This is a genomic window from Sulfitobacter sp. SH24 (genome assembly GCF_965641895.1).
GTDB classification, from domain to species: Bacteria; Pseudomonadota; Alphaproteobacteria; order Rhodobacterales; family Rhodobacteraceae; genus Sulfitobacter; species Sulfitobacter dubius.
Map to the genome: position 1 here is coordinate 1,430,090 of NZ_OZ282575.1, position 113,053 is coordinate 1,543,142.

106 protein-coding genes (2 of these 106 cut by a window edge) are annotated in these 113,053 nt (G+C 60.3%); 57 read left to right on the forward strand and 49 right to left on the reverse strand.

Features of this window, described 5'->3' with window-relative positions:
• The 18 genes from mltG to cysE all read left to right on the forward strand — a co-directional run.
• Positions 1-984, forward strand: the 3' portion of a protein-coding gene (gene mltG, locus ACSQ16_RS09645) for an endolytic transglycosylase MltG (RefSeq protein ID WP_243260785.1). It extends 201 nt beyond the left edge of the window; only the last 984 of its 1,185 coding nucleotides appear in the window; the start codon falls outside the window, past its left edge; the stop codon is at positions 982-984.
• A gap of 475 nt (positions 985-1,459) precedes the next feature.
• Positions 1,460-2,830: a DNA-packaging protein gene (locus ACSQ16_RS09650; protein WP_394805086.1), complete on the forward strand. Its 1,371-nt coding sequence runs from the start codon at positions 1,460-1,462 to the stop codon at positions 2,828-2,830.
• 132 nt (positions 2,831-2,962) lie between these two features.
• The gene (locus ACSQ16_RS09655; protein ID WP_243260784.1) at positions 2,963-4,138 is read left to right on the forward strand and encodes a phage portal protein; all 1,176 of its coding nucleotides are present in this window, start codon (positions 2,963-2,965) and stop codon (positions 4,136-4,138) included.
• Positions 4,128-4,355: a GTA head formation protein, RCAP_rcc01685 family gene (locus ACSQ16_RS09660; RefSeq protein ID WP_243260783.1), complete on the forward strand. Its 228-nt coding sequence runs from the start codon at positions 4,128-4,130 to the stop codon at positions 4,353-4,355. The genes ACSQ16_RS09655 and ACSQ16_RS09660 overlap by 11 nt, the downstream gene beginning before the upstream one ends.
• A 23-nt stretch (positions 4,356-4,378) precedes the next feature.
• Positions 4,379-4,999 carry an HK97 family phage prohead protease gene (locus tag ACSQ16_RS09665; protein WP_243260782.1) on the forward strand — a complete coding sequence of 207 codons (621 nt, stop codon included), beginning with the start codon at positions 4,379-4,381 and terminating at the stop codon, positions 4,997-4,999.
• Positions 5,000-5,024: 25 nt separating this feature from the next.
• Positions 5,025-6,209, forward strand: coding sequence for a phage major capsid protein (locus tag ACSQ16_RS09670; protein WP_243260781.1), 1,185 nt, complete (start codon positions 5,025-5,027; stop codon positions 6,207-6,209).
• A 166-nt stretch (positions 6,210-6,375) separates the two neighbouring features.
• Positions 6,376-6,975: a head-tail connector protein gene (locus ACSQ16_RS09675; RefSeq protein ID WP_243260780.1), complete on the forward strand. Its 600-nt coding sequence runs from the start codon at positions 6,376-6,378 to the stop codon at positions 6,973-6,975.
• Positions 6,972-7,310 (forward strand): phage head closure protein, encoded by a 339-nt coding sequence (locus ACSQ16_RS09680; protein WP_243260779.1) that lies wholly within the window; start codon positions 6,972-6,974, stop codon positions 7,308-7,310. Before ACSQ16_RS09675 ends, ACSQ16_RS09680 begins: the two co-directional genes overlap by 4 nt.
• Entirely contained in the window at positions 7,307-7,717 is a 411-nt protein-coding gene (locus ACSQ16_RS09685) for a DUF3168 domain-containing protein (RefSeq protein WP_243260778.1), read from the forward strand. The genes ACSQ16_RS09680 and ACSQ16_RS09685 overlap by 4 nt, the downstream gene beginning before the upstream one ends.
• Positions 7,718-7,754: 37 nt before the next feature.
• Positions 7,755-8,177 (forward strand): phage major tail protein, TP901-1 family, encoded by a 423-nt coding sequence (locus tag ACSQ16_RS09690; protein WP_243260777.1) that lies wholly within the window; start codon positions 7,755-7,757, stop codon positions 8,175-8,177.
• A gap of 2 nt (positions 8,178-8,179) precedes the next feature.
• Positions 8,180-8,494: a gene transfer agent family protein gene (locus ACSQ16_RS09695; RefSeq protein WP_243260776.1), complete on the forward strand. Its 315-nt coding sequence runs from the start codon at positions 8,180-8,182 to the stop codon at positions 8,492-8,494.
• Positions 8,491-8,703 (forward strand): rcc01693 family protein, encoded by a 213-nt coding sequence (locus ACSQ16_RS09700; protein WP_243260775.1) that lies wholly within the window; start codon positions 8,491-8,493, stop codon positions 8,701-8,703. Before ACSQ16_RS09695 ends, ACSQ16_RS09700 begins: the two co-directional genes overlap by 4 nt.
• A complete protein-coding gene (locus tag ACSQ16_RS09705; RefSeq protein WP_243260774.1) occupies positions 8,696-9,355 on the forward strand; it encodes a phage tail tape measure protein in 660 nt (219 codons plus the stop codon). The genes ACSQ16_RS09700 and ACSQ16_RS09705 overlap by 8 nt, the downstream gene beginning before the upstream one ends.
• A gap of 27 nt (positions 9,356-9,382) precedes the next feature.
• Positions 9,383-10,015: a DUF2460 domain-containing protein gene (locus ACSQ16_RS09710; protein WP_243260773.1), complete on the forward strand. Its 633-nt coding sequence runs from the start codon at positions 9,383-9,385 to the stop codon at positions 10,013-10,015.
• The gene (locus ACSQ16_RS09715; protein ID WP_243260772.1) at positions 10,012-10,902 is read left to right on the forward strand and encodes a DUF2163 domain-containing protein; all 891 of its coding nucleotides are present in this window, start codon (positions 10,012-10,014) and stop codon (positions 10,900-10,902) included. Before ACSQ16_RS09710 ends, ACSQ16_RS09715 begins: the two co-directional genes overlap by 4 nt.
• Positions 10,899-11,345: an NlpC/P60 family protein gene (locus ACSQ16_RS09720; RefSeq protein ID WP_243260771.1), complete on the forward strand. Its 447-nt coding sequence runs from the start codon at positions 10,899-10,901 to the stop codon at positions 11,343-11,345. Before ACSQ16_RS09715 ends, ACSQ16_RS09720 begins: the two co-directional genes overlap by 4 nt.
• Positions 11,345-15,274, forward strand: a complete 3,930-nt coding sequence (locus ACSQ16_RS09725) for a baseplate multidomain protein megatron (protein ID WP_435988739.1) — start codon at positions 11,345-11,347, stop codon at positions 15,272-15,274. Before ACSQ16_RS09720 ends, ACSQ16_RS09725 begins: the two co-directional genes overlap by 1 nt.
• Positions 15,275-15,372: 98 nt before the next feature.
• Complete coding sequence (cysE, locus tag ACSQ16_RS09730; protein WP_093925972.1) at positions 15,373-16,185, forward strand: serine O-acetyltransferase; 813 nt, start codon at positions 15,373-15,375, stop codon at positions 16,183-16,185.
• 74 nt (positions 16,186-16,259) lie between these two features.
• Here the strand turns inward: cysE and ACSQ16_RS09735 are convergent, their stop codons facing one another.
• The 6 genes from ACSQ16_RS09735 to ACSQ16_RS09760 all read right to left on the reverse strand — a co-directional run bounded on the left by ACSQ16_RS09735 (position 16,260) and on the right by ACSQ16_RS09760 (position 22,217).
• Entirely contained in the window at positions 16,260-17,618 is a 1,359-nt protein-coding gene (locus ACSQ16_RS09735) for a pyruvate dehydrogenase complex dihydrolipoamide acetyltransferase (protein WP_243260769.1), read from the reverse strand.
• Between the two features lie 10 nt (positions 17,619-17,628).
• Positions 17,629-19,035: a pyruvate dehydrogenase complex E1 component subunit beta gene (locus tag ACSQ16_RS09740; RefSeq protein WP_243260768.1), complete on the reverse strand. Its 1,407-nt coding sequence runs from the start codon at positions 19,033-19,035 to the stop codon at positions 17,629-17,631.
• Between the two features lies 1 nt (position 19,036).
• Positions 19,037-19,423, reverse strand: a complete 387-nt coding sequence (locus ACSQ16_RS09745; RefSeq protein ID WP_093925975.1) for a VOC family protein — start codon at positions 19,421-19,423, stop codon at positions 19,037-19,039.
• Positions 19,423-20,436 (reverse strand): pyruvate dehydrogenase (acetyl-transferring) E1 component subunit alpha, encoded by a 1,014-nt coding sequence (gene pdhA, locus ACSQ16_RS09750; protein ID WP_243260767.1) that lies wholly within the window; start codon positions 20,434-20,436, stop codon positions 19,423-19,425. The genes ACSQ16_RS09745 and pdhA overlap by 1 nt, the downstream gene beginning before the upstream one ends.
• 182 nt (positions 20,437-20,618) lie before the next feature.
• Positions 20,619-20,918 carry an FtsB family cell division protein gene (locus ACSQ16_RS09755; RefSeq protein ID WP_093925977.1) on the reverse strand — a complete coding sequence of 100 codons (300 nt, stop codon included), beginning with the start codon at positions 20,916-20,918 and terminating at the stop codon, positions 20,619-20,621.
• 120 nt (positions 20,919-21,038) lie between these two features.
• Positions 21,039-22,217 carry a phosphoglycerate kinase gene (locus tag ACSQ16_RS09760; protein ID WP_243260766.1) on the reverse strand — a complete coding sequence of 393 codons (1,179 nt, stop codon included), beginning with the start codon at positions 22,215-22,217 and terminating at the stop codon, positions 21,039-21,041.
• 127 nt (positions 22,218-22,344) lie between these two features.
• On the opposite strand from ACSQ16_RS09760, the gene ACSQ16_RS09765 reads away from it, so the two are divergent.
• Entirely contained in the window at positions 22,345-22,851 is a 507-nt protein-coding gene (locus tag ACSQ16_RS09765) for a peptidylprolyl isomerase (RefSeq protein ID WP_093925979.1), read from the forward strand.
• Positions 22,844-23,398, forward strand: coding sequence for a peptidylprolyl isomerase (locus ACSQ16_RS09770; RefSeq protein ID WP_243260765.1), 555 nt, complete (start codon positions 22,844-22,846; stop codon positions 23,396-23,398). Before ACSQ16_RS09765 ends, ACSQ16_RS09770 begins: the two co-directional genes overlap by 8 nt.
• 194 nt (positions 23,399-23,592) lie before the next feature.
• Here ACSQ16_RS09770 and ACSQ16_RS09775 read toward each other — a convergent pair whose 3' ends face one another.
• From ACSQ16_RS09775 to ACSQ16_RS09790, 4 genes are all read right to left on the reverse strand, one after another.
• On the reverse strand, positions 23,593-24,093 hold the full coding sequence (locus tag ACSQ16_RS09775) for a bactofilin family protein (RefSeq protein WP_093925981.1): 501 nt from the start codon (positions 24,091-24,093) through the stop codon (positions 23,593-23,595).
• Positions 24,083-25,411 (reverse strand): M23 family metallopeptidase, encoded by a 1,329-nt coding sequence (locus ACSQ16_RS09780; RefSeq protein WP_093925982.1) that lies wholly within the window; start codon positions 25,409-25,411, stop codon positions 24,083-24,085. Before ACSQ16_RS09780 ends, ACSQ16_RS09775 begins: the two co-directional genes overlap by 11 nt.
• Positions 25,412-25,604: 193 nt before the next feature.
• Positions 25,605-26,423, reverse strand: coding sequence for a ferritin-like domain-containing protein (locus ACSQ16_RS09785; protein WP_243260764.1), 819 nt, complete (start codon positions 26,421-26,423; stop codon positions 25,605-25,607).
• A complete protein-coding gene (locus ACSQ16_RS09790; RefSeq protein WP_243260763.1) occupies positions 26,420-26,893 on the reverse strand; it encodes a peroxiredoxin in 474 nt (157 codons plus the stop codon). Before ACSQ16_RS09790 ends, ACSQ16_RS09785 begins: the two co-directional genes overlap by 4 nt.
• A 95-nt stretch (positions 26,894-26,988) precedes the next feature.
• Here ACSQ16_RS09790 and ACSQ16_RS09795 point away from each other — a divergent pair, with 95 nt between their 5' ends.
• From ACSQ16_RS09795 to uvrA, 7 genes are all read left to right on the forward strand, one after another.
• On the forward strand, positions 26,989-30,330 hold the full coding sequence (locus tag ACSQ16_RS09795) for a YhdP family protein (RefSeq protein ID WP_243260762.1): 3,342 nt from the start codon (positions 26,989-26,991) through the stop codon (positions 30,328-30,330).
• Between the two features lie 43 nt (positions 30,331-30,373).
• On the forward strand, positions 30,374-31,438 hold the full coding sequence (gene queA, locus ACSQ16_RS09800) for a tRNA preQ1(34) S-adenosylmethionine ribosyltransferase-isomerase QueA (RefSeq protein WP_243260761.1): 1,065 nt from the start codon (positions 30,374-30,376) through the stop codon (positions 31,436-31,438).
• Between the two features lie 72 nt (positions 31,439-31,510).
• Complete coding sequence (locus ACSQ16_RS09805) at positions 31,511-32,845, forward strand: MFS transporter (protein WP_093925987.1); 1,335 nt, start codon at positions 31,511-31,513, stop codon at positions 32,843-32,845.
• Between the two features lie 65 nt (positions 32,846-32,910).
• On the forward strand, positions 32,911-33,510 hold the full coding sequence (locus ACSQ16_RS09810) for a DUF924 family protein (protein ID WP_243260760.1): 600 nt from the start codon (positions 32,911-32,913) through the stop codon (positions 33,508-33,510).
• Positions 33,511-33,609: 99 nt separating this feature from the next.
• Positions 33,610-35,004: a dihydrolipoyl dehydrogenase gene (lpdA, locus tag ACSQ16_RS09815; RefSeq protein WP_093925989.1), complete on the forward strand. Its 1,395-nt coding sequence runs from the start codon at positions 33,610-33,612 to the stop codon at positions 35,002-35,004.
• Between the two features lie 505 nt (positions 35,005-35,509).
• Positions 35,510-36,685, forward strand: coding sequence for an MFS transporter (locus ACSQ16_RS09820; protein WP_243260759.1), 1,176 nt, complete (start codon positions 35,510-35,512; stop codon positions 36,683-36,685).
• A gap of 66 nt (positions 36,686-36,751) precedes the next feature.
• Positions 36,752-39,637, forward strand: coding sequence for an excinuclease ABC subunit UvrA (gene uvrA, locus ACSQ16_RS09825; RefSeq protein ID WP_243260758.1), 2,886 nt, complete (start codon positions 36,752-36,754; stop codon positions 39,635-39,637).
• A gap of 35 nt (positions 39,638-39,672) precedes the next feature.
• Here uvrA and ACSQ16_RS09830 read toward each other — a convergent pair whose 3' ends face one another.
• The 6 genes from ACSQ16_RS09830 to ACSQ16_RS09855 form a co-directional block, all read right to left on the reverse strand.
• On the reverse strand, positions 39,673-40,746 hold the full coding sequence (locus ACSQ16_RS09830; RefSeq protein WP_435988740.1) for a transketolase: 1,074 nt from the start codon (positions 40,744-40,746) through the stop codon (positions 39,673-39,675).
• 80 nt (positions 40,747-40,826) lie between these two features.
• Positions 40,827-41,711, reverse strand: coding sequence for a 3-hydroxyisobutyrate dehydrogenase (mmsB, locus tag ACSQ16_RS09835; protein WP_243260756.1), 885 nt, complete (start codon positions 41,709-41,711; stop codon positions 40,827-40,829).
• On the reverse strand, positions 41,708-42,748 hold the full coding sequence (locus ACSQ16_RS09840) for an enoyl-CoA hydratase/isomerase family protein (protein WP_243260755.1): 1,041 nt from the start codon (positions 42,746-42,748) through the stop codon (positions 41,708-41,710). The genes mmsB and ACSQ16_RS09840 overlap by 4 nt, the downstream gene beginning before the upstream one ends.
• 10 nt (positions 42,749-42,758) lie before the next feature.
• Entirely contained in the window at positions 42,759-43,901 is a 1,143-nt protein-coding gene (locus tag ACSQ16_RS09845; protein WP_243260754.1) for an acyl-CoA dehydrogenase family protein, read from the reverse strand.
• A gap of 83 nt (positions 43,902-43,984) precedes the next feature.
• Complete coding sequence (locus ACSQ16_RS09850; protein ID WP_243260753.1) at positions 43,985-45,094, reverse strand: carboxylate-amine ligase; 1,110 nt, start codon at positions 45,092-45,094, stop codon at positions 43,985-43,987.
• 51 nt (positions 45,095-45,145) lie between these two features.
• Positions 45,146-46,645, reverse strand: a complete 1,500-nt coding sequence (locus ACSQ16_RS09855) for a CoA-acylating methylmalonate-semialdehyde dehydrogenase (protein WP_243260752.1) — start codon at positions 46,643-46,645, stop codon at positions 45,146-45,148.
• 111 nt (positions 46,646-46,756) lie between these two features.
• Here ACSQ16_RS09855 and ACSQ16_RS09860 point away from each other — a divergent pair, with 111 nt between their 5' ends.
• The 3 genes from ACSQ16_RS09860 to coaD all read left to right on the forward strand — a co-directional run bounded on the left by ACSQ16_RS09860 (position 46,757) and on the right by coaD (position 48,784).
• Positions 46,757-47,677 carry a LysR family transcriptional regulator gene (locus tag ACSQ16_RS09860; protein ID WP_243260751.1) on the forward strand — a complete coding sequence of 307 codons (921 nt, stop codon included), beginning with the start codon at positions 46,757-46,759 and terminating at the stop codon, positions 47,675-47,677.
• 61 nt (positions 47,678-47,738) lie between these two features.
• Complete coding sequence (locus ACSQ16_RS09865; protein ID WP_243260750.1) at positions 47,739-48,173, forward strand: CBS domain-containing protein; 435 nt, start codon at positions 47,739-47,741, stop codon at positions 48,171-48,173.
• Positions 48,174-48,286: 113 nt separating this feature from the next.
• Entirely contained in the window at positions 48,287-48,784 is a 498-nt protein-coding gene (gene coaD / locus ACSQ16_RS09870; protein WP_093925999.1) for a pantetheine-phosphate adenylyltransferase, read from the forward strand.
• 106 nt (positions 48,785-48,890) lie between these two features.
• On the opposite strand, the gene gap (ACSQ16_RS09875) is transcribed toward coaD, so the two are convergent.
• From gap (ACSQ16_RS09875) to gap (ACSQ16_RS09885), 3 genes are all read right to left on the reverse strand, one after another.
• On the reverse strand, positions 48,891-49,895 hold the full coding sequence (gap, locus tag ACSQ16_RS09875) for a type I glyceraldehyde-3-phosphate dehydrogenase (protein ID WP_243260749.1): 1,005 nt from the start codon (positions 49,893-49,895) through the stop codon (positions 48,891-48,893).
• A 111-nt stretch (positions 49,896-50,006) separates the two neighbouring features.
• Positions 50,007-50,150 carry a hypothetical protein gene (locus ACSQ16_RS09880; protein ID WP_167360176.1) on the reverse strand — a complete coding sequence of 48 codons (144 nt, stop codon included), beginning with the start codon at positions 50,148-50,150 and terminating at the stop codon, positions 50,007-50,009.
• A gap of 58 nt (positions 50,151-50,208) precedes the next feature.
• A complete protein-coding gene (gene gap, locus ACSQ16_RS09885; RefSeq protein ID WP_243260748.1) occupies positions 50,209-51,210 on the reverse strand; it encodes a type I glyceraldehyde-3-phosphate dehydrogenase in 1,002 nt (333 codons plus the stop codon).
• 217 nt (positions 51,211-51,427) lie between these two features.
• Here gap (ACSQ16_RS09885) and ACSQ16_RS09890 point away from each other — a divergent pair, with 217 nt between their 5' ends.
• Positions 51,428-52,402 carry a DUF808 domain-containing protein gene (locus ACSQ16_RS09890; RefSeq protein WP_243260747.1) on the forward strand — a complete coding sequence of 325 codons (975 nt, stop codon included), beginning with the start codon at positions 51,428-51,430 and terminating at the stop codon, positions 52,400-52,402.
• 83 nt (positions 52,403-52,485) lie between these two features.
• On the opposite strand, the gene tkt is transcribed toward ACSQ16_RS09890, so the two are convergent.
• The gene (gene tkt / locus ACSQ16_RS09895) at positions 52,486-54,501 is read right to left on the reverse strand and encodes a transketolase (RefSeq protein ID WP_243260746.1); all 2,016 of its coding nucleotides are present in this window, start codon (positions 54,499-54,501) and stop codon (positions 52,486-52,488) included.
• 316 nt (positions 54,502-54,817) lie between these two features.
• Here tkt and ACSQ16_RS09900 point away from each other — a divergent pair, with 316 nt between their 5' ends.
• From ACSQ16_RS09900 to rpiB, 4 genes are all read left to right on the forward strand, one after another.
• A complete protein-coding gene (locus ACSQ16_RS09900; RefSeq protein WP_243260745.1) occupies positions 54,818-55,393 on the forward strand; it encodes a hypothetical protein in 576 nt (191 codons plus the stop codon).
• Positions 55,393-55,785: a cell division protein ZapA gene (locus tag ACSQ16_RS09905; RefSeq protein ID WP_093926004.1), complete on the forward strand. Its 393-nt coding sequence runs from the start codon at positions 55,393-55,395 to the stop codon at positions 55,783-55,785. The genes ACSQ16_RS09900 and ACSQ16_RS09905 overlap by 1 nt, the downstream gene beginning before the upstream one ends.
• The gene (locus ACSQ16_RS09910) at positions 55,782-56,117 is read left to right on the forward strand and encodes an MliC family protein (RefSeq protein WP_243260744.1); all 336 of its coding nucleotides are present in this window, start codon (positions 55,782-55,784) and stop codon (positions 56,115-56,117) included. Before ACSQ16_RS09905 ends, ACSQ16_RS09910 begins: the two co-directional genes overlap by 4 nt.
• Before the next feature lie 104 nt (positions 56,118-56,221).
• Positions 56,222-56,671: a ribose 5-phosphate isomerase B gene (gene rpiB, locus ACSQ16_RS09915; protein ID WP_243260743.1), complete on the forward strand. Its 450-nt coding sequence runs from the start codon at positions 56,222-56,224 to the stop codon at positions 56,669-56,671.
• A gap of 97 nt (positions 56,672-56,768) precedes the next feature.
• Here the strand turns inward: rpiB and grxD are convergent, their stop codons facing one another.
• From grxD to ACSQ16_RS09930, 3 genes are read right to left on the reverse strand one after another with little or no spacing between them, the layout of a single operon-like run.
• A complete protein-coding gene (grxD, locus tag ACSQ16_RS09920; RefSeq protein ID WP_093926007.1) occupies positions 56,769-57,131 on the reverse strand; it encodes a Grx4 family monothiol glutaredoxin in 363 nt (120 codons plus the stop codon).
• 1 nt (position 57,132) lies between these two features.
• Positions 57,133-57,477: a hypothetical protein gene (locus ACSQ16_RS09925; protein WP_243260742.1), complete on the reverse strand. Its 345-nt coding sequence runs from the start codon at positions 57,475-57,477 to the stop codon at positions 57,133-57,135.
• A gap of 2 nt (positions 57,478-57,479) precedes the next feature.
• A complete protein-coding gene (locus tag ACSQ16_RS09930) occupies positions 57,480-57,716 on the reverse strand; it encodes a BolA family protein (RefSeq protein WP_067629149.1) in 237 nt (78 codons plus the stop codon).
• A 145-nt stretch (positions 57,717-57,861) separates the two neighbouring features.
• Between ACSQ16_RS09930 and ACSQ16_RS09935 the strand changes: the two genes are divergently transcribed.
• From ACSQ16_RS09935 to ACSQ16_RS09960, 6 genes are all read left to right on the forward strand, one after another.
• Complete coding sequence (locus ACSQ16_RS09935) at positions 57,862-58,821, forward strand: XdhC family protein (protein WP_243260741.1); 960 nt, start codon at positions 57,862-57,864, stop codon at positions 58,819-58,821.
• Positions 58,818-59,819: a molybdopterin-binding protein gene (locus tag ACSQ16_RS09940; protein ID WP_243260740.1), complete on the forward strand. Its 1,002-nt coding sequence runs from the start codon at positions 58,818-58,820 to the stop codon at positions 59,817-59,819. Before ACSQ16_RS09935 ends, ACSQ16_RS09940 begins: the two co-directional genes overlap by 4 nt.
• Positions 59,820-59,905: 86 nt before the next feature.
• Complete coding sequence (locus ACSQ16_RS09945; RefSeq protein ID WP_243260739.1) at positions 59,906-60,391, forward strand: (2Fe-2S)-binding protein; 486 nt, start codon at positions 59,906-59,908, stop codon at positions 60,389-60,391.
• Between the two features lie 115 nt (positions 60,392-60,506).
• Positions 60,507-62,882 (forward strand): xanthine dehydrogenase family protein molybdopterin-binding subunit, encoded by a 2,376-nt coding sequence (locus tag ACSQ16_RS09950; RefSeq protein ID WP_243260738.1) that lies wholly within the window; start codon positions 60,507-60,509, stop codon positions 62,880-62,882.
• Positions 62,883-62,956: 74 nt separating this feature from the next.
• Positions 62,957-63,745, forward strand: a complete 789-nt coding sequence (locus ACSQ16_RS09955) for an FAD binding domain-containing protein (protein ID WP_243263186.1) — start codon at positions 62,957-62,959, stop codon at positions 63,743-63,745.
• A 162-nt stretch (positions 63,746-63,907) separates the two neighbouring features.
• Positions 63,908-65,878: an OmpA family protein gene (locus tag ACSQ16_RS09960; protein WP_243260737.1), complete on the forward strand. Its 1,971-nt coding sequence runs from the start codon at positions 63,908-63,910 to the stop codon at positions 65,876-65,878.
• 117 nt (positions 65,879-65,995) lie between these two features.
• Here ACSQ16_RS09960 and infC read toward each other — a convergent pair whose 3' ends face one another.
• The gene (infC, locus tag ACSQ16_RS09965) at positions 65,996-66,598 is read right to left on the reverse strand and encodes a translation initiation factor IF-3 (protein ID WP_435988794.1); all 603 of its coding nucleotides are present in this window, start codon (positions 66,596-66,598) and stop codon (positions 65,996-65,998) included.
• A gap of 145 nt (positions 66,599-66,743) precedes the next feature.
• Here infC and ACSQ16_RS09970 point away from each other — a divergent pair, with 145 nt between their 5' ends.
• The gene (locus ACSQ16_RS09970) at positions 66,744-67,013 is read left to right on the forward strand and encodes a hypothetical protein (protein WP_093926016.1); all 270 of its coding nucleotides are present in this window, start codon (positions 66,744-66,746) and stop codon (positions 67,011-67,013) included.
• 82 nt (positions 67,014-67,095) lie between these two features.
• Here the strand turns inward: ACSQ16_RS09970 and purF are convergent, their stop codons facing one another.
• From purF to alr, 5 genes are all read right to left on the reverse strand, one after another.
• Positions 67,096-68,580 carry an amidophosphoribosyltransferase gene (gene purF / locus ACSQ16_RS09975; RefSeq protein ID WP_243263184.1) on the reverse strand — a complete coding sequence of 495 codons (1,485 nt, stop codon included), beginning with the start codon at positions 68,578-68,580 and terminating at the stop codon, positions 67,096-67,098.
• A gap of 264 nt (positions 68,581-68,844) precedes the next feature.
• Positions 68,845-69,399: a CvpA family protein gene (locus tag ACSQ16_RS09980; RefSeq protein WP_093926018.1), complete on the reverse strand. Its 555-nt coding sequence runs from the start codon at positions 69,397-69,399 to the stop codon at positions 68,845-68,847.
• 29 nt (positions 69,400-69,428) lie between these two features.
• Positions 69,429-70,796, reverse strand: a complete 1,368-nt coding sequence (gene radA, locus ACSQ16_RS09985) for a DNA repair protein RadA (RefSeq protein WP_243260736.1) — start codon at positions 70,794-70,796, stop codon at positions 69,429-69,431.
• A gap of 102 nt (positions 70,797-70,898) precedes the next feature.
• Positions 70,899-71,699, reverse strand: coding sequence for a DNA repair protein (locus ACSQ16_RS09990; RefSeq protein ID WP_243260735.1), 801 nt, complete (start codon positions 71,697-71,699; stop codon positions 70,899-70,901).
• Between the two features lie 280 nt (positions 71,700-71,979).
• The gene (gene alr / locus ACSQ16_RS09995) at positions 71,980-73,023 is read right to left on the reverse strand and encodes an alanine racemase (protein WP_243260734.1); all 1,044 of its coding nucleotides are present in this window, start codon (positions 73,021-73,023) and stop codon (positions 71,980-71,982) included.
• Positions 73,024-73,170: 147 nt separating this feature from the next.
• Here alr and ACSQ16_RS10000 point away from each other — a divergent pair, with 147 nt between their 5' ends.
• On the forward strand, positions 73,171-73,878 hold the full coding sequence (locus tag ACSQ16_RS10000) for a sterol desaturase family protein (RefSeq protein ID WP_243260733.1): 708 nt from the start codon (positions 73,171-73,173) through the stop codon (positions 73,876-73,878).
• A gap of 100 nt (positions 73,879-73,978) precedes the next feature.
• Positions 73,979-75,286, forward strand: a complete 1,308-nt coding sequence (locus ACSQ16_RS10005) for an alpha/beta hydrolase family protein (protein ID WP_243263182.1) — start codon at positions 73,979-73,981, stop codon at positions 75,284-75,286.
• Positions 75,287-75,329: 43 nt separating this feature from the next.
• Here the strand turns inward: ACSQ16_RS10005 and ACSQ16_RS10010 are convergent, their stop codons facing one another.
• The 10 genes from ACSQ16_RS10010 to ACSQ16_RS10055 all read right to left on the reverse strand — a co-directional run bounded on the left by ACSQ16_RS10010 (position 75,330) and on the right by ACSQ16_RS10055 (position 86,271).
• Positions 75,330-75,785 carry a DsrE family protein gene (locus ACSQ16_RS10010; protein ID WP_243260732.1) on the reverse strand — a complete coding sequence of 152 codons (456 nt, stop codon included), beginning with the start codon at positions 75,783-75,785 and terminating at the stop codon, positions 75,330-75,332.
• Between the two features lie 174 nt (positions 75,786-75,959).
• On the reverse strand, positions 75,960-77,462 hold the full coding sequence (locus tag ACSQ16_RS10015) for a replicative DNA helicase (RefSeq protein ID WP_243263179.1): 1,503 nt from the start codon (positions 77,460-77,462) through the stop codon (positions 75,960-75,962).
• Between the two features lie 151 nt (positions 77,463-77,613).
• Positions 77,614-78,291: an orotate phosphoribosyltransferase gene (locus ACSQ16_RS10020; RefSeq protein ID WP_243260731.1), complete on the reverse strand. Its 678-nt coding sequence runs from the start codon at positions 78,289-78,291 to the stop codon at positions 77,614-77,616.
• A gap of 55 nt (positions 78,292-78,346) precedes the next feature.
• A complete protein-coding gene (gene pyrC / locus ACSQ16_RS10025) occupies positions 78,347-79,378 on the reverse strand; it encodes a dihydroorotase (protein ID WP_243260730.1) in 1,032 nt (343 codons plus the stop codon).
• 46 nt (positions 79,379-79,424) lie between these two features.
• On the reverse strand, positions 79,425-80,384 hold the full coding sequence (locus ACSQ16_RS10030) for a phosphoadenosine phosphosulfate reductase (protein WP_243260729.1): 960 nt from the start codon (positions 80,382-80,384) through the stop codon (positions 79,425-79,427).
• A 146-nt stretch (positions 80,385-80,530) separates the two neighbouring features.
• Entirely contained in the window at positions 80,531-81,580 is a 1,050-nt protein-coding gene (locus ACSQ16_RS10035; RefSeq protein ID WP_243263177.1) for a glycosyltransferase family 2 protein, read from the reverse strand.
• A gap of 1 nt (position 81,581) precedes the next feature.
• The gene (locus ACSQ16_RS10040; protein ID WP_243260728.1) at positions 81,582-82,271 is read right to left on the reverse strand and encodes an FkbM family methyltransferase; all 690 of its coding nucleotides are present in this window, start codon (positions 82,269-82,271) and stop codon (positions 81,582-81,584) included.
• Positions 82,272-82,274: 3 nt separating this feature from the next.
• Complete coding sequence (locus tag ACSQ16_RS10045) at positions 82,275-84,629, reverse strand: glycosyltransferase family 2 protein (protein WP_243263175.1); 2,355 nt, start codon at positions 84,627-84,629, stop codon at positions 82,275-82,277.
• Entirely contained in the window at positions 84,629-85,255 is a 627-nt protein-coding gene (locus ACSQ16_RS10050) for a sulfotransferase (RefSeq protein WP_435988741.1), read from the reverse strand. The genes ACSQ16_RS10045 and ACSQ16_RS10050 overlap by 1 nt, the downstream gene beginning before the upstream one ends.
• On the reverse strand, positions 85,252-86,271 hold the full coding sequence (locus ACSQ16_RS10055; RefSeq protein WP_243260726.1) for a glycosyltransferase family 2 protein: 1,020 nt from the start codon (positions 86,269-86,271) through the stop codon (positions 85,252-85,254). Before ACSQ16_RS10055 ends, ACSQ16_RS10050 begins: the two co-directional genes overlap by 4 nt.
• 185 nt (positions 86,272-86,456) lie before the next feature.
• Between ACSQ16_RS10055 and ACSQ16_RS10060 the strand changes: the two genes are divergently transcribed.
• Together ACSQ16_RS10060 and ACSQ16_RS10065 are read left to right on the forward strand one after the other, a co-directional pair.
• Positions 86,457-87,365 carry an AAA family ATPase gene (locus ACSQ16_RS10060; RefSeq protein ID WP_243260725.1) on the forward strand — a complete coding sequence of 303 codons (909 nt, stop codon included), beginning with the start codon at positions 86,457-86,459 and terminating at the stop codon, positions 87,363-87,365.
• 5 nt (positions 87,366-87,370) lie between these two features.
• Entirely contained in the window at positions 87,371-88,630 is a 1,260-nt protein-coding gene (locus tag ACSQ16_RS10065) for a vWA domain-containing protein (RefSeq protein ID WP_243260724.1), read from the forward strand.
• 209 nt (positions 88,631-88,839) lie between these two features.
• On the opposite strand, the gene purL is transcribed toward ACSQ16_RS10065, so the two are convergent.
• Positions 88,840-90,999: a phosphoribosylformylglycinamidine synthase subunit PurL gene (gene purL / locus ACSQ16_RS10070; RefSeq protein ID WP_243260723.1), complete on the reverse strand. Its 2,160-nt coding sequence runs from the start codon at positions 90,997-90,999 to the stop codon at positions 88,840-88,842.
• A gap of 284 nt (positions 91,000-91,283) precedes the next feature.
• Complete coding sequence (locus ACSQ16_RS10075; RefSeq protein ID WP_093926035.1) at positions 91,284-92,195, reverse strand: LysR family transcriptional regulator; 912 nt, start codon at positions 92,193-92,195, stop codon at positions 91,284-91,286.
• Positions 92,196-92,365: 170 nt separating this feature from the next.
• On the opposite strand from ACSQ16_RS10075, the gene ACSQ16_RS10080 reads away from it, so the two are divergent.
• The 10 genes from ACSQ16_RS10080 (at position 92,366) to ACSQ16_RS10125 (ending at position 103,627) form a co-directional block, all read left to right on the forward strand.
• The gene (locus tag ACSQ16_RS10080) at positions 92,366-95,782 is read left to right on the forward strand and encodes an indolepyruvate ferredoxin oxidoreductase family protein (protein ID WP_243260722.1); all 3,417 of its coding nucleotides are present in this window, start codon (positions 92,366-92,368) and stop codon (positions 95,780-95,782) included.
• 57 nt (positions 95,783-95,839) lie between these two features.
• The gene (locus ACSQ16_RS10085) at positions 95,840-96,712 is read left to right on the forward strand and encodes a lysophospholipid acyltransferase family protein (RefSeq protein WP_243260721.1); all 873 of its coding nucleotides are present in this window, start codon (positions 95,840-95,842) and stop codon (positions 96,710-96,712) included.
• 9 nt (positions 96,713-96,721) lie between these two features.
• Positions 96,722-97,531, forward strand: coding sequence for a glutamate racemase (murI, locus tag ACSQ16_RS10090; RefSeq protein ID WP_243260720.1), 810 nt, complete (start codon positions 96,722-96,724; stop codon positions 97,529-97,531).
• A gap of 38 nt (positions 97,532-97,569) precedes the next feature.
• Positions 97,570-98,598 carry an N-acetyl-gamma-glutamyl-phosphate reductase gene (gene argC / locus ACSQ16_RS10095; RefSeq protein WP_243260719.1) on the forward strand — a complete coding sequence of 343 codons (1,029 nt, stop codon included), beginning with the start codon at positions 97,570-97,572 and terminating at the stop codon, positions 98,596-98,598.
• Entirely contained in the window at positions 98,595-99,038 is a 444-nt protein-coding gene (gene ccmE, locus ACSQ16_RS10100; protein WP_243260718.1) for a cytochrome c maturation protein CcmE, read from the forward strand. Before argC ends, ccmE begins: the two co-directional genes overlap by 4 nt.
• 82 nt (positions 99,039-99,120) lie before the next feature.
• Positions 99,121-99,732 (forward strand): holin-associated N-acetylmuramidase, encoded by a 612-nt coding sequence (locus ACSQ16_RS10105; protein ID WP_243260717.1) that lies wholly within the window; start codon positions 99,121-99,123, stop codon positions 99,730-99,732.
• A complete protein-coding gene (locus tag ACSQ16_RS10110) occupies positions 99,723-100,298 on the forward strand; it encodes a holin family protein (RefSeq protein ID WP_243260716.1) in 576 nt (191 codons plus the stop codon). Before ACSQ16_RS10105 ends, ACSQ16_RS10110 begins: the two co-directional genes overlap by 10 nt.
• A 74-nt stretch (positions 100,299-100,372) precedes the next feature.
• A complete protein-coding gene (locus tag ACSQ16_RS10115) occupies positions 100,373-102,337 on the forward strand; it encodes a heme lyase CcmF/NrfE family subunit (RefSeq protein ID WP_243260715.1) in 1,965 nt (654 codons plus the stop codon).
• A complete protein-coding gene (locus ACSQ16_RS10120; RefSeq protein WP_243260714.1) occupies positions 102,334-102,786 on the forward strand; it encodes a cytochrome c-type biogenesis protein in 453 nt (150 codons plus the stop codon). The genes ACSQ16_RS10115 and ACSQ16_RS10120 overlap by 4 nt, the downstream gene beginning before the upstream one ends.
• Positions 102,787-102,853: 67 nt before the next feature.
• On the forward strand, positions 102,854-103,627 hold the full coding sequence (locus ACSQ16_RS10125; RefSeq protein ID WP_243260713.1) for an enoyl-CoA hydratase-related protein: 774 nt from the start codon (positions 102,854-102,856) through the stop codon (positions 103,625-103,627).
• Positions 103,628-103,630: 3 nt separating this feature from the next.
• Here ACSQ16_RS10125 and ACSQ16_RS10130 read toward each other — a convergent pair whose 3' ends face one another.
• The 3 genes from ACSQ16_RS10130 to gltX all read right to left on the reverse strand — a co-directional run bounded on the left by ACSQ16_RS10130 (position 103,631) and on the right by gltX (position 107,222).
• Positions 103,631-103,930, reverse strand: coding sequence for a hypothetical protein (locus ACSQ16_RS10130; RefSeq protein ID WP_093926046.1), 300 nt, complete (start codon positions 103,928-103,930; stop codon positions 103,631-103,633).
• A gap of 479 nt (positions 103,931-104,409) precedes the next feature.
• Entirely contained in the window at positions 104,410-105,705 is a 1,296-nt protein-coding gene (locus ACSQ16_RS10135; RefSeq protein ID WP_243260712.1) for a citrate synthase, read from the reverse strand.
• Positions 105,706-105,821: 116 nt separating this feature from the next.
• Positions 105,822-107,222, reverse strand: coding sequence for a glutamate--tRNA ligase (gltX, locus tag ACSQ16_RS10140; RefSeq protein ID WP_243260711.1), 1,401 nt, complete (start codon positions 107,220-107,222; stop codon positions 105,822-105,824).
• Between the two features lie 114 nt (positions 107,223-107,336).
• Between gltX and ACSQ16_RS10145 the strand changes: the two genes are divergently transcribed.
• A complete protein-coding gene (locus ACSQ16_RS10145; RefSeq protein ID WP_243260710.1) occupies positions 107,337-109,376 on the forward strand; it encodes a ComEC/Rec2 family competence protein in 2,040 nt (679 codons plus the stop codon).
• Here ACSQ16_RS10145 and lexA read toward each other — a convergent pair.
• The 5 genes from lexA to ACSQ16_RS10170 all read right to left on the reverse strand — a co-directional run.
• Positions 109,370-110,065, reverse strand: coding sequence for a transcriptional repressor LexA (gene lexA / locus ACSQ16_RS10150; RefSeq protein ID WP_243260709.1), 696 nt, complete (start codon positions 110,063-110,065; stop codon positions 109,370-109,372). The two genes, ACSQ16_RS10145 and lexA, sit on opposite strands and share 7 nt — an antisense overlap.
• A 72-nt stretch (positions 110,066-110,137) precedes the next feature.
• Entirely contained in the window at positions 110,138-111,310 is a 1,173-nt protein-coding gene (locus ACSQ16_RS10155; protein WP_243260708.1) for a molybdopterin molybdotransferase MoeA, read from the reverse strand.
• The gene (gene moaC / locus ACSQ16_RS10160) at positions 111,307-111,780 is read right to left on the reverse strand and encodes a cyclic pyranopterin monophosphate synthase MoaC (protein ID WP_093926051.1); all 474 of its coding nucleotides are present in this window, start codon (positions 111,778-111,780) and stop codon (positions 111,307-111,309) included. Before moaC ends, ACSQ16_RS10155 begins: the two co-directional genes overlap by 4 nt.
• Positions 111,780-112,592 (reverse strand): indole-3-glycerol phosphate synthase TrpC, encoded by an 813-nt coding sequence (gene trpC, locus ACSQ16_RS10165; protein WP_243260707.1) that lies wholly within the window; start codon positions 112,590-112,592, stop codon positions 111,780-111,782. The genes moaC and trpC overlap by 1 nt, the downstream gene beginning before the upstream one ends.
• Positions 112,593-112,599: 7 nt before the next feature.
• Positions 112,600-113,053, reverse strand: partial view of a uracil-DNA glycosylase gene (locus tag ACSQ16_RS10170; RefSeq protein ID WP_243260706.1) — the 3' portion only. The gene runs 206 nt beyond the window's last position; only the last 454 of its 660 coding nucleotides appear in the window; its start codon lies beyond the right edge, outside the window; its stop codon occupies positions 112,600-112,602.

A 113,053-nucleotide genomic window follows, 5' to 3' on the forward strand; every position in this document is an offset into this window, starting at 1 on the left:
GCGCTCTTTCGCATGGGCGCGGATTACGAGGAGAAGTCGGGCAGCCTGAAAGCGGGCAGCTTTCTTGTGCAACCCGGCACGTCGATGCAGGGGATTGTTGATATCGTGACCCAAGGCGGGGCCAGCACCTGCGGCACCGAAGTTGTGTACCGCGTGGGCGTGAACCGCGTAAGTGTGCAGGTTCGTGAGTTGGACCCAGTCACAAGCCGGTTCGTTGAGCGCGCGGAGTTCACGCCGGGTGAGGAAGAGACCCCTGAGGCATACTCCGAAATCTCCAGCAAGAACGACACGCGGTTTCGTGTCGCGCTGGCCGAAGGTGTGACAAGCTGGCAGGTGGTTGAGGCGCTCAAGCAGGTGGATCAGTTGTCCGGGGACGTTGAAGAGTTGCCCGCCGAGGGCAGCCTTGCGCCTGACAGCTATGAGGTCCGCCCGGGCGATGATCGGGCTGAGGTGGTCGCGCGGATGGCGGCGGCGCAAGAGGTGCTTTTGGCCGAAGCCTTTGAAGCGCGCGACGCTGATCTGCCGATTGAGACGCCGGAGGAACTGCTGATCCTTGCGTCGATCATCGAAAAGGAAACCGGTGTGGCGGCGGAGCGTGAGCAGGTGGCGAGCGTTTTCGTGAACCGTCTGAACCAGGGCATGCGCCTGCAGACAGACCCGACGGTGATCTATGGTGTGACCGAGGGCAAGGGCGTGCTGGGCCGCGGGCTGCGCCGCTCGGAGCTGCGGGCAGAGACGCCTTGGAACACCTATGTGATCGACGGTCTGCCGCCGACCCCGATTGCAAATCCGGGCCGGGCAAGCCTGATGGCTGCGGCGCAACCAGCCGAGACGGATTTCGTCTTCTTCGTTGCCGATGGCACCGGGGGGCACGCTTTTGCTGAGACCTTGGATGAGCATAACCGCAACGTGGCGCGCTGGCGTCAGATCGAGGCGGAGCGCGGCGCGGAAGCGGCTGGGAATGCCTCAACGGGTGGAAACTGAGACATTTAAAAACCCCGCTGGAGACAGCGGGGTTTTTATCAGCGCGGGTGCTTTGCCGCACGGCGCTGTAAGGTGTTGTTAACACAGTTTTTCTTGACTTTGCGCACGGTCTAACGTAGGACTTGTGGCACGCTAGAAGACATGGGCGAACGGCCCCGGGGTGACCCGGTGGTCGTTTTTTTGTGCCTGCTCGGTTGGGGAAAACCAACGAGAGGTAAAGCGATGACGATAATTACCCCGGAGCAAGAGACGCAAGACAGCGCGGAAATTCTGCGCGGTCTCCAAGAAGCAATCGGCGCGCTGCGTCGGGAAATCGAAGGTCTGACAGAACAGACCCGGTCCGGGGGGGAACTCAAGGAAACTGCGGTGTCTGGCAACACGTCCAAAGTGGCGGGCTTGCTGGCACATTGCCTGAAAGCGGAGAACACGCTGAATGACTGTCGAAACCGACAAGCTGGAATCGCGCGCGGGGGCTATGCCCTCGACATGGACAAAGCGCGGGCTGACATCGGGTGCAAGCTGGATCGCCTGCGCCGATGTTCAGACCCAGGCGCAGTTTCTGAATGACCTAGGTGAGGGAGAGCTTCTGGCTCTCCCTTTTTTGTTCGAGTTCTGGGCGCTGGATCATCAATTGCCGCCTGAGGGTGATTGGAGGACGTGGGTGATCATGGGCGGGCGCGGTGCGGGCAAGACCCGCGCCGGGGCGGAATGGGTGCGCAGCAAGGTTGAGGGGAGCCGTCCATTGGATGCTGGGGAGTGCAGCCGTGTGGCGCTGGTGGGGGAGACCATTGAGCAGGTGCGCGAGGTGATGATTTTTGGCGATAGCGGGATACTGGCCTGTAGCCCGCCGGATCGGAGGCCCGATTGGGAGGCGACGCGCAAGCGGTTGGTTTGGCCCAACGGCGCGATTGCGACGGTGCATACGGCGCATGATCCCGAAGGGCTGCGGGGGCCGCAGTTTGATGCGGCTTGGGTGGATGAATTGGCGAAATGGAAGCGCGGACAGGAGGCTTGGGATCAGTTGCAATTTGCGCTGCGCTTGGGCGAGCGGCCTCAGGTCTGTGTGACGACGACGCCGCGCAATGTGGATGTGCTGAAGGCGCTCTTGGCCGCGCCGTCGACGGTGACGACCCATGCGCCGACGGAGGCGAATGCGGCGAACTTGGCAGGGTCGTTCCTTGAGGAGGTGCGGGCGCGGTATCGCGGCACGCGGTTGGGGCGGCAGGAGTTGGATGGGGTTTTGCTGGCGGATGCGGAGGGAGCGTTGTGGACATCGGCTTTGCTAGAGGCCGGACGGGTACAAGCGGCGCCGGAGTTGGATCGGATCGTGGTGGGCTTGGACCCGGCGACGACCAGCGGGGCGGGCTCGGATGAATGTGGGATCGTTGTAGTGGGCGCGCAGACCAAAGGGCCGCCGCAGGATTGGCGGGCGGTGGTGCTGGCCGATTGCACGGTGCAGGGCGCCACGCCGAACGGCTGGGCGCAGGCGGCGATTGCGGCGATGACCCGCTATGGGGCGGATCGACTGGTGGCCGAAGTGAACCAAGGCGGGCAATTGGTCAGCGAGGTGCTGCGGCAGGTCGATCCGCTGGTGTCGCTCAAGACCGTGCATGCGGCGCGGGGCAAGGTCGCAAGGGCAGAGCCTGTGGCGGCGCTTTATGAGCAGGGACGGGTGAGCCATCTGCCGGAGTTGGACGCGCTGGAGGACCAGATGTGTCTGATGACGGCGCGGGGGTACGAGGGCAAGGGCAGCCCGGACCGGGTCGATGCGCTGGTCTGGGCGCTCCATGAGCTGATGATCGAGCCTGCGTCGGTTTGGCGGAGTCCGGGGGTGCGAAGCCTCTGACAAGGCTGTTGCGTGCAGCAGCGCACGGTGGGTTTCGCGGGTTTTAAGATTTTATTGAGAAAGTCTGACAACGCCGGGCAGCATGGGGTGCAAGCCGCCGCTGCCGGGGCCGAGCAGAATGAGGAGCGACAGATGGTATTCGATTTTCTACGGCGCGGCGCGGCTGAGACGGTTGAGCAGAAAGCTTCGGCGACCGGGCCTGTCGTCGCCTATCAGACCTCGGGTCGCGTTGCTTGGAGCCCGCGGGACAGCGTGAGCCTGACGCGTTCGGGGTTTTGTGGCAATCCGGTTGGGTTTCGCTCGGTCAAGCTGATTGCCGAGGCGGCGGCGGCCTTGCCGCTGGTCGTTCAGGACGCGGCGCGGCGCTATGACGATCATCCGCTGATGTCGCTGATGCGCCGCCCGAATGCGGGGCAGGGCCGGGCCGAGTTGTTTGAGGCACTTTACGGGCAGATGCTGCTGAGCGGCGATGGCTATGTCGAGGCGGTGGGCGGCGAAGGCGGTCTGCCGATTGAGTTGCATGTGCTGCGCTCGGACCGGATGAGCGTGGTGCCGGGGGCGGATGGATGGCCGGTGGCCTATGAATATGCGGTGGGCGGGCGCAAGCATCGCTTTGACGCCAGCGGGGCGGTGACGCCGGTTTGTCATATCCGCAACTTTCACCCGCAGGACGACCACTACGGGTTCAGCCCCATGCAGGCGGCGGCGATGGCGATGGATGTGCATAACGCGGCGAGCCGCTGGTCGAAGGCGCTTTTGGACAATGCGGCGCGGCCCTCGGGGGCGATTGTGTATCGCGGGGCCGAGGGGCAGGGCAAGCTGAGCGAGGATCAATATGACCGGCTTGTGAGCGAGATGGAGAGCCACCATCAGGGCGCACGGAACGCTGGCCGGCCAATGCTGCTGGAAGGTGGGCTGGATTGGAAGCCGATGGGCTTCTCGCCTTCGGACATGGAGTTTCAGAAGACTAAGGAGAGTGCGGCGCGGGAAATTGCGTTGGCCTTTGGGGTGCCGCCGATGCTGATCGGGGTTCAGGGGGATGCGACTTACGCGAATTATCAGGAGGCGCATCGGGCGTTTTACCGCCTAACGGTGCTGCCGCTGGCGACACGGGTGACGGCGGCGCTGGCGGATTGGCTGAGCGGCTATTTGGGAGAGGCGGTGACGTTGAAGCCGGACCTTGATCAGGTGCCAGCGCTGTCGGCGGAGCGGGATGCGCAATGGGCGCGGGTGGCGGCGGCGGAATTCCTGACCGACGCGGAAAAGCGCAGCTTGTTGGGGCTGCCGGTGGTGGCGGATGATGCATGAGCCTCGGGAGATTGAGCGGTTTGAATGTGCGCCAGGGCTGCGGTTGCAGGCGCATGAGACCATCAGCGCGGTGCACCGCGAGAACATGCAGATGCGGTTTGACCGGATCGAGCAGATGATGGAGCGGCTGGAGCGGCGGTTGTGGCTGACGGTTTACGGCGTCGTGGCGGTGATCTTGGCGCAGGCGGTCCAATCCTTTCTGGTGGTGGCGCCGTAGCGGGCTGAACAAGAGGAAATACAATGGGTTATCAGGTGATTTACCCCGGTGTTTGGCCGGGGAACGGGGGAGCTTTGTCTGCAGGGGCGGCGGGGCTGGAGCATAAATTCGCTAAGTTTGGCCACGTGGCGCCCGTCGATGGCGGGGTCGAGATCAGTGGCTATGCGAGCCTGTTCGGCGCGGCGGATCAGGGTGGCGATGTGGTTGAGGCGGGGGCCTATGCGGCCTGCCTCGCGCGCGCCAAATCCGCTGGCCGCAGCATCAAGATGCTTTGGCAGCATGACCCGGCCCAGCCCATCGGCGTTTGGGACGAGGTGCGCGAGGACAAGCGCGGGCTTTGGGTCAAGGGGCGCATTCTGTCGAGCGTGGCGCGGGGCCGGGAGGCGGCGGCGCTGATCGAAGCGGGTGCGATCGACGGGCTGAGCATTGGTTACCGCACCGTGAAGGCGGGCAAGAACACTAAGGGCCAGCGGCTGCTCTCGGAATTGGAGCTTTGGGAAGTGTCGCTGGTGACGTTCCCGATGCTGCCCACCGCACGGGTCGCGGCCAAGGGCGAGTTCAGGGCCGTCGGTGAGGTTCTGCGCGAGATGGCGGCGGCTTTTGAAGAGGCGCGGGTCGAGATGAAGCGCGGGGCCGATCAGTGATCTGCACAACAACAGAGGAAATATGATGAGCAAGAGCGATGCAAACGTCAGCACGAAGTCAGGCGCAGACCTGTCCCCGGCGGAGGAAGTGCGGCAGGCCGTGAGCGGTTTTGTCAGTGACTTCAACGGCTTTCGGGCTGAGATCAATACGAAACTTCAACAATCAGAAGAGCGACTAGCCATGATGGATCGCAAGATGACCCTGCCTGCCCGTAGCCCCCTTGGGGGCGCGATTGACCACGATGCGCCGCACAAGAAGGCTTTTGATGCCTATCTGCGCAACGGCGACGATGATGCGCTGCGCGGGCTGGAGCTGGACGGCAAGTCGATGTCGACGGCGGTGAATTCGGACGGCGGCTATCTGGTCGATCCGCAGACCTCGGAGCGGGTGCAGTCGGTGCTGAATTCCGGGGCGTCGATCCGGGCGATTGCGGCGGTCGTGCAGGTTGAGGCGACGTCTTATGACGTGCTGGTGGATCATACGGATGTGGGCGCCGGTTGGGCCACCGAGACCGGCGCGCAGGCCGAGACGGATACGCCGCAGATCGACCGGATCACCGTGCCATTGCATGAGTTGAGCGCGCTGCCGAAGGCGAGCCAGCGTCTGTTGGATGACAGCGCCTTTGACATTGAAGGTTGGCTGGCAGGGCGCATTGCCGATAAGTTCGCGCGGGCTGAGGCGGCGGCCTTTGTCAGCGGCGACGGGATCGACAAGCCGACTGGTTTTTTGAGCCATCCGATTGTCGACGACGCGGCATGGGCCTGGGGCAATCTGGGCTATGTGGCCAGTGGCACCAATGCAAACCCCGAGGCGGATGCGATTGTCGAGTTGGTTTATGCGCTCGGCGCGGCCTATCGCAAGAATGCGGTCTTCGTGATGAACTCCAAGACCACGGCGAAGGTGCGTAAGTTGAAGGACACCGATGGGCGGTTCTTGTGGTCGGACGGGCTGGCGGCGGGTGAGCCTGCGCGGTTGATGGGCTATCCGGTGCTGGTGGCCGAGGACATGCCTGATCCGGCGGCCGATTCCGTGTCGATCGCTTTCGGTGATTTCGCGGCGGGCTATACGGTCGCCGAGCGTCCGGACCTGCGTATCCTACGCGATCCGTTCAGCGCCAAACCGCATGTGCTGTTCTATGCGACCAAACGTGTCGGCGGCGATGTGAGCGATTTTGCGGCGATCAAGCTGATGAAATTCGGCCTGGCGTAAGCCGGTGCTGAAGCCGGGGCCGGGGCAACTTGGCCCCGGTCCGGACGTGCGCCAGCGTGGTTGTGTTGTCTAGCTGCTCCCCTCCAACCGAGCAATGCAACCGGTGTGCGTCCGGGACTGAGCGAGTGGCCCCAAGGGGCGAGGGGCCAATTTTTGGAGACGTTCGATGATGTTGATCGAAGAAACAAATGTTCCTGACGCTGTGTTGCCTGTGGAAGCCTTCAGAATGCATTTGCGCGCGGGCAGCGGTTTTGGGCAGGACGGTCTTCAAGACCCGGTGTTGCGCAGCTTCCTACGTGCCGCGATGGCAGCGGTCGAGGCGCGCACTGGAAAGGTGCTGATCACGCGGCGGTTCGCGTTTTCGTTGACATTCTGGCGTGATGCAGCGGCACAGGTCTTGCCCGTGGCACCCGTGCAGGAGATCGCGCAGCTCGCCCTGGTGGCGCGGGATGGGACAGAAGCGCTTGTTGACCCCGGTCGTTATTGGCTGGAACGCGATGCTCAGGCACCTCGCCTGCGCAGCAGCACGGCGTCCCTTCCGCGCATCCCGAGCGCCGGGGCAGCGCTGATCAACTTTGACGCCGGAATGGGGCCTGATTGGGAAAGCCTGCCTGATGATTTGGCTCAAGCGGTGATGCTTCTTGCGGCGCATTACTATGAATACCGTGATGACACGGCGCTTGGTGAAGGCTGTATGCCCTTCGGCGTGAGCAGCCTGATTGAACGGTATCGTCGGGTGCGGGTTGGTTTTGGGGGCGCGGCATGAGCCGGCCGCATCTGAACCGCATGTTGGTGCTAGAGACACCGCAACGGGCAAACGACGGCGCGGGGGGCTATACTGAGGTCTGGCAGCCGCTAGGAACCCTATGGGCCGAGGTGCGCGCGCGTACGGGGCGTGAGGCCGTGAAAGGCGGGCTGGCGATCAGCCGGACTGGGTTCAAAATCACGGTTCGCGCGGCCCCCATTGGATCGGTCGAGCGGCCCACGGCAGAGCAGCGGTTTCGCGATGGCACACGGATTTTCGTGATCCGCGCGGTGGCCGATCACGATGTGGGCGGGCGGTATCTGACCTGCTTTGCTGATGAGGAGGTTGTGGTATGACCTATGCGCTTTCAGGGGCTTTGCAGGCGGCGATCTATGGTCGTTTGCAAGATGATCCGGGGCTCACGGCCCTTATCGGTGACGCGGTTTTTGACGCGATGCCGGGGGGAGACTTGCCTGAGACCTATGTGCTGCTTGGCAAGGAGACGGCAAAAGACGCCTCTGATGCGGACGGCGCGGGTGCGGAGCATCGGTTTGTTGTGTCGGTGGTCACAAGCGCGCCGGGATTCGTAACTGCCAAGAATGTTGCTTCGGTGATTTGCGACCTGCTGCATGGGGCAGTGCCCGTGCTTAGCCGCGGCCATATCGTTAATATGACTTTTCAAAAAGCCACAGCGCGGCGGATCGATGGAGCGGCTGGCAGGGAGATCGACCTTCAGTTCCGCGCGCGGCTTGCGGACGCATAAGGCTTCACAGTTTCAAGATAGTTGCGAGGAGAGAGAGATGGCAGTTCAAGCGGGCAAAGACCTTTTGGTCAAAGTGGACATGACCAGCGACGGTCAGTTTGAAACGATCGCCGGGCTACGGGCCAAGCGGGTGAGTTTTAACGCGGAAACGGTCGATGTGACGTCGCTCGATTCCAGCGGAGGTTGGCGGGAGTTGCTGGTGGGGGCGGGCGTGCGCTCGGCGGCAATCAGTGGCTCTGGGGTGTTTCGCGATGCGGGCACGGACGAACGTGCGCGACAGCTGTTCTTTGACGGTCTGACACCGGATTATCAGATCATAATCCCCGACTTTGGGGTAGTGCAGGGGCCTTTCCAAGTTTCGGCGTTGGAATATGCCGGATCGCTAAATGGTGAGGCGACGTTTGAACTGAGCCTCCAATCGGCGGGTGAGTTGACCTTTACCCCCGATGTGGCGGGCTGAGCGTGAGCAATCCATGGCGCGGTGAGGTGGGTTTGGTGATCGACGGGCAAGGCTATGAGGCGCGGCTGACCCTTGGCGCATTGGCTGAGCTGGAGGTCGCGTTGGGGGCTGACAGTTTGGTGGCATTGGTTGAGCGGTTCGAGAGTAACCGCTTTTCAAGCCGGGATGTTCTGGCGTTGCTGCTTGCCGGGCTAAGGGGCGGCGGGACGGTGATGGATGCCGCAACCCTTGAACATGCGCGGATTGAGGGTGGGCCGATGGCGGCGGCGCGGGCGGCAGCGGAATTGTTGGCGCGGGCATTTTCGGTGCAAGCGTGAGCGATGGGCGTGGTTTTGATTGGCCGGCGTTGCTGCGGGTTGGACTGTCTCAACTGGGCCTGCGCCCGGCGGAATTCTGGGCGCTGACACCAGCGGAGCTGCAGTTGATGTTAGGGCCTCCGGCTGAGGCGCCGCCGCTTTTGAGCCAAGGATTGGCCGCACTGATGGCCGCGTACCCGGATAAGAAGAAAGGGGCCGAGGATGGCTGATTTCGAAGATTTAGAAAACCTTGAGGGCCGCGCTGACAGGCTAAACGAGACATTGGCGCAAACCAGCGGTCTCGTGTCGGGTTTCGACGGGGAATTGCGGCGGATGCAAAGCGCGCTCTCGGCCACGGGGAAAGACATTGCGGCCCTTGAGCAGGGGCTAAGCCGTGGTCTGCGGCGCGCGTTCGACGGGGTGGTTTTTGACGGTGCAAAGCTGTCAGAGGTGCTGACCGATCTGGCCAACTTAATGATCCGCTCGACCTATAACGCCGCAATGCGGCCAGTTACGGACCATTTCGGCGGGCTGATCAGCGAAGGCGTGGGCGGGATCGTAGAGGGGATACTTCCTTTCGCCAACGGTGCGCCGTTTTCCCAAGGGAAGGTCATGCCATTCGCGCAAGGCGGGGTGGTGACGTCGGCCACGGCCTTTCCCATGCGGGGGGGCACAGGCGTCATGGGTGAAGCTGGGCCAGAAGCGATCATGCCGCTGGCCCGTGGAGCAGATGGCAAGCTGGGTGTGCGTGGTGCCGGCGGGGGGTCTACCACTATCGTGATGAACATCACCACGCCGGATGTACAGGGCTTTCAACGCAGCCAAAGCCAGATCGCCGCGCAGGTGAGCCGAGCGCTCAGCGCGGGCAACCGCAACCGCTGATCCGTTGAAGAACGAGAGGAGCAGACCATGCAATTTCACGATGTCAGATTTCCACCCTCGCTGAGCTTCGGCTCGGTCGGCGGGCCACAGCGACAAACGGAGGTGGTGACGCTGGCCAATGGCTATGAGGAGCGCAACACGCCTTGGGCACACTCGCGTCGTGTCTATGATGCAGGGCTGGGGATGCGATCCATTGATAACATTCAAACACTGATTGCATTCTTTGAAGCGCGTATGGGGCAGATGTATGGGTTCCGCTGGAAGGATTGGGCCGACTTCAAGTCGGGCAAGGCGGCGCTTCCGGTGGCCTTTGATGATCAGAGTATTGGTCGCGGCGACGGGGCCTCGGCCAGCTTCCAGATCGTTAAGATTTACCGTTCGGGCGCGCAGAGCTACCGCCGTCCGATCATCAAACCAGTCGTCGGTACAGTGCGTGTGGGGGTGGAGCAGGATGAGTTGCAAGAAGGTGTGGAATATGAGGTCGACGCTAGCACGGGGATCATCACCTTCGCCCACCCGCCTGATCCCGAGATGGAAATTTTTGCGGGATTTGAGTTCGATGTGCCGGTGCGTTTTGATACGGACCGCATTCTGACGTCGGTAGAAAGTTTTCACGCTGGGCAGGTGCCGAACGTTCCAGTGATTGAGGTGCGGGTGTGAGGGCGGGGATAGAAGCCGGATTTGCTGGGCATATCGCCAGCGGTGTCACGACGCTTTGTCATTGCTGGCAAGTAACGCGCCGCGATGGGGTGGTGTTTGCATCTACTGACCATGACGTGGCGCTGCATTTTGATGGTGTTACGTACCGGGCGAATGCAGGGCTGAGTGCGCAGGCACTGGCGCAGACCAGTGGCTTGTCTGTTGATAATACCGAAGCGCTTGGCGCGCTGTGTGACGATGCGATCCGTGAGGATGAGATTGAACAGGGGCGCTTTGATCGGGCGGAGGTACAAGCGTGGCTGGTAAACTGGGCGGAGCCATCACAACGGGTGTTACAGTTTCGCGGGTCCATTGGCGAATTACGCCGCGCAGGCGGCAGTTTTCGGGCTGAGTTGCGCGGGCTTACCGAACCGCTGAATCGGCCCTTAGGACGTGTCTATCAAAAGCCTTGTTCGGCGGTTCTGGGCGATGGCAAATGCCGCTTTGACCTTTCCACATCGGGCTATATCGCTGAGCGGGTGATTGAGGCCGCGCAAGAGGCGCAGTACTTTCGCTGGGGTGCATTTTTGGGGTTTGAAGAGGGTTGGTTTGCCCGCGGAAGGCTGGATGTACTCGACGGTCCGGCGGCAGGGCTTTGGGGTATGATCAAGCTGGATTACTTCAAAGGGGCGGAGCGTGTCGTTGAGCTATGGGAGCCGATCCGCGGGCCACTGCCAGAAGGCACGGCGGTACGGCTCACAGCGGGCTGCGACAAGCGGATGGAAACCTGCCGGCTAAAGTTCAACAATCTGATAAATTTCCAAGGTTTTCCCGATCTTCCGAACGAAGATTGGATGATGGCGGTGCCCCGTTCCGACGGAGCCAACGGCGGCGGTTCTCGCAGATGAGTGCGGCTGGCGAAAGGCTGGTCTGGGCTGCGCGGCAGTGGATTGGCACGCCCTATGTGCATCAGGCCGCGACCAAGGGGGCGGGCTGCGACTGCCTTGGGCTGCTGCGGGGGGTATGGTCGGAGTTGCTAGGCTGCGAGCCTGAGGCAGTGCCACCCTATTCGATGGATTGGTCCGAGCCGCAGGGCGAAGAGCAACTTTGGGCGGCGGCACTACGGCATATGACGGCAAAGGCCGATGATGGGGCCGCGCGAGGTGATGTGTTGCTCTTTCGGATGCGTCAAGGTGCGGTGGCAAAACATCTTGGGGTGCAGGCAAGCATCGGTGACCGCCCAAGTTTCATTCATGCCTACGCAGGGCATGGGGTGGTTGAAAGCCCGCTCAGCGCACCTTGGCAGCGGCGCATCGTGGCGCGTTTCATATTTCCTGAGGAGGTCTCCTGATGGCGACGATTGTTCTTTCGGCAGCGGGTGCAGCAGTTGGCGGCTCTATTGGAGGCACGCTGGCGGGGCTGTCTTCGGTCGCGGTGGGCCGTGGGGTTGGCGCAACCTTGGGACGTTTGGTAGACCAGCGGTTGCTGGGTCAAGGTGGGCAGGCCGTTGCGACAGGCAAGGTCGATCGTTTCCGGCTGACCAGCTCAGGCGAAGGTGCTGCGATCGCTCAGCTTTACGGGCGGCTGCGGTTGGCGGGTCATGTTATTTGGGCCTCGCAGTTCCAAGAGACCGTCAATGTTAGCGGCGGTGGTAAAGGTGGTCCATCGACGCCGAAAACGACTGACTATAGCTACACTGTCAGTCTTGCCATTGGGCTTTGTGAGGGGGAAATCACCAGCGTAGGTCGCATTTGGGCCGATGGGGTGGAAATTGCCCCTGATGATCTGAACATGCGCGTCTATTTGGGCCAGCCAGACCAGCAGCCTGACCCGACCATGGCCGCAATTGACGGGGCGGATCAGGTGCCTGCCTATCGCGGCACGGCCTATGTGGTGATGGAGAATTTGCCACTGGCGCAATTCGGTAACCGCGTGCCGCAGTTTTCTTTCGAGGTGATGCGACCTGAGCAGCCCGCCGCGCCGGGATGGGAGCATGTGCCTGCCTTTGGGGTTCAAGGTGTCGCTTTAATCCCCGGCACGGGAGAATATGCGCTCGCGACAACGCCGGTGCATTATTCAGATGGTCCCGGCAGTCGCTGGAGCGCAAATGTGAACACGCCCGCCGCAAAGACAGATTTTTCCGTGGCGTTGGAAAATATGACGGAAGAGTTGCCAAATCTAGAGGCGGCCTCACTCGTTGTGTCTTGGTTCGGCAGTGACCTGCGGTGTGGGGAATGTCGTCTGCGGCCCAAGGTAGAAGACCCGGCCATTGATGGGGAGAACATGCCTTGGCAGGTGTCTGGCGTGACGCGTGCAACTGCGGAGGTGATCGCCCAGCAAAATGAGCGTCCGATCTATGGCGGAACGCCTGCGGATGCGGCGGTCATCGAGGCCATTCAAGCGCTCAAATCGGCAGGCAAGGCTGTGATGTTCTACCCGTTCATCTTGATGGATCAAACCGTAGGCAACGGCTTGCCGGACCCCTACAGTGATGCGCAAGACCAGCCGCGCCTGCCATGGCGGGGGCGGATCACCCTCTCGGCGGCGCCGGGGCGCCCCGGCGGCCCGGATGGCACGGTAACGGCAGATGCAGAGGTGAGCGCCTTCTTCGGCAGTGTCACGGCGGCGGATTTTGCGGTTACGCAGGGCACGGTAAGCTACAATGGCCCTGAGGAATGGACCCTTTCGCGGTTTATTCTGCATTATGCGGCGCTTTGCGCGGCGGCAGGCGGGGTTGAGGCCTTTTGCATATCTTCGGAAATGCGCGGGCTGACGCAGATACGTGGGACGGCGAATAGTTTTCCCGCTGTGGTGGCATTGCGGATGCTCGCGCGAGAGGTGCGTGCATTGTTGGGGCCAGAGGTCAAGATCAGCTATGCCGCTGACTGGTCTGAGTATTTCGGCTATCAGCCACAGGATGGCAGCGGCGATCTCTACTTCCATCTTGATCCGCTTTGGGCCGACGAGGACATCGATTTCATTGGTATCGACAATTATATGCCACTGGCAGATTGGCGGGATGAGGCGGGGCATCTGGATGGAGCGCAATGGCCCGCCATCTATGATGTCGATTATCTGAAATCCAACATCGAAGGTGGCGAGGGCTATGACTGGTACTACCATTCGCCCGAGGCCCGCGCCGCACAGATCCGCACGCCGATTACAGATGGGGCACATGATGAACCTTGGGTTTACCGCTATAAAGACCTGCGAAATTGGTGGAGGAAACATCACCATCAGCGCATAGGCGGAGAGCGCCAGGCCGCGCCAACGGATTGGCAGCCGATGTCCAAGCCGATTTGGTTCACAGAATATGGTTGTGCCGCGGTCGACAAAGGGGCGAACCAACCCAATAAATTCCTTGATTTGAAGAGTTCGGAAAGCGCATTGCCGCATTATTCTACGGGCGCGCGGGACGATTTGATGCAGATGCAATATCTGCGTGCAATGTCGGAATACTGGCGCGATCCGGCGCATAATCCGACCTCAACGGAATATAGCGGGCCGATGCTTGATATGTCCCGGGCGTTTGTCTGGGCGTGGGATACGCGGCCCTTTCCATTCTTCCCCAATAACGTCGATCTTTGGAGTGATGGTGAGAATTACAGCCGAGGCCATTGGCTGAACGGACGTGCCTCGGCTCGGTCGCTCGCTTCGGTTGTGAGTGAGATTTGCCGCAGGGCGGGGGTGGAGCATTTCGATACGTCACAGCTGTTCGGCTACGTGCGCGGCTATGCGGTGACCGAGGTCAGCGAAGCGCGCGCGGCGTTGCAACCGCTTATGCTACGCTATGGGTTCGACGCGATTGAACGCAATGGCGTGCTGCACTTCCGCCTGCGAGATGGGGCGAATGCAGTGCCAATTGACCGTGATCGGTTAGCCGTAAGCCCTGACCTTGACGGTTTGACCGAACAGTTGCGCGAGGCGGAGGCCGAGGTTTCGGGGCGTGTGCGATTGCGTTTTGTTCAGGCAGATGCGGATTTCGACGCGATCTCGGAAGAGGCGGTTCTGGCGGACGAGGCGACCCACGCGGTAAGCGGCACCGAGCTAAACATGGCGCTGACACGCGGCGAGGGGCGGCAGGTGGCCGAGCGTTGGCTGACCGAAGCGCGCATCGCACGCGAAACGTTACGGCTATCTCTGCCGCCGTCGCAGATGGCTGTGGGTGTCGGGGATGTGATCGAACTGCCGGGCGACGGCGCAGAGGGGCCGGGGCGCTACCGGATTGACCGCGTTGAACAGGTCGGCGCCATGCTGATAGAGGCCACCCGGATCGAACCCGAAGTCTATGATCCCGCACCGCTTGAGGAAGAGCTGGCAAGCCTGCGGCCTTTTGTACCTCCGCTGCCCGTTTGGCCTAAATTTATGGATTTGCCACTAATGCGGGGTGATGAAGTGCCACATGCGCCGCATCTCGCTGTTACCGCAGCGACTTGGCCGGGATCCGTCGCGGTCTATCGCTCGACGGTGGATGCAAATTACGCGCTTAACGCCATTGTGCCCAGCCGATCAATCATAGGTGTTACACGATCGCCGCTTTATACGGCGCGGCCCGGGCTGCCGGATGCGGGGCCGGTGCTGGAGGTCGAACTGACCAGTGGCACGCTTGAATCGGTTAGTAAGGAGGCGCTGTTGAACGGCGCGAATCTTGCCGTCATCGGTGATGGCAGTACCGGCAATTGGGAGTTGTTTCAGTTTCAGGAGGCACAGCTTGTCGCTCCGCTGACCTATTGGCTCAAGGGCCGTCTGCGCGGGCAGGCGGGCAGCGATGGGTTGATGCCGGAGGTTTGGCCTGCGGGGTCGACTTTTGTCCTGATGAACGGGACGCCGCAACAAGTTGAACTCAGCCCACATTTGCGGCGGGTGGCGCAGCACTACCGGATTGGCCCGGCACGGCGACCTGTGGATGATCCGTCCTATGTGCACCAAGTTCAAGCCTTTGACGGGAACGGCCTGCGCCCCTTCAGCCCTTGTCATCTGCGCGCAATAGTCGCGCCGAATGACGACATCGCGATCAGTTGGGTGCGTCGGACACGCATTGACGGCGATCCGTGGGAGGGGCCGGAGGTGCCGCTTGGTGAGGAGAACGAGCAATACCTTCTGCGGGTCTTTGATGGCACGGAGCAACTGCGAGAGGTGCTGCTTAACGTGCCCACTTGGACCTACAGCCGTGCCGTGCAAGCAAGCGATGGTATCAGCGGTACATTCGAGGTCACGGTCGCGCAGGTTTCTGCAACCTATGGCGCGGGGCTGGCAACGCGCCTTGCGGTGCCGAGGTAAGCCCCCGCGTTATCACGTTTTTGAGCATGTGCGGATTTACAAATGGTCCTGCGCTATTGCATGAGCTACCCTAGCGGCAGAGTGAAGGAGCCCGTGACATGGCACAGACACGCAGAAATATCTCGAAAGTGGACCCGGTGTGGGACCAAATTCAGCAAGAAGCCGAAGATGCGGTGCGTGATGAGCCGTTGATCGGCGGCTTTGTTCACGCCTGTATCCTGCACCATAAATCAATCGAGAACGCGCTTTCTTATCGCATCGCTGCGAAGCTGTCGTCGAACGAGATGTCGATGATGGTCGTGCGCGAAATGGTAGAAGAAGCCTATGCCGAAGACCCCGACCTCGTCGCCGCAGCACGCGCTGATTTGGTGGCGATCTATGACCGCGATCCCGCCTGCCATCGGCTGTTGCAGCCGATCCTATATTTCAAAGGGTATCAGGCGGTGCAGGCCTACCGTGTGGGCCATTACCTCTATGCCAAAGGCAAACGCGATTTGGCCTATTTCATCCAAATGCGGGTGAGCGAGATTTTCGGCGTTGATATCCACCCGGCGGCCAAGATGGGCAAGGGCATTATGATCGACCACGCGCATTCCATCGTCATCGGTGAGACGGCGGTGGTGGGCGACAACGTCTCGATGCTGCATTCGGTGACCCTTGGCGGCACCGGCAAGGAAGAAGAGGACCGCCACCCCAAAATCGGGAACGGCGTGTTGATTGGCGCAGGCGCGAAGGTGTTGGGCAACATCACCATCGGCCATTGCAGCCGGATCGCGGCGGGCTCGGTGGTGCTGGAGCCTGTGCCTGCCTGCAAAACTGTCGCCGGGATTCCGGCGCGGATCGTGGGAGAGGCGGGCTGCGATCAGCCGTCGATGTCGATGAACCATCTTTTTGGGCCGGACAGCGAATAGACGCGAAAGACAGTATTGAATACGAAAAAGCCGGGGCATGCCCCGGCTTTTGTGTGTTTGAGAGGATGTCGACCTTAGGCCAGCATCACCATTGGATTTTCTAGGTTTTCGACAATCGCATTCAGCAATTGCGCACCGAGCGCCCCGTCAATCACGCGGTGATCGACGGAGAGGGTGACCGACATGACTGTGGCCGCAGTTACCTCGCCATCCTTCCCGATGATCGGCTTTTTCACGCCAGCACCGACAGCAAGGATCGCGCCATGCGGCGGGTTAATCACCGCATCAAAGTTGTCGATTCCGAACATACCGAGGTTGGAAATGGCAAAGCTGCCGCCCTGATACTCATGCGGCGCCAGCTTGCGGTCGCGGGCGCGGGTGGCAAGGTCTTTCATCTGCGCCGAGAGGGTCGAGAGCGACTTGGTGTCGGCGTCCTGCAACACGGGGGTGAAGAGACCGCCCTCGATGGCAACAGCCACGGCCACATCCGACGGTTTCAGCTTGAGGATCCGATCACCGGCCCAGACAGCGTTGGCATCCGGCACCGATTGCAGAGCCAGCGCGCAGGCTTTGATGATGAAGTCGTTGACCGAGAGCTTCACATTCCGCGATTCCAATTGCTTGTTCAGATCGCTGCGGAAGGACAACAGCGCGTCGATCCGAATGTCGCGGCGCAGGTAGAAATGCGGCACGGTTTGCTTTGCCTCGGTAAGGCGCGCGGCGATGGTCTTGCGCATGCCGTTGAGGGTGACTTCCTCGTACTCGCGGCCTTCGTACATCTTGGCGACCGCATCGGCAGAGGGGCCGGTGGCCGCGGCTTGGGCGACCGGGGCGGTATCTTTGGCAGGTGCCGCGCTGTCGGATTTTGCCGCAGTCGGCTGTGCGTTTTCGACATCCGCTTTGACGATCCGACCGCGCGGGCCGCTGCCGTCGATTTGCGACAGGTCCAACCCCTTGTCGGCGGCGATCCGGCGGGCGAGGGGGGAGGCAAAGATCCGCTCACCCTTCTCGCTCTTCGGGGCGGCGGGGGCTTTGCTGTCTCTTTTGCCCGTCGCCTCATTCGCATCCGTCGCACCACGGCCATAGCCAGCCTCAGGCGTCTCGGCTTCGGCTGCTTTGGGCGCTGCTTCGGCCTGAGGCTTTTCTTCTTTGGCCGGGGCGGAGGATGTGTCGATATCGTCGGCGCTTTCACCTTCTTCGAGCAGTACGGCGATTGGCGTGTTCACCTTCACGCCCTCGCTGCCTTCCTCGATCAAGATCTTGCCGATGGTGCCTTCGTCAACGGCTTCGAACTCCATCGTGGCCTTGTCGGTCTCGATCTCGGCCAGAATGTCACCAGAGGAGACTTCGTCGCCCTCCTTGACCAGCCATTTGGCGAGCGTGCCTTCCTCCATCGTGGGGGACAGGGCGGGCATGAGAATTTCTGTGGGCATGATCCGCTCCTTACCGGTAAGTGACTGATTTCACCGCTTCGATCACCTCGTCGGTGGTGACCAGCGCATGTTTTTCAAGGTTGGCGGCATAGGGCATGGGAACGTCCTTGCCGGTGCAGGTGATGACCGGGGCGTCGAGGTAATCAAACGCCTCTTGCATGATCACGCCGCTGATGTAGCCACCGACGGAGCCCTGCGGCCAGCCTTCTTCGACGGTGACGCAGCGGTTGGTCTTCATCACCGATTTCAGGATCGTGTCGGTGTCCATCGGGCGCAGGGTGCGGAGGTCGATGACCTCGGCCTCGATCCCGTCCTCGGCTAGTTTCTCGGCGGCTTCCAGCGCGTAGGTCATGCCGATGCCAAAGCTGACGATGGTCACGTCCGACCCTTCGCGCCAGATGCGAGCCTTGCCGAAGGGCACGGTGTAATCCTCAATATCCGGCACATCGAAGCTGCGGCCATAGAGGATTTCGTTTTCAAGGAAGATCACCGGGTTCGGGTCACGGATGGCGGTTTTCATCAAGCCTTTGTAATCGCTCGCTGAATAGGGCATCGCGACCTTGAGGCCGGGGATTTGCATGAACCAGGCGGCGTAGTCTTGAGAGTGCTGAGCACCGACGCGAGCCGCCGCGCCGTTGGGGCCACGGAAGACCATGGGCGCGCCCATCTGGCCGCCCGACATATAAAGTGTCTTGGCCGCGGAGTTGATGATCTGGTCCATCGCCTGCATGGCAAAGTTGAAGGTCATGAACTCGACAATCGGGCGTAGACCGCCAAAGGCCGCGCCAACACCGATCCCGGCAAAGCCATGTTCGGTAATTGGCGTGTCGATCACCCGTTTGGGGCCGAATTCGTCCAGCATCCCTTGGGTGATCTTATAGGCGCCTTGGTACTCGGCCACTTCCTCGCCCATGAGGAACACATCCTCGTCGCGGCGCATCTCTTCGGCCATGGCATCGCGCAGCGCTTCGCGCACGGTCTGCTGCTTCATCGCCGTGCCTTCGGGCCAGTCGGGGCTGGTGTCGGGCTCGGGCTGTTTCTTGCCCTCGGCGGGGTTGGCGCGCCCGCCTTCATTATCGCCGTCGCCCGAGGATTTGGCCTCTGCGGGTTTGGCGTCCTCGCCCTTGTCCTCGGCGGGGGCCGATGTCGCGCTGTCGATATCGTCGGCGCTTTCGCCTTCTTCCAGCAGAACGGCGATAGCGGTGTTCACCTTCACGCCTTCGGTGCCTTCCTCGATCAGGATCTTGCCGATGGTGCCTTCGTCCACGGCTTCGAATTCCATCGTGGCTTTGTCGGTTTCGATCTCGGCCAGAATGTCACCAGAAGAGACTTCATCGCCTTCCTTGACCAGCCATTTGGCCAGCGTGCCTTCTTCCATGGTAGGGCTGAGGGCGGGCATAAGAATTTCGGTTGCCATATCAGTTTTTCTCCGCAGGAGTAATCATTCCGACGACGTTGCCTTGGCCGTCCTCGACATAGGCGCAGCGGCCGATGCCCGGAAAATCTGTGGGGGGAAGGGCCTCGGCCCCGCCGTTATCAAGCGCCCAGCGATAGCGGGCGTCACAGTCTTCGACCTCAAAAGTCATGGTGCCGCCACGGATCGGGCCGCCAGCAGTTGGGGTCGCGTCACCGCGTGTCATCATGCCACCGGTCAGGCCTTTGCCCGTACCGATGTCCCGGCCTTCGATCAGGTGATAGGAAGCGTCTTCGCCCCCCTCCATGGGAGAAAATTCCCAACCGAACAATCCGGCATAGAAAGTTTTGGCGGCCGCGACGTCGCTTGCGTGGATCTCGAAATGCGGCATCAGGCTTCGGCCTCCTGCGGAACTTCGGTTGCGTAGATATCGGTCCAAAGCTCTTCGAGCGCAGGCTCGGGGCTTTCCTTGGCGAAATCGGCGCTCTCGTTCACGATCTTCTTGATCTCTTTGTCGATGGCCTTGAGGTCGTCTTCGCTGGCGTGATTGCCTTCGAGCAGTAGGGTGCGGACCGATTCAATCGGGTCACGCTCGTCGCGCATTTTCTGGACTTCTTCCCGGGTGCGGTATTTCGCGGGGTCGGACATGGAGTGGCCGCGGTAGCGGTAAGTCTTGATCTCGAGGATATACGGCCCGTTCTCGCGGGCGTGAGCGACAGCCTTCTGACCGGCTTCTTTCACTGCCAGCACGTCCATACCGTCAACCGCCTCACCGGGAATGCCAAAGGCTTTGCCGCGCTCCCAAATCTCGGCCGAGGAAGTCGAGCGTTGCTGCGATGTGCCCATGGCGTATTGGTTGTTCTCGATCACAAAGATCACCGGCAGTTTCCATAGCGCGGCCATGTTAAAGGTCTCATAGACCTGACCTTGGTTCGCCGCACCATCGCCGAAATAGGTGAAAGTGACGCGCCCGTTGCCTTTATACTGGTCGGCAAAAGCCAAACCGGCACCCAGAGGCACCTGAGCCGCAACAATACCGTGGCCGCCGTAGAAATGTTTCTCTTTCGAGAACATATGCATCGAGCCGCCCTTGCCCTTGGAGTAGCCACCCTCGCGGCCCGTCAATTCGGCCATGACGCCGTTGGGGTCCATGCCGCAGGCCAGCATATGCCCGTGATCGCGGTAGGAAGTGACGCGCTTGTCGCCTTCCTCGGCAGCGGCCTCAAGACCGACAACAACAGCTTCTTGTCCGATATAGAGGTGGCAGAACCCCCCGATCAGCCCCATGCCGTAAAGTTGCCCGGCTTTCTCTTCGAACCGCCGGATCAGCAGCATGTCGCGGTAATAGTTGGTTAACTCCTCCGCAGAGACATTGGGTTTCTTGCTCGATTTCTTCACGGCCATGGACGTCTCCTCCGTCGGCTCTGGTCAGATGCCAAAAGTAGTTTAGCGTTAAACTATCCCCTAACGCATTCCTGAATGGATTGCGAGAGACTTTGTAAACTGGCGCACAGGCCAGTTCTGGCAAGCCAAAGTGGGCCAGAAGAGAGAATGAATTGCAACCCCATCGTGGGGGTAGAGAGCGTTTAGCGGATGACGATCTCGTCGGTGCGGACCATACCCAGAACCTTGCGGGCACGCTCGTCCAACAGATCAAGGTCAAGGTAATCGTCAGACAGGCGCTTGGTGAGGTTTTCCATCCGAGCCACCTCAGCCCGGACTTCTTCCAGCCGCGCGCCCAGCTTTTGGTTCTCGGCCACGATCTCGGTCCGGCGGAACAGGCCAAAATCACCCTGCACGGCGGCAAAGGTGAAATACAGGCTCAACGCGAAGGCAATCGCGAAGAACAGTAAGGTGCCGAATGCGGGGCGGGTGGTGCGCGTCATGTCTCTGCCTCTGTCGCCTCTTAACGGGCGTGAAACCTTTATGACACAGGCGATTCGCTCAGGGGAACCCCTCGCGCGCCTATGCCATAGGAATTTAACCAGTTTTTTGGCAGGCGTGACTTATCCGCCCAATGCCGCGACGCCGGGCAGGGTTTTGCCTTCCATCCATTCCAGAAACGCGCCCCCCGCAGTGGAGATATAGGTAAAGTCATCCGCCACACCCGCTTGGTTAAGTGCCGCAACCGTGTCACCGCCACCCGCAACCGAGGTCAACGTGCCATCGCGGGTTTGCTGGGCCGCCGCGCGGGCGGCAGCAACAGTGGCAGTGTCGAACGGCGGGATCTCAAAGGCCCCCATTGGCCCGTTCCAGATCAGCGTGCGCAGCCCGGCAAAAGCGGCCTCGACAAGGGCGACAGTATCGGGGCCCGCATCCAGCACCATTTGATCGGCGGCCAATTTCGCATCGGGGCCCAATTGGGCCACCTCATACGCGGCACCTTTGGCAAAGTCGTGCGCGACCAAACCGTCAACGGGCAAGATCACCCGGCAACCCGCCTTGTCCGCCTGCGCCATGATGTCTTTGGCGGTGCTGTAATAGTCAGGCTCTTCCAAGGATTTGCCCAAATCTGCGCCAAGTGCGGCGAGGAAGGTGTTCGCCATGCCGCCGCCAATCACCAGCACATCCAATCGGTTCACGAGGTTTTCCAACAACGCGATCTTGGTCGAGACCTTGGCCCCGCCAACAACGGCACCCACCGGGCGCTCTGGCTTGGCCAAAGCCGCCTCTAGCGCCGAAAGTTCTGCTTGCATCAAACGGCCCGCGCAGGCGGGCAGCAGCCGCGCCAGTGCTTCCGTCGATGCATGGGCGCGGTGCGCAGCCGAGAAGGCGTCGTTGCAATAGACATCACCCAGATCAGCAAGGCGTTGGGCGAACTCTGCATCATTCGCTTCTTCACCTGGGCAAAACCGGATGTTTTCCATGAGTTGCAGATCATCCTGCGCCCCAGATGCGGCCTCAAGCGACGGGACAAAGGCCACGTCACGACCCAAAGCGTTTTTCAGTGCGGGAAGGACCTGTTTCAGGCTCATCTCCTCGACAACCTTGCCCTTAGGTCGCCCGAAATGCGCCAGCAGTGTCACCTTGCCACCGCGCGAGAGAATGTCGTTCACTGTGGGCACGATCCGCTCAATCCGCGTGGCATCGGTCACGCGGCCATCCTCTACGGGTACGTTGATGTCGACCCGCAGCAGTACGCGCTTGGCGTTCAGGTCCATGTCGTCCAGTGATTTCCAGCCCATCGGTCTTCTCCCATTCCAATCTCTTGCGCTGTGTTTTGCTGTTATCGGGCCCCACGTCAATGCGCGGCTTGGCAATCGCCGCCAAGCTCCTTAGGTATCTGGCAAAGACAAACACAAGGAATGCCCTATGGCCGATATCAAAGACCCCGAAAACACCATCCTGATGGAGCTGAAAGACGGCACAGTGACAATCGAGCTGATGCCCGATCTGGCACCTAAGCACGTTGAGCGCATGAAGGAATTGGCCCGCGCCGGCAAATACGACAATGTCGCCTTCCACCGCGTGATCGAAGGGTTCATGGCCCAGACCGGGGACGTAGCCAACGGCAACATGGAAGACAACTTCAACCTGCGCGCGGCTGGCACCGGCGGCTCGGACCTGCCGAACCTGCCTGCGGAATTCTCCAAGGTGCCCCATGCCCGTGGCACCATTGGTGCGGCTCGTTCGGCCAACCCCGACAGCGCCAACAGCCAGTTCTTCATCAACTTTAAAGACAACGACTTCCTCAATGGTCAGTACACCGTCTACGGGCAGGTCATCTCGGGCATGGAGCATGTCGATGCGATCACCCGTGGCGAGCCGCCTGCGAACCCCGACCGCATGATCTCGGTCAAGGTGGCCGCAGATGCGTAAGATCGCAGGCACCAGCGCTGTACTGGCGATCCTTGGCACGGCGGCTGCGGCAACCGGGCTTGAGATCGAAGTCGCGGGTGAGTCCAATGGTACCGTCAAGATCGACCTGCTGGAAGATGTGGCACCTGCCCATGTCGCACAGATCACCGAGCTGGCCAAAGAAGGCGCCTATGACGGGGTGGTCTTTCACCGCGTGATCGACGGTTTCATGGCGCAGACAGGCGATGTGCAATTCGGCAAAACCGGCGGCGACACCGCGCGCGCTGGCATGGGTGGCTCTGACAAGCCCGACCTTAAGGCCGAGTTTTCGGACATCGCCTATGAGGCTGGCGTCGTTGGCATGGCCCGCAGCCAAAGCCCGGACAGCGCCAACAGCCAGTTCTTCATCATGTTCGATAAGGCACCTTTCCTTGACGGTCAGTACACCGTCGTCGGCAAGGTCACCGAAGGGCAGGACGTGGTCGACGCCATCAAACGCGGCACCGGCCCGAACGGCGCCGTCGTGGGCACGCCGGACGTGATGCAGAAGGTCACGGTGACTGAGTAACGTCCCGACTAGCATCGCGTGGGGTGGGCTTGCTCACCCCGCGCACCGGTCAGCTCAGGCCGTGATGAAATGAGCGTTATCGCCAATGGTCTGTCAGCAGCGCAGCGGGCAGGGCGCAGCCTAGACCGTCCCCCCAAAAGCAAACAGGCGCCGCATTCCCTGCGACGCCTGCGAATGTTTAGCCTGCCGAAGTCTTAGGACGCAGGGTTCGGCTTCTGCGCGGGTGCGGATTTCGCACCGGGGTTCAGCGGGTCATCCTGCCGCTGCACGGAACCTTCGAAATGCGCGCCGGATTCGATCGCGATGGTCTTGTGGATGATGTCACCCTCAACGCGGGCCGTGGATGTCAGGCGGACCTTAAGGCCGCGGACGCGGCCCACGATACGGCCATTAATCACCACATCGTCGGCAACCACTTCGCCTTTGATCGTCGCGGTCTCTCCGATGGTCAGCAGATGCGCGCGGATGTCGCCTTCGACAGTACCTTCGACCTGAATATCGCCGGTGGTTTTCATGTTGCCGGTCACATGCAGATCAGAGGACAGAACAGAGGCAGGCGGCTTTGCCTTGGGCGCGCTGGCCTTGAACTCGTTCTGCTTCGGCGCAGTGGGGGCCGGGGCATGACCGGAAGAGGCCGGCTTGTTGGCATCGGCATCACTGGGCGCGGGATCATTGATTTTGCTTTTAGAAAACATCGTTTGCAGCCTTGATATAGATCATGGGATTGACAGCTTTGCCACCTACGCGGACTTCATAATGGAGATGAACACCGGTGACCCGTCCTGAGGCACCCATATCACCGATATGCTGTCCGCGCGAGACTCTTTGACCAACTTTCACGCGAAGCTTGGACATATGCGCATAGCGCGTCTCGATGCCAAACTCGTGCTGGATCTTCACCAGACGACCATAGCCCGATGACCAGCCCGCGTGAATCACCACACCATCGGCGGTGGAATAGAGCGGCGTGCCCATGCCAGCGGCAAAGTCGACACCCTTGTGCATCCGGCGTCCACCCGTCTTGGGGTCGCGGCGATAGCCGAATTGGCTGGTGAAGCGGAAAGCGTTTTTGACCGGGTTCGCAAAAGGCGCTTTTTCGGCGGCGATCCGGTAAAGGTTCAGCCGGTCCATCTGGTTTAGCAGACGGTTGGCGCGCAGCGTGTCTGGGCTTAATTCCTCACCACGGGTGGTGAAAGACAAAGGCGTCATCGGGCCACCTTGACCGGAATAGCCACGGCGCACAGTGGCAAGAATGCTGTCCGTGGGCATGCCCGCGCTGCGGAACATCTTATCAAGTGGAGCAACCGAAACGCTCATCGCTTCTTCAAGCTGGCGGAAAATGGCATCGTTCTGATCGCGCATGAGCGCAATTTCCTGCGCCATCTCATCGGCTTGCAGCAGGGCGTCTTGGGCATCAACGACAACCTTGTCCCGCTCAGCGGCAGTGCGCGCCAGCGCTTGGGCAAGGAAATCGGTCGGGGCTTGATCCGCGTCGGCGCGAACACTTCCTGCCTCACCATTCTCAAGACTGCCTTCCAGTTCGGCCAGTTTTAACCGGGCCTTCTGACGGTCTTTCATCGTGTCGCGCAGGGTGGACTGGATCACGTCGATCCCAGTCTCCAACTCACGGCGGCGGGTCTCGGACGACAACAGTTCGGACTGCATAACGGAAATCTGAGTCAGGGCGGCGTTGAACCGATCCTGGGCGGCCAGTGCCTCCTCGGCGCGCAGATCACGCTGCGCGGAAAGCTCGTTCAGCCGGGCCTGATAGGTGCGCTGGTCGCGTTTGGCCTGCTCGCGAAAATTGCCAGAGCCGATGCTGTCCATCAGGATGATCGCCGTGGCGATGATGGCCCATGACACGAGAAAGGCAGAGCCTGCGAGCCCGATAATCTGGGTGCCGGGGCGGAGGCGGATGAAACGGGTGTCGCTGTCGGATTTCAGAAAGACGCGGCGTTCGGGAAAGTAATGCTCAAGCAGAGCATGCGTCTTGATGGCAATCCGTGTGCGCACGTTGTCGTCCCTTGTCCCGTCCCGTCGGCGCGGCGGGGCAGCCCGGCCCGCGCCCAACGTCAATAGCCAGTGCCTGCGAATGGGGCAACCCTATTGCCCCATGCCTGCGCGGCAATCCCCCATCCGCCTTATTATGCGCTAAGAAATTGGCAAAAATCCGCCGATACCAAACACTTGCTCTTTTAGTGTTTTGTTATACCGGCCCACCGTCTGCTGTCAGCGGCCAGTAGAAGTCCGGAGGGATTCCCGCCTCGGCACGCTTTTCCTCGTTGAAGGGCGGCTTCAGATTGCCGTGGAAATACTTGCGTACGAGGGCATGAAAACGGTCTTTCGGGTCTTCGTCATGGCGGCCGCAGAGAAAATGAAACCACTTACTGCCATAGGCAACATGGGCGACTTCTTCGGCATAGATCGTCTCAAGCGCGGCGACGGCGCTGTCGGCCTTGGCCTTGCGGAATATCTCGATCATGCCGGGCGTCACATCAAGGCCGCGCGCCTCCAGCACCATCGGCACCACGGCAAGGCGACCCATCAGATCGTCCACCGTATCTTCGGCTGCACGCCACATGCCCGCATGGGCGGGCATCGCGCCGTAGTAGCTGCCCATCTCCTCAAGACAATCGCACATCAGGTTGAAGTGCTTGGATTCGTCGTCCGCCGCTTTCACCCAGTCATCGAAGAACCCAAGCGGAAGCGGAACATGCGAAAACCGCGCAATCACGTCCCAATGCAAGTCGACGGCGTTCAACTCGATATGCGCCACGGCATGCAAAAGCGCCGCGCGGCCCTCGGGCGTGCCGGGGCGGCGGCGGGGCACCTCGCGGGGGCTCAGCAATTCGAGCTTGGCGGGCCGGGCAGGGTGCAACGGCGGGTCGGCGCGTCCCACCTCGGGGCGTTCACCGGCCTCCCGGGCCGAGAGCCACTGCGCCGCATATTTCCGCGACAGCGCCGTCTTCTCGCGCCCATCCGCCGTGCGCAGCACCGCCTCGGCCATTTCCGCGAGCGGCATCATGCGCCGCGCACCGCGTCGAGCACGGCATCCACATGGCCGGGCACCTTCACCTTGCGCCAGACCTGCGCGATCTTGCCCGTCGCGTCGATCAGGTAGGTCGCGCGTTCAATGCCCATGGATTTCTTGCCGTACATGTTCTTCTCGACCCAGACCTCATAGGCTTCGGTCACCGCGCCATCGGTGTCGGACAACAGCGGCACTGTCAGCGCGTGTTTGGCGGCGAATTTGTCGTGTTTGTCCATGCTGTCGCGCGAGATGCCGAAGACCTGCACGCCCGCCTCGGCGAACTCCGAAAGCCGCTCCGAAAAGCCGATCGATTCCTTGGTACAGCCGGGCGTGTCATCGCGCGGGTAGAAGAACAGAACCACCGGCGCACCGCGTAAGGAAGAGAGCGTGATCTCGCCACCGCCGGTCACGGGAAGGGTGAAATCCGGGGCCGGTTGGCCGGGCTGCGGTCCGATCTGCGACATGGGGCGGTTCCTTTGGCTTGTGAAGGGTCGTTCAGGGCTGTCATACTGCATCTGATTTGACAACGTCAAAGCCGCCCCAGCCGAACCGGAGCCCGATGAGCGACCCATCCCCTTCCAGCCCGCCTGCGCCGACAGGCGAGGGGCCGACCCGCCGCAGGTCGCGCCGCCGTGCGGGGATCGCGTCGGTCGCGGTGCTGGTGCTACTCGCGGCGCTGGCGACGGGGGCGGCGGTCTATTTCACCGGGCGTCCGATCCCTGCGCCGCTTTGGGTGCAAGAGCGGATCGAGGCGCGGATCGCGAGCGCCCTGCCACAGGCGCGGGTGGATTTTGGCGCGATGGAGTTTGTCGTCGACGAGGGCTGGCGGCCGCGTGTGCGCCTGCAAGACATCTTTGTCACCACCCCCGAAGGCGACGAGATCGTCAGCTTCAATGAGTTCAAGGCCAGCCTGTCGATGCGGTCATTGTTGCGCGGTGTGGCGCAACCGCGAGAAATTTCCTTATCAGGCGTTGTGGCCAATCTGCGCCGGGGCGCGGACGGACGGGTGAGCCTTTCCGCCGGGGCCGGGATCGCCCCGCCTGAACGCGAGGCCGCGACGTTGCCCCAGTTGATCGGCCAGATTGACGAGGTGCTGGCAGCGCCTGCGCTTTCCGCCCTGCGATCGGTCGAGTTGCGCGCCCTGACCCTGCGGTTTGAGGATGTCCGTGCTGGCCGAGCATGGACCGGTGATGGAGGGCGGCTGCGCCTGTCGCGTAGTGGTGATCAGCTTGATCTATCTGCCGACCTTGCAGTGCTAAGCGGGGGCGCCGGGGTGGCCACACTGACCGCCAATTACAGCAGCCAAATTGGCCAGAACGCCGCGACCTTTGGTGTGACCTTTGATGGGATCGACGCGCGTGATATCGCAGCCCAAGGCCCGGCGTTTTCGTGGCTTGAGGTGCTGCGTGCCAATATCTCCGGCGCGGTGCGCAGCGGGATCGACAGCGCGGGCAGTTTTACGCCGATCAACGCTTCGCTGCAAATCGGGAAGGGCGCGTTGCAGCCCAATCCCCAGACCACGCCAATCCCCTTTGACGGCGCGCGCAGCTACTTTAGCTATGATCCCGCACGCCAGCTTTTGCGTTTTGATGAGATGTCGCTCGACAGCCCGTGGGTTTCTGGCAGTATCACGGGCAGTTCGCAGTTGGGTGATGTCACGGGCGGTATTCCGGGGCGTATGGTGGGGCAGTTTACCCTGCGCGATCTGCGCGCCAATCCTGCCGAACTCTACCCCGAGCCTGTGGCGCTGGATCAGGCGGACATCGACTTCCAACTCAGCCTTGATCCTTTTCGTCTGAAGCTGGGACGGTTGGAGATCAGCGATCAGGGCCGCAGCCTTCGCCTTGATGGCGAATTGCTGGCCGCGCCCGAGGGTTGGAAACTGTCGCTTGATGGTCGGATGGACCGGCTGAACCCAGAGCGGCTGCTGACCCTTTGGCCTGAAACGGTGAAACCCAAGACCCGCAAATGGCTGGATGAGAACCTGCATGGGGGGTGGATGCGCAACCTTGATCTGGCCCTGCGTATGGACCCAGATGCACCGCCGCAGACCTATGTGGCCTTTGACTATGCTGGGGCCGAGGTGCGTTTCCTCAAGACCTTGCCGCATATCACCGACGGCAGCGGGCATATGAGCTTGCTCGACAACCGTTTGGTTGTGACGGTGGACGCGGGCGAGGTGATCGCACCGCAGGGTGGGGCGGTGACGCTGGATGGATCGTCTTTCATTATCCCGGACGTGCGTGTGAAGGACGGCAGCCCATCGGTGATCCGCCTCAATACCCGGTCGACCCTGACCGCTGCGCTGTCGCTGCTGAACCAACCGCCGATGCAGGTGATGGATAAAGCAGGGCTGCCAGTGACACTCGCGGATGGTGAGGCGGTGCTGAATGGCACGCTGGCGCTGCCGCTGAAAAAGGGCGGCAAACCCGAGGATGTGCGCTATCACTTTGCGGGGGAACTGCTGTCTTTGTCGACCGATACCTTGGTCAAGGATCGCAGCCTTCAGGCCAGCAAGCTGTCAATCACCGCCAACAACGACCGTATCACCATCGGGGGCGCGGGCCGGATCGACGGGGTAGGCTTTGACGGGGAATGGTCGCAGGCCATTGGGCCGGGATCGGACGAAAGCAAGCTTACCGCGCAGGTGGCGCTGACCCCCACGGGGCTAGAGGCTTTTGGCATCGCCCTACCGCCAGGCAGCATTCGTGGCAGCGGCACGGGGCAAATCGCGGTGGATCTGAAAAAGGGCACAGCGCCGCGGTTCTCGCTGCAAAGCAATCTCGCGGGGGTGGGCATTTCTGTTCCGCAACTTTCATGGAGCAAAACGCCGGGCACCAAGGGCGAATTGCGACTGGCCGGACGGCTGGGAGAGACGCCCAACATCGACGCCTTTCAACTCACCGCACCGGGGCTGAGGCTCGCCGGATCGATAGACTTGAAACCCGGCGGTGCGCTTGACCGTGTGCGGATCGACCGCCTGCGGCGCGGCGACTGGCTTGATATCCCCGTGCAACTTATCGGGCGTGGCAAGGGCAATCCGGTGCAGGTGGTGCTGGGTGGCGGCACACTCGATATGCGACGCGCAGAGTTCGGGCCTTCCCAAGGGCAGGCCGGGCCACCGATGCGCGTGGCGCTGGATCGGTTGCAGATCACCGATACAATTTCTCTCACCAACCTATCGGGCACATTCGACACTGCCGAGGGGATGGATGGATCGTTCACCGCGCGGCTGAATGGCGGCACACCTGTGCAAGGCCGGGTGCTGCCCCAAGGGGGGCGTAGCGCGGTGCGCGTGGTCTCAGGCGATGCGGGTGGGATCTTGCGTTCGGCTGGGTTGGTCAAACAGGTGGTGGGCGGAAACCTATCGCTGACCCTGCTGCCGGTGGGATTGGGCGGGGCCTTTGATGGGCAACTCAGTGTAAGCGAGGTGGGCATACAAGACGCGCCGGGGATTGCTGCGCTGGTTAATGCGATTTCGGTCGTGGGGCTGATCAACGAACTTAATGGCGATGGGATCTATTTCGATGACGTCGAAGCGAACTTTCGCCTGACCCCGAACCGCCTGACATTGACCGAAGCCAGCGCCGTAGGGGCGTCCTTGGGCTTGTCGATGGAAGGAGTCTATGCGCTCGACAGTGGGTTAATCGACATGCAGGGCGTGGTGTCCCCGGTCTATCTGGTGAACGGAATCGGGTCGTTGTTCACCCGCAAGGGCGAGGGGTTGATTGGTTTCAATTACAGCCTCAATGGCCCAGCGAAAGAGCCCAATGTCTCGGTCAATCCGCTGTCGGCCCTGACGCCCGGGATGTTCCGTGAGCTGTTCCGTAGCCCGCCACCTGCCGCGCCGCGTGTGCAGGGTCCAGCGAATCCGGTTGCCCGAGTGCCAGAGGACCGCTAAGCGCCGGGGCGACCCACGCCCGCCAGACCAGCAGGAATGCCGCATGAAACTTTCTGATTTCGATTTTGACCTGCCTGAGGAATTGATCGCCACGCGCCCCGCCAATCCGCGTTCTTCTGCGCGGCTATTGGTTGCGGATGGCGCTGTGCTGCATGACCGTCGCGTGACCGATTTGACCGACTGGCTGCGCCCCGGTGACCGTTTGGTGCTGAACGATACCCGCGTGATCCCTGCGCGGCTGAGCGGCGTTCGCCACCGTGCCTCTGCACAGGGGGCCGTGCAGGCGAAGATCGAAGTTACGTTACTTGAACCGCGTGGTGACGGCACTTGGTCAGCGTTAATCAAGCCGCTGCGCAAACTGAAGATCGGGGAAGAGGTGATCTTCACCGACGCCCTACGCGCAAAATTGGAGGCGGTCGAAGACGGACAGGGGCATCTTCGTTTCAATTGCACGGGCGATGATTTTGATGCCGCGCTGAACGCCGCAGGTGCTATGCCGCTGCCGCCCTATATCGCCGCCAAACGTGCGGCTGATGCGCAAGACATGACTGATTATCAAACCGTCTTTGCCCGCCATGCAGGCGCGGTTGCGGCCCCGACGGCCTCGCTGCATTTCGACGAGGCGCTGCTGGCGGCGCTGGCGGCACAGGGCGTGGAGTTTAGCCACGTGACGCTTCATGTCGGCGCGGGCACCTTCCTGCCGGTCAAGGTTGACGACATTTCCGAACATAAGATGCACGCCGAATGGGGGCGGGTCAGCGCCAAGGCTGCCGAAGAGATCACAGCGACCCGCGCGGCAGGCGGGCGTGTGATCCCCGTAGGCACCACTGCTCTGCGCCTGATCGAGACCGCGGCGCGCGGTGGGCAGATAACCGCCTGGGAAGGCGACACCGATATTTTCATCACGCCGGGGTTCGAATTCAATGTAACCGACGGGCTGATGACCAATTTTCACCTGCCCAAATCGACCCTCATGATGCTGGTCTCGGCCCTGATGGGCGTGCAGCAGGTCAAAGACATCTATGCCCATGCCATTGCCGAGAAATACCGTTTCTTTTCGTATGGCGACTCCTCCCTTCTGCTGCCGAAGGCGCAAAAACCCGCTTGAATGTCGCACTAGGGGGTGACTAGCCTGCGATTGCGGTCCATGGGAGGGTCTGGGCGAACAAGGAATTGACCGATGATTCAAGTGGTTTCAAGCGCATGGGCGCTCTTGCTGGGCATGTGCCTTTTGATGGTCGGCAACGGCATGCAGGGCACTTTGCTGGGCATTCGCGGCGGCATCGAAGGGTTTTCGACCTTTCAAATGTCGATCGTTATGTCCGCATATTTTGTCGGTTTCCTTGGCGGTTCGCGAATGGCACCGGGAATGATCCGGCGGGTTGGTCACGTTCGGGTCTTTGCCGCGCTTGCCTCGCTGATTTCTGCCGTGATGATCATTTACCCCACGTTCCCCAATATCATCGTCTGGTCGGTCGGTCGCGTGCTGATCGGGTTCTGCTTTTCCGCTGTCTATGTCACGGCGGAAAGCTGGCTGAATAACGCCGCCACCAATGAAAACCGGGGGCAGGCGCTGTCGGCCTATATGATCGTGCAAACACTCGGTATCGTCATCGCTCAAGCGTTGTTGCTGACTGCTGACCCCTCGGGCTTTGTGCTGTTTGTCATTCCATCCGTCTTGGTGAGCATAGCGGTGACGCCAATCCTATTGTCGATCAGCCCCACGCCGCCCTTTGGCACCACCAAACCGATGAGCCTTCGCACACTGATGGAGACTTCTCCGCTCGGTTGCGTCGGCATGTTTCTCTTGGGCGGCGTCTTCTCAGCCCAATTCGGCATGGCGGCTGTTTATGGGGCTGAAGCGGGGCTGAGCGTTGCGCAGATCTCACTTTTTGTCGCGGCCTTCTTTGTCGGTTCTGTGATCTTGCAATATCCCATTGGCTGGATCTCGGACCGGATGGACCGACGCAGCTTGATCGTCATCACGGCGCTGATCGGGGGCGGGGGCTCTATCGTTGGGATGATGCTGGGGCATATCTTTCCGATTCTGCTTGCGACAGCCTTTGTCGTCGGCGGCATGTCGAACCCGCTGTATTCCCTAATCATGGCCCATACCAATGACTTTCTAGACCACGAGGACATGCCCGCAGCTTCGGGCGGGATGTTGTTTATCAACGGCTTAGGGGCTGTATTGGGTCCGGTTATCACAGGTTGGATGATGGGCACCGCGCTTGGGCCGGGGGGGTTCTACTTGTTTACGGCAGTGCTTTTCGTGGCTCTGGCTGGCTATGCCTCCTACCGTAAGACGCAGCGTGCCGCGATTCCGGTCGACGAGACGGGCAACTACGTGCCGATCTACCCCTCGGCCACTGCCGTGGCCGTGGAGATCGCCCAGGAATATATCATTGAAACAGAACAGGAAGCCGCCGAAGAGGCGGCCCAAGAAAACGCCGAAGCAGATAAAAACGCCTCTGATAGCGATAACGATGTCGCGGATGACATAAAACGTGACTAGGCTTTTGCGGTAAGACGTTCTTAACTTTAATGAATCGCCCAAATTGCGGCAAAGGAGTGTGCGGGATGACTGGCACAAATACAGGACCCGAAGACGTACTGAAATTCTGGTTGGAAGACATCGGTCCGACCGGATGGTACAACAGTTCTGAAGATTTGGATGCCGATATCCTTGCCCGCTTTGAAGAGCTTTGGAATGACGCGCAGGCCGGAAGGCTGAGCCATTGGCTGACCAATCCCACCGATGCGCTCGCTTTTTTGATCCTTACAGACCAATTTCCGCGCAACATGTTCCGCGATACGGGCAAGGCGTTTTCAAGCGACCGGGTCGCGCTGGCCGCCGCGAAAAGCGCGATTGAAAAGGGTTGGGATATGCGCATTGAAGCGCCCGAGCGGCAGTTCTTCTATCTGCCGCTGATGCATTCCGAAAACCTTTGTGATCAGGACCGCTGTGTGCGCTTGATGTGTGAGCGGATGCCGGAAAGCCGCGACAGCAACCTGTTGCATGCCCGCGCGCATCGCGAAGTGATCCGCCAGTTTGGCCGTTTTCCCTATCGCAACGCAGCTCTCTCGCGCAGCTTCACCGCGCAGGAAACCTCTTACCTCAAAGAGGGTGGCTACGGCCGTACCGTCAAGCAACTTCGTGAAAGTCGCCAAGCGGCCTGAGCCATTGCTCGGGCAGGGTGCAACACGCGTGGTTGTGGCGATTGCAAATATGGTTTAGCGGTAAACTATATTTGCAAACCCTAACGCGAGGTCCGTGCCATGGCTGCCAAATCCTTTGATCTGATCGTGATCGGTGCGGGGCCGGGCGGCTATGTCGCCGCCATCCGTGGCGCACAGCTTGGCCTTAAGGTCGCGGTTGTTGAGCGGGAAAATCTGGGCGGTATCTGTCTCAATTGGGGCTGCATCCCGACCAAGGCGCTGCTGCGCTCTGCCGAAGTGTTCCATCTGATGCACCGCGCCAAGGATTTTGGTCTGGCTGCGGATAAGATCGACTATGATCTCGCTGCCGTGGTCAAACGTTCGCGCGGCGTTGCCAAACAGATGGAAAGCGGCGTCAAACACCTGCTGAAGAAGAACAAGGTCGAGGTCTTCATGGGCGAAGCCTCGATCCCCGCGAAGGGGAAGGTTTCCGTCAAAACCGAAAAGGGCAGCGAAGATCTGACGGCCGAGAACATCGTTCTGGCCACCGGCGCACGTGCCCGGGAGCTGCCGGGGCTTGAGGCCGACGGCAAGCGGGTCTGGACTTACCGCCACGCCCTACAGCCTGCCCATGACCCCAAAAAGCTTTTGGTGATCGGCTCTGGCGCCATCGGCATTGAATTTGCTAGCTTCTACAACACGCTCGGCGCCGATACGACTGTGGTCGAAGTTATGGATCGCGTTCTGCCTGTAGAAGATGAAGAAATCTCTAAATTCGCCAAGAAGGCCTTTGAGAAGCAGGGCATGACCATCATGCAAAAGGCCACGGTCAAAAAGCTCGACCGTTCCGCCGAGAAGGTCACCGCCCATATCGAACGCGACGGCAAAGTCGAAAAGCTGGAGTTCGACACCGTGATCTCTGCGGTCGGCATCGTCGGCAATACCGAAGGGCTGGGGCTTGAAGAGCTCGGCGTCAAAGTGGACCGGACCCATGTGGTGACAGACGAATACTGTCGTACCGGCGTCGACGGGCTCTTTGCCATCGGTGACATCGCCGGTGCCCCATGGTTGGCGCATAAGGCAAGCCACGAGGGTGTTATGGTGGCTGAACTGATCGCCGGCCAAAAGCCGCACCCGGTCAAACCCGAAAGCATTGCGGGCTGCACCTATTGCCACCCGCAGGTCGCCTCAGTCGGCCTGACCGAGGCCAAGGCCAAAGAGCAAGGCTATGACATCAAAGTCGGACGATTCCCCTTTATCGGCAACGGTAAGGCCGTGGCGTTGGGTGAGCCTGAAGGGATGGTAAAGACCATTTTTGACGCCAAAACAGGCGAGCTTCTGGGTGCGCATATGGTTGGGGCTGAGGTGACAGAGTTGATCCAAGGCTATGTCGTGGGCCGTCAGTTAGAGACGACGGAGGAAGACCTGATGAACACGGTCTTCCCGCATCCGACACTGAGCGAGATGATGCATGAATCCGTGCTCGATGCTTTCGACCGCGTGATTCATATGTAAATTCAGCGGAGCAGGCTGCGCGAAACGCACCTGTTCCGATTTCGGCACGCTGGGCGCTATCTCATGCGGCGGCCGAGGATGGTCAGGCCCAAGATGCCGTCCTGCACCTCAGTATCCGTTGGGCGATCAGCGGACGTGCCCACACAGCCGTAGCGGCAAATTTCGCTTGCTTGCCTCCGATCAAATGGTCAACCAGTTCTGTGAGTATTTACAGACCGCGACCAACTATGCGGCGCGAACCCTCCGCCGCGACTGGATTTCCTCTATCATGAAGCCATAGTTTCTTTTCTCCAGCCTTCCCAAAGCGCCTCCTTTTCACTGAAAAACTTAAAAATAGACCGGCAAATTCAGTTCCACGCCGAGCACGACTGTCGCCCAACCACTCGGTTACAGTGCGACTCAAAACCGGACTTGCTGCCGCATGTGGGCGGAAAGGCAGTGATCCTATTAACGCCACCAAGACGCCGCTCTACACTCGGGCAGAAACCTAAAGAACAGAAACACTATGATTGAGCACACATCCTTTTTGCGCGTTTTCGCGCTTTGGGCCGCCGGGCTGGGCGCTGCGGCTCAATATGGCAAGATGAGCGTCATCTTTGATCTGCTGCCCGATCTCTACCCACAGGCCGGGGCGGCTCTTGGGTTCCTCGTTTCGCTGGTCGGTGGTGTCGGTATCCTCTTAGGTGTTGTTGCCGGGCTGATGGTGGCGCGCATTCGCTATCGACGCGCGATCCTATGCGCCTTGTGGCTGGGGGCGGCGGTTTCGGCTTTTCAGACGCTGCTGCCAGGGTTCGGTTGGATGCTTGCCAGTCGTGTTGTCGAAGGCCTTTCACATCTGGCCATCGTCGTGGCCGCACCGACACTGATTGCGCAACTCAGCACTGTGAAGGACCGCGGCTTTACACTGACGCTCTGGGGTACCTTCTTTGGCGTGGCCTTCGCGGTCTTGACCCTTGCTGGTCGCCCACTTGCGCTGGCATGGGGCGTACCAGCGCTTTTCGCCGCGCATGCACTCTATATGGCGGGCTGCGCTCTGGTGCTTTCGGCCACCCTGCGGAGCCTGCCAGACGAGGGCGCGCAGCCGCCGTTCTCTCTGTCGCAGATGCTGCGCGACCATATGGCGATCTACCGGTCGCCCTTTTTATCTGCTCCGGCTGCGGGCTGGTTGTTCTATACATTCAGCTTTGTCTCCATTCTTACCGTTCTGCCGCCCTATCTTCCCGACGGGTGGCGCGCGATCACCATGGCAGCGATGCCGCTGACCAGCATTGCCGTCTCAATGACCATCGGCGTCGCATTGCTGCGGCGTCTTCCTGCTGTTCGCGTCGTACAAACGGGTTTCACATTGTCGACCCTTTCAATGGCGTGGCTTTGGATGACACCCGGCTCCCCGTTGGCCTGTTTGGCCCTCGCGGGGTCGATGGGCCTGATCCAAGGGGCGAGCTTTACCGCCGTGGCACAGTTGAACCATGGACCCGCCGCGCAGGCGCAGGCCAATGGCGCGGTGGCGCAAATGGGGAACCTTGGCAATAGTCTGGGCACGCCTGTGATGGCCTTCGGTCTTGCGTCCTTTGGCGGCGCCGCACTGCCGCTGCTGGCAGGGGGGGCGTTTGGTATGGGGCTTGTGGCACATCTCCTCCTTGGTGCGGCGCGGCGTCGCAGCTTGAGCGTTCCTGTTTAGTTCTCACATTTTCATTGGAAAACACTGCATCAGCACCTATGTACAAATCGTTAAGAGGGGCATGTCATGGCTGAGTTGAAGAACATCGAAGTGCGCGGTGCGCGCGAGCACAATCTGAAAAACATCGACGTGGATATTCCACGGGACCAACTGGTTGTAATCACGGGGCTTTCTGGGTCGGGTAAGTCGAGCCTCGCGTTCGATACGATCTACGCCGAAGGGCAGCGGCGCTATGTGGAATCGCTGTCGGCCTATGCGCGACAGTTCCTCGATATGATGCAGAAGCCGGATGTCGACCATATCTCTGGCCTCAGCCCGGCGATTTCCATCGAGCAAAAGACCACATCAAAGAACCCCCGGTCGACAGTCGGCACGGTGACCGAAATCTACGATTATATGCGTCTGCTTTTTGCGCGCGTCGGAACCCCCTATAGCCCCGCCACTGGTAAGCCTATCGAGGCGCAGCAGGTCCAAGACATGGTCGACAGGATCATGACCATGGAAGAGGGCACGCGCGCCTATCTCTTGGCGCCGATCATTCGCGATCGAAAGGGTGAATATCGTAAGGAATTCATTGAGTTAAGAAAGCAAGGCTTTCAAAGGGTGAAGGTGAATGGAGAGTTCCACGACCTTGATGAGCCACCTACGTTAGATAAGAAGTTTCGCCATGACATCGACGTGGTCGTTGATCGAATTGTCGTGCGTGAAGGGTTGGAGACGCGTCTCGCAGACTCGTTGCGCACGGCCTTAGACCTTGCCGATGGCATTGCGGTGTTGGAGACAGCGCCGAGTGAAGGCGACCCTGAGCGGCACACTTTCTCCGAGAAGTTCGCTTGCCCCGTCAGTGGTTTTACCATCCCCGAGATTGAGCCGCGTTTGTTTTCTTTTAACGCGCCTTTTGGCGCTTGCCCGTCGTGCGATGGTTTGGGCGTCGAGCTGTTCTTTGACGAACGGCTGGTGGTCCCTGATCAGAACCTGATGATCTATGATGGTGCGCTGGCACCTTGGCGCAAGGGCAAGTCTCCCTACTTTAAACAAACCATCGAAGCCATTGCGAAGCATTATAAATTCGATCAGAAAACGCGGTGGAAAGACCTGCCGGAGAATGTCCAGCAGGTATTCCTGCGCGGTTCGGGTAAGGAAGAGATTGCTTTTCGGTACGACGAAGGCGGGCGTGTCTATGAAGTAAAGCGTGTGTTTGAAGGGGTGATCCCCAACATGCAACGTCGGTATCGTGAAACTGACAGCAATTGGGTACGCGAGGAATTCGAGCGCTATCAAAACAACCGCCCCTGTGGCGCCTGCGGTGGTTTCCGTCTCCGACCAGAGGCGCTTGCGGTTCGCATCGGCCCCGCGACGGGGGATGAGAATGAGTTGCTTCACATCGGTAAGGTTGTGGAGATGTCGATCCGCGAGGCGTACGCATGGTGCACCTCTGTTCCAGAGCATCTAACCTCACAGAAGAATGAGATTGCCCGAGCCATATTGAAGGAAATTCGTGAACGCCTGGGATTCCTAAATAACGTGGGTTTAGAGTATCTTACGATGTCACGTTCAAGTGGAACATTAAGTGGCGGGGAGAGTCAGCGTATCCGTTTGGCCAGTCAGATCGGCTCTGGTTTGACCGGCGTTCTCTATGTGCTTGATGAACCCTCCATCGGTCTGCACCAGCGAGACAACGACAGGTTGCTTGGCACGCTGAAAAACCTGCGTGATCAGGGCAATACCGTGATTGTGGTGGAGCATGACGAAGAAGCGATCCGTGAGGCGGATTACGTCTTTGACATCGGGCCGGGTGCGGGTGTGCATGGCGGGCAGGTGGTCAGCCACGGGACACCAGAGCAGGTGGCAAATGATCCGAATTCTGTTACAGGCCAATACCTTACAGGCGTGCGTGAAATCTCTGTTCCGACAAAGCGTCGGAAAGGGAACAAGAAGAAGCTTCAGGTCGTAAAGGCGACTGGGAATAACCTTCAAGACGTAACAGTCGACTTCCCGCTAGGCAAATTCGTGTGTGTAACGGGTGTTTCGGGCGGGGGTAAATCCACGCTGACCATCGAAACTTTGTTCAAAACCGCGTCGATGAATCTGAACGGCGCGCGGCAGACTCCTGCACCCTGTCAGACCATCAAGGGGTTGGAGCATCTAGATAAGGTTATCGATATCGACCAGCGTCCTATTGGACGGACTCCGCGTTCAAATCCAGCGACTTACACGGGGGCTTTCACGCCGATCCGTGATTGGTTTGCTGGGCTCCCGGAGTCAAAGGCGCGTGGGTATAAGCCGGGGCGGTTCAGCTTTAACGTAAAAGGTGGCCGCTGCGAAGCCTGTCAGGGTGACGGGGTTATCAAGATCGAGATGCACTTTCTTCCGGATGTCTATGTCGAATGCGAGACCTGTAAGGGGGCGCGGTATAATCGCGAGACCTTGGAGGTGCGTTTTAAGGGTAAGAGCATCGCCGATGTCCTTGATATGACAGTGGAAGATGCGCAAACGTTCTTCGCTGCCGTACCCTCGATCCGGGAGAAGATGGACGCACTGATGCGGGTGGGGCTAGGCTACATTAAGGTCGGACAGCAAGCGACCACGCTTTCGGGCGGTGAAGCGCAGCGCGTGAAATTGAGTAAGGAGTTGAGTAAACGCTCAACGGGCCGCACGCTCTATATCCTTGATGAACCGACGACCGGTCTTCACTTTGAAGACGTGCGCAAGCTGTTGGAAGTGCTGCATGAATTGGTGGATCAGGGTAACTCGGTTGTGGTGATTGAGCACAACCTTGACGTAGTGAAAACCGCGGATCACATCATTGATATCGGCCCAGAGGGCGGCGATGGCGGTGGACGGGTGGTGGCGACTGGCACACCGGAAAAGGTCGCGGAAGTGGCCGAAAGCCATACCGGCAAATACCTCAAGCCGATGTTGTACAAACAAGCAAAAGTGGCGGCGGAATAACCGCCGCCACAGTCGGCTTTCCCTGCGGCGTGCTTTTAGAGCACGGCGCGGGCGATGCGGATCAGTTGCAGCGTCTCATAGGCACTGTCCTGTAGCGAGATCACCTGACCGTTCAGTACTGCGTAGTTATAACCTTCTTGCGGTTCGGCCAGACGGTAGAGGTTGATAAGGTCCGCCTGCGTCAGCGCGGCGGTTGGCGCGACGTTAATGCCTGAGCCGATAGTCGGTACGCGGGCCAATTCATTGATCCGCAGCAGGGCGGTGTGATCTTCGTTGCTGAGCAAGACAGGCTGACCGTCAATCAATGCATAGCGATGACCATCTGGCGCTGCATCAAGATTGTAGAGCTGCGCGATCTGATTGGACTCCAACAACAGAAGTTCACGTTCTGTGAGAGGGTCGGCCTCAAGATAGAGTTCGCGGCGCTCGCGCAGTAGCCTGTCCAGTTCTTCATCAGAATAGCTAGCCCATTGCTCATAGGTCACGCCCTGTTTGGCCAGCCCCGGGGGAACGCAAGGCGGGTCTTTCTTGGCCAATCCGGGTGGGCAGTTGCGATAGGTAATCAACTCGTCTTCGGGCAGGGCGGCTGCGTTCAGCTCAGGCGCGGCCAGAGCCAGTGCGGCTGCGCCGAGGATAACGGCCATGTCACGGCCCTCGGGTGCCGGTGTGTTCAGAAGGCGATTTACAACGGTCTCGCGGTCTTGCGTGAAGCGGGTCACGCGCTCATTAAATTCGGCACGGTCCACACCTTTTGGCAGCTTGATCTCATCGCCCTTGATCTTGACCTTGTCGCCGTTGACCTTGATCTCGACCTTATCGTCTTTCTTGGCCTTCTTTTCCTTGTGCTTTTCGGCCTTTTTCTCGTGCTTTTCTTTTTTCTTCTCAGCCTTTTTCTCGCGCTTGTCCTTCTTCTTCTCTTTTTTGTCTTTCTTGTCCTTGTCCTTGTCCTTGTCCTTGCCCTTCTCGCCTTTGGCGAGCCAAAGCGTCTCAGGGCCATTGGCGTCAAACGCAATCGCAGGCTGCGCCGGAGCAAAGCCGGTCCCAGCTGCGGCCAATGGGCCGCTCGCGCAGGCGGTCGTCAGGATTGTGGTAATGAGCAGGCGTCGCATCAGGTGATCTCCACAGATAGGGTCATTCTGAAGCCAACGCCTGCCCGGATCAGGTCGTTCCCGCGGGGGCCGCGATCAGTTTAACCCTGCCAGCCGCGTTTTTCGAAACGGGGCAGCATTGCAGAGAAGTCTTTCCCCTTGCCGCCTTCTTCTTCGACAAAGCGGGCGTAGAGTTCCTTGGCCAGTGCGCCCATCGGTGTGTCGGCATTGGCCATTTCCGCGGCCTGTTGGGACAGCCCCAAATCTTTAAGCATCAGTTCCGCCGCGAAGCCCGGTTTGTAATCGTTGTCGGCAGGCGATTTCGGGCCAACGCCGGGGGCCGGGCAATAGGCGTTCATCGACCATGAGTAGCCGGAAGAGGTGCTAACCACATCGAACATCCGTTCGCGGTCAAGGCCCAGTTTATCGGCCAGCGCGAAGGCCTCGCAGGTGGCGATCATCGTGGCGCCAAGGATCATGTTGTTGCAGATCTTCGCCGCTTGGCCCGCCCCTGCATCGCCGCAATGCACGGCTTTCTGACCCATGATATCGAAAAGTGGTTTGGCCTTTTCAAAGGCGGCTTCAGCGCCGCCCGCCATGAAGGTCAATGTACCGCCCTGCGCGCCACCGATCCCGCCAGAGACGGGTGCATCGACAAAGAGCAAGCCCGCTTTCTCAGCAGCCTCCGCCACAAAGCGGGCGCTTTCCACGTCCACGGTTGAACAATCGACCAACAGCGCGCCGGGGGCCATATGCGCGATTGCCTCTTCCGCCACCTGCCGGAGGATCGCGCCGTTGGGCAGCATGGTGATGACGACGTCTGCCCCTGCGACCGCCTCGGCGATGGTTGCGGCCTCTGCCACGCCTTCGGCTTTGGTGCCGGCCACATCATTGCCGCGCAGGATATGGCCAGCCGCAGCAAGATTGGCCGCCATCGGACCGCCCATATTGCCAAGGCCGATGAAACCGATTGTAAGATTGCTCATGTATTTTCCTCCAAATTCAAATCGTTATCGCCCAGCGGCGCAAGCATCGCGTCGACATCGGACTGCGGCACATCCCCATGGTGTTGCCACTTGGGGCTGCGGTCTTTGTCGATGATCGCCGCGCGTACGCCTTCGATGAAATCGCCATGTTCCATCGCCCGCCACGTATAGCGGTATTCCTGTTGCAAGGCTGGGATCATGCCAATGCCGGGGCCGCGTAGGCGGCGCAGCATCTCGAGTGTACAGGCCATGGAAAGAGGCGATCCGCGGCGCAAGATCTTGAGGGTTTCGGCAGCAAAGTCACTCTTCGCTGTCGTCACCGCGGCGATAACCGCGTTCAATGTCTCACCCGCGAAGAGGTGATCAATCTCGGTCTGTAGGTCAGCCAATTCACCCGCCGGCGGAGGTGTCGCGGCCTTGTCGAGGATGAAGGGATCACCATTCTCCTCAAGCTGCGCGATGAGGGCGGGCCATTCCGTCTCAGTGATGAAGTAATCCGCAAAGCCCGCGTGCAACACATCCCCCGGACCCATACGCGCGCCGGTGGTGCCAAGGTATTCGCCCAGCCGTCCGGGGGCCTGCGCCAAGAGGAGAGAGCCGCCCACGTCGGGCACCAAGCCAATACCGCATTCAGGCATGGCAATCTTGCTGGTTTTGCCCACCACGCGGTGCGAGCCGTGACAGCCTAGCCCGACACCGCCGCCCATGGTGAAGCCCTGCATAAAAGAGATCACCGGTTTGGGATAACCGTGCAGTTTGTTGTTTAGTCGGTATTCATCGGCCCAGAAACGCCGTGCAAAGGCGTAATCGCCACTTTGCCCAGTTTCATAAAGCTGCGCCACATCACCGCCCGCGCAGAAGGCCTTTTCGCCTTCCGCATCCAGTACGATCACCGCTACGCCGGGATCTTCGCGCCAATCGTCCACCGCGGCCTCGATGGCGAGGCACATGTCATAGCTTAGCGCGTTAAGCGCCTTTGGCCGGGTGAGGGTGATGCGCCCGGCACGGCCCGTTTTGCGGATATTGATGTCATTCACGGCGCAGCCCTCAGCGGTTTTTCAGCATGTCACGGGCGACGATGACGCGCATGATCTCGTTCGTGCCTTCAAGGATCTGATGCACCCGCAAATCTCGGACCAGTTTCTCGATCCCATAGTCTGCAAGATAACCGTAACCGCCGTGCAATTGCAGGCATTGGTCGACGACCTTGCTGCCGGTTTCGGTCACGAACTTTTTGGCCATGGCGCAGAACTTGGTGGCATCCGGCGCGCCAGTGTCGAGCTTCCATGCCGCCTGCCGCAAGAAGGTACGTGCGGCCTGCAATTCGATCTCCATATCGGCAAGCCGGAACTGCAACCCTTGGAACTGGTCGATGCTCTGGCCAAAGGCTTTGCGGTCGCCCATGTACTCTAGCGTCTTGGACAGCGCAGTCTGCGCGGCCCCGAGCGAGCAGGCCGAGATGTTGAGCCGCCCACCATCAAGCCCGGCCATCGCGTATTTGAAACCATTGCCTTCCTGTCCGACAAGGTTCTCGGCCCCGATCTTGCAGTCGTCAAACTGGACCAAGGCCGTGGGTTGGCTGCGCCAGCCCATTTTGTCTTCCGGCCCGCCAAAGCTCAGTCCCTCAGTCCCATCCTCGACATAGACGGTCGAGACGCCCTTGGCACCGTCGTCTGAGGTGCGGACCATGGTGACATAGGCATCCGAATAGCCACCGCCTGAAATGAATGCCTTGGTGCCGTTGAGCGTATACCCGTCATTGGTCCGTTCGCAGCGCGTCTTGAGCGCCGCCGCGTCTGAGCCAGATCCGGGTTCGGTCAAGCAGTAGGAGAGCACGGTATCCATGCTGAGCACACCGGGCAGCACACGCGCTTTCATTTCATCGCTGGCAAAATTGTCCAGCATCTTGGCGCACATGTTGTGGATCGACAGAAAGGCCGCGACGGAGGGGCAGGCCATGCTGAGCGCTTCAAACACAAGCGTTGCGTCAAGGCGACTTAGACCAGAGCCGCCGGACTCCTCAGAGACATAGAGGCCGCCGAAACCCAACTCACCGATCTGAGGCCAGAGGTCTTTGGGGATGGTGCCGTCTTTTTCCCATTGATGGGCGTGGGGGGCGATATTGTCTTGCCCAAAGGCATGGGCCATGTCGAAAATGGCGGTCTGTTCTTCGTTCAATGCGAAATCCATCGCGGCTCTCTCCCTGGTGTCTTTGTATTCTGGTAACTGAACACTTGTTTAATTCTATCAGCCGGGCCGCGTCGCAACAAGGCTCACAGGTCGGCGTGGTATTCCTCCATCAAGTGGCGAACGACGGCTTCGCCGCCTTTGCCCTCGGGCGCACTGTCCCAGATCTTGCGTTGGCGATCTGCCGATGTGTCCCCTTTGGCGACATCGCGCAGGGTGCAAATTTCATCAAGGCAACCAAGTGCTTCGGCATCCTCAGCCACAAGACCCAAGATCTCTTCGAACAGCGTGTCAAATCCCTTCATTTGCCGGTCGCCAAAGTCGATCAGTGTATTGCGGGTGCCATAACGTTGGGCGCGCCAACGGTTTTCAGAGATTAGGAACCGGTCATATTTGCGCCAGCTAAGATTGCCGTCACGCAGGCGCAGCAGCATCCGGCAGAGCGCTTGGGTCAGCGCGGCGAGGGCGATGGCATGGTCAAGGCGCGGTTGCACGTCACAGATACGCGCCTCAAGCGTGGGATAATGCACCGAAGGGCGCAGATCCCACCAGACTTTGGAAGCATCAGCGATGATGCCAAGGTCGACTAAAGTCCCCGTTGTACGTTCGTATTCGGCCCAGCTGTCGAACTGTGGCGGCAGCCCGGTGCGCGGCATGTTGTCCATCACGGCCATGCGGTAGGAGGCAAGCCCGGTGTCCTCGCCTTTCCAGAACGGCGAAGACGCTGACAGCGCCAGCAGATGCGGCAGGAAATAGGACAGTTGCGGCATCAGGTCGAGACGCAGATCATCGCTGTCGATACCCACATGCACATGCATCCCACAGATCAGCATACGCCGGGCCACGTCCTCCAACTCAGACTCAAGCTGACTGTATCGTTGCTTATCGGTGGTTTCCTGCGTTTTCCAATCCGAGAACGGGTGGCAGGCTGCGGCGATAGGGGCAAGGTTATGCGCAGCCGACAGGCGGGCGATCGTGCTGCGCAGGTGGCACAGATCGTCGCGGGCTTCTGCGGCAGTTTCACAGGGTTTGGTGCCAATCTCGATTTGGCAGGCAAGAAATTCGGGGCTAACTTGATCCTGTAGCGCTTCGCGGCAGGCGTCCATCAGCGCTTCGGGCACATCGGCCAATGCCAGAGAATCCTTATCAACCAGCAGATACTCTTCTTCGATCCCGATGGTGAATTTGGATTGCATGGCCTGTCCTTTGGCAGGGGGCCGACCGCCCGAAGGCGGCCGGCAGGTGGATCACTCCATCACGGGGATGGAGAACTCGCCACCCTCTTTGATGCCCGACGGCCAGCGGGCCGTGACGGTTTTTGTGCGGGTGTAGAACTTGAACGCATCCGGGCCGTGCTGGTTCAAATCGCCAAAGACGGATTTTTTCCAGCCACCAAAGGTGTGATAGGCCAGCGGCACCGGGATCGGCACGTTGACGCCGACCATGCCGACATTGATCCGGTTGGCAAAGTCACGTGCCGCGTCGCCGTCACGGGTAAAGATCGCGGTGCCGTTGCCGTACTCGTGGTCCATCGCAAGGCCGATCGCCTCTTCGTAGTCCTTGGCGCGCACACAGGTCAGCACGGGGCCGAAGATTTCCTGCTTGTAGATGTCCATATCCTTGGTCGCACGGTCAAAGAGGTGCGGACCGACGAAATAGCCGTTCTCATAGCCTTGCAGTTTGAAGTCGCGCCCGTCGACGATCAGTTCCGCGCCCTGATCGATACCGGTCTGAACCAGACGTTCGATATTGGCCTTGGCGGCGGCAGTCACAACCGGGCCGTAGTCCACGTCATTGCCGGAAGTGTAGGGGCCGACTTTCAGCTTTTCGATGCGCGGCACCAGCTTTTCGATCAGACGGTCGGCGGTTTCATCCCCCACCGGCACGGCCACGGAAATCGCCATGCAGCGTTCGCCAGCAGCACCGTAGCCCGCGCCGATTAGTGCGTCGGCAGCTTGGTCCATGTCTGCGTCGGGCATGATGATCATGTGGTTCTTGGCGCCACCGAAACACTGCACGCGCTTGCCGTTGGCACAGCCAGTTGCATAGATGTATTCGGCAATCGGCGTGGAACCTACGAAACCCACCGACTGAATGACGTCATGGTGCAGGATCGCGTCGACGGCTTCTTTGTCGCCATTCACGACCTGAATGATGCCCTTGGGCAGACCGGCTTCTTCCAGCAGTTCGGCCAGCATCAGCGGGACGGAGGGGTCACGCTCGGAAGGCTTCAGGATAAAGGCGTTGCCGCAGGCGATGGCCGGGGCGAACATCCACATCGGGATCATGGCGGGGAAGTTGAAGGGCGTGATGCCTGCCGTCACACCAAGCGCCTGACGCATGGAGTACATGTCGATGCCGGGGCCGGCGCTGTCGGTGAAATCACCTTTCAGCAGTTCGGGCGCGCCGATGCAGTATTCGACCACTTCAAGGCCACGCTGCACGTCACCGGCGGCGTCGGGCAAGGTCTTGCCGTGCTCGCGGCTCAGCGCCTCGGCCAGCTTGTCCATGTCGCGGTTTAGCAGGGAGACGAATTTCATTAGCACGCGGGCGCGGCGCTGCGGGTTGGTCGCGGCCCATTTGGGCTGGGCGGCGGCGGCGTATTCAACGGCTTTGTTCAGCTCTTCGCCATTGGCGAGCGGCACTTTCGCCTGCACTTCGCCGGTGGCGGGGTTCATCACGTCGGCAAAGCGCCCGGAGGTGCCTTTGACGTGTTCGCCGTTCAGGTAGTGGGTCATCTCTTGCATGATCGGTCTCCTCTATGGTTGGCGGCACGATAGCCTTGCAAAAAGCAATGGAACAGAGGAAGGATGGCAAAACCGTCTTGCATTTTTGCAAGATGGCGAGAGGGGGCACCGATGGAACAGAACTGGGACGACCTTCGGCTGTTCCTCGCCGTGGCGCGGGAGGAGAGCCTTTCGGGGGCGGGAAAACTGTTGCGACTGGATCCAGCGACGCTGGGCCGCCGTATGGCGCGGCTTGAAAAGTCGTTGCAAACGGTGCTCTTCGTTAAATCCCCGCAGGGATATGCGCTGACCGAAGCGGGGAGTGACCTGATGCAAAGGGCCGAGCGGGCGGAACAGGCCATGCGCGCGGCGACGGCCGGGGTGCCGGTACAGAGCGATCAATTGACGGGCCAAATTCGTGTGGGCGCGCCGGATGGGGCGGCGAACTATCTGCTGCCGCAGGTCTGTGCGGCGATTGCTGCGGAAAACCCCGGTCTGGATGTGCAGATCGTCGCGCTGCCGCGCGTTTTCAACCTGTCCCGGCGCGAAGCGGACATGGCAATTGGGGTCAGCGCGCCCACGGCGGGGCGGCTGGTGGTGCAAAAGGTGACGGATTACCATCTGCATCTCGCCGCCGCCGAAAGCTACCTTGCGCAACATCCCGAAGTCAGCGCTGTCACAGATCTGCAAGGGCACCGGATGGTTGGTTACATCCCTGATATGATCTTTGATCGTGAGTTGGATTACCTTGCCGATCTGGGGGTCGGGCGGGTGGCGCTCGCGTCTAATTCGGTCTCTGTGCAGGTGCGGATGATCCAACAGGGTGGGGGAATTGGCGTGGCGCATGACTTCTCACTCGCTGCGACGCCAGGAGTGCGGCGTATTCTGACCGATGCGGTTAGCCTGAAACGCGCCTTCTATCTGATCCGCCACGCCGATGATCGCCGCAATGCCCGGCTGGCCGCCTTTGCCGAGGCGTTGGCGGTGGGGTTGCGGGCCGAAACTGCGCGGCTGGAGGCCGCCACCGCAGGGCAGGCTGCGCCAAAAGCTTGACAGAAAAGGATTTCGCGGTGACGCTGGACTTCTCTTTGCCGTGCAACGAAGGAGGCGCCAAGTGCTCGTATCGCAAATTCTCAAGACCAAACCGGACGATAAAGTTGTCACGACCAAGCCCGGACTGGCGATTTCCGAGGCGGCAGCGATGCTTGCAGAAAAGCGGATCGGTACGCTGGTGATCTCTGCCGATGGCAAGACGCCAGACGGGATTCTCTCTGAGCGCGACATTGTGCGCGAACTGGGTCGTCAGGGTGCGGGTTGCCTGCAACAGACGGTCGAGAGCATCATGACGACCAAATTGGTCACCTGCAGCCGCGATGACCGCTCTGACGCGATTTTGCAGAAAATGACCGATGGGCGCTTTCGCCATATGCCAGTGCTGGAGGATGGCGAACTGGTGGGCCTGATCTCTCTGGGCGATGTGGTGAAGGCCCAGTTGCAAGAGCTATCGATGGAGAAACAAGCCCTTGAGGGTATGATCATGGGCCACTGACGTCATGTGGTTGTGACGGGCTGCCGCGGCTACCGCTACCGCTAACTGACTTGCGCTTGGGGCGGTGAAATGGTTGGCTGCGGCGCAACACAGCTGACACTCAGGACAATTTCATGCGCATAGCCCTATACCCCGGTACATTCGACCCGATCACGCTGGGGCATATCGACATTATCCGCCGTGCGGCCCGCATGGTTGACCGGTTGGTGATCGGTGTGGCGATCAACCGTGACAAAGGCCCGCTATTCAGCCTTGAGGAACGTGTCGCACTGATCGAGGCAGAATGTGTGCAATTGGCCCAAGAGACCGGTGTTGAGATCGTCGTGCATCCTTTTGAGAACCTGCTGATCGATTGCGCCCGTGATGTCGGCGCCCAGACCATCGTGCGCGGCCTGCGCGCGGTGTCGGATTTTGAATATGAGTTCCAGATGGTCGGCATGAACCGCCAGCTGGACGATTCTATTGAGACGGTCTTTCTGATGGCCGAAGCCACCCATCAGGCGATCGCCAGCAAGCTGGTAAAAGAGATCGCGCGGTTGGATGGGGATGTCAGCAAGTTTGTGACACCGGCGGTGAATGAAGTGCTGATTGAACGGTTTGCACAGATGTAGCGTCTGGAGCGGCGAGCGGGGCGGGTGAGGCTCGGTTCTGCACGGTATTTTTAAAAGGATGAAATAGTAGGGCGCAGCGCTGTAGTAGGGGCCGCGCCCTATTTGGTTAGTGGGGCTGGCTGGCTATGATCCCGGCGGTGTCTAGCATGCGGTTCGAAAACGCCCATTCATTGTCGTACCATGCCAGCACGCGCAGCAAGTTGCCTTGTTGTAGCGCCGTTTGATCTGTGGCGAAGATGGCGCTGTGGGGGTCGTGATTGAAATCGGTCGAGACCAGCTTGCGATCGGTGACCGATAGGACACCTTTGAGCGCACCCTTGGCGGCTGCGTGCATAGCGGCGTTCACGTCGGCTTCGGTTGTTTCGCGCTCTAGCTCCACCACGAGGTCAATGCAGGATACATTGGCGGTGGGTACGCGCACGGCGGTGCCGGTTATCCGGCCAGCGAGTTTTGGTAAGACAAGCCTCAAGGTTTCCGCGGCGCCGGTGCTGGTGGGGATCATCGAAAGTGCCGCGGCGCGGGCGCGGTAGAGGTCGTCATGGGGGCTGTCGTGGAGGGGTTGGTTGCCGGTGTAGCTGTGGACCGTCGTCATATGGCCGCGGCGAATGCCGAAATTCTGATCCAGCACATGGGCGATGGGCACGAGGCAATTGGTGGTGCAGGAGGCGTTGGAGACGATGCGGTCTTTGGGGCCGATGTCGTTGTGGTTGATCCCATAGCAGATGGTTTTCGCGTGGCCACGGGCAGGGGCGGAAAGCAGAACGCGGCGCGATCCATTGGAGTGGTGGCGCGCGGCCTGAGTGACGTCACGGAAGTGGCCTGTGCATTCCAAGACCAGATCGACATCGGCCCACGAGAGATTTTCGGGGGCTGCTTCGTGGGTGAAGCGGATCGGGCCGCGTCCGATGTCTAGCAGGCCATCCGAGACAGTGATTTCATGGGGGTAGCGACCATGGATGGAATCGAACTCGAATAAATGTGCGAGTGTGTCCAGCGGTGCGAGATCGTTGATTGCAACGATTTTCAGATCACCAGGCGCCCGTTCCATCAGGGCGCGCAGGATGTTGCGGCCAATGCGGCCAAAGCCATTGATAGCGAGGTTCACAGCCATTGCGGTACTTTCATTCGATCGACGCCGAAGATGCGCCTCTGCGCCGTGGTGTCAACGGATCAACAGGGGTGAAAAAAGTACCGATACAATGTTTCTGAGGGCGCCGGTTGCTTACCGCCAGAAGGCGATCCACTCAATCAAGTCAAAGAGCTTTTTGCCGAGATAGATCATATGCTCTGCGCCATAAGAATAAATATCAACCAGCATTGCCCCGGCGATCACGAGGGCCAGCACGATGGCGATAGGATTGGTCATGGCGCTGCTCCGGGCGGGGTTGGCCTGATATTACAGGCGCACCCCCGCCGTGCAAGCCTTAGCCCAGTTTGCCCATAGCGACGGCGACATCGGCCATGCGGACCGAAAAGGCCCATTCGTTGTCATACCAGCCGAGCACGCGCACGGTGCGGCCCGCCACGACGATGGTCTGGTCGGGGGCAAAGATGCAGCTTTCTTCGGTGTGGTTGAAGTCGATGCTGACTTTCTGTTCGGGGTCATAGGCCAGCACGCGTTTCATTGGACCTTCGGCCGCGGCACGGGCGGCGGCGTTGATCTCTTCCACCGTCACGTCGCGGCTTGCTTGGAAGGTCAGGTCCACGGCGCTGACGTTGGGCGTGGGCACGCGCATGGCGGTGCCGTCCAGTTTGCCTTTGAGCGCGGGCAGCACTTCGCCCAGAGCCTTGGCCGCGCCCGTGGAGGTGGGGATCAGCGCCATGGCGGCGGCGCGGGCGCGGTAGAGGTCATCGTGGCGGCGGTCGAGCGTCGGCTGGTCGCCGGTGTAGCTGTGGATCGTCGTCATCAGGCCGCTTTCGATGCCCACGGCGTCATGCATGACTTTGGCCAGCGGCGCGAGGCAGTTGGTGGTGCAAGACCCGTTTGAGATCATCCGGTCGGAAGCGGTCAGCTGGTTGTCATTCACGCCGTAGACGATTGTCTTATCGACGTTTTTGCCGGGCGCGGAGAGCAGTACGCGCTTGGCGCCGTTCTTAAGGTGAACGTTGGCTTTGTTGCCGTCGTTGAACTTGCCGGTGCATTCCAAAACCACGTCGCAGCCGGACCAGTCCAGCTCTTCGAGGTTGTAGCTCGACATCATCTCGATGTCGTTTTGGCCGAGGTTCATATAGCCGCCGTCGACAGAGACTTCGCCGGGAAAACGGCCATGGACGGAATCGTATTTGATGAGATGCGCGGCAGTGCTGAGCGGGCCGGTGGCGTTCACCTTGATCACTTCGATGTCATCGCGCCCCGATGCCGCGATATGGCTGAGGGTGCAGCGGCCGATGCGGCCAAATCCGTTGATGCCAACTTTGATGGTCATGGTGCATTCCTTGTCATGGGCCGCTCGATCGGGGCCGTATGTCGGGGTCGCGCGTTCTATATCCGCGCAAGGCAGGCAGGGGAAAGGGGCAAAACCAAATGATTTCCATATGTTAGCGTTAAACCTGCATGTTAGCGGTAAAGGTCGCAGCGGCTTCGGGCTTGCCAGATGGGCTGCACATGCTACTTCGGTTGCAACACGCAAAAAGGGGCACGGAATGAGCGGTTTACTGGCACTTGTAGATGACGTGGCGGCCATCGCCAAAGTTGCGGCGGCGAGCGTGGATGACGTGATCGGGCAAGCGGCCAAGGCGGGCTCTAAGGCGGCGGGGGCGGTGATTGACGACGCAGCGGTGACGCCGAAGTATCTGCATGGGTTCAAGGCTGAGCGTGAGCTGCCGGTGATTTGGCGGATCACCAAAGGTTCGTTGCGCAACAAGCTGGTGTATCTGTTGCCCGTTGGGTTGCTTTTGGCGAATTTCGCGCCTTGGGCGATCTCACCGCTGTTGATGCTGGGTGGCGCTTATCTGTGTTTTGAGGGGGCTGAGAAGGTTGCTCATGCGCTTGGCTGGGGGCATGGGCACGAGGATTATCCCGATAAGGAGAAGGTGGTCGAAGACCCTGCGCATCTGGAAGAGCAGAAGGCCGCGGGCGCGATCAAGACTGACTTTATCCTTTCGGCGGAGATTATGACCATTGCGTTGTCGGCGATCCCGGAAAGCAATTTCTGGATGGAAGCGGCGACACTGGCGGCGGTGGCAGTGATGATCACGGTTGCGGTCTATGGTGCGGTCGCTTTGATCGTGAAGATGGACGATTTGGGGCTGGTGATGGCAAATAGGGGGCGTTTTGCCCTGACACGGACATTTGGGCGCGGTTTGGTGCGCGCGATGCCCGGCTTTCTGAAGTTGCTGACGATCGTCGGTACGGCTGCGATGCTTTGGGTTGGCGGGTCGATTATTATCCACGGGCTAGAGCAAATGGGCTTTGCTGCACCTTACAACTGGATCCATGATATTGCAGTCTCCGTGGGCCATGCGGTCCCCGCACAATTCGAAGGGGCCGTGGAGTGGACTACAACAGCGGCAATCGATGGCGTCTTTGGTCTGGCTCTTGGCCTGCTGCTGATCCCGGTGGGTGAGAAGATCATCACGCCGATCTGGCGCAAGGTCTTTCATAAGGCGGCGGTGTAAAACGCGGTTCTAGTGATAGGACAATAGAAAAGGGGCGACGGTTGAACCGTCGCCCCTTTTTGCTGTGCCGTGTGATCCGTGGATCAGAGCAGCGCCTTGGCTTTCTCGGCGACATTCTCGGCGGTGAAGCCGAAACGCTCGAACAGTTCTTCCGCCGGGGCAGAGGCACCGAAACGGTCCATGCCGACGAAATCCGCCTTGCCGTATTTGCCGCGCTCGCCAAAGAGCCACTGGTCCCAGCCCTGACGCATGCCTGCTTCAACACCAACACGCACGGCACCACCGGGCAGCACGCGCTTGCGGTAAGCTTCATCCTGCTCGGCGAAAAGCTCCATACATGGCATGGAGACGACGCGGGTGCCGATGCCTTCGGCCTGCAACAGATCACGCGCGGCCAGTGCCACATGCACTTCCGAACCGGTGGCGATCAGGATCACCTGACGTTTGCCCTCGGCATCGGCCAGCACATAGGCGCCTTTTTCGGTAAGGTTGTTGTTCTTGTGCTCCAGACGCACGGTCGGCAGGCCCTGACGGGTCAGGGACAGTACCGACGGCGTGGTTTTCGAGGTGAAGGCAATCTCCCAAGCCTCCGCCGTTTCCACCGCGTCGGCGGGGCGGAAGACGTAGGTGTTGGGTGTCGCACGGCTGATCGCCAGATGCTCGACCGGCTGGTGGGTCGGGCCGTCTTCGCCAAGGCCGATGCTGTCATGGGTCATGACAAAGGCCGTGGGGATTTGCATCAGCGCCGCCAGACGCATCGAAGGACGCGCGTAGTCGGTGAAACACATGAAGGTGCCGCCATAGGGACGGATGCCGCCGTGCAGCGCCATACCGTTCATCGCCGCCGCCATGCCGTGCTCGCGGATGCCCCAGTAGACATAGCGCCCGCCGCGGTTGTCCACGTCAAAGACACCCAGATCAGAGGTCTTGGTGTTGTTCGAGCCGGTCAGGTCCGCAGAGCCGCCAACCGTTTCGGGCAGGATCGGGTTCAGCACTTCGAGAGCTTTTTCGCTCGCCGCGCGGGTCGCCATCTTGGGCGCGCTCTCGGTGATTTGCTTTTTGAAGGCTTTGACGGTCGCGCTCATCTTTTTGGGCGCTTCCAGCGCCAGTGCGCGGTTAAACGTCTCGCGCTTGGCGCGGGGCATCTTGTCGAAACGCTCTTCCCAAGCGCGGCGTTCGTCCGCACCGCGTTTGCCAATCTCTTCCCATGCGGATTTCACATCCGAGGGCACTTCGAAGGGGCCAGTCGTCCAGCCATAGGCTTTCTTCGCATCTGCCATTTGATCGGCATCCGTCAAAGCGCCGTGGCCTTTCGAGGTGTCCTGTGCCGCGTGGCCCAGAGCGATATGGGTTTTGCAGGCGATCATCGTGGGCAGATCAGAGGCTTTCGCCTCGGTCAGGGCCGCGTCGATCTCATCGGGGTTGTGGCCGTCGATTTCGATCACATGCCACTGCGCGGCTTTGAAGCGCGCGACCTGATCGGTGTTGTCCGACAGGGTCACCGGGCCGTCGATGGTGATGTTGTTGTTGTCCCACATCACGATGAGCTTGCTCAGTTTGTGGCGGCCGGCGAGGGTAATCGCCTCTTGGCTCACGCCTTCCATCAGGCAGCCGTCGCCGGCGATGACATAGGTGTGGTGATCCACGACCTTTGCCCCGTACTGCGCGCGCAGCATCTCTTCGGCCATGGCGAAACCGACCGAATTGGCAATGCCTTGGCCCAAGGGGCCGGTGGTGGTCTCAATCGCGTCGGCGAGGAAGTTCTCCGGGTGCCCGGCTGTGCGCGCGCCCATCTGGCGGAAGTTCTTCAGCTCTTCGATGGGGAACTGCTCATAGCCCGTCAGGTGCAGCAGCGAGTAGATCAGCATGGAGCCGTGGCCCGCCGACAGGATAAACCGGTCACGATCAGGCCAGAGCGGGTTGGATGCATCAAATTTCAGGTGCTTTTCAAAGAGCACGGTGGCCACATCGGCCATGCCCATCGGCATGCCGGAGTGGCCGGAATTGGCGGCGGCGACGGCATCGAGGGTCAGTGCGCGAATGGCGGTGGCCTTGGACCAGTGATCGGGGTTTGCGCGTGCGAGGGCTGTCAGATCCACGGGGCGTTCCTTTGCGGCTGTGGCAGATTGGGCCTGTGCATACCAGTGATCGGGCAAAGTTCAAGCACAACCGGGCTGCATTGCCCGCGCAGAGCACGCTCTGAGATGAACTCCGCTGCCCAAGCTGCTGAAACGAAAGGGGGGCGCAATTCGCCTGCGCTTTGGCTAGGATTGCGGAAACCGGCTTATTACCGCGATTCGCGCGCGTGACATTGTGCAAGGCGCGCGCTATCTGCCCGGAACGGCAGCCAACAATGGGCACGGCAGGCAAATAATGCAGCCCCTAGAGCAGGACGAACAAGGAGACTTCATGCGGATGAGTGAACTTGAAGAATATCAACGCCGCATCACGGCCGCGATGGACCGGATGGCGAAAGGGCTGGATCAGCTGAACGCCGCTCCGGCCGAGCCGGATGAGGATATCGTGCAGGCGCTGGAAGATGAGCGGCAAGCCAATGCCCAGCTGACCGAGCGGGTGAAGAGCTTGAAAGAAAGCCATCAAAACGATCTTGCTGCTCTGCGCGAACAAATGGACTTCAACGATGACCGGATGACCCAGCTTGATATGGACGTGCAGCGTCTGCGTCAGGCGAATGAGCAGTTGTCAGCGGCCTGTGAGCAGTTGCGTCTGGCCAATGCCGAAGGGCTGGCCGACCCCAAGTTGATCGACACCGCCGTGATTGCCGAGTTGGAAAGCCTGCGTGCAACCCGCGCGATTGAGATGGCCGAGATTGACGCCGTGTTGACTGCGCTGGCGCCTCTGGTCGAAGAGGGCGAGCCTGAGGCACCTGCTGCTGAAGATACCCCCGAGGCGGCTACTAAAAGTAGTGCTGAAGATAGCACCGAGGATGAGAGCGCCGAAGAAGAACCCAAGTCAGGAGGGGCCGACTGATGCCCGAGATACGGATCACCATCGGCGGCCGCCAGTTTGAGGTCGCCTGTCAGGAAGGTGAAGAAAGCTATTTGCACGCCGCCGCCAAGATGTTGGACGACGAAGCCAATGTGCTGAGCGATCAAGTGGGCCGCATGCCCGAGGCGCGAATGCTGCTTATGGCGGGCCTCTTGTTGGCCGACAAAACAGCCAGCGTCGAAGACCGCATTGCCGAAGTGCGCGCCGAATTGGCCGAGCGTGAAGCGGAGCTGACGAGCCTGCGTAATACCAAAATCGAGCCTGAACGTATTGAAGTGCCCGTTGTGCCGCAGAGCGTCAAAGACACGCTGGCCGAGATCGCCGCACGGGCCGAAGCGCTCGCTGCCGAGGTTGAGGAAAAGTCGGACAAATGAGCAGGGTAATCAGAGTGGCCCTTTGCGCGTCGCTCTGGGCCTTGCCCGCCGGCGCTGAGACCATCGCGATCACCTATCTCTGCGAGCGCGGCGCGTCGGTGCCGGTGGTCTATGTTCCCGATGCAGACCCCGCTGTGGCGGTGCTCTATGTTGAAGGACGGCTGATCAATCTACAGACCATGCCTTCCGCCTCTGGTGCGCGGTATGGTTGGCCGTCGGATGGGGCGTCCTATCAATGGTGGGAGCATCAGGGCCGCGCGCGCTTGGGTTGGCAGGATGGCGCCAGCGACGCGGTGACACCAATCTATAACGATTGCGTGCCGCAGGATTGATCCAACCACGGGATTGCGGCGCAGGCAGCAATATGCTCTGGGGGGCGCGAAAAGCGCCCCATCCGCGCTGTCTTTCTCGCCCATAGCAATCAGGACGCCATCCCATGACCGCCAAACCACGCATCATCATCTCTAGCGACCACGCTGACATCGCCCTGCGCCAAGACATCGCCCGGCATATCGCCGACCGTGGTTTTACAGTCGAAGACATTGGTCCGGCCACGGCGGAAAGCACCGATTACCCCAAGCACGGAGAAGCCGCCGCACGGCGCATTGCAGCCGGAGAGTTCGACCTTGGCATTCTGATCTGCGGCACGGGGCAGGGCATCATGATGGCTGCAAATAAGGTCAAAGGCATCCGCTGTGGTGTCTGCGCCGATACATTCTCGGCCAAGATGATCCGGGCGCACAATGACGCGAATATGCTGTCGATGGGTGCGCGTGTGATCGGTGCCGGGCTTGCGCTTGAGATCGTGGATGCCTTTCTCGATACCGAGTTTGAAGGCGGGCGTCACGGCCGCCGCGTCGATATGATCACGGCGATTGAGGACTGAACCCAGAGGGTAGACCTAAAGTACCAGAGATAAAAAAAGACCCCGGCGCGCCAATAGGCGTCCGGGGTCCTTAAATTATCGACAGTCCGAAGCCGTTTCAGCCGTTGGCTTCGCGGATCTTATCAGCGGCGTCTTTGTCAAAGGTCACGCCGTTCTCGGCAAAAAGCGTATCCAACTCGCCCGACAGCGTCATCTCGGTGATGATGTCACAGCCGCCGACGAATTCGCCTTTGACGTAAAGCTGGGGAATGGTTGGCCAGTCAGAGAAATCTTTGATCCCTTGACGCAGACCTTCGTCGGCCAGCACATTCACGTCGCTATATTCGACGCCCATATAGTTCAGAACTCCGGCCACGCGGCTGGAGAAACCGCATTGCGGCATTTCCTTGGTGCCTTTCATAAACAGCACAACATCGCTTTTGGAGATTTGTTCTTTGATCTGGCTTGAGGCATCGCTCATGTCATTTGTCCTTCACATCTGATTTCTTGAACGCAGCATGGTAGCGCCGCGCATAGGTTTCATCGTCGGCCCAAGGCTTTACGTCCAACTCGGCCCCGCCGAGAAAGAAACCGCCTCGTTTCTTGGTCCAATTCGTGTGCCCGCGTTCTAGGCTTTCGTTGCGCCGTGCCGCACTTGCCACGACATCAAGATCGGTCGCCTCCATCCCCAGTGGCACTTTGCCGGTCTCAGCGCGTGGAGGCTGGCGCTGCGACAAGGGCACATGTCGCCCGCGCTGCATGCGGTGCTGAACAAAAGCAATTGCGGCGATCCCGCCCAAAACAATTGCTGCAGTCCAGCCCCACATCGTTAGTCTGGCGTCCGCGTGGTCAGCGCGAGCGCATGCAGATCGCCGTTTGATCCGTCCATCTTGCCCTTCAGGGCCGCATAGACGGCGCGCTGTTGTTGTACGCGGTTCATGCCACGGAAACTCTCATCCACGACCATGGCCGCCATATGCACGCCGTCATTGCCTTCGACGGTGATTTTCGCGTCAGGAAAGGAAGCGCGGATCAAGTCTTCGATTTCGCTGGCTTGCATGGGCATGGGGTGGCTCCGATTACTGTGTTAGCTTGGCCTAGATGTAGTGCCGCATAGCGCTGCGTGCAAGACGAAGGCTTGTGCCGATCTCGCATTGACCTTTGCCCGTGAAGCAACACACTCTGCACCCCCAATAGGTAGAGGAAACCAGATGGACCGCATCCCCGAACAGGCGTTGAATTGGGCTGAGGCCGGACAGCCCGTGGCATTGGCCACGGTGGTAGAGACATGGGGCTCTGCCCCGCGCCGCGCAGGCGCGCAACTGGTGGTGTCGGGCGATGGCACGATGATGGGCTCGGTCTCGGGCGGCTGCGTCGAAGGCGCGGTGGTGGTCGAAGCGCTGGAGGCGATTGGGGACGGGCGCACCCGGTTGCTGGAGTACGGCGTTAGCGATGGCGATGCCTTTGCGGTGGGGTTGGCCTGCGGTGGCACAATCAAGGTGCTGGTGGAACCGATACGATCCGATGCGCTCACGCTTGAGATGCTGCGCGATCTGGTGGCGGCACGCGCTGCACGGCAGCCCGTGGCCTATGAGGTGGCGCTTGATGGCAGCACGCGAGAACTGGCCCGCGCGGGGCATGAAGACCGCTTCCGCCGTGACCGCTCTGGGATTGACGAAGACACGGGGCGCTTCATCGCCATTCACAACCCGCCGCTGCGGTTGGTGATCGTGGGCGCGGTGCATATCGCGCAGCATCTGGTGCGCATGGCGGGAGAGGCGGGTTTCGATCCGATCGTCGTTGACCCGCGCGAAGCCTTTGGTTCCGCCGCGCGGTTCCCTGAATGCCGCGTGATGAACGATTGGCCAGATGCTGCCCTTGAGGAAATCGGCTTGGACGCCCGTTCTGCCGTGGTGTTGTTGACCCACGACCCGAAATTGGATGACCCGGCGCTGCATGTGGCCCTGGGGACAGAGGCGTTTTACATCGGCGCGCTCGGCTCGACCCGGACGCAGGCCAGTCGCCTTGCGCGGTTGCAAGAGGCGGATGTGCCCCCCGATCAAGCGGCGCGCATTCACGGGCCGGTGGGTCTCGACATTGGCGCTGCCAGCCCGGCCGAGATTGCCGTGTCGATCCTTGGACAGATGATCCAAACGCTGCGCCGTCCATGAGGTTCGGTCCGGTTCCATTAAGCGACGCACTTGGCGCAACATTGGCCCATTCTGTCGCCGTCAGCAGCGGACGGCTGCGCAAGGGCCGTGTGTTGGCGCAAGAAGATATCGCAGCGCTTGAACAGGCCGGCATTCATGAGATCATCGTCGCCTGCCTAGATCCCGGTGATATAGACGAAAATGCAGGCGCAGAGCGTCTCGCCAAGGCGCTCCGCGGTCCTGGGCTGCGGATCTCCGACCCCTTTACCGGGCGGGTGAACCTTTTGGCAGAGGGGCCGGGCGTTGTGATGATGGACCGCGCCGCACTTGAGGCGGTTAATGCAGTACATCCGATGATCACCTTGGCCACTGTGCCGCCCTTTCAGCAGATGACTGAGAATGGGATGGTGGCGACGATCAAGATTATTTCTTACGCTGTGCCGCAGGAAGCCGTTGACGCCGCCTGTGCCGCAGCCGGAAAGGCAGCGCTGCGTCTGGCAAAAAGAAAACTTCGCGATGCGACGCTGATCATCACGGATGTGCCGGGCGGGGCGGGCGACAAGGGGCGCGTGGCGGTCGAGGGGCGGCTAGATGCGCTTGGGGTTACCTTGAATGACGTTGTTATGGTCCCACATCGATCTGCGCCGTTGGCAAAGGCACTCGCCGCCGCACAGACCGATCTGACCCTTGTACTCACCGCTTCTGCCACATCTGATATTGACGACATCGCCCCCTCCGCCTTGCGACAGGCGGGCGGTGAGGTTGAGCGGTTCGGGATGCCGGTCGATCCCGGCAATCTTTTGTTCCTCGGTCATTTGGGGCAGCGCCCGGTGATCGGCCTGCCGGGCTGCGCACGTTCGCCGGCGCTTAACGGGGCGGATTGGGTGCTCTCAAGGTTGGTCTGCGGCATTCCGGTTACCAGCGCGGATATTGCGGCGATGGGCGTTGGTGGGTTGCTAAAAGAAATCCCGACCCGCCCGCAGCCGCGAAACCCCGGCAAAAGCGCGAGTGGCAGCTGAGAAAAAGCCCTCAGAAAATATGTGTTCTCAACTAGAGCTTGTCGTGCTTAACTGCCTCTAACAAGCGTCAGACTGGGAGGAAGAACATGACACAGGTCAAGATGACCGTGAACGGCATACCCGCGTCAGGGGAGGTCGAAGGCCGCACGTTGCTGGTGCATTTCCTACGCGATGACCTGGAACTCACCGGCACCCATGTGGGCTGCGACACCAGCCAATGCGGGGCCTGTTTGGTGCATGTGAACGGCAATGCGGTCAAGGCCTGCACCATGTTCGCGATCGAGGCGGATGGCGCCGAAGTCGACACCATCGAAGGGCAGGCGACCCCAGATGGCACGCTCAACACCATCCAGCAGGCGTTTCAGGATCACCACGGGCTGCAATGCGGATTTTGCACGCCGGGCATGGTGATGTCGGCAGCGGCCCTGCTCAAGGATAACCCCAAGCCGAGCGAGGCCGAGGTGCGCCATTACCTTGACGGCAACATCTGCCGCTGTACCGGTTATCATAACATCGTCAAAGCGATCATGGCCGCCAGTGGTCAGGACGTCAGCGCGCTGGCGGCAGAGTAAGACTCAGAACAGCGTTGCGCTGAGCAGACTGGTGATGGCGGAGGGAGGACCACCAGAACCGGGCGCCGCGTGACAGATCAGGTGCATCCGCACCGCCACCAAACGGGAGGAAATTATGCCTAAGGATTTTGAACCGAGCAGCGGAATTGGGGCCAGCAGCAAACGGCGGGAGGACATTCGCTTTCTCACTGGGTCGGGGCGCTACACGGATGATATTAACCTGCGCCGTCAGACCCATGTGTTCTTCCTGCGCTCTGACGTGGCGCATGGGCGGCTGACGGGGGTCGATACCTCCGCCGCCGAGGATATGCCCGGTGTGCTGAAGATTTTCACCGGCGCGGATTTTGCCGAAATCGGCGGCATGCCCTGTGGCTGGCAGATCACTGATAAACATGGACAACCCATGCAAGAGCCGAAACACCCGGTTCTGGCCCATGAAAAGGTCCGCCATGTCGGCGAGCCCATCGCCGCCGTGGTGGCCGAGACGCTGGCGCAGGCGCGAGACGCCGCCGAGGCGATTGTGGTCGATATCGATGAGCTGCCCGCCGTGGTGAACATGAAAGAGGCGGTGAAAGAGGATGCGCCCAAGGTGCATGACGATCTGACCAGTAACCTCTGCTACGACTGGGGTTTCGTTGAAGAAAACAAAGACGCGGTGAACAAGTCTTTCGACGACGCGGCCCATGTCACCACGCTGGAACTGGTGAACAACCGCCTCGTCGCCAACCCGATGGAGCCGCGCGTGGCCATCGGCGAGTACGACCGCTCGGCTGGGGATTATACGCTCTATACCACCAGCCAGAACCCGCATGTGATCCGCCTGCTGATGGGCGCCTTTGTGCTCGGCATCCCCGAGCATAAGCTGCGCGTGGTCGCCCCGGATGTGGGCGGTGGTTTTGGGACAAAGATTTTCCACTACCAAGAAGAAGCCTTTTGCACCTTTGCCGCCAAGGCGGTGGGGCGTCCGGTGAAATGGACCTCCAGCCGGTCCGAGGCTTTCATGTCCGACGCCCATGGCCGGGATCACGTCACCAAGATCGAATTGGCACTGGATGCGGATAATAACTTCACCGCCCTGCGCACCGATACCTACGCCAATATGGGGGCCTATCTGTCGACCTTCGCGCCCTCGGTGCCAACGTGGCTGCATGGCACGCTGATGGCGGGGAACTATAAAACGCCGCTGATCTATGTGAACGTTAAGGCGGTCTTTACCAATACCGTGCCAGTAGATGCCTATCGCGGGGCCGGACGGCCCGAGGCGACTTATCAATTGGAGCGTCTGATCGACAAGGCCGCGCATGAGTTGAAGGTCGACCCAATCAAACTGCGCCGCCAGAACTTCGTAACGGAGTTTCCCTACGCCACGCCGGTGGCAGTGGAATATGACACCGGCGACTACAACGCCACGATGGACAAGCTTGAAGAGATCGCTGACCACGCGGGCTTTGCGGCGCGGCGCCGCGAGAGCGAAGCCAAAGGCAAGCTTCGCGGCTTCGGCGTGAACTGCTATATCGAGGCTTGCGGCATCGCGCCGTCGAACCTTGTCGGCCAACTCGGTGCACGCGCGGGGCTGTATGAAAGCGCCACGGTGCGGGTGAACGCGACCGGCGGGCTGGTTGTCATGACCGGCAGCCACAGCCACGGGCAGGGGCATGAGACCTCATTCGCGCAGGTGGTGGCCGATATGATCGGCATCGACGAGAAAATGGTCGAGATCGTCCATGGCGACACCTCCAAGGTGCCGATGGGCATGGGCACCTATGGCTCGCGCTCGCTCGCGGTGGGCGGCAGCGCCATGGTGCGCGCGACCGAAAAAATCATCGCCAAGGCCAAGAAGATCGCAAGCCATCTGCTCGAAGCCTCAGAAGGGGATATCGAGTTGAAGGATGGGGCCTTTAGCGTTGCGGGGACGGATAAATCCGTGGCTTGGGGCGATGTGACGCTTGCCGCCTATGTGCCGCATAACTACCCGTTGGAAGAGATCGAACCGGGGCTGGAGGAAACCGCCTTCTATGACCCGTCGAACTTTACCTATCCGGCGGGTGCCTATGCCTGCGAGGTCGAGCTTGATCCCGAAACCGGCCATGTCACCGTCGAACGCTTCACCGCAGCCGATGATTTTGGCAATGTCGTGAACCCTATGATCGTGACTGGCCAAGTGCACGGCGGCTTGGCCCAAGGCATCGGTCAGGCGCTTCTTGAGAACTGCGCTTACGATGAAGATGGGCAGCTACTCAGCGCGTCTTACATGGATTACGCCATGCCCCGCGCCAGCGATCTTCCGTTCTATGACGTGGATCATTCCTGCCAAACACCTTGCACCCATAACCCCTTGGGCGTGAAGGGCTGTGGGGAAGCGGGGGCGATTGGCTCGCCGCCTGCTGTGGTGAACGCAGTGCTCGACGCCATGCGTTCGGGCGGGAAGGACATTGGCCATATCGACATGCCGGTCAGCCCCGCACGGGTTTGGGAAGCGATGCATGGTTAAGTCTTTGATCCACTGTGATATCTCCAATAACGAAGAGGGGCGACGCACCTTGCGGCCTCTGGGAAGGATGAATGATGTATGAATTCGAAATAGAGCGCCCCAGCAGCGTAGCAGACGCGGTCAAGGCTTTAGGCCAAGAGGATGCGCAACCGCTGAGCGGGGGGCAAACGCTGATCCCGACGTTGAAAGCACGGCTGGCGATGCCATCGGTTCTGGTGTCACTCACGGGTATTAAAGAACTCAAAGGCGTCGAGATGCGCGATGGCGCACTTTGGATTGGAGGCGGCACCACACATGCCACGGTCATGCACGACGCGGCAGAGAGCTATCCGGCCTTGGCCAAGCTAGCCGCGCGGATCGGTGATCCGGCGGTGCGCAACCGGGGCACGATCGGCGGATCACTGGCGAACAACGATCCCTCCGCCTGCTACCCGGCGGCGGCCTTGGCCAGCGGCGCGACGATTGAGACGGACCGACGTGCGATCGCGGCTGACGACTACTTCCAAGGCATGTTCACGACCGCACTAGAAGAGGGGGAAATCGTCACCGGCGTACGCTTCCCCATCCCGCAAGCCGCGCATTACGAGAAGTTCATCCAACCCGCCTCGCGCTTTCCGCTGGTCGCGGCCTATGTTGCGCAGTTCAGTGATGGGGTGCGCGTGGCGATCACTGGCGCTTCCAATGAAGGTGTCTTCCGCTGGACGGAGGCGGAGGCGGCACTGAGCGAACGGTTCGATGCAGACGCGCTGGAGGGGCTGACCCTTGATGGCGGCAATATGATCGGCGATCTGCACGGCAGTGGCGCCTACCGCGCACATCTTTGCGGTGTGATGACACGTCGGGCAGTCCAAGCCATAGCCTGATAGCCGATAACAAGCCGTAAACCTTGACCGCGCTCCCATCCCGGGGCGCGGTCTTTTTATGAGATAGGCTATTGATATTGGATAGCGGAACCTCAGCCCCCATCATGCGTTAGGTGACAAGCGCTGCCCGAACGGCGTTCCCGTAATAATGAGGACGTGAACATGAAAAACCTACTGAGATCTACGACTTCGCTGGGTCTGAGCCTTGCATTGGCTTTCCCCCATGGTGCCTTTGCACAGGATCAGAATCTGGCAGAATGTGGCCCCGTAGGCGAAGCGACAGAATTCCCCTGTGCGTTTGACGACCAGACGGTGGAAAACGCTGAAGAGCTTCGGTTGGTTGCAGGGCTGAGTGCCGATGCGAATGCTGAAGCGGGCGACAGTGCAGATGCACAGGTTGAAGCTGAAGGTAATGCAGAAGCAGAAGCTGGTTCGCTTTTGGGTCAAGCTGCGGATGCTGTATCCGATGCAGTTACCGGCGCTGAAGAGCAAGCCGAAGAGGCCGCTGCAGCAGCGAATGCTGAAGCCCAAGCGGCGGCGGATGAGGCTGCGAACGTAGCAGCAGAGGCTGAAGCCAGCGCCGAAGCCGAGACCGTGGAAGCAGAGACTGTCGAACCGGAGACCGGAACAGAGGCGGAGGCCGAAGCAGACATGTCTGCTGACGCCGAAGTTGAGGCGGAAGTTGAGCCCGCGCAAGACCCTGTTGAGCCCGCGCAAGATCCTGAAGTCGCGTCTGATGCGGAGGGCGATGCAGATGCGGAGGTCGAGCAAGAGGTTGAGGCTGAGACCGAAGTCGAGGCTGAGACTGAGGGCATGAGCGACGCTGAGACACCGGTTGAGGCAGAAGCCGAAACCAACGAGCCGGTTCAAGACGTCCAAGACGTTGAGACTGCGCCCGAAGCTGATCCCGCTCAGGACGAGCAAAACGCCGAAACTGAATCCGAGACAAGCGGTGAAGCACTCGGTGCAGAAGCCGATGCCGGTCTAAGTGAAGAACAAATCCAAGCGCGCGAAGAACGTCGTGAGGCCCGTCAGGCGGAGCGTCGTGAAGAACGCCGCGCCGAGCGTCAGGCCGAACGTGAGGCAGCAGCGGCTGCTGCATTAGCTGCTGCCGAAAACGAGTCGGACGCCGAGGTCGTGACCGAAGAGGTAAGCGAAGACGATGTTCGCACTTCGGACGAAGACTTTGACACCAAGGTAACAGCCGCAGCCGACAATGAAGCTGCCGCCTCGGATGATGACGACGGTGGTTTGTCTGACTTCGAAAAAGCTTTGCTTGTCGGCCTTGGCGCTGTGGCCGTCGGGTCGGTTTTGAACAATGGCGAAAAGGTCGTCAGTCGCTCGGGTGACCGTGTGGTGGTTCAGGATGACACGGGCGAATTGCGCGTATTGAAAGACGATAACGCCCTGATCCGCCGCCCTGGTGACGAAGTGCAAACCCAGACCTTCGATGATGGCTCTACCCGTACGATTGTGACGAAGAATGATGGCAGCCGGATCGAAACCATCCGCTCGCGGGATGGTAGCGTTTTGCGCCGTACCAACTTTGACGCGGAAGGCCGGGAATATGTGCTGGTCGATGACCTCGTAGAAGAACGCGAAGTTGTCGTGAATGACCTGCCGCAGGTCCAAGAAAACCAGCAGGCCCAGCGTAGCAGCACCCAGGACGAAGCTGCTTTGCGGCAGGCTTTGCAAGCTGAGATGCGCAATGATCAAGGCCGGACATTCTCGCTCCGTCAGGTGCGCGAAATTCGTGAGGTCCGTTCGCTTGCACCACAGTTGGAATTGGACGCCGTCCGCTTCCCGACCGGTTCTGCAGCGATCCAGCCTGAGCAAGCCCGGTCGCTGGCCAATATCGGCACCACCCTGCGCGACATGATCCAAAAGGATCCGCGTACCGTGATCCTTGTTGAAGGGCATACAGATGCGGTGGGCGACGCGAGCTATAACCTTGCACTGTCTGACCGTCGTGCGGAAACCGTTGCTTTGGCCCTGACCGAGTATTTTGATGTTCCTCCCGCAAACCTAATCACGCAAGGTTATGGTGAAAGCCAACTGCGCGTGCCGACGACAGCGGCAGAGCCTGCCAATCGCCGCGCTGTGGTTCGCAACATCTCGGGTCTACTGCGCTAAGCAAAGCTACCCTAGAAATAGAAAACGCCCCCAGAGCAATTTGGGGGCGTTTTGTGTTGTCTGATCGTGATGTGAGCCGGAGAGCGGGCCAGCCGTCCCGGCCCGAAACCAGTCAACTTATTTGTTAGGCAGGGGCCCGATAACCATGACCATCTGGCGGCCTTCCATCTTGGGGAAGTTCTCAACCCGGCCAATCTCTTTGGTATCCGCCGCAACGCGTTCCAAAAGCTCACGACCAAGGTTCTGGTGCGCCATTTCACGGCCACGGAACCGCAAAGTCACCTTAACCTTGTCGCCACCTTCAAGAAACTTGAAGACATTGCGCATCTTCACATCGTAGTCATTCGTATCCGTATTCGGACGGAATTTGACTTCTTTGATCTCGATGATCTTCTGTTTCTTACGGGCTTCGCTCTCGCGCTTTTGCTGTTCATATTTGAACTTGCCGAAGTCCATGATCTTGCACACGGGCGGGTTGGCGTTTGGCGAAATCTCGACAAGGTCGAGCCCGGCCTCGTCGGCCATTTCCATGGCACGCTGAGGCGTCACAACGCCGACGTTTTCGCCGTCCGCACCGATCAGGCGGATTTCATTGGAGCGGATCTTGTCGTTGACGCGCGGGCCGGTGTCACGTTGGGGCGGCGCGTTATGAGGTCTGCGAGCGATGGTAATGGTCCTTTGATTGTTACCTATTCCGAGAATGCAAGGTAAACCCGACAGGGGTCATCTTCAAGCCGCAAAATCGCGCTATAAGTGGGGTTTGCGCCGATTTCCCCTTGATCCGGGGCCATTGTGGCGCAATTGACGGGTATGCGGCCACGGGGGTAATCTTTGACTTCGCGGGGCATTGATTAAGGGGAATGGAATGAAGAATCTGGTTTGGTTGGTCGTAGCGGTGTTGATTGCGCTGGCAGGCTATATGCTTTTCACGGGTAAAGGGCCACAAGAGGTGGCAATCGAAGCATCGGATGCGATCAATGCGCCTGCCGTGGCAGATGATGTGACACAGGCTGCGGGAGAGGCCGCTGATGCGATCACTGACACGGTAGATGCTGCAGGTGATGCGATCACAGAGGCGGTAGATGACGCCACTGAAAGCGCCAATGACGCGGCAGAGCCTGCGGTGCAGAACTAAACAACGGCTGCAAAGCGAAAAACAAAGGCCGCGTCCGGGGTTCCGGGCGCGGCCTTCGCTTAAATTCAAAACCTGCGCTAACTTATTCTGCGGCAGGCTTCATCTGGAAACCCTCTTTGACCTGATCGGCAGGTGTCACAGGATAATCGCCAGAGAAACAGGCGTCGCAGTATTGCGGGCAGTCCGCCTTGCGACCCTCGGCTTCGCCGACCGCGCGGTAAAGACCATCAAGCGAGATGAACTTGAGACTGTCGACCTGTAAATGGTCGCGCATCTCTTCCTCTGACATGGTCGCCGCAAGCAGTTTTTCACGCTGCGGGGTATCGACGCCGTAGAAACAGGGCCATGCGGTTGGGGGCGAGGCAATGCGGAAGTGAACTTCGGCCGCGCCCGCATCAAGGATCATTTCTTTGATCTTGCGAGAGGTGGTGCCGCGCACGACCGAGTCGTCGACCAAGACTACCCGCTTACCTTTGATCAGTGCGCGGTTAACGTTGAGCTTGAGGCGCACACCCATGTTGCGGATTTGCTCGGTCGGCTCAATGAAGGTCCGGCCCATATATTGGTTGCGGATGATCCCCATCGCATACGGAATGCCGGACTCGAGGCTGAACCCGATCGCCGCCGGGGTGCCGCTGTCGGGCACAGGGCAGACGAGATCGGCGTCGACGGGGCTTTCCTTGGCCAGTTCACGGCCAATATTCTCGCGCGTTTCGTAGACCGAGCGACCGCCGAGGATACTATCAGGGCGGCTGAAATAGACATGCTCAAATATGCAGAAACGTGATGGCACACGGCGAAAGGGGAAGTGGCTTTCGACCCCTTTCTCGGTAATCACGACCATCTCGCCCGGCTCAATCTCGCGCACAAATTCGGCACCAATGATGTCGAGCGCGCAGGTCTCGGAACTCAACGCCCAGCCATCGCCGACACGGCCCAAAACCAGCGGACGCACGCCCAGCGGGTCACGCACGCCGATCAGTTTGGTGCGAGTCATCGCCACGACAGAGAAGGCACCTTCGACACGGCGCAGCGCGTCTTCCATGCGTTCGGGGATATTTTGCTGCAAGGACCGCGCCATCAGGTGAATGATGCACTCACTGTCCGAGGACGACTGAAAGATCGAGCCGCGCTCGATCAACTCACGGCGCAGCGCGTTGGCATTGGTGATGTTGCCGTTATGCGCAATCGCGGCACCACCCATGGCAAATTCGCCAAAGAACGGTTGCACGTCGCGGATCGCGGTTGGGCCTTTGTTACCAGAGGTGGAATAGCGCACATGGCCGATCGATAATTCGCCGGGCAGGGTCTGCATGATGTCCTGCGAGGTGAAGTTATCGCGGACATAGCCAAAGCGGCGGGCAGATTGGAAACCAGCTTCGGGATCATAGCTGACGATGCCGCCTGCTTCTTGTCCGCGGTGCTGGAGGGCGTGGAGGCCAAGGGCCACGAAAGTGGCGGCATCGGCAACGCCAACCACGCCGAAAACGCCGCATTCCTCCTTCAGTTTGTCATCATCTCCGCTGTCGCGCAGATAGGATGTGTCAAAAGGATGGGCAGGTGGCATGAGCTTGGACAACGGGGCAACTCCGAATCCGGGTGAGGTCGGTGCCTATGTAGGGGCTTCACAGGCGACTGTCACCCCGCATGTCGCACGCAGCGGGAATCGGACTCAAATACACACGGCATATGACCTTAAGATAGGCAGCGTTAATTGAGCCAATAGCCCCTTAACACATGACTATGATACACGTTTCGCCAAATGCAAAACAGGCGGCCACTATGTTCTGGCCGCCTGTTTAAAAGGAGTTTGTTAAGAGATTGTGAAGGCTTAGGCGCTACATTTCCCAACCAGCGCTTCGTAGCGGTTGGTGATCCAGCCGAGCGCCTCTTGCGGGTCTTTCTCTTCGATCTGGCCGGTGAAGCGAGAAAAGACAGCAGCCGAACGGCTGTTATCCACGCTTGCCGCACGTTCGCCGGTGATGACCGTATCATAGACAAAGAACGCAATCGCGACGAGCAACACACCACGCACCACGCCAAAGACAAAGCCAAGACCCTGATCCACGCCACCTAATATCGAGCGGTGCACGAGCGAGGAGAACAGCGGGGTAAAGAGGGAGACGATGATCAACGCCGCAGCGAAAACAAGTGCGAAGGCACCGATGACCGAAAGCTCACAGCTATCGGCGAGAAATTCACCGACATAAGGCAGCTCACGTACCAGCGGCTCTACCTGTGGTGCAAATAGGAATGCCAATACAGCTGCTGCAATCCAGCCGACAATCGCCATCAACTCGCGTACCAACCCGCGGCCATAGGCCAGCAGTGCCGATAGGATGATGACCACCGCAACCACACCGTCAATAATGGTAAAACCGTCCATGCGCGTTCTTGCCCTCGTGTAAGGGGGGATCAGCCCGCCCCGAAAATTTCGCCAACAAATCCGGTCAGATCGCTCATCGTATTCAGCGCAATTCCGGTCACACCCACGGCTTTTCCGCCGCGCGGTGCAATAGCGCTCGTAAAACCAAGTTTTTGTGCCTCTTTCAACCTGTTTTCCGTCTGGCTTGCAGGTCGCAGCGCCCCGGAAAGGCTGATTTCCCCGAAAACAACGGTTTCGGCGGGCAGCGCCACGTCTTCGCGGGCCGAAAGGATCGCCGCGGCGACGGCCAAATCGGCTGCGGGTTCAGAGATTTTCATCCCGCCTGCAACGTTAAGATAGACATCCAACCCGGCAAAGGGGATGCCGCAGCGCGCCTCAAGCACAGCAAGGATCATCGCCAAACGGCCCGAATCCCATCCGACCACGGTGCGCCGCGCTTGGGAATGGGGGGAGGGGGCGACAAGCGCCTGAAGCTCGACCAGAACGGGCCGCGTACCTTCGATACCTGCAAAGACAACCGAACCGGGCGAGGGTTGTCCACGTTCTGACAGGAACAGGGCCGAGGGGTTGGTAACTTCGGCCAAACCGCCGCCGGTCATCTCAAAAACGCCGATCTCATCCGCTGGACCGAAACGGTTTTTGACGGCGCGCAGGATGCGGAACTGGTGGCCGCGTTCGCCTTCGAAATAGAGTACGGTATCGACCATATGCTCTACCACGCGCGGGCCTGCGATCTGGCCTTCTTTGGTCACGTGACCCACCAGAATCACCGCCACACCGCGGCGTTTGGCAAAGCTGGTCAGTTCATGGGCCGCCGCTCGGACCTGACTGACAGAACCGGGCGCGCTTTCGACATTATCGGCCCACATGGTCTGAATAGAATCGATGATCGCCAGTTGCGGGCGTTCGGCTTCTAGCGTGGTCAGAATATCGCGCAGGTTTGTTTCGGCAGCGAGTTTTACTGGCGCTTCGGCCAAATCTAGCCGTTGCGCGCGCATGCGGACCTGAGCGCTGGCTTCTTCGCCGCTGACATAGATTGTCTTTAGCCCCGATTTCGCGAAATGGGCGGCAGCCTGCAACAGAAGAGTCGATTTCCCGATCCCCGGATCACCACCCACAAGGATCGCCGAGGCGGGCACGAGCCCGCCGCCCAGAACGCGGTCCAGTTCGGCAATGCCGGATTGTGCGCGGGGAGGGGGAGTTTCTTGGGTGGCGAGGTCGGTCAGTTCAATGGAAGAGCCGCGGCGGGCACCCAAGGATTTGCTGGGCGGGCCGGATGAAATGCCTTTGTCTTCGACGATTGAATTCCAAGCACCACAGGCGTCGCAGCGTCCGGACCATTTGGAGTGTTTTGCACCGCATTCGGTACATGAAAAACTGGAAGAGGATTTTGCCATGCGCCCTTTTCACCCAAGGGTCGGATGGCGTCAAAGGAAAAGCATCCGGCCTGTAGGCGATGATCCCGGGGGGAGCCCATAGGCCGGATGCTGCCGCGCAGATTATTCGGCGGCCTTGGGGGGGAGGTCGATCACAATGTTATCAATCGAAGTGGGGTCGGGCCTGCGGTTGGCGGGCGCTTCGGTTGGCACCACACGTTCAAGGCCCAGCTCTGGCATGATTTCACGCATCTCATCGCGCAAACGCTCTAGCTGTGCCACTGCGACGCTCTCTTCGAGTTCGACCTCATGCAACCAATGCTTCATCTCGGTCGAGATGCCCTTGGCTTGGTTGAGGCGGCTGTTGAACAGTTCGACTTCTTCCTGGCGCTGCTTCAGGAAGCTGCGTGCACGCGCCAGTTTCTCATCAGAATAGACATCTGCCAGATCGCGGGCCACATGGCTCATCTGCGCGGCCATTTCCAGAACAGCGGGCTCAAGCGTGCTGAGATCGGGGTGATCGCGCAGATAGGCAAGACGCTCACGCACCGAATCAAATTCCGAACTCATCTGGAAGGTTTCCGCCCGGTCAGCGGCATGCACGGCACCATAGGCGCGGGCCACGTCCTGCATCCCGACATTGAACTGACGGTGCGAGGTTTCAAGCTGCATGATGCGACGGTTGGTGGGGAGGAAAAAACACAGACCTACGGCCAGAACGGTTAGCGCAATCTGGGCGTACATCCCAGCGTCCTCAACAGGTGCCCCCGCATATTGCAAATCAAGACTGACCCAGTTCCAAAGGCCGAGGGCCGCCATGATGCTGGCGCCTGTCAGCGAAAGTGCTGCGAGTGCAAAAACTACCAAGGCTAGTTGCTGAAATGCAAATTGAACGAGGTAGGCAAAGGAACGAAGCTGGGACATACTTTCTCCCCCCTGGAAGAGCTACTAAGCAAGTTTCTGCCGACCAACGCCTCTTTATCCTTCTTTGTTCCCGTTCTGCGCGGAATTATGCTGAGGATTTAACAAAGTGTTGCCCATAGTATGGCACAACCTCCGGTATTTCGGAAACTTTTTTGCACGATTATCCCCGAACTATCTGTCAATCGCCCTGCGCCGGAAACGGCTGTTTGCGCAGGTTACGGCCGCACAGTCAGAGCAAAAATTACAGAGGATAACGGGAAAGCGGTGGAAAATCGCCGACCTAGCTGGCGTATTGCTTTGCGTATCTGGCACCAAGCGATGTGAGCATCTCATAGCCAATGGTGCCCGCCCAGTCGGCAAGATCATCCACGCCCTGCGTTGACCCCAACAGTTGCAATGTCGCAGGTACTTCGGACAAAGCCGATACATCGACTGTAATCAGGTCCATCGACACGCGGCCAACAATAGGCAGTGGTATCCCATCATGCTGGAAACAGGCGTGACCCACCGCATTTCCCATAGCGCGAGCCAACCCGTCGGCATAGCCCGCAGCCACGGTGGCGAGCTTTACCGTGCTCTCTGCCGTCCAAGTGTTGCCATAGCCCACAGTCTCGCCCGGTGTGATGCTGCGGGTCTGGATGACCGGCACATCAAGGGTGACCACAGGCTGCGCGTCAGTGAAGGGGCGGCCGCCATAGAGACCGATGCCGGGGCGGGTGACATCGAAGTGATAATCAGACCCTAATAAGATGCCCCCGGTGGCTGACAGCGACCGGGGCGCGTCGACCCCTTCGGTCATTTCCCGAAAGCTACGCAGCTGCGCATCGTTCATCTCGTGATCCGGCGCATCCGAGCAGGCCAGATGCGACATGATTAGCGAAGGGCCTTGGCTCAGCGCGATGTCGCGTAGGGCGGCCCATTCGGCGGGCTCCATCCCCAAGCGGTTCATCCCACTATCAAGCTGGATGCCAAAGCCATGGCCGGGCAGGGTTTCGAACTGGCGCAGCAGTTGCTCGGTCGAGTTGATCATCGGCGTCAGCGCGGCACCGGAAATCGCCTCGGCGTCGCCTGCCATATGGCCGGAAAAGACATTGATGACCGGGCCTTCGCCCAAGGCCTGTCGCAGCGCCACACCTTCTTCGGCCAAGGCCACAAAGAACTGCCGTGCGCCAGCCTCGGCCAAGGCTGTCGCCACGCGGGCTGCGCCCAACCCATAGCTGTCGGCTTTGACGACCGCGCCGGTCTCGGCCTCCGTCATGCGGTCAAGGGCGCGCCAGTTGTCGGCGATGGCTTGCAGGTCGATGGTCAGTGTTGCTTTGCTCATGCGCGGATGTGGGCCAGAATGCGGGGCGAGGTCAAGCAGCCAAGCGCACCTAACGTCATGCGCGACAGAGGCGAGGGCGTTTTGATACAGTTTTGCCTACCGGATGCGCAGGATGGGGAGGTCAGGCGGATGTCACGGATCAGGATTATGTTCAGCCATACGGGTGTGTCACTCATGGGGCTGGCCTGCGCGGTGGCCTTTCTGGCGATGCTCTGGGGGGCGCCGCTGTGGTGCTGGGCGCTGGTGCCACTGGGGATCGCGGCACAGATGCTGAATGAATACAATCTGCACCGCCATATCTTCCACCTTGACCCGCCGAAACGGCAGTGGGCCTTCAATCTGCTTTACCGCGCGCATTACGGGCACCATGATTTTCCTACTAATCACGGGCTGTTCTTTGTGCCGCTCTGGGTCGCCTTGCCGATGCTCGTGAGTAATTTTCTTTTGGTTTGGGGCATTGCGGCGCTGCTAGGGTTTGACGCAAGCCTTTGGATTGCCACGGCAATCGTACCCTTGGGTGGGGTGCTGACCTTTCTGGGCTATGAGTGGTTCCACATGACGGCGCATCTGACGGTCCCCAAAACGGTGGTCGAGCGGCATGTCACGCGGCTGCACAACCAGCATCACTTCCGCGACTTCAACAAATGGTTCCACGTCAGCCCGGGTGGAGAGATCATCGATCGCGCCATGGGCACGGATATCGACACCGAAGCGTTGAAACAGCAGCAGCGCATCGCCTTTATCCGCACCTTGGGCATGAAACCTGATGACCCGAGGCTGTTGGCATCCCGCGCCAAATTCGCCGGGAAATATGGGCTCTCCGAGGTCGAAGTGGCCCGCGCGGCGCGGGGATGAATGTGAAACTTCCGTGACGTCACGGGCAGGGCGCTTGTTTGTGCCGGTTGCGGGGGTAGGCTCATGCCTATCCAAGGGAGGACGAACCATGCACCGACATATGACCACCACGGCCCTGCTTGCCGCCAGCCTTGCCGCCGGGGCGGCGCAGGCGGAGAACCGGATCGATCGACAGCTGCCGAATGCCCCCGAACTCGCGGCCTATGGCGATCACGCGGTGGGCGTGCGCACGCTTGAGATGGTGAACCCCGGCCAGATCGACATACTCGCCATCGACCCGGCCGCCGATAAGCCCGATGAGATGCCGCGCTATGACCGGCCTTTGACCGTTGAGATGTATTACCCCGCCGCCGAGGGCGCGCAGGGTGAAACCGCCTTCAAAGCCTATCTGCGCGACGGCACCACCGAGGTCACGTTGCAGGGGAAGGCGATGCGCGACGTCGATCCGGCCTCGGGAGAGGCCTTTCCACTGGTCCTGATCAGCCACGGCTATCCCGGCAACCGCTATCTGCTGTCGCATCTGGCCGAGAACCTCGCCTCTAAAGGCTATGTCGTGGCGTCGATCGATCACACCGACAGCACCTACCGCACACAGGCGACCTTTGGCTCGACACTGGTGAACCGTTCTCTGGACCAACTTTTTGTGCTGGAGCAGATGGCACAGAAAGCCGCAGAGGGTGGCGATTTCGCAGGGCTTTATGACGCCGAGAACACCGGGCTGATCGGCTACTCCATGGGCGGCTATGGCGCGATCATCACCGCAGGCGGTGGCGTGACCGAGGCGTCGGTCGGCTACACATGGGGTGGGCCGCATGGCACATTGGGCATTCATCAGGTCGGGTCCGAGACCCACAACGCGCTGCCCGATCCGCGCATCAAGACGGCCGTGGCCTTTGGACCGTGGGGCATGAACCGTGGCTTCTGGGATGCCAAGGGTCTATCGGGGGTGCAGATCCCGATGCTCTTTATCGCCGGATCGCAGGATGACACATCGCTTTACGAAGACGGCATTCGCGCAATCTGGCAAAACACCTCAAACGTCGACCGTGCGCTGCTGACCTATATGAACGCGGGCCATAACGCCGGCGCGCCGATGCCCGCGCCAGAGGAGTCCTATTATTTCAACGAAGACAAAGGATTCAACATCTCAGAACACTACACGGATGCGGTTTGGGATACGGTGCGGATGAACAATATCGCCCAGCATTTCGTAACCGCATGGCTGGACAGCCACTTGAAGGGCGAGGCTGAGAAGGCGGCCTATCTTGATCTGGTGGAGGATTCCAACGCAGGCGTCTGGTCGGTCGCAGAAGACGGGACCGAGAAGGACGACCACAGCTATTGGAAAGGTTTTGCCGAAGGCAGCGCCAAGGGGCTGATGTATGAGACCCGCGCGGCGGGGGAGTAACAAAACGAACGCCCGGGGGGGGTGTCCCCCCAGGCGTTGCGCTTTACGGTTTGATGTAGGTATAGCCCATCTGTTGCAGACGCGAGAGTTCCGCAACGCCAGAAGGCACAATGTCTTCTTCCCACACGTCATAGAGATCGTTCTCATAGCTGATCTTGCGCCCGCGCAATGTGTTGTTGCAGACGTGGAAGCTGACGTTTTGTCCTTTGAGCGATGAGACGGTGGTCTTCATCTTCTCATTGCCTTTGGCATCGGCCAAGAGGCTCAGCCCGTTGCCGTGCAACACGACTTTCACGTCGATATTCTCGGCTCCGACAGCGTTGATGTGATTTTGAATGTTGCGCATGGCCGCCAGATGCGCCTTTGAGGCTTCGCCGCCGTTGTAGTTGATGTGATAGACGACTTTTTGCTTGCCGTAGCGCTCGGATTCTTCAGCGTGGAGCGCGAAGGCGAAGGTGGTGGCGAGCATCAGGCAGATGGCGCGGATGATATTGGTCATTTGGTCCTCCCAAGGTGAGTGACGGTACTGGCGCGATGCGCAGAACCGCCCATCTAGCCTAACGGCAGTGACGGACAATCCAAATCATTTATTCAGGTATATGAATTTGATGAGGAGAGGAACGTTAGGAGAGTGCTACCGCCCCCAAATGAGCAGTGGCCATAAATCGAGAGATTAGAATTCCTGATCGTCGTTGCCGCCGCCTTGCTGCCACGGCTGCACAAGGTTGCCGAAGCGGGTGAACTTGCCCTCGAAGCTAAGGTCTACCGTCCCAATCGGGCCGTGACGCTGCTTGCCGATCACCACTTCGGCGCGGCCGTGCAGGCGCTCCATCTCTTCCTGCCACGCGGCCATCTTGTCCAACTCGTGATCGCCGGGCTTCTCACGTTCTTTGTAGTATTCCTCACGGTAGACGAACATCACCACATCAGCATCCTGCTCGATCGAGCCGGATTCGCGCAGGTCCGACAGCTGCGGACGTTTATCTTCGCGGCTCTCCACCTGACGCGAGAGCTGTGACAGGGCGATCACCGGAATGTCGAGTTCCTTGGCGATGGCCTTGAGACCCATGGTGATTTCCGAGATTTCGTTCACCCGGTTTTCCGATTTACCCGTGCCCCGCACCAGCTGCAGGTAGTCGATGATCAATACATCAAGCCCGTGCGTCCGCTTGAGGCGCCGTGCGCGCGCGGCAAGCTGGCTGATCGGCAGGGCGGGCGTGTCGTCGATGAAGAGCGGGCAGGCCTCCAGCGCCTTGGCGGCATCGACGAAGCGGCGGAACTCGGTCTCGGTCATGTCGCCCGAGCGGATCTGTTGGCTGGGGATCTCGGCGGCTTCAGACAGGATCCGCGCGGCAAGCTGTTCGGCGCTCATCTCAAGGCTGTAGAACCCCACCACACCGCCGTCGACCGCGCCGCTCGTGCCGTCAGGCTTTGTCCCACGCTTGTAGGCTTTGGCGACGTTAAAGGCGATGTTGGTGGCGAGCGAGGTTTTCCCCATAGACGGACGCCCCGCGAGGATCAAAAGGTCAGACCGGTGCAACCCGCCGAGCTTTTTATCCATGTCGATCAGACCGGTAGAAACGCCCGAAAGCCCGCCGTCCCGCTGATAGGCGGCATTGGCGACGTTCACCGCATCGGTCACCGCCTTGAGGAAGGACTGAAAGCCGCTTTCAACCTGACCCTGTTCGGCCAGCTTGTAGAGTTCTTGCTCCGCCTCGACAATCTGTTCGCGCGGCTCGGAGGAAACATCCACCTGCGCGGCCTTTGCCGAGATGTCACGGCCCAGTTGGATCAGATCGCGGCGCACAGCGAGGTCATAGATCATCTGTGCATAGTCGCGCACCGCAAAGGCGCTGATCGCGGCACCCGCAAGACGGGCGAGATAGGCCGGGCCGCCGAGTTCTTTCAGACCCTCGTCGTCTTCCATGAAGGCCTTGAGCGTGACCGGGGAGGCGAGGTTGTTCTTGGCGATCCGCTGGGCCGCAATGTCAAAGATCCGCGCATGGACGGGCTCGTAGAAATGCTTTGGCCCAATGACGGAAGCGACGCGGTCATAGACGTCGTTGTTTGTCAGGATAGCGCCCAGCAATTGCTGCTCGGCCTCGATCGAATGCGGCATCGATTCCGGTGCCTGCACAGCCAATTGGTTCGCGTTCAGCGACGTAATCTCGTTCATGACCTCACCCATATCTGCCCAGATGGTCGTCATAACCAGCGGGGTCGTCCGGCGCAAATTGTATCTTTTGTGGATAACTTGATCGACAAAAAGGCCCCACCACATTTTGCCTTGTGGTGGGGCCTTGGGTCAACATCTTGCGGAAAAACGCTTAACTTTTGCGGGATTCCTGCCACTCACGCGGGGCGTTCAAGAAGGCTTCGACTTCGGTCAGCGTGGCCGTATCGAAGGCGTTCTGGGCGCGGGCTTCGGCCAGTACATCCCACCATGTGCAAAGCGCGTGAAGCGTAACGCCATGGTCGCCAAGGGTCTTTTCAGTCTGCGGGAAAATGCCGTAGTGAAAGATCACCGCCGTGTGGGCGCAAGTCGCCCCGGTTTCCCGAATCGCGTCGACGAAGCTGAGTTTCGAGCCGCCATCGGTGGTCAGATCCTCAACCAGCAGCACGCGCTGGCCTTCGGTCATCTCGCCTTCGATCCGTGCATTGCGGCCATAGCCTTTGGGCTTTTTGCGCACATAGGTCATGGGCAGTGCCATACGCTCGGCGACCATCGCGGCGAAAGGGATGCCTGCAGTCTCGCCTCCGGCGATGTTGTCAAAGGCCTCGAAGCCCGCGTTGCGCATCACGGTGACGGTCAGGAAATCCATCAGTGTCGAACGGATGCGCGGGTGGGAGATCAGCTTGCGGCAGTCGATATAGGTCGGGCTTGGCAGGCCCGAGGCCAGCGTGAAGGGGTCATCCGCGTTGAAATGCACCGCGCCGATCTCCAGCAACATGCGCGCGGTGAGGCGGGCCATTTCTTCGGGGCTGGGGTGGCTGGTGGGGATCATGGCAGGCGTCCTTGGCTAGGGAGAGGTCGGAGCGGTATTTGAGAAAGGATGAAGATCAGGAGGTCCAGTGTAGATCGAAACCGGGGTCGAAGACCGTGACCGGGCCGTCGGGGGTGTCGATGCTGGTGGGGTGTGCCGGTGTTTCGCGGCGCAGGGTGATCTGCGTCTCGTTTGGCGGCAGGCCGTAGAAGGCGGGGCCGTTGAGGGAGCTGAAGGCTTCGAGCTTGTCGAGGGCGCCGTCCTCTTCGAAAACCTGTGCGAGGATTGACATTGTGTTGGGCGCGGTGAAGCAGCCCGCGCAGCCACAGGGCCGCAGCTTGGCGCCATCGGTATGGGGCGCGCTGTCGGTGCCAAGGAAGAAGCGCGTATCGCCGGAGGTGGCCGCGGCGCGCAGGGCGAGGCGGTGGGTCTCGCGCTTGGCGACCGGCAGGCAGTAGTAATGCGGGCGGATGCCACCGGCGAGGATGTGGTTGCGGTTGATCACGAGGTGGTGCGTGGTGATCGTGGCGGCAAGCCCGCTGTCGTTGCTGCGCACATAGTCGGCGGCGTCAGAGGTGGTGATATGCTCCATGATCACGCGCAGCGAAGGATGCGCGCGGCGGATCGGGTCGAGCACGCGGTCGATGAAGACGGCCTCGCGGTCGAAGATGTCGATCTCGCTGTCGGTGACTTCGCCGTGGGTGCAAAGGGGCAGGCCGATCTCGGCCATACGGTCGAGCACGGGGGCGACCTTGTCGAAGTTTGAGACACCGCTGGCGGAGTTGGTGGTGGCGCCCGCAGGGTAGAGTTTGACGGCGTGGATCAGGCCCTCGGCATGGGCGCGGGCCACGTCGTTGGGGTCTGTATCCTCGGTCAGGTAGAGGGTCATCAGCGGGGTGAAATCCGCGCCTTCGGGCAGGGCCGCCATGATCCGGTCGCGGTAGGCGGCGGCTTGGGCGCCTGTCACCACGGGGGGGACGAGGTTTGGCATGATGATAGCGCGGGCAAAGTCGCGGGCGCTATGGGGCAGCACGGCGCGCAGCATGTCGCCGTCGCGCAGGTGCAGGTGCCAGTCGTCGGGACGGCGGATCGTGAGGCTTTGTGTCATGGGCGCGGGGCTAGCACAGAGCGCGAGCACGCGCCAGATTGAAAACCTATCCGCTGGCGGTTGCAACCTCGGCCACATCTGCCTGACGGCGGGCGCGGATGCGTTCAAGGCGGCGGGCAAAGCGCGGGGCGCTCATCCGCGCGCTGACATTGGCGCAGACCGCTTCAAGCAGCAGTTCGCGCCCCTGGGCGTTCACCGCTTGGCTGAGGTTGCGCAGATAGGGCAGGTAGTCACGGCGCGCGCGGTAGAGGGCGGCGAACCGTGCCGTGTCCAACGAGCCTTCGGCGGCGGCTTGCAGCAGTGGGTCAAGTTGGTCGATTTCCAGCAGGTCGGTTTGCAGCGCGTCGCCCATGAAGGGCATGCGCAGTTTGGTGACATTGGCACGGGTGAAGAGCGCCGCATGCATCGCATCGAGTTTCTCTCTCGGGTCGTAGAGAACAAAAACCCGCTCCGCGGCGTCGAGCATATCCGGTGCATAGCCATAGCGGGAGGTGAAATCGAGGATGCGCATATCGGCGAAACGGTCGTCCCATTCGGTGATGCGCGGGTTGAGCGTGGCCTGTGGCTGGATCGCTACGACCGCCGCACCGGGGGAGGCGACGGAATAGGCGGCGGCGGCATAGGCGCAGGGGCCAGCGCCATAAAACAGCACCTGTTCGAATTCGTCGAAGAAACCGTCATCAATCAGTCGGTCAAAATAGGCATAGACCTCTTCAGCGCGGAACCATGTGTCGCCATCGCTGGCAAGACACAGATGCGACCAATCGTGGTTGCGCACCATGTCCCAGCCTAAGGGCTGCGCCTTATCGGAAAGCGCGTGCATGCCTTGGTAGGTTTCAAAGGTGACAAGCAGCGTGGTGTCACGTTCAATGAAGGCAGAGAAATGGCTTTTGCCGAGCGATTGGAAATATCCATCTTCCTCGGCCACGGCCTCTACCGCGCGCAACCACTTGCGTTTGGGCATATCGGCCAGTGAACTGTCGATCGTGGGCGTATCGCTCGGCATCGGGCATCCTCGGGCTAGTCGCGGCAGAGCAGAACTGCCATTTCAGCTAGTGGTAGCCAGAAAATAGGGCGAAAATGCGGAAAAACAGTGAGAATTTGAAGAGAATGTGACGGTTTTCCGGGGGCAGTGCGGCGACTGGCCCGCGGTTATTGGCCTGCGTGCCTTCGGCTGCGTCTTGCGTATTCTACCATAAGCCGTGCTGCCTTGGCGGTGACCGGGCGACTTGGTGGGGTCATGAGCAGGCGTCCAAACAGAGCGCGGAAGGGTTCTTGTTCCATCAGTGTATCAAAGCGGGCCCGGCGCCATGCGACCGCGCTGTCGTGAAGCGTGACGAGTTCGGGATCAGCCTTCAGCCCTGTAAGCACGCGGTCGCGTGCCGGGGCTGTGACCCTGATTGACGTGTCTGTGTCAGAATTGAAGTTCCGCTCTACCCAGTAGTCCAGCCCCAGCAGATGGTCATTGTGTACTGCGCGACCGCGATCGGCCTTGAGGATATAGGTCTCCATCGCGCCTAAAGGATAGTGGTTGATCTGGGCCAGCCCGTGGTTCTGGCGCCCGTAATTGGAAAAAATCCGTTTGGTCTTGAACAGGTCCGGCAAGGCGCGGCCATGGCTGTCGAACCAACGGGCTTGGTCGATCTTTGCCGGATCGGGGTTGCGCGGGCGGTGCACGCCGGGCTGCGCATAGGTGCCATCGTTGCGGTAAAGCGTCTTGAACATCGCGGCGCGCCAGGGCCAATGCATCACGGCGGGCGCACAGCGGGTGAAGCTTTCGGTCACTGGATGGTCTGCATAGCGGACCTGATCGTTGTTGCCAAACAGCCGCCAGGTGAGCGTGATCGCAGTGGCGTTGGGAAGGGCTGCATGCAGTGCAGCAAGGCTGTGATCGCCGCAGTGGATGTTGACGAACTCATCGACGTCAAGCGGCAGGATCCAATCGGCCTGCTGCACAAGCTCCAAGTCGGCCGCGGCCTTCAGCGCGGTGAACTGAATGCCGCCCTTCTCATAGGGGCCGTCGTTGCGGATGTGGGTCACGCCGCCAAGCGCTTGCAACCGGTCGAGCATCGCATCCGTGCCGTCGTCGCAATCGTTAGAAAAGACCAGCACATGGTCGAAACCGATGGCGCGGTGATGCGCCATCCATTCCAGCAAGAATGCACCCTCGTTGCGGACGCAAAGGATCGCGAGGTGAGAGATCTTACCACTCACGGCGGAAGGCCACGACTTTGTTATGCGAACCGCGGTGGTAATAGGCCATTCCGGCCTGCATGAAGGCGCTGAACACCTTATTAACCCCCGCGGGGCCAATCCACTGCGGATGCAGTTCGATAATGGCGGCGCGGAGATTATTGAGGGGCAGGGCCGGGATCAGGTCAACCTCGGCACCTTCTATGTCGCAGATCAACACCGTGGGGGTGAGATCGGCGAAGACCTTTGCGGCATCCAACACATCGATCTGGTGAGTCTCGGGCGGTGCTTCGCCGTCGAAGCGGGTCATCGAAGACGACAGAATCTGTTCGCGCACGTGGAAGTCGACCTTGCCGGGCGCGGGGCCTAGGATGGCATTGGTGACATGGACATTGCTCAACCCATTGGCCGCATGGACCCGGCGGATGTAGGGGATGAGGTTGGGGTTCGCTTCAAAGGAATGAACCGAGGCGACTTGGCGTTTGCTGGCCACCAGTGTCGACATATAGCCAACCCCGCCGCCCAGTTCGATTACCCGGTCACCCTCGCGGACCACACGCAGCGCGGCTTCGCTTTCCTTTGCCTCATAGGCGTTTTGGCGCAGCAGTTTGCGGACCCGCCCGCGCAGGATCGCGGGATCATCGGGGAACTTCATGCCGCGGGAGTGGATGAAACTCGGCTCGGTCGGGGTGTCGGTCACGGGTCAGCTTTCCATGTCGAGGGCGAGAGCATAGGCGACCCGCTCGGTTGCGCTTAACTTGGTGTTAAGCGCTTGGCGGTAGAGATCGCGGAACTCTGGTATCTGGTGCAGTTCTTCTGCCTTGGCGCGATGCCAAGCAAGGCCCGCTTGGTGATGTGTGCGCAGTTGTTCGTCTGCCAGCAGCCGGTCCATCTCGGCGCGGAGGCGCGGTAGGTTGCGCTGGATTGAGAGATCGCGGTGGTCGTTCCAATCCATGCGGATCCAGTAGTTGATACCGATGGAGCGGTCGACATGCAGGGCGCGCCCTCGCTGGCGCTTGATAAGGAAGGAGTCGGCTGAGCGTAGTGCGTAGTGGTTCAGTTGCAGCAGGTCATAGCCGATGTTGCTTTTGGAAGACCGCCACCCGTTGCGCAGCGCATCGTGCGTCATGTCGCGGCCCGCGCCGTTGACCCATTTGACCCGTTCCGCCTGCGCGTCGTCTAACTTGTTGGGCCGGTGGCAGGAGAGTTTTTCATAGGCGCCGATGTTGCGGAACATCGTCTTGAACCCCCATGCGGTATGGGGCTTTGGGCAGAAGCTAGGCGCGCAGTGGTCGAATTGGCCGATCACCGGGGCCTCTGAAAGCGCGGTCACCCTGTTATGACCGAAGAGACGCCATGTCATCGCGATATTGGTGGCCTCGGGCGCGGCGGCGAAGAAATCCTCAAGCCGACCATTGCCGGTGCGGATGTTCACGAATTCATCCACGTCAATATGCGCGATCCAGTCCGCGTCCCGGATAAGCGGCTCTTTCAGCGCTTGGTTCAGGGCATGCTGCTGGGGCGAATTGCCCTTCCAGTTGTCGTTGTTGCGGTGTTGCAGGATGCCCATTTCCTGTAACCGCCCCAACACGGCATCGGTGCCATCGGTGCAATCATTGGTGTAGATCAGGAAGTTATCAAAGCCGACAGTTCGGTGATAGGCGACCCACTCAAGGATATAGGGGGCCTCGTTTTTCATACAGCCGACGATGACATTGCCGCTGCTGCCGGGGGGCAATTGGCGCGGTGCGACAGTGGTATAGGCGGGCGCGGGCTGATCCTCGCCCTCGGGCGCCGTGTCGTTATGCGGGCGAAAGGGGCTGCTGAGGATTATCTCGTGGTTGACCTTCACCCGATTCAAGAGGTGGGCGTTGGCCTCCCGGTCGGCTTCCGACGCTGCGGGGTCCGATAGCATTTCCTCGAACTTGCTGGCCGACTGGCCGGCCATCTCAGCCTCCGCGCGTTTCTGCGCCAGAGGGGTCGCCGTGGTGCGGATGCGATGGGCGAAGGCGGCAAGGTACTGTGTGGCGCGAAAGCCGAGCTCGGGGTCGGCTTCGCGCCAGAGAGGTTCCGGCGCATCGGGGGTAAGCGCCTCGGCCAGCGCGGGGAATTGGGCGATCAGTGCGGCGTTGTCCTCGGCGAAATGGTCAGAGATTGGGGCGAGGCTGCCGGGTGTGATCGGTGCGCCGCCGATTTGCAGCGCTTGCAACATCTGGCTCCAAGTGCTGCGCGAGCAGGACAGGTCATGCGCCTGCAAATAGCGGATCAATACATCGTTAAACGCGCGCATTCGGGTGAGCCATGGCGCAGGCAGAGGGGCAAGCGCGCGGCCCGGGTCAACCGGACCGAGGGGCGTGATCAGGTCAAGGCTATCGGAAACTTCCCGCGCCCCGTCTTTGGACAGGAGATGCGGCAGGTCAAGCGGGCGGAATTCGACCTTTTCGGCCCCAAAGGCATCTGCCCAATGACTGTGAAGTGTTTGATAATCCAACCAGAAGGGCGGGTTTTGCACATCCGAGAATAGGCCAAAGTCGGGGGCATCCCCAGCAGGTTCGAGCGCGCCTTGCCACCAGTTGCCCTGTGCGGCCAAGGCCAGTTCCTGCGTCAGCGAATTACGGCGACCTTCGGTCACGGCAAAGGCATAGTGCGCGGTGAGAAGCCGAGCCTGTTCCTCAAGATGGGCGATAATGCGGATATCGTTGAAATTGGGGCTGAGCAGATCACGCAGACGGGTAAGCTCTTCAGGCCGTGACAGCAGATTGCCGAGTTGCGCCGCGCTGAGCACCACATGATCGGCGCGGGTCTCGGCCAAGTCGCGGGGGATCAGCGCGTGGAATTCATCGCGCAGCGTGGCACCGATCAACGCACTGTCGAGCCCGCGTCGATGGCGCAGCAGCCCCACCGCATCGGGCGCAGCGCAGGCGGCATAGAGGCGGACATGGTTCCAATCAGCGGCCAAAATTCCGTCTTTCAGAAGCGCGTCCTTTTGCTGCTGCAGGATATTGCGCAGCCGCGCGGCAGCCTTCTCGGTCGGACCGATGAACAGGGTGAGACGCATCACTTGGCCTCCGCCTTGCCAGTGTTGCTTTGGCCCCACCAAGGCAGATCGATATCGAGGTAAGCGGCGATCGTGTCGCGCGCGCCGGGGTCTTCGATGTCGAATTCCAAGAAGTTGGCGCAGCCGGCAAAGACACGGCGGCAAAAGATGAAATGCCCCTCGACCCATTTGGCAAGCTCGGCTTCGCTGCGGCCAAAACCCCTCGGCAAGCCCGGCACATCGGCCTGTGGCAGGCGCCGGCGGCCTAGATTGTTCCAGCGCATCATGCTGTTCGCCGTCCTTGCCGAATCGCGGTGCGACAGCAGGAACTTGATGTCGGGGTGGTGCTGCTGAATGGCGCTTAGCAGCCCCCAATCGGTCTGCGGCCATAGGCTGCGGTCATGGCGCACGGCGCTCATCTCATTGATCACGTCGAATTCTTGCAGCCGCGCCAGCGGGTCGCCGCTGGCAAAATAATCGGCATAGACGATCCGGCCGACATGCTCTCCGGTGATCTCGGGCAGAGTGCTTTGCCCCTTCCGGATGCGCCAATCGGCAACCTTGAGCCCGGCGTGGCGCAGCGCATCGGTGAGCGTGGTGGTGCCGGTCTTGGGCAGGCCGAGGTTGATGATCCGTGGGCCGGTCATTTCAGGCCAATCTCGGCACGGACCTGCGCTTCGGCGGCGGAGTAGGGGCTGGCCTCGCGCAGTTGCGCCTGCATCGCGCGGTAGACCGGATCGGCCAGCAGGGCATCGCGGCGGGCGCGGTGCGCGGCCACGGCATTGGCGTGAAGTTCCGCGATGCCGGGCAGCGCTTTGAGGCGGTCCATCTCGGCGCGCAGGGCGGGCAGGTAACGCTGGATCGAGCGATCTTCCCAAGCTGCATCATTGCGGTCGCGCCAATAGGTGTCGTCAAAGGCGCGGTGTTCGCGGTTCACGTCACCCCGATCATTCTTGACCAGATAGCTGTCAAGCGAGCGCAGCGCGTAGTGGTTTAACGTCGCACAACGCCGCGCGCCGCGGGCAGGAAAGGCACGGATGCGGCGTTTGTTGGCGGCAGTCCGAAACGGCGCGGCCACCTGCCTGCCTGCGCCGTCCGTCCAATGGGGTTGAACTTTGCTGTCATCATGAAAGGGGCGGTGCGCCCCGTAATAGCCCAAGGGGAAATCTTGTCGGACCAATGATTTAACCTCAATCGCCGTATCGGCGCACCAGATGTCGGGGTTATGGCTGCGGGTGAATTGCGCGATGATCGGTTCATCGACGAACTCCTCGATCCCGCCATTGGCAAAGAATTGGAAATGCAGCGAGATTGCCTGCGGATCGCCGCAGGCTGCGATCAGCGCGGGCAGGCGGTGGTCGCCCACATGGATGTTCAGAAACTCGTCCACATCCGCGACCCAGACCCAATCGGCCTGCGTGACGACGGGTTGGCGCCGGGCATCCTTGAGCGCTTGCATCTGGTAGTTTCGGTTGGTGGCCGGGTTGGGCAGATGGGTAACGATGCCCTGAGCGCCAAGGGCGTCGAGCAACCGGTCAGTCCCATCGGTGCAATCATTGGAGTAGAATAGGAAATCCGTAACCCCGATCACCCGATTAAAGGCAATCCATTCCAGCAGAAACGGGCCCTCGTTCTTGACGCAGGTGATAGCGGTGATGCGCATGTCAGACCCCGCCGCGCCGGATCGCGATGAAAATGCTCTGTCCCATATCCGCCCCTGTGGCCCCGTTGTTCCCGGTGACCGTCGATTATTGCTTAAGACTATGCCAGCGCGGGTAAATCACGTCAATCTGCCCGCGCCCTCTCAGACCCCTTGACGGGGCGGGGCGGGAATGCACCACTGGGACCATGAAAAACATTGATACGATCGACGCGGTCCAAGAGATGCTAAGCGCCGAGGGCTATGTCTGCGACCGCGCGCTTGGGGTCGTGGTGTTCCTGAGCCTGACACTGGGGCGGCCTTTGTTTTTGGAGGGCGAGGCGGGCGTCGGCAAGACCGAGATCGCCAAGGCGCTGGCCGCCGGGCTGGGGCGGCGGCTGATCCGGTTGCAGTGCTACGAAGGGCTCGATGCGTCGAGCGCGGTTTATGAATGGAATTTTCCGGCTCAGATGGTGGCGATCCGTGCGGCAGAGGCGGGCGGCGGCGCGGACCGGCGTGCGCTGACCCAAGAATTGTTCAGCGATGACTACCTGATCGAACGCCCCCTTCTGCAGGCGCTGCGCCCGGATGAGAATGGCGCACCGGTGCTGCTCATCGACGAGTTGGACCGTACCGATGCACCCTTTGAGGCCTTTCTACTGGAGGCGCTGAGTGATTTTCAGGTGACGATCCCTGAGCTTGGCACGATCCGTGCGCCGGAGCCGCCGATTGTGATCCTCACCTCGAATCGCACGCGGGAAGTGCATGACGCGCTGAAGCGGCGGTGCCTTTACCACTGGGTTGATTATCCGGATGTGGAACGCGAGATGGCGATCCTTGCTGCCCGCGCGCCCGAGGCGGCAGAGGCGCTCAGCCGCGAGGTTGTGGCCTTTGTTCAGCAATTGCGGACGGAGGATCTGTTCAAGAAACCCGGCGTGGCAGAGACCATTGATTGGGCGAAATGTCTGCTGGCTTTGGACGTGACGACCCTGAGCCCCGAGGTCATCGCCGATACGCTGGGGGCGGTGCTGAAATACCAAGACGACATCGCCAAGCTGCAAGGCTCCGAGGCTGCGCGCATTCTTGAGCAGGCCCGCGCCTCGCTGGTGCCTGCCTGAGCAGGATGGCTGAGCAGCTTCCCCTCATCTTGCCGAACGACCCGAAGCTGGCGGGGAATATCACCCATTTCGCCCGCGCTCTGCGACGGGCGGGGCTCTCGATTGGACCGGGGCGCGTGGTGGAGGCGGTGGAGGCGGTCGCTGCCGTTGGCTTCACCAGCCGCCGCGATTTCTATTGGACGCTCCACGCCTGTTTCGTGAACCGCCCTGAACAGGCGCGGGTGTTTGCGCAGATATTCCGGCTTTATTGGCGTGATCCGCGCTATCTGGAACATATGATGGCCGCGATGCTGCCCGCCATTCGCGGTGTGCAGGAGGACCGTCCCGCAACCCCTGCCGAAAAACGCGCGGCGGAGGCTTTACTGGATGGGGCCGAAGCGCCGGAGCGAGAAGAGCAGCCCGAACCGGAAGAGACCCTCATTGAAGTGGATGCGAGCCTCACCATGTCGGCGCGCGAGCGGCTCCGGACGCTGGATTTCGAACAAATGAGCCTTTCCGAGATGGCTCAGGCGAAGCGGATGTTGGCCAAGCTCTCGCTCCCGGTGCCGCCGATGCCCAGCCGGCGGAATGCGGCGGCGGCGCAGGGGCGGATTGATGTGGCACGCACAATGAAAGCGGCGCTGCGGCGCGGGGGGGAGATGGAGCGGCTCTACCGGATGAAGCCGCGCGCCCGCTATCCGAACCTTGTGGTGCTCTGTGATATCTCAGGCTCGATGAGCCAATACAGCCGGGTGATCCTGCATTTCCTGCATGCCGTCGCCAATCGCAAGGGGGCCGGCTGGGCGCAGGTGCATGGTTTCACCTTTGGCACGCGTCTGACCAATATCACCCGGCATCTCGCCACCCGCGACGTGGACGCAGCACTGGCAGCGGCGGGCGCACAGGCACAGGACTGGGAGGGCGGCACTCGGATCGGTGCAGCACTAGCGGCGTTCAACCGAGATTGGTCGCGGCGGGTCATGGGGCAGGGTGCGGTGGTCCTCTTGATCACCGACGGGCTGGACAGGGGCGATCCGGCGGAACTGGCGCGTCAGATGCAGCGGCTGCAACTCACCGCACGACGTGTAATTTGGCTGAACCCGCTGCTCCGCTGGGACGGCTTCGCGCCCAAGGCGGCGGGCATTCGCGCGATGTTGCCCCATGTCGACAGCTTTCGCGCAGGGCATTCCATCGCGTCTTTGGAAGCCCTGGCCGAGGCGATCTCGCGCCCCGATGATCTGGGCGAAAAGGCGCGGATGTTGGCGGGGTTGAACGCGGAAGGCTAGGCGCGAGGCCGAAGGAGGCGGCTGCGGGTCTCTCCAAAACCAGAAGGTTTCGGAACCACCCTTGATTGATCCCGGCCTGTCACCCGGCTGTCGTCGGCTCAAGCGAAATAGCCGTATCCCCTGAAGGGGCCCCTCGGCGATTTAGCTTGCCCCGCCGCCCTGCGCGCGACCGTTTGGTCTCAAGCAAGGGCGGCTCCGAAACCAGAGTTTTAAGCGAAGGCCTTGGCGAAAGTGGTCCGATAGGTCTGGCGCAGATCGGACAGCGGGGCGGAAGCCGCACCGAAGCTGATCATGTTGCCACCGAAGGCGCCGATTTGGGAGACGGGAACGTTTGCGTCCTTGCCAGCGGCGATCAGGGTTTCGGCGGCCTCGGCGGTGCAGGCAACGAGGTAGCGGGCTTGGTCTTCACCGAAGAGCGTCGCGGTGTCATCGCTTTCGATTTCGACGCCGATGCCAGCGGTCTCGGCCAGCTCGAAGGCGGCGAGGGCAAGACCACCATCTCCGAGGTCGGTGCAGGCGGAGATTTGGCTGGACTGGGCGCGGATAAATTCACCGTGACGGCGTTCAGCCGCGAGGTCGACATGAGGCGCGTCGCCCTCGGTGCGGCCAAAGGCTTCGGCGAGCAGAGCGGATTGGCCGAGGTGGCTGCCCGTGGTTCCGATCAGAAGGGCGACATGACCTTCGCGCAGTTGATTGCTGATGATGTCATCGACGGTGTCGAGCAGGCCCACGGCACCGATGGTGGGGGTGGGCAGGATGCCTTTGCCGTCGGTTTCATTGTAAAGGGATACATTGCCCGAGACGATAGGCATATCGAGCGCGCCGACAGCTTCGCCGATGCCTTTGATCGCGCCGACGAGCTGGCCCATGATCTCGGGCTTTTCTGGGTTGCCGAAGTTCAGGTTGTCGGTGGTGGCAAGCGGTTTGGCACCTACCGCGCAGAGGTTGCGGTAAGCTTCGGCCACGGCTTGTTTGCCGCCTTCGGTGGGGTTGGCTTTGACGTAGCGCGGGGTCACGTCGGACGTGAACGCCAGCGCTTTGTTGGTGCCATGTACACGTACGATGCCAGCGCCGAGGCCGGGCAGGCGGACTGTGTCGCACATGACCATCGTGTCATATTGTTCATAGACCCATGCTTTGGAGCTGTGATTCATGGAACCGACGAGGGCGCGTAGACCTTCGATGGGGTCGATGGTGGGGGCATCGGTCAGCGCGGGAGCGGCGGGGGTTTCCACCCAGGGGCGGTCGTATTCTGGTGCTGTGGAGGCGAGTTTCGACAGCGGCAGGTCGGCTTTGACCTCGCCATTGAGGCAGATGAGGAAGCGGTCTTCAGGGAGGGTTTCGCCGACGATTGCGAAGTCGAGGTCCCATTTGTCGAAGACGGCTTTGGCCTCGGCCTCAAGCTCAGGGCGCAGCACCATGAGCATCCGCTCTTGGCTTTCGCTGAGCATCATTTCATAGGCGGTCATATGCGGTTCGCGCGTCGGCACTTTTTCAAGGTCGAGACGCACGCCGAGGCCGCCTTTGTCCCCCATTTCCACGGCAGAGCAGGTCAGGCCTGCGGCACCCATGTCTTGGATCGAGATCACGGCACCGGTGGCCATCAGCTCCAGCGTGGCTTCCATCAGGCGCTTTTCGGTGAAGGGATCGCCGACTTGCACGGTGGGACGCTTCTCTTCGATGGTGTCGTCGAACTCGGCGCTGGCCATCGTCGCGCCGCCGACGCCGTCGCGGCCGGTTTTCGCACCGAGGTAGACCACGGGCATGCCGACGCCGGAAGCGGCGGAGTAGAAGATTTTGTCCGCATCGGCGAGCCCGGCTGCGAAGGCATTCACGAGGCAGTTGCCGTCATAGGCTTTGTCGAAGCGCACTTCGCCGCCCACGGTCGGCACGCCGAAGCAGTTGCCGTAGCCGCCGACGCCTTCGACAACGCCGTGCACAAGCTGGCGGGTTTTAGGGTGATCAGGGCGGCCAAAGCTCAGCGCGTTCATCGCAGCAATCGGGCGCGCACCCATGGTAAAGACATCGCGCAGAATGCCGCCGACGCCTGTGGCCGCACCTTGGTAGGGTTCGATATAGGAGGGGTGGTTGTGGCTCTCCATCTTGAAGACCAGCGCTTGGCCATCGCCGATATCGACCACGCCTGCGTTCTCGCCGGGGCCGCAGATCACTTGCGGGCCATCGGTGGGCAGGGTGCGCAACCATTTCTTGGAGGATTTGTAGGAGCAGTGCTCGTTCCACATGGCCGAGAAAATGCCCATCTCGGTGTAGTTCGGCTCGCGCCCGAGAATGTTGACGACCTCGGCGTATTCCTCGGGGGTGAACCCGTGGCTGGCGATAAGGTCGGGCGTGATGGCTGGATCTTGCATGTAAATTCCCCGGCTGGCGCGTTTGCGCCCTCATACAAGGGGAAATGCCGGGGGGGAAGTGGCTTTGGCCGCCTGTGGGCTGAAAGAAGGCGATGGGCCAAAAAAAAGGCCGAGCTAAAAGCTCGGCCAAGTCCAACAGGGAGGTATGAAGCGACGCGCCCTCAGGCTGTCAATCTTCATGATGGTGAAATAGGAGGCAGCGCTGCTCAAATCAAGGCTAATTAACATGGCAAGTCATCATGGCCGATATGCGCCTATTGCATGGCTGCGGTTGTATGCGGAGTTCAGCCTTCGCCTTCGGTCCGTTCGCGCCATTGTTTGCGGTAAGTTATGATCTCTTCTTGGACGAAGTCCTTGAAGGCGGCGACCCGTTTGGATTGGCGCAGTTCTTCGGGGTAGGCGAGGTAGACTGGCACATCGGCGGATTCTATATCGGGCATGACATGTACGATATGCGGAAAATCTTGGATCAGGTAATTGGGCAGCACGCCAAGGCCAAGGTGGTGCACGACACCTTGCAACACGCCAAAGTAGTTGTTGACCGTCAAAAGCGAACGGAGGTCATACATCATCAGTTCTTTGACCAGTTGCAGCCCGGCGCCCACTTGATCGCTGTCGGTGTTTTGGCAGATCAGGCGATGGTCGGCCATATCCTCCATCCGCTTGGGGGTGCCATGTTTCTCTAGGTACTCGGGGCTGGCGTAGATCCCCATTCGGACGGTCATCAGGCGTTTGCGGATCAGATCGGCTTGGCTTGGTTCTTTCATGCGGATTGCCACATCGGCCTCACGCATGGGCAGGTCCAGCACGCGTTCTTCCAGCATCAGGTCAACTTTGAGGTCGGGATATTGCTCATAAAGTTTGGGCAGGCGCGGGGCGAGCCAAAGCGTGCCGAAGCCTGTGGTGGTGGTCACACGCAATTCACCGAACACTTCTTCTTCGCTGTCGCGGATGCGTGCGGCAGCGGCATCAAGCCGTTTGGCCATGGCTGAGGTCGCGTCAAACAGCAACTCACCTTGTTCGGTCAGGATCAACCCGCGCGCGTGGCGGTGAAAGAGGTTGGTATTCAGCTGCTCTTCCAGCCCGCGAATCTGCCGACTGACCGCGGATTGCGACAGGTTTAATTTGTCGCCCGCGTGAGTCAGCGACCCGGCATCGGCCACGGCGTGAAAAATTCTGAGTTTGTCCCAATCCATGGCGCGTACTTTCCTTGCCCAGCCTTTCTCCTATCTTAATAGGCGGGAGAAAACAGCACAAACCGTCCCCTGACGGGCTGTCGTTACGGAATAATTGCTATACAGGTCAGTGTTTGTGACCTATATGTGGTGACAATCATGCAAGACTGACGTGCTAGGGAGGGCCCGCCATGACAACGCAAAAGATTTCACTGAACGATCGTTTCGACCTTGAGAAAAGCCCGGTGCTGCTGAACGGCACGCAGGCGCTGGTTCGGTTGATGATGATGCAATCCGCCCGCGACCGTGCGGCGGGGTTGAATACCGCTGGCTATGTGACCGGCTACCGGGGCAGTCCGCTGGGCGCGGTCGACCTGCAAATGCAACGGGCTGAGAAGAAACTGGCCGAACATAACGTGCGTTTTGAGCCGGGTCTGAACGAAGATCTCGCAGCGACGATGCTTTGGGGCAGCCAACAGGCAGAACTCCGCGGTGAGGGGAAATACGACGGCGTCTATGGCCTGTGGTATGGCAAGGGGCCGGGTGTCGACCGTACCGGTGATGTGATGCGCCATGCGAATATGGCGGGCACGTCGCCTCATGGTGGTGTGCTGATGGCAATGGGGGATGACCATACGGGCGAATCCTCCACCGTTCTGCACCAGTCGGAATGGGCGATGGTGGATGCCTATATGCCGGTGGTTTCGCCCGCTGGTGTGCAGGAAATCTTGGACTACGGTATCTATGGTTGGGCGCTGAGCCGGTTCTCGGGCCTTTGGGTCGGCCTGAAGACGATGAAGGACACGGTTGAGGCGACCAGCGTCGTGAACGGTGATCCGAACCGGATGAAGCTGATTACGCCGGAGTTCGACATGCCTGATGGCGGTCTGAGCATCCGTCTGGGTGATACACCACACCTGCAAGAAGCGCGGATGATCGACTATAAGCGTTTCGCGGCCGAGGCATTCTCTCATGCCAACAAGATGGACAAGCGCATGTGGGGCAAGCGCGGGGCCAAGATCGGTTTTGCCGCTGCGGGTAAGAACTGGCTCGATCTGGTGCATGCGCTGAGCCTTTTGAATATCGATGAGAACGAGGCCGAGCGCCTTGGCATCACGACCTATAAAATCGGCCAGACCTTCCCGCTGGACATGCAGGGGTTCCATGAGTGGGCTGATGGGCTGGACCTGATCGTGGTGGTCGAAGAAAAGCGCAAGCTGATCGAAATTCAGATCAAAGAAGCGCTGTTTAACGACACCCACCGCCGGGTCTATGGCTGGCATAAAAGCGGCGCGGGCATGGAGCATGGCGAAGAGCTGTTCCCGACCCGTGGTGCGCTTGACCCGATCCTGATTGCCGAAAAAATTGGTGGCATCTTGTTGGAAGAGGGCCGTGAGACCGACGGCATTCGGGCGGGACTTGAGGCGCTGAACGAGGCACGCCGTTCGGACAATGCCGAGGATATCGCCGCGCGCCTGCCGTATTATTGCGCAGGCTGCCCACACAACTCTTCGACGAAAGTGCCCGAAGGCAGCCGCGCCTATGCCGGCATCGGCTGTCACTACATGGTGCAGTGGATGGACCGTGAGACCACCGGCTTTACTCATATGGGCGGTGAAGGTGCGAACTGGATCGGGGAGGCACCGTTCTCTAATACCAAGCACGTCTTCCAGAACCTTGGGGATGGCACCTATAACCACTCTGGCGTTCAGGCGATCCGTGCGGCCATCGCGGCGGGGACGAACATCACCTATAAGATCCTCTACAATGATGCGGTCGCCATGACGGGCGGGCAGCATAACGAGGGCGATCTGGATTCCTACCGGATCGTTGAAGAACTGAAAGCGATGGGCGTCAAGCATATCGCCGTGGTCTATGACGAGAAAGAAGACGTGGATCTTGCGCGGTTCAAAGGCGTCGAAGTGCATGAGCGCGATGAGATGCCAAATGTGCAAAAGGCCTACCGCGAGCATGAGGGCGTCAGCGCGATTGTCTATATCCAGACCTGCGCCGCTGAAAAACGCCGCCGCCGCAAGCGTGGCTTGTTCCCCGATCCCGACAAACGTGTCTTTATCAACGAAGACGTTTGTGAGGGCTGCGGCGATTGTGGCGTGCAGTCGAACTGCGTGGCCGTGGTGCCGAATGAGACAGAGCTGGGGCGCAAGCGCGCGATTGACCAATCGTCCTGCAATAAGGATTTCTCCTGCGTGAACGGGTTCTGCCCTTCGTTCCTCACGCTGGAAGGTGCCAAGGTCCGCAAAGACCCGACAACCGAACTTGCCATTCCCGACCTACCGATGCCTGAACTGCCCAAGATCAACGGCACGCATAACGTCGTCATCACCGGCGTCGGCGGCACCGGCGTTGTCACCATCGGTGCGCTGCTGGCACAGGCTGCGCAATTGGACGGTAAGGGTGCGGGTATGATGGAAATGGCGGGCCTCGCCCAGAAGGGCGGCGCGGTTCATATCCATTGCCGTCTGGCGGAGCGCCCTGAAGACATCAGCGCGATCCGCGTCGCGACAGGTGAAGCGCATGCATTGATTGGTGGTGATCTGGTGGTTTCGGCCGGGCATAAGACCCTGGGCCTGACCCGTGCAGGTCGCACCGGGGCTGTGGTCAACTCGCACCAGATCATCACTGGCGATTTCACCCGCGATACTGAGTTTCAGATGCCTTACGATCGCTTGAGCCTCGCGCTTGAAGCGCGGCTGAAGGACGATGTGGCAATGTTTGATGCGTCCGATCTGGCGAAGGCCGCTTTGGGCGACTCGATCTTTTCCAACATGATGATCTTTGGTGCGGCTTGGCAGCGTGGACTGCTGCCGCTGACATTGGAGAGCCTGCACGAAGCAATCCGCATGAATGGTGCGGCAGTTGAGCGTAATATGCGCGCCTTTGAGATTGGCCGTTGGGCCGTGCTTTACCCGGAAGATGCCAAAGCGGTGAGCCAGCCCGATAAGGTGGTGGAGCTACCCAAATCACTGAACGACAAAATCGCTTTCCGCGAAAACCATTTGACTGAGTATCAGGGCAAAGGTCTTGCCAAACGATATGCCAAGATGCTGGACGGGATTGAGGACCGAGACGTTAAAGCGGCTGTCGCTTTGGGTTATCACAAGCTGTTGAGCTACAAGGACGAATACGAAGTCGCCCGGCTGCTCATCACCAGCCGTGACAAAGCGCGGGCCGAGTTTGATGGTGATTTCAAAATGACCTTCCACATGGCGCCGCCGCTGATCTCGAAGATGGGGCCGAACGGTCGTCCTCAGAAGCGTGAGTTTGGTCAATGGCTCGAAGGGCCGTTGCGGGTCATGGCCAAGTTCAAGGGGCTGCGCGGCACGCCGTTCGATCCTTTCGGCTATACCGCCGAGCGCAAGATGGAGCGTGCGTTAATCAAGCAGTATGAGGCCGATATGACCGAGGTGCTGCCCAAGCTGACCGATCAGACCCGCGATGCCATCGTGGCGCTGGCCGAATTACCGTTGCAGATCCGCGGCTTCGGTCCGGTGAAGCAGGCGAATGAGACAAAGGCCGCGAAGCGCCGTGAGGAACTGCTGGCGGTGATCCGCGCGGGCGGCACCGCCACGGCCAAGGCGGCTGAGTAATACCGCTGTTACATTTCCGTTTTAAGGAATGCTGCAATACGATCCTGAGGCCGAAATGTGACCCACGCCCGTGACATAAGCTATGCCCATTCCGCCCGAACCCGGGGCGGGAGGGCGCTCATTCGATTGATGGAAAATACGACCGGACGCGTTTCTCTGCTGAAACGAGCCGAGGGCTATGAAGACGATCTCGCCGCGGGGCTGGGGTTCTTTGATGCCATGGTGCGGCGTTGTGGTTTGACCCTCGAAGTGATGCGGGGTGCATTGTCGGATATCCCGGCGCGGGGGCCGGTCATTCTGATCGCCAATCACCCCTACGGCATTCTGGACGGTTTGATGCTTGGCCATATCCTCAGCCGGACGCGCGGTGATTTTCGGATCATGGCCAATGCGGTATTCAGTCAAGCGCCGGATCTGGCCCATCACCTCTTGCCAATCAGTTTTGCCGAAGATCGCGCCGCACTGGCTTTGAACCTCGCCACACGCCGGACCGCGTTAGATTATCTGGCGCAGGGCGGGGCAATTGGCATCTTTCCTGGCGGCACGGTTAGCACGGCGGCAAAACCCTTTTCCCAGCCGATGGATCCGGGTTGGCGTAGTTTCACCGCACGGATGATCGCCAAATCTAACGCCACGGTCGTGCCGATCTACTTTGACGGCCACACTAGCCGACTGTTCCAAATCGCCAGCCATCTGCATGCCAATCTGCGCATGGGCTTGCTGATTAAGGAGTTCCGCGCGCGTGTCGATACACCTGTCCGCGTGGCCATCGGCGACCCGATCCCGCGCGCTGCACTTGACCCGCTTGCGGGGGACGCAAAAGCGATGATGGATTTCCTACGCAAAGCCACTTATGAGTTGTCACCAAAGCCGGGCCAGTATCAGGGTCTCGGTTACGAGTTTGAGGAACGGCATAGAGCCGACAGGTGACGACAGACCATGGCAGTTGGTATTTTCGATTCGGGGCTGGGCGGGCTGACCGTCTGGAACAAGGTGCAAGAACGGCTGCCGGAGGTGGATTTTGTCTATCTCGCTGACAGCGCTCATGCGCCCTACGGCGTGCGCAACGCGGATGACATCTATGATCTGACCTGTGCCGCCGTGCAGCGGCTGTTTGATGCGGGCTGCGATCTGGTGATCCTCGCCTGTAATACTGCCTCTGCTGCTGCGTTGCGGCGCATGCAAGAGGGTTGGATTCCCCGCGACAAACGTGTGCTGGGCGTCTTTGTGCCGCTGATTGAAGCGATGACGGAGCGGCAGTGGGGCGACAATTCCCCGCCGCGCGAGGTGGCCGTGAACCATGTGGCGCTTTTTGCGACCCCCGCAACTGTGGCGAGCCGCGCGTTTCAACGCGAACTTTCCTTCCGCGCGATCGGTGTGGATGTCGAGGCGCAGGCCTGCGGCGGGGTGGTTGATGCTATTGAAGAGGGCGACATGATCCTCGCCGAAGCGTTGGTGCGCAGCCATGTGGATGCTCTGAAACGCAAGATGCCCAACCCCGACGCGGCGATCTTGGGCTGTACCCATTACCCGCTGATGCAAGAGGCCTTTCAGACGGCTTTGGGGGCGCATGTGAAAGTGTTTAGCCAAGCGGAATTGGTGGCGGACTCTTTGGCGGATTATCTCAAACGGCATCCCAATATGATGGGCAGTGGCGAGGCGGCCTTTCTGACCACCGGAGACCCCGCCCGCGTGAGCGACCGCGCGACGCAGTTCCTGCGACGACAGATCACATTCACCGCCGCCTGAATTCCGAATACTTATCGCTCCGAACAAGGGGACAGACCATGACCCAGAACATCGCCATTCTCGGCGCCTCCGGCTATACCGGGGCAGAACTCATCCGCCTAATTGCTGGCCATTCTTCGATGAAGATCACCGCTTTGGGGGCCAACTCCAAGGCGGGGCAGACCATGGCAGAGGTCTTTCCGCATCTGCGCCATCTTGAGCTGCCCGCGTTGATAACCATTGAAGAGATTGACTTTTCCGAGATTGATCTGTGTTTCTGCGCGCTGCCGCATAAGACCAGCCAAGAAGTCATCTCAGCACTGCCCAAAGACCTGAAGATCGTCGATCTTTCCGCTGATTTCCGCCTGCGTGACCCCGAGGATTATGCCAAATGGTACGGCAACAAACACGCGGCTGTCGACGTGCAGAAAGAGGCGGTTTACGGTCTCACCGAATTCTACCGCGAAGAAATCGCCGCCGCGCGCTTGGTGGCGGGAACGGGCTGCAACGCGGCCACGGGGCAATTTGCCCTGCGTCCGCTGATCGCGGCGGGGGTGATTGATTTGGATGACATCATTCTGGATCTGAAATGCGCCGTGTCAGGTGCAGGGCGCTCGCTGAAGGAAAACCTGCTCCATGCAGAGCTGAGCGAGGGCTATCACGCCTATGCGCTTGGCAGCACGCACCGCCATTTGGGGGAGTTCGATCAGGAATTCTCGGCCATTGCCGAACGGCCCGTGCAGGTGCAGTTCACCCCGCATCTGGTGCCCGCAAACCGTGGTATCTTGGCCACCTGCTATGTCAAAGGCGACGCGCAGGTCATCCATGAGACGATGCAGAAAGCCTATGCAGAAGAGCCCTTTATCGAGGTGCTGCCTTTCGGCGAAGCGCCCAGCACCCGGCACATTCGCGGCTCGAACTTCTGTCATATCGGCGTGGTGGCCGACCGTCAGACCGGGCGGGCGACCGTGGTCGCGGCGCTCGATAACCTGACCAAAGGCTCCAGTGGGCAGGCGTTGCAGAACGCGAATCTGATGCTGGGTCTGCCGGAAACCGAGGGGCTGATGATGGCCCCGCTCTTCCCATGAAGAGCCTCAAGAAACAGCGCCGGATCCAGATTATCGCGGTGGCGGCGGTGGCCTTGGTGCTGTCCACCGCCTTGATCGGCTATGCCCTGCGCGACGGGATTAACTATTTCCGCGCGCCCAGCCAAGTGATTGCCGAACCGCCCGGCCCGGCAGAGGTGTTTCGCATCGGCGGGTTGGTCGAAGAAGGGTCGCTGAAACGCGGGCAGGGCGAGGCGATTCGCTTTGCCGTGACCGATGGTGGGGCGACAGTGCCAGTTGTTTTCACAGGCGTTTTGCCGGATCTCTTTGAAGAGAACCAAGGCATGGTCGGCACCGGGCGTTATATCGACGGGGTTTTTGAGGCCTCTGAAATCCTTGCGAAACATGACGAAACCTACATGCCTAAGGAAGTGACGGACGCGCTGAAAGAGCAGGGCGTTTACCGCGAGCCCGAAGATTGATCTGCGCGCAACGCACGCGGGGCTGAGGCCCCGTTAACCCATCCGGCCGAGCCTGTTTGCACCCAAGACAGGAGAGCCCGCGATGCAGACCGTCCGAGAGATCGCCAGCGCCATCGTCGCCCGGGAGGGAGGCTTTGTGAATGACCCCGATGACCCCGGCGGGGCGACGAAATTCGGGGTGACGATCCATACCATGCGCCGATTGGGGCTGGACCTGACCGGGGATGGGGCGGTCAGTGTGGCCGACGTACGCCGCCTTAGCCGCGCGCAGGCGGTGGATATCTTTGTCAGACATTACTTCAACGCCCCGCGCATCGCCGAATTGCCCACGCCGTTGCAGCCGAGCGTTTTTGACATGTATGTCAACGCTGGCAGCAACGCGGTGAAGATCCTGCAAAGCTTGCTGCGCGAGATGGGGCAGGAGATCGGTGTTGACGGGGTCATCGGGCCGCAAACCATCCGCGCCGCCCATGCCGCGTGGCGGGCCGCACCCGATCATCTGGTCGACGCCTACGGCATCGCAAGGCGCAATTACTACTTCCGTCTCGCCGACCGTCGCCCCGCCAGCCGAAAATACGCGCGCAGCCGGGCAGGCGGCAAGGGCGGCTGGATTCGCCGCGCGGAGAAATTTATCGCGCCGCGGTATCACATGAGCGACGCCGATTTTGAACGGAGGGTGGCACAATGGGGCTGATCGAACGTATCTTTACGACGGTTTTCGGGGGCGAGCGCAATGTCATCCGCGACACGGTCGAAGTGTTTCGCGAGAATGCCGAGGCCGGGGCGCAGCGTGCCCATGCGGTGCAGGGCCAAGCGATGGCGCAATATGGGGCGGAATTCGCCCAAGCGCGGCAGGGTGACTTTGACCGCTTCATTGATGGGGTCAACCGGCTGCCGCGCCCGATGCTGGCGCTCGGCACCCTCGGCCTTTTCGTCACCGCCATGGTCAATCCGCTGTGGTTCGCCGAACGGATGCAGGGGATTGCCTTGGTGCCCGAACCGCTTTGGTGGTTGTTGGGGGTAATCGTCTCTTTCTATTTTGGTGCGCGGCAGCAGGTTAAATCGCAAGAGTTTCAGCGTGCGATCGTCGGCACCATCGCACGGGTGCCGCAGGTGGTCGAGAATATCGAAGCCTTGCGCGAGATGCGCGCTGACAGCCCCCAGGCGGCCGACACCGGTGCCGACAGCCGTCTGGCCCTCGCCGCGGTAGAACCTTCAGACAATCCGGCCTTAGACGCATGGCGCCGGAGCCGCGCCTGACTGCGACCGATTGACCATATTTCACGTTTGATTTGCCATGGCTTAGGGAGCGCACGCCCCCTATAGTCCGGCCCATGATTACAGAGCTTGGACATTTCGCGCTGGTGCTCGCCTTTGGCGTGGCGCTGGTACAGATGGTGGTGCCGATGTGGGGCGCTTGGCGGGGCCGCGCGGGCTGGATGGCAGTGGCCGAACCGGCGGCGGCGGCGCAGTTTATCTTGATTGCGCTGTCCTTTGGCGCGTTGATGTGGGCCTTCGTCACCTCGGACTTCAGCCTGCAACTGGTGGTGGCCAACAGTCATTCCGCCAAGCCGATGCTCTATAAAATCAGCGGTACATGGGGTAATCACGAAGGGTCGATGCTGCTTTGGGTGCTAATCGTGGCGCTTTTCGGGGCGATGGCCGCGTGGTTCGGCGGCAACCTGCCGCCGCACCTGCGCGCGCGGGTGCTCTCGGTACAGGCGGCGATTGGGGTGGCCTTTCTGGCATTCATCCTTTTCACCTCGAACCCGTTCCTGCGCATGGGCACGCCGCCCTTTGACGGCCAAGACCTGAACCCGCTGCTGCAAGACCCGGGCTTAGCCTTTCATCCACCATTCCTCTATCTCGGCTATGTTGGCCTCAGCATGGCGTTCAGCTTTGCCGTGGCAGCGCTGATCGAAGGGCGCGTTGATGCGGCTTGGGGTCGCTGGGTGCGGCCTTGGACGCTGGCGGCTTGGGTCTTTCTGACCATCGGCATCGCGCTTGGGTCTTGGTGGGCCTATTACGAACTGGGTTGGGGCGGTTTCTGGTTCTGGGACCCGGTCGAGAACGCCAGCTTCATGCCGTGGCTCTTAGCGGCGGCGCTGTTGCATTCAGCAATCGTGGTGGAAAAGCGCGAGAGCCTGAAAAGCTGGACCATCCTGCTCGCCATTCTCGCGTTCGGCTTTTCGCTGATCGGTACCTTTATCGTGCGTTCCGGCCTGCTGACCTCTGTCCATGCCTTTGCCAACGACCCCGAGCGCGGGGTGTTTATTCTGGCCATTCTGGGTTTCTTCACCGGAGGGGCGTTGGTGCTTTATTCCCTGCGAGCGTCGGCGCTTGAGGCCAAGGGCGTCTTTGGCCTGCTCAGCCGCGAGACCGCCTTGGTGGTCAATAACCTGCTGCTGGCCGTCGCCTGTTTCGTGGTCTTTGTTGGCACAATGTGGCCGCTGGTGGCCGAGATGTTCCTCGACCGGAAACTCAGCGTCGGGCCGCCGTTCTTTAACGCCGCGTTTACGCCTTTCATGGTAGCGCTTGGGCTGATCCTTCCTATTGGCTCTGCTATGCCGTGGAAACGGGCCAAGATTATGCGTGCAATCTATCCGCTGCGCTATGTATTTGCGCTGGCGTTGGCGCTTGGGGGGCTGGCCTTTGCAATGCAATCCGGGCGGGGGCTGCTGGGACCTGTGGGCATGTTCCTCGGCGCTTGGTTAATCATGGGCACGGTGGTTGATGTGATGCAACGTCTTGGCCGGGGGCCGGGCAAACTCGCACGCCTGCGTCGATTGCCGCGTGCTGATTGGGGCAAGGCCACCGCACATGGGGGGCTGGGCATCACCATGGCCGGGATCGCGGGGCTGATGGCTTGGGCCGTGGATGACATCCGCGTGGCCCGGATTGATGAGCCTTTCGAGGTAGGCAGCTATACGCTGACCCTGCATGATGTGAGTGAGGAGCGCGGACCTAACTATTTGACCACTATCGCCACCCTCTCGCTCGCGCAGGACGGCAAGGCAATTGCCACGCTTCAGCCAGAGAAACGTTTTTACCCCGTCGCCCAAATGCCCACGACCGAAGCGGCGATTGATTATAACCTCGCGCGCGATGTCTATGTGGTGATCGGCGACGCGCAGGACGGCGGCGGTTGGGCCGTGCGGACCTATATCAAGCCGATGACCAATTGGATTTGGATCGGCTGTGCGCTGATGGCCCTTGGCGGGGCTTTGAGCCTAAGCGATCGACGTTTCCGTGTTGCGGCTGGCGCACGCAAGCAACCTGCGGGAGTGCCTGCGGAATGAAACGTTTGCTGTTGATCCTGACCCTGTTGGCAAGCCCGCTTTGGGCGGTGCAGCCCGACGAGGTGCTGGACGATCCCGCCCTGGAAGCCCGCGCGCGGGAGCTAAGCCAAGGGCTGAGATGCCTAGTCTGTCGTAACGAGAGCATTGATGAAAGCAACGCAAGCCTTGCCCGCGACCTGCGCATTCTTCTGCGGGAACGGCTGGTAGCGGGTGACAGCAACGAAGAGGCCGTTGGTTTCATCGTGTCGCGCTATGGGGAATATGTACTTTTGAGCCCCCGCGCCACCGGGGCGAATTGGCTGCTTTGGGGGGCAGGGCCGCTGATGCTCTTGTTGGCCGGGGGGCTGGGAGCCGTCTATCTGCGCGGTCGTGCGCGGGGCAAAACCGCGACCGAAGCGCCACTTTCACCCGAAGAAGAAGCCCGCCTGCGCGACATTCTCGACGTCTGACGCCCGGTTGCACTGGCAGTGGCACCTTCCTTTGATATGCTGCGGTCAAGCAATTGAGGATACCAAGATGGACTATGAAACGATCACCTATGCGCTGACCGATGGTGTTGCGCTGATCACGCTGAACCGTGCTGACAAGATGAACGCGCTGACCACGCAGATGAGGGCTGAGTTGACCCATGCGGTGACCGAGGGTGGGCGTGAAGGGCGCGTGGTGGTCCTTACCGGAGCCGGGCGGGCCTTTTGTTCGGGGCAGGATCTGGCAGATCGAGCAGGCGGCGTGGCTGACCTAGAAAAAACTCTGCGCGAAGAATATGCGCCTCTGCTGCGGGCCATCATTGATTGTCCCGTGCCGACGATTGCCGCTGTGAATGGCCCAGCCGCAGGGGCAGGCGCGAATATCGCGCTGGCGGCAGACGTCGTATTCGCCAGTGAGAGCGCTTATTTCATGCAGGCATTTACCCGTATTGGCCTGATCCCTGACGCGGGCGGCACCTATGCGCTGCCAAGGCAGATGGGCATGGCCAAAGCCATGGGGGCCGCGCTTTTTGCCGATAAGATCACCGCGCAGCAGGCCGATGACTGGGGTATGATTTGGCAGGCGGTGCCGGATGCGGACTTTGATGCCCATTGGCGGGGCAAGGCAGCTCAATTGGCCGCCGGGCCAACAGCAGCCTATGCCGAAGCGAAAAAAGCAATCCGCGCTTCTTGGGACAATGGCTTGGAAGATCAGCTGTCGTTAGAGGCCGAAGCGCAGGGTCGCTGTGGTAAATCCCATGATTTCGCTGAAGGTGTCGCGGCCTTTACCCAGAAACGCAGCCCAAAGTTTGAGGGTCGGTAACCACTAGCGCGAACGTTCGACCAAAAGGACATCATCAGCCGAGGGCGCCGGGCCACTGGCCCGCGCCACCACCGCCACGGCGACCCCATCCGCAAGCACCGTATGAACCGAGTTCGAGACCCGCGCTATGGTGATCTGTGGCGGGGTCTGACCCTTGTCATAGACCACCGCGATCTGATCACAGTCATGCAGCGTGTCGGGCACCAGCGCGCCTTGCGGGCCGGGTACATCACTGGCCTTTGTCTGCGTAAGACCGGTGGCGCAGTCCCAGCGAAGGCCTTTGGTCCGATCTGATGCGGTCATCGCGCGTTCCTTCGTCACGGCGTGCTGTAAAGCAGCAATAAACTTTCAATAATTCCGAGTGGGATCACGCCGAGATGCGGGAGCCCAGACTGTCCGAGGCACCGCCGCCATCACGCCTTTCCCACCCCGAAAAGACGTCTTGGTATCAAGCTAACGTTGATGTGGAAATCCCGTCAAGCACCTGGGGGCTATTGTCACGCGGCGAGAAACAGTGCCGCAATTTGGCCGTATTTATCGCCCCGGTGTTTCGAAACTGGCAAAGCACTTGGAAACATTAACTGATTTTCAGACCCATTGCCGACAGGCCACAAAAACACCCGGAACGGGCCGATTCGGAAAAGCCTTATCAGCGGAGAAGGCTGGGCTGGGATTGTTGCCCCAAGGTCAACAACGCCGGGTCCTATGATATATTGAATAGCAGTTCTAAATGCGAAACGCCCCGGAGGTCCGGGGCGTCTGTAAGTCTTGAAATGTGCAGTTCAGCGGTTTTCGATGTCGACGTAATCGCGTTTATCTTCGCCGAGATACAGCTGGCGCGGGCGTCCAATTTTAAGCTGCGGGTCGCTGATCTGTTCTTTCCACTGCGAGATCCAACCAACCGTCCGCGCAAGGGCGAAGATGGGCGTGAACATCGATGTGGGGAAGCCCATCGCTTCGAGGATGATGCCCGAGTAGAAGTCGACGTTCGGGAAAAGCTTCTTCTCCGCAAAATACGGGTCTTCCAATGCCGCTTTTTCCAGTTCTTTGGCGACCTGAAGGATCGGGTTGTTCTCGACCCCCATCAGCTCCAGAACTTCGTCGGCGCTTTCCTTCATCACGGTCGCGCGCGGGTCATGGTTTTTGTAAACGCGGTGGCCAAAGCCCATCAGGCGGAACGGATCGTTCTTGTCTTTGGCGCGGGCGATGAACTCAGGAATGCGATCGGGCGTGCCGATTTCTTTCAGCATCTCGAGGCAGGCTTGGTTTGCACCACCATGCGCCGGTCCCCAGAGGCAGGCGATGCCAGCAGCGATACAAGCGAAGGGGTTGGCGCCCGAAGAAGACGCCAAGCGCACCGTGGAAGTCGAGGCGTTCTGCTCGTGATCCGCGTGGAGGGTAAAGATCCGGTCCATGGCGCGGCTGAGGATCGGGTTTACCTCATGATCTTCTGCCGGCACGGCAAAGCACATGCGCAGGAAGTTCGACGCATAGTCCAGATCATTGCGCGGATATACGAACGGCTGACCGATAGTGTATTTATAGGCCATTGCCGCGATCGTTGGCATCTTGGCAATCAGACGGATCGTGGCGACTTCGCGCTGGTGCTCATCGTTGATGTCGGTGCTGTCGTGATAGAAAGCCGACATTGCGCCGACCACACCGACCATGATCGCCATTGGGTGCGCATCGCGGCGGAACCCACGGAAGAAATTCATCATCTGTTCGTGCAGCATGGTGTGGTTGGTCACCAAGCATTCGAACTCTTCCAAGGCTTTGGGGCCGGGCAACTCACCGTATAGCAGCAGGTAGCATACTTCGAGGTAGTGCGATTTGCTCGCCAGTTGCTCGATCGGATAGCCACGATGCAGCAGCACGCCTTTGTCACCGTCGATGAAAGTAATCGTACTGTCGCAGGCCGCGGTCGAGGTGAACCCCGGATCATAGGTAAAGACACCCGCCTGCGCATAGAGCTTGCGAATATCGACAACATCGGGGCCGTCGGTGGGGCTGTGAATCGGCAGCTCAAAGCTCTGATCGCCGATCGTCAGCGTTGCGGTTTTATTGTTATTGGTCATTAAATCCCTTCCCGAATGTAGGCTGCGGAGATGTGCTCCGCCGTCTGGGTCTAGCCCCAAATGGGGCTGTCCCGTTCAGTTATAACCAGTCGCCCAAAGAAGTGGTGAACCAAAACTTAGGCCGCGGCGTCTGTCAGTCGGGCAAGGGTTTCATCGCGCCCCAGCACCAACATCATGTCAAAAACCGATGGGGTGACTGCCCTGCCAGCCAAAGCCGCCCGAAGGGGCCCAGCCAGCTTGCCAAATTTGGTGTCATGCGCGGCAGCAAAACCGTTCAGTACCTCCTCCAGCGTTTCCTTGTTCCAGCTAGCATTTTGCAATTGCGGCGTCAATTCCGACAGTATGCCACGGGATACCGTATCGAGGTTCTTTGCGGCCTTCTCGTCCGGGGTGATCGGGCGTTCAGCGATAACAAACGCTGCTTTTTCAAGAAGTTCGGGAAATGTCTTCGCGCGATCTTTGAGGCAGTACATCGCCCGCTCCAAACCCTCGGCCTGGGGTGCCGTAAGGGCAGGTAGGCCAGCGGCCTCCAGATAGGCTTCGATTTCGCGCCGCAGCGCGGCATCATCGGCCTGCGCGATATGCTGCCCGCAAAGGTTTTCCAGCTTTTTCAGGTCAAACTGCGCGGGGCTTTTGCGGATACCGTCAAGGTCGAACCACTCCTGCGCCTGTGCGTCGGTAAAAAATTCGTCATCCCCATGGCTCCAGCCCAGCCGTGCGAGATAATTGCGCATGCCGGCGGCCGGGTAGCCCATCACCTGATATTCCTGCGCGCCCAAGGCTCCGTGACGTTTTGACAGTTTCTTGCCATCCGTGCCGTGGATCAGCGGGATATGCGCCCAAACCGGCACGTCCCAGCCCATCGCCTCATAGATCATCATCTGGCGGGCGGCATTGTTGAGGTGGTCATCGCCGCGCACCACATGGGTCACGCCCATGTCGTGATCGTCCACCACCACGGCGAGCATATAAACCGGTGTGCCGTCCGAGCGCAGCAGGATCATATCGTCGAGCTGGTCGTTGCGGATGGTGACATCCCCCTGAACCTGATCGCGGATCACGGTAGTACCTTCCAGCGGTGCCTTGATTCGGATTACATAGGGCGCGTCAGGATGGCTGGCCGGATCGGCGTCGCGCCATGGGGAACGGTAAAGCGTGCTGCGTCCCTCAGCCTTGGCTGCTTCGCGGAAGGCGGTGATTTCGTCTTGAGAAGCGAAGCACTTGAAGGCTTTGCCTGCCGCAAGCAGTTCGTTCGCCACTTCGGCGTGGCGGGGGGCGTTCTCGAACTGGCTGACGATCTCGCCGTCGTGGTCCAAACCCAGCCATGCCATGCCTTTGAGAATCGCTTCGGTCGCTTCGGGGGTGGAGCGCGCACGGTCGGTGTCTTCGATCCGCAGCAGGAATTTGCCGCCCCGGCCGCGCGCATAGAGCCAGTTAAACAGGGCGGTACGCGCCCCGCCGATGTGTAGGAACCCGGTGGGAGAAGGGGCGAAACGGGTTACAACGGGGGCGTTCATGGCGGGAGGCCTTTCGGTCAGAGATATGGCGTTTGGAGGGTGTTTACCATTTGGTAACCACCCCGGTCCTAGGATTTGATGTCTGTCTACCCAGTGCGATCCGCGGGGGCAAGCATGGGCCTTTTGAACCACTTCAGCGCCATCATGCGCCATCAGCGGGGGCATCTGTTTGGCTGGGTTCCGGTTTGCCTTGCGATGGGAATTGGGTGGTTCTTTTCTTTGCCGGTGGAACCTTCTTTGCCGGTCCTTTGGGGAGTGGCGCTCGCCGTTGCAGGGCTGGGAGGTATCGCACGGGCGTTGCCTGAAAGTGTCTCGCCCTTTGCAATTGCTGTGGCTTTGATCCTTCTCGGCCTGCTTCTTGCTGCCTTTCGCGCACATTCCATGACGGCCCCGGTGCTCGGCTGGCGCTATTACGGGGCCGTCGAAGGGCGGGTCGTTGCCTTGGACCGAAGCCAATCTGATGCGCCCCGCGTTACCCTTGATCAGGTTCGGCTGGACCGTGTGCCGCCCACACTGACCCCAACGAGGGTACGGGTGTCGTTGCATTCCAAAACCCCCGGCTCCATCCAACCTACACCCGGCATGCGGGTGATGACGACGGCTCATTTATCCCCCCCCGCCGGCCCGGTAGAACCGGGTGGCTTCGACTTCCAGCGTCATGCGTGGTTTGCCGGATTGGGCGCGGTCGGCTACACACGGGTGCCCCTTTTGGGCATTGCCCCGCCGATCGGGGGGGAGGCTGCTCTGGTATTGTTTCGCCTTCGCATGAATGCGTCAGCCCGTGTGCGACAGCATCTGCCCGGCGACGTCGGCGGTTTCGCGGCAGCCATCACCACTGGCGATCGCAGCGCCATCTCTCAGGAAGCACTGCAAGACCTGCGCAGCAGTAATCTCGCACATTTACTGGCAATCTCTGGGTTGCATATGGGCCTGCTCAGCGCGGTTGTCTTTGGCGCGATGCGTTTGATGTTGGCCCTACACCCGGTCACGGCGACCCGCTGGCCCAGCCGCAGCATTGCTGCTGGCGCGGCGCTGATCGCCGCCACCGGTTACCTTGCGCTGTCCGGCGGCAATGTCGCGACCGAGCGCGCCTATGTCATGTGCGCGGTTGCCTTATGCGCGCTGATGATTGGTCGTCGTGCCATTTCGCTTCGTGCAGTAGCTGTGGCGGGGATCATCGTCTTGGCTTTGCGCCCCGAAGCCCTCACGGGGCCGGGGTTTCAGATGTCATTCGCGGCAACGACGGCGCTTGTCGCAGTCTTCGGTTGGATGCGTGATTTTGACGGTACTGTGATCCCGCAACGCTTACGCCCGGTCGTGGCGGTGGTGATTTCATCTGCTGTCGCCGGGTTCGCAACGGCACCAATTTCCGCCGCCCATTTCAACACGATCGCGCATTACGGACTGATCGCCAACCTACTGTCGGTTCCGCTCATGGGGGTCTTGGTGATCCCAGCGGCCGTATTGGCCGCCATGTTGGCTCCTCTTGGCATGGAGGGGCTCCCACTTTGGGCCATGGGGCTTGGCCTGCGCTGGATCCTCGCCGTCTCAGAAGCGGTCTCAGGCCTAGCTGGCGCACGTAGTTTCGTACCGGGGCCGGGGGGCTGGGTACTGCCGTTGTTGGCGCTCGGATTTCTATGGTTGCTGCTGTGGCAAGGGCGCTTGCGGTGGCTTGGATGCCCCGCGATGGTGCTTGCCCTTACGCTTTGGCATGGAGTGGTCCGGCCTGACATACTGGTCGCCGATACCGGCACGCTTGTAGGGGTTATGACCTCAAAGGGCAGAGCGCTTAGTAAAGAAAAAGGCGCAGGGTTCATCGCGCGAAATTGGTTGGAAAACGATGGCGATGGCGTTGACCAAGCCGTCGCCGCCACACGCTGGAAAGATATTGATGCGAGCATCATTCACCTTTCGGGAAAGCGGGCGGCTGCAGCATTCAGCGGCTGTCGCCTCGGTGACATCGTCATCGCTTCGGCCGAAGTGGATGCAGCCCAGCAATGGGGCTGCCCGGTCTTTGATCCCAGCCGCCTGCGGGAAACAGGTGCCCTCGCGCTCAGAAAGTCGCCCGAGGGCTGGCAGATCACCACGGCAAGAGAATACGCTGGAGCGCGAATGTGGAATACCAAGCCAAAGCGACGGGCAGGGCGTCAGTAGGTTCGGATCAACCCAACAAGTCGCCCTTGAACCTTCACTTTGTCAGAAGGCAGTACACGTGTTTCGTAAGCGGCATTCGCGGCTTCCAAAGCGACCGATGAGCCCTGTCTCCGGAACCGTTTTAGCGTTGCCTCCTGATCCTCCACCAATGCGACCACGATATCACCGTTGTCGGCGACGGAGGTTTCACGGATCACCACGATGTCACCATCATTAATCCCGGCGTCAATCATCGAGTCGCCGCGCACTTCAAGTGCGAAATGCTCCGCTTGACCTGCGATCATACCGCCGGGCACAGTGACGCTGTGAGAGACTTGCGAGATCGCCTCTATCGGAACACCGGCAGCAATCCGGCCCATAACCGGTACGTCAAAGGCATGATGCGCCGTGACCGGTTGTGCAGCGGCGGGCGGTGGGCTGTCAGGGCGGTCCCCATCAATCACGCGGGGGGCAAAACCCGGGGCGCCGCCAAGGCTCTCGGGCAGCTTAACAACTTCGATTGCGCGCGCACGGTGGGCAAGTCGGCGAATAAAACCGCGTTCTTCTAACGCCGTAATCAAACGGTGGATGCCTGATTTTGACCGCAGATCGAGTGCCAGTTTCATTTCATCAAAGCTCGGCGGTACTCCGTCACGTTGCACGCGCTGATGAATGAAAGACAGCAAATCGAGTTGTTTTTTGGTCAGCATCACACGGCCCCCCACATTTTCCTTTGTTTTGTTCTAGGGATGTTCTCGTTTTGTGTCAACCTTAGGTTGGCGCTAAATCACGAGGTACTGCTGCATATCGCCAATATTTTGCGCCGGATCGCGAGGCGGGCGGATCATCAAAGCGTCTGCCTGCGCAAGGACGGAAAGAAGCGAAGAATCTTGTCGGTCATCTGGGTAAAGCGCACCGTCCCGAAGGGTTGCACGCATGTAGTGGGCGCGCGGCCCATTCGCATCTATTTCGCGCCCAAGCGGTGCGCTCCGTATGGGTGCGTAGACCTCAGTCAATCCTAACATGCGACGCAGCATTGGTAACACGAAGATTACCCCGCAAACCATTGCAGATACAGGGTTTCCGGGAAGGCCAATCATCGTTGTGCCGTTGATACGTCCCGCCATCAAAGGTTTGCCGGGACGCATCGCGACTTTGTAGAAAGCTTGTTTCATCCCAAGTTCGGCGGCGACTGGGCCGATCAGGTCGTGGTCACCCACGGACGCGCCGCCTATGGTCACAATCAGATCCGCATCCCGGGCTAATGCAAATGCCTGTTTCAATGAGGCGACGGTATCCCGTGCAATGGGGAGCATGCGCACTTCGGCCCCCGCATCCTCAAACATAGCCGAAAGGCCGTAGCTGTTGGAGGCGATGATTTGATCAGGGCCGGGAGCTTCGCCCGGTTGGACTAACTCGTCCCCTGTCGCAAGGATCGCGATGATTGGTTTGCGGGTTACTGGTACATTCGCGATGTTCATCGCGGCGAGCAGGGCGATATCTGCGGGCCGCAGGATACGCGAGGCGCTCAGTTGCTCGCCCATGGTGAAATCACCACCGGCTGGGCGAATATTGTCTTTGGTATCAACCCGGTGGCCCAGAGTGATAAGGTTGCCGCGGCGGGTTACATCCTCTTGGATAACGACAAAATCAGCACCTTCCGGCACGGGTGCCCCGGTGAAGATGCGTACGGCTTGACCCGCGCGCAGCGTGCCTGTGTATCCATGCCCCGCCGCGGCCTCGCCGACGACTTTAAACATCGCATCGGGTTCAACCTCGGCCCGTCTCAGGGCGTAACCGTCCATCGAAGATGCGGCGAAAGGGGGCTGGCTGCGCTGCGCTGTCACGGGGTGCGCCAGAACACGCCCATTGGCGGCGCGTAGGGCAACGTTTTCGGTATCTAGCGGTTCAACGAGGTCCAGAACGGCTTCTAGCGCCTCTTCGACGCTAATCATGTCGCCTCGTAACGGCCTGATTTACCGCCTTCTTTCAAAACGACGCGTGTGCCGCCAATCTCCATCGCCTTATCCACGGCTTTGGCCATGTCATAGACGGTTAGGGCGGTAACGGAGGCCGCGGTGAGAGCTTCCATCTCTACCCCGGTTTGGCCGGTGGTTTTAACGGTGGCAACGATGCGGACCCCGGGAAGGCTTGCGTCGGGGGTAAGCTCAACACTGACCTTGGTAATCGGCAGCGGATGGCAAAGGGGGATCAGATCAGCGGTCCTTTTGGCCGCCATGATCCCGGCAAGCCGAGCAACGCCCAGCACATCGCCCTTCTTTGCCCTTCCTTCACTAATGATATCAAAGGTGTCAGCGGCCATCTTGATGTAGCTCTCAGCTTTAGCGACACGTGATGTGACGGCCTTGTCCGACACATCGACCATATGCGCGTCACCTTCAGCGTCAAAATGGGTCAGCGCCATCACATACCTCCGGGGACGAGCGGGCTCGCCAACAAATTGCGGGTGGCCTGTTCGACATCTTCCTGCCGCATAAGGCTTTCGCCAATCAGGAAGCAGCGCGCGCCGTAAATTGCCATATCAGCGAGGTCGGCGGGGGTGTAGAGGCCAGATTCGCAGACCAGCATCCGATCGGGTGGGACGGCTTCTGAAAGTTCGCGCGTTACATCAAGAGAGGTCTCGAAGGTATTGAGATTGCGGTTATTAATGCCAATCATTCGGCTGGTCAGTTTTTCGGCGCGCTTAAGCTCGGCGGCGTCGTGGACTTCGATCAACGCGTCCATTCCCCAATCTTGGGCAGCCTGTTCCAGTTCTGCGGCCTGGGCATCAGATACGGATGCCATGATGATCAAAATACAATCTGCGCCAAGGCTCCGGGCTTCGGCGACCTGATAGGGGTCATAAAGGAAATCTTTGCGCAGCACCGGCAGATCGCAGGCTGCGCGGGCATCGACCAAGAACTCTTTCGCGCCTTGGAAACTCGGCGTGTCGGTCAAAACAGAGAGGCAGGTCGCGCCGCCTGCTGCATAGGCGCGGGCGAGGGCGGCGGGTTCGAAATCTTCGCGGATCAAGCCTTTGGACGGGCTGGCTTTCTTGATCTCGGCGATCAGGCCATAGCCTTCGCGGGAGGCTTCGTGCAAGCGTTGTGCGAAGGGGCGCACGGGCGGTGCGGCACGGGCGGCGGCCTCCATGTCAGCCTGAGATTTTTCGGCCTTGGCAGCGGCGATTTCGTCCAGCTTATAGGCTTTGATTTTTTCCAGAATTGTTGCGGTCATGGCATCCTCACGGGTTTGTCCAATGTATGCCGGGCTTGCCTTGGCGCTGCAACCAGTCATTCACGCGGCTGAAAGGTCGCGACCCGAAGAAGCCGCGCCGGGCAGAAAGCGGCGAGGGGTGCGGTGTCTCAATCTTGAGGTTCTGCACCGGATCAACCTGCGCCGCTGCTTTCTGCGCATGCGCGCCCCATAGCAGATAGGCGCGAGGACGATCCGAAAGGCGCGTAAGCACCTGAGTGGTCAGCTTTTGCCAGCCGAGTTTGGCGTGCCCATTCGGGTCGCCCGCAGGCACGGTAAGAACGCTGTTTAACAGCAAGACGCCCTGATCGGCCCAAAACCGCAGATCTGGATCTTGAGGTGATGCGCCAAGATCGTCGTGTAATTCTTTGAAGATATTCACTAATGATCTCGGGATAGGGCGCACGTCAGGTTCGGCTGAGAAGGCATAGCCGTGGGCGTGG

What these genes read in the sequence shown, in the direction of transcription:
- ACSQ16_RS09650 (WP_394805086.1), top strand. Translation starts at nt 1,460, where the DNA reads ATGCCCTCGACATGGACAAAGCGCGGGCTGACATCGGGTGCAAGCTGG.
- ACSQ16_RS09655 (WP_243260784.1), top strand. Translation starts at nt 2,963, where the DNA reads ATGGTATTCGATTTTCTACGGCGCGGCGCGGCTGAGACGGTTGAGCAG.
- ACSQ16_RS09660 (WP_243260783.1), top strand. Translation starts at nt 4,128, where the DNA reads ATGATGCATGAGCCTCGGGAGATTGAGCGGTTTGAATGTGCGCCAGGG.
- ACSQ16_RS09665 (WP_243260782.1), top strand. Translation starts at nt 4,379, where the DNA reads ATGGGTTATCAGGTGATTTACCCCGGTGTTTGGCCGGGGAACGGGGGA.
- ACSQ16_RS09670 (WP_243260781.1), top strand. Translation starts at nt 5,025, where the DNA reads ATGAGCAAGAGCGATGCAAACGTCAGCACGAAGTCAGGCGCAGACCTG.
- ACSQ16_RS09675 (WP_243260780.1), top strand. Translation starts at nt 6,376, where the DNA reads ATGATGTTGATCGAAGAAACAAATGTTCCTGACGCTGTGTTGCCTGTG.
- ACSQ16_RS09680 (WP_243260779.1), top strand. Translation starts at nt 6,972, where the DNA reads ATGAGCCGGCCGCATCTGAACCGCATGTTGGTGCTAGAGACACCGCAA.
- ACSQ16_RS09685 (WP_243260778.1), top strand. Translation starts at nt 7,307, where the DNA reads ATGACCTATGCGCTTTCAGGGGCTTTGCAGGCGGCGATCTATGGTCGT.
- ACSQ16_RS09690 (WP_243260777.1), top strand. Translation starts at nt 7,755, where the DNA reads ATGGCAGTTCAAGCGGGCAAAGACCTTTTGGTCAAAGTGGACATGACC.
- ACSQ16_RS09705 (WP_243260774.1), top strand. Translation starts at nt 8,696, where the DNA reads ATGGCTGATTTCGAAGATTTAGAAAACCTTGAGGGCCGCGCTGACAGG.
- ACSQ16_RS09710 (WP_243260773.1), top strand. Translation starts at nt 9,383, where the DNA reads ATGCAATTTCACGATGTCAGATTTCCACCCTCGCTGAGCTTCGGCTCG.
- ACSQ16_RS09720 (WP_243260771.1), top strand. Translation starts at nt 10,899, where the DNA reads ATGAGTGCGGCTGGCGAAAGGCTGGTCTGGGCTGCGCGGCAGTGGATT.
- ACSQ16_RS09725 (WP_435988739.1), top strand. Translation starts at nt 11,345, where the DNA reads ATGGCGACGATTGTTCTTTCGGCAGCGGGTGCAGCAGTTGGCGGCTCT.
- cysE (WP_093925972.1), top strand. Translation starts at nt 15,373, where the DNA reads ATGGCACAGACACGCAGAAATATCTCGAAAGTGGACCCGGTGTGGGAC.
- ACSQ16_RS09735 (WP_243260769.1), bottom strand. Translation starts at nt 17,618, where the DNA reads ATGCCCACAGAAATTCTCATGCCCGCCCTGTCCCCCACGATGGAGGAA.
- ACSQ16_RS09740 (WP_243260768.1), bottom strand. Translation starts at nt 19,035, where the DNA reads ATGGCAACCGAAATTCTTATGCCCGCCCTCAGCCCTACCATGGAAGAA.
- ACSQ16_RS09745 (WP_093925975.1), bottom strand. Translation starts at nt 19,423, where the DNA reads ATGCCGCATTTCGAGATCCACGCAAGCGACGTCGCGGCCGCCAAAACT.
- pdhA (WP_243260767.1), bottom strand. Translation starts at nt 20,436, where the DNA reads ATGGCCGTGAAGAAATCGAGCAAGAAACCCAATGTCTCTGCGGAGGAG.
- ACSQ16_RS09755 (WP_093925977.1), bottom strand. Translation starts at nt 20,918, where the DNA reads ATGACGCGCACCACCCGCCCCGCATTCGGCACCTTACTGTTCTTCGCG.
- ACSQ16_RS09760 (WP_243260766.1), bottom strand. Translation starts at nt 22,217, where the DNA reads ATGGGCTGGAAATCACTGGACGACATGGACCTGAACGCCAAGCGCGTA.
- ACSQ16_RS09765 (WP_093925979.1), top strand. Translation starts at nt 22,345, where the DNA reads ATGGCCGATATCAAAGACCCCGAAAACACCATCCTGATGGAGCTGAAA.
- ACSQ16_RS09770 (WP_243260765.1), top strand. Translation starts at nt 22,844, where the DNA reads ATGCGTAAGATCGCAGGCACCAGCGCTGTACTGGCGATCCTTGGCACG.
- ACSQ16_RS09775 (WP_093925981.1), bottom strand. Translation starts at nt 24,093, where the DNA reads ATGTTTTCTAAAAGCAAAATCAATGATCCCGCGCCCAGTGATGCCGAT.
- ACSQ16_RS09785 (WP_243260764.1), bottom strand. Translation starts at nt 26,423, where the DNA reads ATGATGCCGCTCGCGGAAATGGCCGAGGCGGTGCTGCGCACGGCGGAT.
- ACSQ16_RS09790 (WP_243260763.1), bottom strand. Translation starts at nt 26,893, where the DNA reads ATGTCGCAGATCGGACCGCAGCCCGGCCAACCGGCCCCGGATTTCACC.
- ACSQ16_RS09795 (WP_243260762.1), top strand. Translation starts at nt 26,989, where the DNA reads ATGAGCGACCCATCCCCTTCCAGCCCGCCTGCGCCGACAGGCGAGGGG.
- queA (WP_243260761.1), top strand. Translation starts at nt 30,374, where the DNA reads ATGAAACTTTCTGATTTCGATTTTGACCTGCCTGAGGAATTGATCGCC.
- ACSQ16_RS09805 (WP_093925987.1), top strand. Translation starts at nt 31,511, where the DNA reads ATGATTCAAGTGGTTTCAAGCGCATGGGCGCTCTTGCTGGGCATGTGC.
- ACSQ16_RS09810 (WP_243260760.1), top strand. Translation starts at nt 32,911, where the DNA reads ATGACTGGCACAAATACAGGACCCGAAGACGTACTGAAATTCTGGTTG.
- lpdA (WP_093925989.1), top strand. Translation starts at nt 33,610, where the DNA reads ATGGCTGCCAAATCCTTTGATCTGATCGTGATCGGTGCGGGGCCGGGC.
- ACSQ16_RS09820 (WP_243260759.1), top strand. Translation starts at nt 35,510, where the DNA reads ATGATTGAGCACACATCCTTTTTGCGCGTTTTCGCGCTTTGGGCCGCC.
- uvrA (WP_243260758.1), top strand. Translation starts at nt 36,752, where the DNA reads ATGGCTGAGTTGAAGAACATCGAAGTGCGCGGTGCGCGCGAGCACAAT.
- ACSQ16_RS09830 (WP_435988740.1), bottom strand. Translation starts at nt 40,746, where the DNA reads ATGCGACGCCTGCTCATTACCACAATCCTGACGACCGCCTGCGCGAGC.
- mmsB (WP_243260756.1), bottom strand. Translation starts at nt 41,711, where the DNA reads ATGAGCAATCTTACAATCGGTTTCATCGGCCTTGGCAATATGGGCGGT.
- ACSQ16_RS09845 (WP_243260754.1), bottom strand. Translation starts at nt 43,901, where the DNA reads ATGGATTTCGCATTGAACGAAGAACAGACCGCCATTTTCGACATGGCC.
- ACSQ16_RS09850 (WP_243260753.1), bottom strand. Translation starts at nt 45,094, where the DNA reads ATGCAATCCAAATTCACCATCGGGATCGAAGAAGAGTATCTGCTGGTT.
- ACSQ16_RS09855 (WP_243260752.1), bottom strand. Translation starts at nt 46,645, where the DNA reads ATGCAAGAGATGACCCACTACCTGAACGGCGAACACGTCAAAGGCACC.
- ACSQ16_RS09860 (WP_243260751.1), top strand. Translation starts at nt 46,757, where the DNA reads ATGGAACAGAACTGGGACGACCTTCGGCTGTTCCTCGCCGTGGCGCGG.
- coaD (WP_093925999.1), top strand. Translation starts at nt 48,287, where the DNA reads ATGCGCATAGCCCTATACCCCGGTACATTCGACCCGATCACGCTGGGG.
- gap (WP_243260749.1), bottom strand. Translation starts at nt 49,895, where the DNA reads ATGGCTGTGAACCTCGCTATCAATGGCTTTGGCCGCATTGGCCGCAAC.
- ACSQ16_RS09880 (WP_167360176.1), bottom strand. Translation starts at nt 50,150, where the DNA reads ATGACCAATCCTATCGCCATCGTGCTGGCCCTCGTGATCGCCGGGGCA.
- gap (WP_243260748.1), bottom strand. Translation starts at nt 51,210, where the DNA reads ATGACCATCAAAGTTGGCATCAACGGATTTGGCCGCATCGGCCGCTGC.
- ACSQ16_RS09890 (WP_243260747.1), top strand. Translation starts at nt 51,428, where the DNA reads ATGAGCGGTTTACTGGCACTTGTAGATGACGTGGCGGCCATCGCCAAA.
- ACSQ16_RS09900 (WP_243260745.1), top strand. Translation starts at nt 54,818, where the DNA reads ATGAGTGAACTTGAAGAATATCAACGCCGCATCACGGCCGCGATGGAC.
- ACSQ16_RS09905 (WP_093926004.1), top strand. Translation starts at nt 55,393, where the DNA reads ATGCCCGAGATACGGATCACCATCGGCGGCCGCCAGTTTGAGGTCGCC.
- ACSQ16_RS09910 (WP_243260744.1), top strand. Translation starts at nt 55,782, where the DNA reads ATGAGCAGGGTAATCAGAGTGGCCCTTTGCGCGTCGCTCTGGGCCTTG.
- rpiB (WP_243260743.1), top strand. Translation starts at nt 56,222, where the DNA reads ATGACCGCCAAACCACGCATCATCATCTCTAGCGACCACGCTGACATC.
- grxD (WP_093926007.1), bottom strand. Translation starts at nt 57,131, where the DNA reads ATGAGCGATGCCTCAAGCCAGATCAAAGAACAAATCTCCAAAAGCGAT.
- ACSQ16_RS09925 (WP_243260742.1), bottom strand. Translation starts at nt 57,477, where the DNA reads ATGTGGGGCTGGACTGCAGCAATTGTTTTGGGCGGGATCGCCGCAATT.
- ACSQ16_RS09930 (WP_067629149.1), bottom strand. Translation starts at nt 57,716, where the DNA reads ATGCCCATGCAAGCCAGCGAAATCGAAGACTTGATCCGCGCTTCCTTT.
- ACSQ16_RS09935 (WP_243260741.1), top strand. Translation starts at nt 57,862, where the DNA reads ATGGACCGCATCCCCGAACAGGCGTTGAATTGGGCTGAGGCCGGACAG.
- ACSQ16_RS09940 (WP_243260740.1), top strand. Translation starts at nt 58,818, where the DNA reads ATGAGGTTCGGTCCGGTTCCATTAAGCGACGCACTTGGCGCAACATTG.
- ACSQ16_RS09945 (WP_243260739.1), top strand. Translation starts at nt 59,906, where the DNA reads ATGACACAGGTCAAGATGACCGTGAACGGCATACCCGCGTCAGGGGAG.
- ACSQ16_RS09950 (WP_243260738.1), top strand. Translation starts at nt 60,507, where the DNA reads ATGCCTAAGGATTTTGAACCGAGCAGCGGAATTGGGGCCAGCAGCAAA.
- ACSQ16_RS09955 (WP_243263186.1), top strand. Translation starts at nt 62,957, where the DNA reads ATGTATGAATTCGAAATAGAGCGCCCCAGCAGCGTAGCAGACGCGGTC.
- ACSQ16_RS09960 (WP_243260737.1), top strand. Translation starts at nt 63,908, where the DNA reads ATGAAAAACCTACTGAGATCTACGACTTCGCTGGGTCTGAGCCTTGCA.
- ACSQ16_RS09970 (WP_093926016.1), top strand. Translation starts at nt 66,744, where the DNA reads ATGAAGAATCTGGTTTGGTTGGTCGTAGCGGTGTTGATTGCGCTGGCA.
- purF (WP_243263184.1), bottom strand. Translation starts at nt 68,580, where the DNA reads ATGCCACCTGCCCATCCTTTTGACACATCCTATCTGCGCGACAGCGGA.
- ACSQ16_RS09980 (WP_093926018.1), bottom strand. Translation starts at nt 69,399, where the DNA reads ATGGACGGTTTTACCATTATTGACGGTGTGGTTGCGGTGGTCATCATC.
- radA (WP_243260736.1), bottom strand. Translation starts at nt 70,796, where the DNA reads ATGGCAAAATCCTCTTCCAGTTTTTCATGTACCGAATGCGGTGCAAAA.
- ACSQ16_RS09990 (WP_243260735.1), bottom strand. Translation starts at nt 71,699, where the DNA reads ATGTCCCAGCTTCGTTCCTTTGCCTACCTCGTTCAATTTGCATTTCAG.
- alr (WP_243260734.1), bottom strand. Translation starts at nt 73,023, where the DNA reads ATGAGCAAAGCAACACTGACCATCGACCTGCAAGCCATCGCCGACAAC.
- ACSQ16_RS10000 (WP_243260733.1), top strand. Translation starts at nt 73,171, where the DNA reads ATGTTCAGCCATACGGGTGTGTCACTCATGGGGCTGGCCTGCGCGGTG.
- ACSQ16_RS10005 (WP_243263182.1), top strand. Translation starts at nt 73,979, where the DNA reads ATGACCACCACGGCCCTGCTTGCCGCCAGCCTTGCCGCCGGGGCGGCG.
- ACSQ16_RS10010 (WP_243260732.1), bottom strand. Translation starts at nt 75,785, where the DNA reads ATGACCAATATCATCCGCGCCATCTGCCTGATGCTCGCCACCACCTTC.
- ACSQ16_RS10015 (WP_243263179.1), bottom strand. Translation starts at nt 77,462, where the DNA reads ATGAACGAGATTACGTCGCTGAACGCGAACCAATTGGCTGTGCAGGCA.
- ACSQ16_RS10020 (WP_243260731.1), bottom strand. Translation starts at nt 78,291, where the DNA reads ATGATCCCCACCAGCCACCCCAGCCCCGAAGAAATGGCCCGCCTCACC.
- pyrC (WP_243260730.1), bottom strand. Translation starts at nt 79,378, where the DNA reads ATGACACAAAGCCTCACGATCCGCCGTCCCGACGACTGGCACCTGCAC.
- ACSQ16_RS10030 (WP_243260729.1), bottom strand. Translation starts at nt 80,384, where the DNA reads ATGCCGAGCGATACGCCCACGATCGACAGTTCACTGGCCGATATGCCC.
- ACSQ16_RS10045 (WP_243263175.1), bottom strand. Translation starts at nt 84,629, where the DNA reads ATGCGTCTCACCCTGTTCATCGGTCCGACCGAGAAGGCTGCCGCGCGG.
- ACSQ16_RS10050 (WP_435988741.1), bottom strand. Translation starts at nt 85,255, where the DNA reads ATGACCGGCCCACGGATCATCAACCTCGGCCTGCCCAAGACCGGCACC.
- ACSQ16_RS10055 (WP_243260726.1), bottom strand. Translation starts at nt 86,271, where the DNA reads ATGCGCATCACCGCTATCACCTGCGTCAAGAACGAGGGCCCGTTTCTG.
- ACSQ16_RS10060 (WP_243260725.1), top strand. Translation starts at nt 86,457, where the DNA reads ATGAAAAACATTGATACGATCGACGCGGTCCAAGAGATGCTAAGCGCC.
- ACSQ16_RS10065 (WP_243260724.1), top strand. Translation starts at nt 87,371, where the DNA reads ATGGCTGAGCAGCTTCCCCTCATCTTGCCGAACGACCCGAAGCTGGCG.
- purL (WP_243260723.1), bottom strand. Translation starts at nt 90,999, where the DNA reads ATGCAAGATCCAGCCATCACGCCCGACCTTATCGCCAGCCACGGGTTC.
- ACSQ16_RS10075 (WP_093926035.1), bottom strand. Translation starts at nt 92,195, where the DNA reads ATGGATTGGGACAAACTCAGAATTTTTCACGCCGTGGCCGATGCCGGG.
- ACSQ16_RS10080 (WP_243260722.1), top strand. Translation starts at nt 92,366, where the DNA reads ATGACAACGCAAAAGATTTCACTGAACGATCGTTTCGACCTTGAGAAA.
- murI (WP_243260720.1), top strand. Translation starts at nt 96,722, where the DNA reads ATGGCAGTTGGTATTTTCGATTCGGGGCTGGGCGGGCTGACCGTCTGG.
- argC (WP_243260719.1), top strand. Translation starts at nt 97,570, where the DNA reads ATGACCCAGAACATCGCCATTCTCGGCGCCTCCGGCTATACCGGGGCA.
- ccmE (WP_243260718.1), top strand. Translation starts at nt 98,595, where the DNA reads ATGAAGAGCCTCAAGAAACAGCGCCGGATCCAGATTATCGCGGTGGCG.
- ACSQ16_RS10105 (WP_243260717.1), top strand. Translation starts at nt 99,121, where the DNA reads ATGCAGACCGTCCGAGAGATCGCCAGCGCCATCGTCGCCCGGGAGGGA.
- ACSQ16_RS10110 (WP_243260716.1), top strand. Translation starts at nt 99,723, where the DNA reads ATGGGGCTGATCGAACGTATCTTTACGACGGTTTTCGGGGGCGAGCGC.
- ACSQ16_RS10115 (WP_243260715.1), top strand. Translation starts at nt 100,373, where the DNA reads ATGATTACAGAGCTTGGACATTTCGCGCTGGTGCTCGCCTTTGGCGTG.
- ACSQ16_RS10120 (WP_243260714.1), top strand. Translation starts at nt 102,334, where the DNA reads ATGAAACGTTTGCTGTTGATCCTGACCCTGTTGGCAAGCCCGCTTTGG.
- ACSQ16_RS10125 (WP_243260713.1), top strand. Translation starts at nt 102,854, where the DNA reads ATGGACTATGAAACGATCACCTATGCGCTGACCGATGGTGTTGCGCTG.
- ACSQ16_RS10130 (WP_093926046.1), bottom strand. Translation starts at nt 103,930, where the DNA reads ATGACCGCATCAGATCGGACCAAAGGCCTTCGCTGGGACTGCGCCACC.
- ACSQ16_RS10135 (WP_243260712.1), bottom strand. Translation starts at nt 105,705, where the DNA reads ATGACCAATAACAATAAAACCGCAACGCTGACGATCGGCGATCAGAGC.
- gltX (WP_243260711.1), bottom strand. Translation starts at nt 107,222, where the DNA reads ATGAACGCCCCCGTTGTAACCCGTTTCGCCCCTTCTCCCACCGGGTTC.
- ACSQ16_RS10145 (WP_243260710.1), top strand. Translation starts at nt 107,337, where the DNA reads ATGGGCCTTTTGAACCACTTCAGCGCCATCATGCGCCATCAGCGGGGG.
- lexA (WP_243260709.1), bottom strand. Translation starts at nt 110,065, where the DNA reads ATGCTGACCAAAAAACAACTCGATTTGCTGTCTTTCATTCATCAGCGC.
- ACSQ16_RS10155 (WP_243260708.1), bottom strand. Translation starts at nt 111,310, where the DNA reads ATGATTAGCGTCGAAGAGGCGCTAGAAGCCGTTCTGGACCTCGTTGAA.
- moaC (WP_093926051.1), bottom strand. Translation starts at nt 111,780, where the DNA reads ATGGCGCTGACCCATTTTGACGCTGAAGGTGACGCGCATATGGTCGAT.
- trpC (WP_243260707.1), bottom strand. Translation starts at nt 112,592, where the DNA reads ATGACCGCAACAATTCTGGAAAAAATCAAAGCCTATAAGCTGGACGAA.